General features: G+C 72.8%; 87 protein-coding genes, 2 pseudogenes and 1 riboswitch (1 of these 90 only partly in view). Of the genes and pseudogenes, 53 read left to right on the forward strand and 36 right to left on the reverse strand.

Annotated features, from left to right (window positions below):
- The 4 genes from ACFY0U_RS32090 to ACFY0U_RS32105 all read right to left on the reverse strand — a co-directional run.
- Nucleotides 1-1,607: the 5' portion of an urease subunit alpha gene (locus tag ACFY0U_RS32090; RefSeq protein WP_388641774.1), read on the reverse strand. Its footprint begins 115 nt before the window's first position; 1,607 of the gene's 1,722 nt are visible here — the first part of the coding sequence; its start codon is at nt 1,605-1,607; its stop codon lies off the left edge, out of view.
- Nucleotides 1,600-1,911, reverse strand: a complete 312-nt coding sequence (locus ACFY0U_RS32095) for an urease subunit beta (protein WP_059198332.1) — start codon at nt 1,909-1,911, stop codon at nt 1,600-1,602. The genes ACFY0U_RS32090 and ACFY0U_RS32095 overlap by 8 nt, the downstream gene beginning before the upstream one ends.
- An 11-nt stretch (nt 1,912-1,922) precedes the next feature.
- Nucleotides 1,923-2,225, reverse strand: a complete 303-nt coding sequence (locus ACFY0U_RS32100; protein ID WP_262059644.1) for an urease subunit gamma — start codon at nt 2,223-2,225, stop codon at nt 1,923-1,925.
- Nucleotides 2,226-2,336: 111 nt separating this feature from the next.
- Nucleotides 2,337-2,984, reverse strand: coding sequence for a TetR/AcrR family transcriptional regulator (locus ACFY0U_RS32105; protein WP_388641777.1), 648 nt, complete (start codon nt 2,982-2,984; stop codon nt 2,337-2,339).
- 117 nt (nt 2,985-3,101) lie between these two features.
- Between ACFY0U_RS32105 and ACFY0U_RS32110 the strand changes: the two genes are divergently transcribed.
- Nucleotides 3,102-4,106, forward strand: a complete 1,005-nt coding sequence (locus ACFY0U_RS32110) for an ABC transporter permease (protein WP_388641778.1) — start codon at nt 3,102-3,104, stop codon at nt 4,104-4,106.
- Nucleotides 4,107-4,163: 57 nt separating this feature from the next.
- Here ACFY0U_RS32110 and ACFY0U_RS32115 read toward each other — a convergent pair whose 3' ends face one another.
- Nucleotides 4,164-4,460, reverse strand: coding sequence for a type II toxin-antitoxin system Phd/YefM family antitoxin (locus tag ACFY0U_RS32115; protein ID WP_388641780.1), 297 nt, complete (start codon nt 4,458-4,460; stop codon nt 4,164-4,166).
- Between the two features lie 64 nt (nt 4,461-4,524).
- Between ACFY0U_RS32115 and ACFY0U_RS32120 the strand changes: the two genes are divergently transcribed.
- The 3 genes from ACFY0U_RS32120 to ACFY0U_RS32130 all read left to right on the forward strand — a co-directional run bounded on the left by ACFY0U_RS32120 (nt 4,525) and on the right by ACFY0U_RS32130 (nt 6,503).
- Nucleotides 4,525-5,160: an ATP-dependent Clp protease proteolytic subunit gene (locus ACFY0U_RS32120; RefSeq protein ID WP_388641782.1), complete on the forward strand. Its 636-nt coding sequence runs from the start codon at nt 4,525-4,527 to the stop codon at nt 5,158-5,160.
- A 7-nt stretch (nt 5,161-5,167) separates the two neighbouring features.
- Nucleotides 5,168-5,476, forward strand: coding sequence for a hypothetical protein (locus tag ACFY0U_RS32125; protein ID WP_388641784.1), 309 nt, complete (start codon nt 5,168-5,170; stop codon nt 5,474-5,476).
- 338 nt (nt 5,477-5,814) lie between these two features.
- Nucleotides 5,815-6,026, forward strand: a riboswitch (cyclic di-AMP (ydaO/yuaA leader).
- A 3-nt stretch (nt 6,027-6,029) separates the two neighbouring features.
- On the forward strand, nt 6,030-6,503 hold the full coding sequence (locus ACFY0U_RS32130) for a C40 family peptidase (protein ID WP_266832511.1): 474 nt from the start codon (nt 6,030-6,032) through the stop codon (nt 6,501-6,503).
- A gap of 95 nt (nt 6,504-6,598) precedes the next feature.
- Here the strand turns inward: ACFY0U_RS32130 and ACFY0U_RS32135 are convergent, their stop codons facing one another.
- Nucleotides 6,599-7,057, reverse strand: a complete 459-nt coding sequence (locus ACFY0U_RS32135; RefSeq protein ID WP_388641785.1) for an ATP-binding protein — start codon at nt 7,055-7,057, stop codon at nt 6,599-6,601.
- Nucleotides 7,058-7,269: 212 nt separating this feature from the next.
- Here ACFY0U_RS32135 and ACFY0U_RS32140 point away from each other — a divergent pair, with 212 nt between their 5' ends.
- Together ACFY0U_RS32140 and ACFY0U_RS32145 are read left to right on the forward strand one after the other, a co-directional pair.
- On the forward strand, nt 7,270-8,139 hold the full coding sequence (locus ACFY0U_RS32140) for a helix-turn-helix domain-containing protein (RefSeq protein ID WP_388641786.1): 870 nt from the start codon (nt 7,270-7,272) through the stop codon (nt 8,137-8,139).
- 9 nt (nt 8,140-8,148) lie between these two features.
- A complete protein-coding gene (locus tag ACFY0U_RS32145; RefSeq protein WP_388641787.1) occupies nt 8,149-8,370 on the forward strand; it encodes a DUF397 domain-containing protein in 222 nt (73 codons plus the stop codon).
- 36 nt (nt 8,371-8,406) lie between these two features.
- Here ACFY0U_RS32145 and ACFY0U_RS32150 read toward each other — a convergent pair whose 3' ends face one another.
- Nucleotides 8,407-9,534, reverse strand: a complete 1,128-nt coding sequence (locus ACFY0U_RS32150) for an 8-amino-7-oxononanoate synthase (protein WP_388641789.1) — start codon at nt 9,532-9,534, stop codon at nt 8,407-8,409.
- A gap of 147 nt (nt 9,535-9,681) precedes the next feature.
- Here ACFY0U_RS32150 and bioB point away from each other — a divergent pair, with 147 nt between their 5' ends.
- From bioB to bioD, 3 genes are read left to right on the forward strand one after another with little or no spacing between them, the layout of a single operon-like run.
- Complete coding sequence (gene bioB / locus ACFY0U_RS32155) at nt 9,682-10,908, forward strand: biotin synthase BioB (protein ID WP_388641790.1); 1,227 nt, start codon at nt 9,682-9,684, stop codon at nt 10,906-10,908.
- A complete protein-coding gene (locus ACFY0U_RS32160; protein ID WP_388641791.1) occupies nt 10,901-12,181 on the forward strand; it encodes an adenosylmethionine--8-amino-7-oxononanoate transaminase in 1,281 nt (426 codons plus the stop codon). Before bioB ends, ACFY0U_RS32160 begins: the two co-directional genes overlap by 8 nt.
- A gap of 1 nt (nt 12,182) precedes the next feature.
- On the forward strand, nt 12,183-12,899 hold the full coding sequence (gene bioD / locus ACFY0U_RS32165; RefSeq protein ID WP_388641792.1) for a dethiobiotin synthase: 717 nt from the start codon (nt 12,183-12,185) through the stop codon (nt 12,897-12,899).
- A gap of 28 nt (nt 12,900-12,927) precedes the next feature.
- On the opposite strand, the gene ACFY0U_RS32170 is transcribed toward bioD, so the two are convergent.
- Nucleotides 12,928-15,213, reverse strand: coding sequence for a LuxR C-terminal-related transcriptional regulator (locus ACFY0U_RS32170; protein WP_388641793.1), 2,286 nt, complete (start codon nt 15,211-15,213; stop codon nt 12,928-12,930).
- A gap of 115 nt (nt 15,214-15,328) precedes the next feature.
- Between ACFY0U_RS32170 and ACFY0U_RS32175 the strand changes: the two genes are divergently transcribed.
- Both ACFY0U_RS32175 and ACFY0U_RS32180 read left to right on the forward strand, forming a co-directional pair.
- Nucleotides 15,329-16,015, forward strand: a complete 687-nt coding sequence (locus ACFY0U_RS32175; RefSeq protein ID WP_388641794.1) for an esterase/lipase family protein — start codon at nt 15,329-15,331, stop codon at nt 16,013-16,015.
- A gap of 73 nt (nt 16,016-16,088) precedes the next feature.
- Nucleotides 16,089-16,772: a class I SAM-dependent methyltransferase gene (locus tag ACFY0U_RS32180; protein WP_388641796.1), complete on the forward strand. Its 684-nt coding sequence runs from the start codon at nt 16,089-16,091 to the stop codon at nt 16,770-16,772.
- Here the strand turns inward: ACFY0U_RS32180 and ACFY0U_RS32185 are convergent, their stop codons facing one another.
- A complete protein-coding gene (locus tag ACFY0U_RS32185; protein ID WP_388641797.1) occupies nt 16,773-17,147 on the reverse strand; it encodes a fic family toxin-antitoxin system, toxin component in 375 nt (124 codons plus the stop codon).
- 4 nt (nt 17,148-17,151) lie between these two features.
- Entirely contained in the window at nt 17,152-17,391 is a 240-nt protein-coding gene (locus tag ACFY0U_RS32190; RefSeq protein WP_388641798.1) for a toxin-antitoxin system HicB family antitoxin, read from the reverse strand.
- Between the two features lie 213 nt (nt 17,392-17,604).
- Between ACFY0U_RS32190 and ACFY0U_RS32195 the strand changes: the two genes are divergently transcribed.
- From ACFY0U_RS32195 to mug, 9 genes are all read left to right on the forward strand, one after another.
- Nucleotides 17,605-18,447 carry an ABC transporter ATP-binding protein gene (locus ACFY0U_RS32195; RefSeq protein WP_388641799.1) on the forward strand — a complete coding sequence of 281 codons (843 nt, stop codon included), beginning with the start codon at nt 17,605-17,607 and terminating at the stop codon, nt 18,445-18,447.
- A 4-nt stretch (nt 18,448-18,451) separates the two neighbouring features.
- Nucleotides 18,452-21,019, forward strand: a complete 2,568-nt coding sequence (locus ACFY0U_RS32200) for an ABC transporter permease (RefSeq protein ID WP_388641800.1) — start codon at nt 18,452-18,454, stop codon at nt 21,017-21,019.
- A 76-nt stretch (nt 21,020-21,095) separates the two neighbouring features.
- A complete protein-coding gene (locus tag ACFY0U_RS32205) occupies nt 21,096-21,953 on the forward strand; it encodes an LLM class F420-dependent oxidoreductase (RefSeq protein ID WP_388641801.1) in 858 nt (285 codons plus the stop codon).
- Nucleotides 21,954-22,009: 56 nt separating this feature from the next.
- Entirely contained in the window at nt 22,010-22,435 is a 426-nt protein-coding gene (locus ACFY0U_RS32210) for a GNAT family N-acetyltransferase (protein ID WP_388641802.1), read from the forward strand.
- A gap of 222 nt (nt 22,436-22,657) precedes the next feature.
- Nucleotides 22,658-24,001, forward strand: a complete 1,344-nt coding sequence (locus tag ACFY0U_RS32215; protein WP_388641803.1) for a hemolysin family protein — start codon at nt 22,658-22,660, stop codon at nt 23,999-24,001.
- Entirely contained in the window at nt 23,998-25,011 is a 1,014-nt protein-coding gene (locus ACFY0U_RS32220; RefSeq protein WP_388641804.1) for a hemolysin family protein, read from the forward strand. Before ACFY0U_RS32215 ends, ACFY0U_RS32220 begins: the two co-directional genes overlap by 4 nt.
- A gap of 105 nt (nt 25,012-25,116) precedes the next feature.
- A complete protein-coding gene (locus ACFY0U_RS32225; protein WP_388641805.1) occupies nt 25,117-25,899 on the forward strand; it encodes an SGNH/GDSL hydrolase family protein in 783 nt (260 codons plus the stop codon).
- 96 nt (nt 25,900-25,995) lie between these two features.
- Nucleotides 25,996-27,438: an adenylosuccinate lyase gene (gene purB, locus ACFY0U_RS32230; protein WP_388641806.1), complete on the forward strand. Its 1,443-nt coding sequence runs from the start codon at nt 25,996-25,998 to the stop codon at nt 27,436-27,438.
- Nucleotides 27,435-27,980 carry a G/U mismatch-specific DNA glycosylase gene (mug, locus tag ACFY0U_RS32235; protein ID WP_388641915.1) on the forward strand — a complete coding sequence of 182 codons (546 nt, stop codon included), beginning with the start codon at nt 27,435-27,437 and terminating at the stop codon, nt 27,978-27,980. Before purB ends, mug begins: the two co-directional genes overlap by 4 nt.
- A 4-nt stretch (nt 27,981-27,984) precedes the next feature.
- Here the strand turns inward: mug and ACFY0U_RS32240 are convergent, their stop codons facing one another.
- Genes ACFY0U_RS32240 through ACFY0U_RS32250 form a run of 3 tightly spaced genes read right to left on the reverse strand, consistent with a single transcriptional unit; the run spans nt 27,985 to nt 30,060 of the window.
- A complete protein-coding gene (locus ACFY0U_RS32240) occupies nt 27,985-28,371 on the reverse strand; it encodes a hypothetical protein (RefSeq protein WP_388641808.1) in 387 nt (128 codons plus the stop codon).
- Nucleotides 28,372-28,412: 41 nt separating this feature from the next.
- Entirely contained in the window at nt 28,413-29,138 is a 726-nt protein-coding gene (locus ACFY0U_RS32245; protein WP_388641810.1) for an ABC transporter permease, read from the reverse strand.
- Between the two features lies 1 nt (nt 29,139).
- Nucleotides 29,140-30,060, reverse strand: a complete 921-nt coding sequence (locus tag ACFY0U_RS32250) for an ABC transporter ATP-binding protein (protein ID WP_388641812.1) — start codon at nt 30,058-30,060, stop codon at nt 29,140-29,142.
- A gap of 108 nt (nt 30,061-30,168) precedes the next feature.
- Between ACFY0U_RS32250 and ACFY0U_RS32255 the strand changes: the two genes are divergently transcribed.
- The 3 genes from ACFY0U_RS32255 (at nt 30,169) to ACFY0U_RS32265 (ending at nt 33,275) form a co-directional block, all read left to right on the forward strand.
- On the forward strand, nt 30,169-31,341 hold the full coding sequence (locus tag ACFY0U_RS32255; protein ID WP_388641813.1) for a sensor histidine kinase: 1,173 nt from the start codon (nt 30,169-30,171) through the stop codon (nt 31,339-31,341).
- A 14-nt stretch (nt 31,342-31,355) separates the two neighbouring features.
- On the forward strand, nt 31,356-32,018 hold the full coding sequence (locus ACFY0U_RS32260; protein ID WP_388641815.1) for a response regulator: 663 nt from the start codon (nt 31,356-31,358) through the stop codon (nt 32,016-32,018).
- A 99-nt stretch (nt 32,019-32,117) separates the two neighbouring features.
- Nucleotides 32,118-33,275 (forward strand): ROK family protein, encoded by a 1,158-nt coding sequence (locus ACFY0U_RS32265; RefSeq protein ID WP_388641817.1) that lies wholly within the window; start codon nt 32,118-32,120, stop codon nt 33,273-33,275.
- Nucleotides 33,276-33,383: 108 nt separating this feature from the next.
- Here the strand turns inward: ACFY0U_RS32265 and ACFY0U_RS32270 are convergent, their stop codons facing one another.
- Nucleotides 33,384-34,145 (reverse strand): GntR family transcriptional regulator, encoded by a 762-nt coding sequence (locus tag ACFY0U_RS32270; protein WP_388641818.1) that lies wholly within the window; start codon nt 34,143-34,145, stop codon nt 33,384-33,386.
- A gap of 239 nt (nt 34,146-34,384) precedes the next feature.
- Complete coding sequence (locus ACFY0U_RS32275) at nt 34,385-35,266, reverse strand: RNA polymerase sigma-70 factor (protein WP_388641819.1); 882 nt, start codon at nt 35,264-35,266, stop codon at nt 34,385-34,387.
- Between the two features lie 143 nt (nt 35,267-35,409).
- On the opposite strand from ACFY0U_RS32275, the gene ACFY0U_RS32280 reads away from it, so the two are divergent.
- Nucleotides 35,410-36,240, forward strand: a complete 831-nt coding sequence (locus tag ACFY0U_RS32280; protein ID WP_388641821.1) for an alpha/beta fold hydrolase — start codon at nt 35,410-35,412, stop codon at nt 36,238-36,240.
- An 81-nt stretch (nt 36,241-36,321) separates the two neighbouring features.
- Here the strand turns inward: ACFY0U_RS32280 and ACFY0U_RS32285 are convergent.
- Nucleotides 36,322-37,221, reverse strand: a pseudogene (locus ACFY0U_RS32285) (DMT family transporter); the annotation flags it as partial.
- Between ACFY0U_RS32285 and ACFY0U_RS32290 the strand changes: the two are divergent.
- From ACFY0U_RS32290 to ACFY0U_RS32310, 5 genes are all read left to right on the forward strand, one after another.
- Nucleotides 37,158-38,675 (forward strand): PLP-dependent aminotransferase family protein, encoded by a 1,518-nt coding sequence (locus tag ACFY0U_RS32290; protein WP_388641823.1) that lies wholly within the window; start codon nt 37,158-37,160, stop codon nt 38,673-38,675. The pseudogene ACFY0U_RS32285 and the gene ACFY0U_RS32290 sit on opposite strands and share 64 nt — an antisense overlap.
- Before the next feature lie 150 nt (nt 38,676-38,825).
- Nucleotides 38,826-40,400, forward strand: a complete 1,575-nt coding sequence (locus ACFY0U_RS32295; protein ID WP_388641824.1) for an alkaline phosphatase D family protein — start codon at nt 38,826-38,828, stop codon at nt 40,398-40,400.
- 153 nt (nt 40,401-40,553) lie between these two features.
- Nucleotides 40,554-41,957 (forward strand): SWIM zinc finger family protein, encoded by a 1,404-nt coding sequence (locus ACFY0U_RS32300; protein WP_388641825.1) that lies wholly within the window; start codon nt 40,554-40,556, stop codon nt 41,955-41,957.
- Entirely contained in the window at nt 41,954-44,596 is a 2,643-nt protein-coding gene (locus tag ACFY0U_RS32305; RefSeq protein WP_388641827.1) for a DUF6493 family protein, read from the forward strand. The genes ACFY0U_RS32300 and ACFY0U_RS32305 overlap by 4 nt, the downstream gene beginning before the upstream one ends.
- 130 nt (nt 44,597-44,726) lie before the next feature.
- Entirely contained in the window at nt 44,727-46,133 is a 1,407-nt protein-coding gene (locus tag ACFY0U_RS32310) for a GNAT family N-acetyltransferase (RefSeq protein ID WP_388641917.1), read from the forward strand.
- Here the strand turns inward: ACFY0U_RS32310 and ACFY0U_RS32315 are convergent.
- Nucleotides 46,111-47,340, reverse strand: a complete 1,230-nt coding sequence (locus tag ACFY0U_RS32315) for a trans-sulfuration enzyme family protein (RefSeq protein ID WP_388641829.1) — start codon at nt 47,338-47,340, stop codon at nt 46,111-46,113. The two genes, ACFY0U_RS32310 and ACFY0U_RS32315, sit on opposite strands and share 23 nt — an antisense overlap.
- 60 nt (nt 47,341-47,400) lie before the next feature.
- Here ACFY0U_RS32315 and ACFY0U_RS32320 point away from each other — a divergent pair, with 60 nt between their 5' ends.
- Nucleotides 47,401-47,892, forward strand: coding sequence for an Lrp/AsnC family transcriptional regulator (locus ACFY0U_RS32320; protein ID WP_307033663.1), 492 nt, complete (start codon nt 47,401-47,403; stop codon nt 47,890-47,892).
- Between the two features lie 32 nt (nt 47,893-47,924).
- Entirely contained in the window at nt 47,925-49,613 is a 1,689-nt protein-coding gene (locus ACFY0U_RS32325; protein ID WP_388641830.1) for a DUF885 domain-containing protein, read from the forward strand.
- Nucleotides 49,614-49,623: 10 nt separating this feature from the next.
- On the opposite strand, the gene ACFY0U_RS32330 is transcribed toward ACFY0U_RS32325, so the two are convergent.
- From ACFY0U_RS32330 to ACFY0U_RS32340, 3 genes are all read right to left on the reverse strand, one after another.
- Nucleotides 49,624-50,457, reverse strand: a complete 834-nt coding sequence (locus ACFY0U_RS32330; protein WP_388641831.1) for an SDR family oxidoreductase — start codon at nt 50,455-50,457, stop codon at nt 49,624-49,626.
- 41 nt (nt 50,458-50,498) lie between these two features.
- Entirely contained in the window at nt 50,499-51,017 is a 519-nt protein-coding gene (locus ACFY0U_RS32335) for an immunity 21 family protein (RefSeq protein WP_388641833.1), read from the reverse strand.
- Nucleotides 51,018-51,148: 131 nt separating this feature from the next.
- Nucleotides 51,149-51,631, reverse strand: coding sequence for a rhodanese-like domain-containing protein (locus tag ACFY0U_RS32340; protein WP_388641835.1), 483 nt, complete (start codon nt 51,629-51,631; stop codon nt 51,149-51,151).
- A 135-nt stretch (nt 51,632-51,766) separates the two neighbouring features.
- Between ACFY0U_RS32340 and ACFY0U_RS32345 the strand changes: the two genes are divergently transcribed.
- On the forward strand, nt 51,767-52,213 hold the full coding sequence (locus ACFY0U_RS32345; RefSeq protein ID WP_266895434.1) for an Lrp/AsnC family transcriptional regulator: 447 nt from the start codon (nt 51,767-51,769) through the stop codon (nt 52,211-52,213).
- 1 nt (nt 52,214) lies between these two features.
- Here the strand turns inward: ACFY0U_RS32345 and ACFY0U_RS32350 are convergent, their stop codons facing one another.
- Genes ACFY0U_RS32350 through ACFY0U_RS32360 form a run of 3 tightly spaced genes read right to left on the reverse strand, consistent with a single transcriptional unit; the run spans nt 52,215 to nt 57,049 of the window.
- Nucleotides 52,215-55,211, reverse strand: coding sequence for an AAA family ATPase (locus tag ACFY0U_RS32350; RefSeq protein ID WP_388641836.1), 2,997 nt, complete (start codon nt 55,209-55,211; stop codon nt 52,215-52,217).
- Nucleotides 55,208-56,371, reverse strand: a complete 1,164-nt coding sequence (locus ACFY0U_RS32355) for an exonuclease SbcCD subunit D (RefSeq protein WP_388641838.1) — start codon at nt 56,369-56,371, stop codon at nt 55,208-55,210. The genes ACFY0U_RS32350 and ACFY0U_RS32355 overlap by 4 nt, the downstream gene beginning before the upstream one ends.
- A gap of 51 nt (nt 56,372-56,422) precedes the next feature.
- Nucleotides 56,423-57,049 (reverse strand): YigZ family protein, encoded by a 627-nt coding sequence (locus ACFY0U_RS32360; RefSeq protein WP_388641839.1) that lies wholly within the window; start codon nt 57,047-57,049, stop codon nt 56,423-56,425.
- An 89-nt stretch (nt 57,050-57,138) separates the two neighbouring features.
- Between ACFY0U_RS32360 and ACFY0U_RS32365 the strand changes: the two are divergent.
- Nucleotides 57,139-57,331, forward strand: a pseudogene (locus ACFY0U_RS32365) (hypothetical protein); the annotation flags it as partial.
- A gap of 31 nt (nt 57,332-57,362) precedes the next feature.
- Here the strand turns inward: ACFY0U_RS32365 and ACFY0U_RS32370 are convergent.
- The 3 genes from ACFY0U_RS32370 to ACFY0U_RS32380 form a co-directional block, all read right to left on the reverse strand.
- On the reverse strand, nt 57,363-57,905 hold the full coding sequence (locus tag ACFY0U_RS32370; RefSeq protein WP_388641841.1) for a SixA phosphatase family protein: 543 nt from the start codon (nt 57,903-57,905) through the stop codon (nt 57,363-57,365).
- A complete protein-coding gene (locus tag ACFY0U_RS32375) occupies nt 57,902-58,756 on the reverse strand; it encodes a hypothetical protein (RefSeq protein ID WP_388641842.1) in 855 nt (284 codons plus the stop codon). Before ACFY0U_RS32375 ends, ACFY0U_RS32370 begins: the two co-directional genes overlap by 4 nt.
- Before the next feature lie 348 nt (nt 58,757-59,104).
- A complete protein-coding gene (locus ACFY0U_RS32380; RefSeq protein ID WP_388641844.1) occupies nt 59,105-59,566 on the reverse strand; it encodes an Lrp/AsnC family transcriptional regulator in 462 nt (153 codons plus the stop codon).
- Between the two features lie 98 nt (nt 59,567-59,664).
- Here ACFY0U_RS32380 and ACFY0U_RS32385 point away from each other — a divergent pair, with 98 nt between their 5' ends.
- Nucleotides 59,665-60,282 carry a YitT family protein gene (locus ACFY0U_RS32385; RefSeq protein WP_388641845.1) on the forward strand — a complete coding sequence of 206 codons (618 nt, stop codon included), beginning with the start codon at nt 59,665-59,667 and terminating at the stop codon, nt 60,280-60,282.
- An 85-nt stretch (nt 60,283-60,367) separates the two neighbouring features.
- Complete coding sequence (locus ACFY0U_RS32390) at nt 60,368-60,775, forward strand: CoA-binding protein (protein ID WP_327715705.1); 408 nt, start codon at nt 60,368-60,370, stop codon at nt 60,773-60,775.
- A gap of 316 nt (nt 60,776-61,091) precedes the next feature.
- On the opposite strand, the gene ACFY0U_RS32395 is transcribed toward ACFY0U_RS32390, so the two are convergent.
- Genes ACFY0U_RS32395 through ACFY0U_RS32410 form a run of 4 tightly spaced genes read right to left on the reverse strand, consistent with a single transcriptional unit; the run spans nt 61,092 to nt 66,927 of the window.
- A complete protein-coding gene (locus ACFY0U_RS32395; RefSeq protein WP_388641846.1) occupies nt 61,092-61,670 on the reverse strand; it encodes a hypothetical protein in 579 nt (192 codons plus the stop codon).
- The gene (locus ACFY0U_RS32400) at nt 61,667-62,938 is read right to left on the reverse strand and encodes a hypothetical protein (protein ID WP_388641848.1); all 1,272 of its coding nucleotides are present in this window, start codon (nt 62,936-62,938) and stop codon (nt 61,667-61,669) included. Before ACFY0U_RS32400 ends, ACFY0U_RS32395 begins: the two co-directional genes overlap by 4 nt.
- 9 nt (nt 62,939-62,947) lie before the next feature.
- Complete coding sequence (locus ACFY0U_RS32405) at nt 62,948-64,801, reverse strand: hypothetical protein (RefSeq protein ID WP_388641850.1); 1,854 nt, start codon at nt 64,799-64,801, stop codon at nt 62,948-62,950.
- Nucleotides 64,798-66,927 (reverse strand): hypothetical protein, encoded by a 2,130-nt coding sequence (locus ACFY0U_RS32410; protein WP_388641852.1) that lies wholly within the window; start codon nt 66,925-66,927, stop codon nt 64,798-64,800. The genes ACFY0U_RS32405 and ACFY0U_RS32410 overlap by 4 nt, the downstream gene beginning before the upstream one ends.
- 203 nt (nt 66,928-67,130) lie before the next feature.
- Here ACFY0U_RS32410 and ACFY0U_RS32415 point away from each other — a divergent pair, with 203 nt between their 5' ends.
- The 13 genes from ACFY0U_RS32415 to ACFY0U_RS32475 all read left to right on the forward strand — a co-directional run bounded on the left by ACFY0U_RS32415 (nt 67,131) and on the right by ACFY0U_RS32475 (nt 83,153).
- Complete coding sequence (locus ACFY0U_RS32415) at nt 67,131-68,015, forward strand: effector-associated domain EAD1-containing protein (RefSeq protein WP_388641854.1); 885 nt, start codon at nt 67,131-67,133, stop codon at nt 68,013-68,015.
- Complete coding sequence (locus tag ACFY0U_RS32420) at nt 68,012-68,755, forward strand: hypothetical protein (protein ID WP_388641856.1); 744 nt, start codon at nt 68,012-68,014, stop codon at nt 68,753-68,755. Before ACFY0U_RS32415 ends, ACFY0U_RS32420 begins: the two co-directional genes overlap by 4 nt.
- Entirely contained in the window at nt 68,752-69,843 is a 1,092-nt protein-coding gene (locus ACFY0U_RS32425) for a HesA/MoeB/ThiF family protein (protein WP_388641858.1), read from the forward strand. The genes ACFY0U_RS32420 and ACFY0U_RS32425 overlap by 4 nt, the downstream gene beginning before the upstream one ends.
- Nucleotides 69,840-71,291 carry a ubiquitin-conjugating enzyme E2 gene (locus ACFY0U_RS32430; protein ID WP_388641860.1) on the forward strand — a complete coding sequence of 484 codons (1,452 nt, stop codon included), beginning with the start codon at nt 69,840-69,842 and terminating at the stop codon, nt 71,289-71,291. The genes ACFY0U_RS32425 and ACFY0U_RS32430 overlap by 4 nt, the downstream gene beginning before the upstream one ends.
- The gene (locus ACFY0U_RS32435; protein WP_388641862.1) at nt 71,281-72,309 is read left to right on the forward strand and encodes a JAB N-terminal domain-containing protein; all 1,029 of its coding nucleotides are present in this window, start codon (nt 71,281-71,283) and stop codon (nt 72,307-72,309) included. Before ACFY0U_RS32430 ends, ACFY0U_RS32435 begins: the two co-directional genes overlap by 11 nt.
- Nucleotides 72,281-73,159, forward strand: a complete 879-nt coding sequence (locus ACFY0U_RS32440) for a hypothetical protein (protein WP_388641864.1) — start codon at nt 72,281-72,283, stop codon at nt 73,157-73,159. The genes ACFY0U_RS32435 and ACFY0U_RS32440 overlap by 29 nt, the downstream gene beginning before the upstream one ends.
- Nucleotides 73,156-75,051, forward strand: coding sequence for an ATP-binding protein (locus tag ACFY0U_RS32445; protein WP_388641866.1), 1,896 nt, complete (start codon nt 73,156-73,158; stop codon nt 75,049-75,051). The genes ACFY0U_RS32440 and ACFY0U_RS32445 overlap by 4 nt, the downstream gene beginning before the upstream one ends.
- 25 nt (nt 75,052-75,076) lie before the next feature.
- Nucleotides 75,077-76,228: an AAA family ATPase gene (locus ACFY0U_RS32450; protein ID WP_388641868.1), complete on the forward strand. Its 1,152-nt coding sequence runs from the start codon at nt 75,077-75,079 to the stop codon at nt 76,226-76,228.
- A gap of 61 nt (nt 76,229-76,289) precedes the next feature.
- Entirely contained in the window at nt 76,290-77,096 is an 807-nt protein-coding gene (locus tag ACFY0U_RS32455; protein WP_388641870.1) for a hypothetical protein, read from the forward strand.
- 3 nt (nt 77,097-77,099) lie between these two features.
- A complete protein-coding gene (locus tag ACFY0U_RS32460; RefSeq protein WP_388641872.1) occupies nt 77,100-77,375 on the forward strand; it encodes a hypothetical protein in 276 nt (91 codons plus the stop codon).
- On the forward strand, nt 77,372-78,061 hold the full coding sequence (locus ACFY0U_RS32465; protein ID WP_388641874.1) for a hypothetical protein: 690 nt from the start codon (nt 77,372-77,374) through the stop codon (nt 78,059-78,061). Before ACFY0U_RS32460 ends, ACFY0U_RS32465 begins: the two co-directional genes overlap by 4 nt.
- Nucleotides 78,062-78,064: 3 nt before the next feature.
- On the forward strand, nt 78,065-79,771 hold the full coding sequence (locus ACFY0U_RS32470) for a hypothetical protein (protein WP_388641876.1): 1,707 nt from the start codon (nt 78,065-78,067) through the stop codon (nt 79,769-79,771).
- Between the two features lie 259 nt (nt 79,772-80,030).
- Complete coding sequence (locus ACFY0U_RS32475; protein WP_388641878.1) at nt 80,031-83,153, forward strand: WD40 repeat domain-containing protein; 3,123 nt, start codon at nt 80,031-80,033, stop codon at nt 83,151-83,153.
- Nucleotide 83,154: 1 nt separating this feature from the next.
- Here ACFY0U_RS32475 and ACFY0U_RS32480 read toward each other — a convergent pair whose 3' ends face one another.
- Nucleotides 83,155-83,367, reverse strand: coding sequence for a radical SAM-modified peptide, FtsH ternary system-associated (locus ACFY0U_RS32480; RefSeq protein WP_388641880.1), 213 nt, complete (start codon nt 83,365-83,367; stop codon nt 83,155-83,157).
- Complete coding sequence (gene amrS, locus ACFY0U_RS32485; RefSeq protein ID WP_388641882.1) at nt 83,364-84,395, reverse strand: AmmeMemoRadiSam system radical SAM enzyme; 1,032 nt, start codon at nt 84,393-84,395, stop codon at nt 83,364-83,366. Before amrS ends, ACFY0U_RS32480 begins: the two co-directional genes overlap by 4 nt.
- Nucleotides 84,396-84,507: 112 nt before the next feature.
- Here amrS and ACFY0U_RS32490 point away from each other — a divergent pair, with 112 nt between their 5' ends.
- On the forward strand, nt 84,508-85,731 hold the full coding sequence (locus ACFY0U_RS32490) for a 4-hydroxybenzoate 3-monooxygenase (RefSeq protein ID WP_388641883.1): 1,224 nt from the start codon (nt 84,508-84,510) through the stop codon (nt 85,729-85,731).
- 4 nt (nt 85,732-85,735) lie between these two features.
- On the opposite strand, the gene ACFY0U_RS32495 is transcribed toward ACFY0U_RS32490, so the two are convergent.
- Nucleotides 85,736-86,095 (reverse strand): ArsR/SmtB family transcription factor, encoded by a 360-nt coding sequence (locus ACFY0U_RS32495; protein ID WP_388641885.1) that lies wholly within the window; start codon nt 86,093-86,095, stop codon nt 85,736-85,738.
- A gap of 60 nt (nt 86,096-86,155) precedes the next feature.
- Between ACFY0U_RS32495 and ACFY0U_RS32500 the strand changes: the two genes are divergently transcribed.
- Entirely contained in the window at nt 86,156-87,190 is a 1,035-nt protein-coding gene (locus tag ACFY0U_RS32500) for a cation diffusion facilitator family transporter (RefSeq protein WP_388641887.1), read from the forward strand.
- A gap of 10 nt (nt 87,191-87,200) precedes the next feature.
- On the opposite strand, the gene ACFY0U_RS32505 is transcribed toward ACFY0U_RS32500, so the two are convergent.
- Entirely contained in the window at nt 87,201-87,758 is a 558-nt protein-coding gene (locus ACFY0U_RS32505; protein ID WP_388641889.1) for a YbaK/EbsC family protein, read from the reverse strand.
- A 20-nt stretch (nt 87,759-87,778) separates the two neighbouring features.
- Nucleotides 87,779-88,351, reverse strand: coding sequence for an XRE family transcriptional regulator (locus ACFY0U_RS32510; protein WP_388641891.1), 573 nt, complete (start codon nt 88,349-88,351; stop codon nt 87,779-87,781).
- Between the two features lie 93 nt (nt 88,352-88,444).
- On the opposite strand from ACFY0U_RS32510, the gene ACFY0U_RS32515 reads away from it, so the two are divergent.
- On the forward strand, nt 88,445-89,302 hold the full coding sequence (locus ACFY0U_RS32515) for a DMT family transporter (protein WP_388641893.1): 858 nt from the start codon (nt 88,445-88,447) through the stop codon (nt 89,300-89,302).
- An 11-nt stretch (nt 89,303-89,313) separates the two neighbouring features.
- Here ACFY0U_RS32515 and ACFY0U_RS32520 read toward each other — a convergent pair whose 3' ends face one another.
- The gene (locus tag ACFY0U_RS32520) at nt 89,314-90,066 is read right to left on the reverse strand and encodes an acyltransferase (RefSeq protein WP_388641895.1); all 753 of its coding nucleotides are present in this window, start codon (nt 90,064-90,066) and stop codon (nt 89,314-89,316) included.
- Nucleotides 90,067-90,175: 109 nt separating this feature from the next.
- Here ACFY0U_RS32520 and ACFY0U_RS32525 point away from each other — a divergent pair, with 109 nt between their 5' ends.
- The gene (locus ACFY0U_RS32525) at nt 90,176-90,706 is read left to right on the forward strand and encodes a gamma carbonic anhydrase family protein (protein WP_388641919.1); all 531 of its coding nucleotides are present in this window, start codon (nt 90,176-90,178) and stop codon (nt 90,704-90,706) included.
- A 52-nt stretch (nt 90,707-90,758) separates the two neighbouring features.
- A partial coding sequence (locus tag ACFY0U_RS32530) for a helix-turn-helix domain-containing protein (protein ID WP_388641897.1) occupies nt 90,759-91,027 on the forward strand: 269 nt, incomplete at its 3' end.

The raw sequence follows: 91,027 nt of genomic DNA on the forward strand, positions 1-91,027 counted from the left end.
GCGTCGTTCTCGCGCATGTCCGCCTTGGTGACACCGCGCGTCGACTCGATCGCCACGAACCGCTTCCCGAGCTGAAGCCGCTCCGGCAGCCCGTCCTCGATCGCCAGCGGGGCGACGAAGTTGAAAGAGTTGGCGGCCGGCGCCCGCCCGATCGCGCCGTACATCGGCCGCGGCAGGATCGGCTGCGGGGTGGGGATGGACGCGTTGGCGTCGCCCATCTGCGCGTAGGCGATCTGGCCGCCCTTGACGACGAGATGCGGCTTGACCCCGAAGAACGCGGGCTCCCACAGCACGAGGTCGGCGAGCTTGCCGGTCTCCACCGAGCCGACCTCCCGGGCCAGGCCCTGGGCGATGGCCGGGTTGATCGTGTACTTGGCGACGTACCGGCGTACCCGCTGGTTGTCCGCGCGACCGTCCCCGGGCAGCACGCCCCGCTTGCGCTTCATGACGTGGGCGGTCTGCCAGGTCCGCATGATGACCTCGCCGACGCGGCCCATGGCCTGGGCGTCGGACGAGATGATCGAGATCGCGCCGAGGTCGTGGAGGATGTCCTCCGCGCCGATCGTCGTCGGCCGGATCCGGGACTCGGCGAAGGCCAGGTCCTCCGGCACCGCCGGGTTGAGGTGGTGGCACACCATCAGCATGTCGAGGTGTTCCTCGGCGGTGTTGACGGTGAAGGGCCGTGTCGGGTTGGTCGAGCTGGGCAGGACGTGCGGCTCGGAGACCACGGTCATGATGTCCGGCGCGTGCCCGCCGCCCGCCCCCTCGGTGTGGTAGGCGTGGATGCCGCGGCCGGCGATCGCGGCGAGCGTGTCGCCCACGAACCCGGCCTCGTTGAGGGTGTCCGTGTGGATGGCGACCTGGATGCCGGTCTGCTCCGCCACCGTGAGCGAGGCGTCGATGACGGCCGGGGTCGAGCCCCAGTCCTCGTGGAGCTTCAGCCCCAGTGCCCCGCCGCGGATCTGGGACAGCATCGCCTCGTGCGAGACGGTGTTGCCCTTGCCGAGGAAGCCGATGTTGAGCGGGTACTGCTCCATCGCCTCCATCATGCGGGCGAGGTGCCAGGGGCCGGGGGTGACGGTGGTCGCCTTCGAGCCCTCGGCGGGTCCGGTGCCGCCGCCGACCAGGGTGGTGACCCCGGCGGACAGCGCCTCGTCGGCGATCTGCGGACAGATGAAGTGGACGTGTGCGTCGACCGCGCCGGCGGTGAGGATCCGTCCGTTGCCCGCGATGATCTCGGTCTCGGGGCCGAGGACCAGGTCCGGGTGGACGCCGTCCATCGTGTCCGGGTTGCCGGCCTTGCCGATCGCGGTGATCCGGCCGTCGCGGATGCCGACGTCGGCCTTGACGATCCCCCAGTGGTCGATGATCACCGCGCCCGTGATGACGGTGTCCGGGGTGCCGTCTGCGCGCGTAGCGCGCGACTGTCCCATGGACTCGCGGATGACCTTGCCGCCGCCGAACACCGCCTCGTCACCGGCGAGTCCGGGCCCGCCGGAACGATCCTCCTCGATCTCGACGATCAGGTCGGTGTCGGCGAGCCGGATGCGGTCGCCGGTCGTCGGGCCGAACAGGTCGGCGTACGCGGCACGCGAGATCTCAGGCATCGAGGGCACCTCCGGTCTCCCCGCGCAGTCCGGGCACGATCCGGGCACCGGCGAGCGGGACGAGTTCGACGTCGACGGGGATCCCGGGCTCGAAGCGCACGGCGGTGCCGGCGGCGACGTTCAGCCGCTTGCCGCGCGCGGCCGCGCGGTCGAACTCCAGGCCGGGGTTGGCCTCGGCGAAGTGGTAGTGGGAGCCGACCTGGACGGGCCGGTCGGCGGCGTTGAGGACGGTGAGGCGGGTGACCTCGCGGCCCTCGTTGTAGACGATCGGGTCCTCGGCGAAGAGGATCTCTCCGGGAATCACGGCAGCCCCCGTCAGACGATCGGGTCGTGGACGGTGACGAGCTTGGTGCCGTCCGGGAAGGTCGCCTCGACCTGGACGTCGTGGATCATCTCGGGGATGCCCTCCATGACGTCGTCCCGGGTGAGCAGCTTGCGTCCCGAGGCCATGAGTTCGGCGACGGTACGGCCGTCACGGGCGCCTTCGAGGATGTGTGACGTGATGAGGGCGACCGTCTCCGGGTGGTTGAGCTTGAGCCCCCGGGCCCGGCGCTTCTCGGCCACGTCGGCCGCCACGTGGATGAGCAGCCTCTCTTGCTCGTGCGGGGTCAGTTGCACGTCCCACCTCACAGTCCTCGCTCCGGACCGTGCGGGGTCCGGTTGCCTCCGCCCCGGGGCAAAGTCCCTGGTGGCGTGGCGGCAGGCTAGTTGGACCGCATTTCAAGCAAGTTAACCGAGCTGTGATCCATCGGTTGCGGTGCGTGGGTCCGGCATGCTCATCAACGCCCGTAGACCGTCGCGGAGGATCTCGACCGGGGCGGGCCCGAAGAGGGACTGCTGGGCGAGGAAGCCGACGGCGACCGCGATCATCGTGCGGGCCACGTGGTCGGGATGTACGTCGGCTCTCATCATCCCGGCGTCCTGGTAGCCCTCGACGATCCGCGTCCAGGCCTGGCGCACCCCGGCGTATCCGTCGTGCAGCACGGCCGCCAGTTCCTTGTTGCGCAACGTCTCCGCCCACACCTGGATGACGAGCCGGGGAAAGGCGGGCTCGCCGTCGACGGTCAGGTTCTCCCGGGCGGCGAGGGTGCGGCCGAGGACCAGGGTGACGAGGTCGTCCGGCGGCGGGGGCGGGCTCTGGCGCGAGGCCTCCTCGAAGGCTCCGCGGACCGAGCCGAGGACCTCCGCGACGACCGCGGCGATCAGCTCCTCCTTGCCGCTGAAGTAGCGGTACACCGCCCCGGCCGACAGGTCGACCTCCTTCAGCACGTCCTGCATGGACGTGGCGTGGAAGCCGTTGCGGGCGAAGCAGATCGCGGCGCCGTCGAGGATCTGCCGGCGACGGGCGTCGAGGTGTTCCTGGGATACGCGGGCCATGGTCACCAACCTAAAACGAACGTTCCTTCTTGACAAGGGACGCCGACGGCAGGACGGTGGAGCCACAACTAAAACGAACGATCCTTCTTTTTAGATTCCGCTCGGAAGGGAACCGCCATGTCCACCGCCCCCACCGATAACGCCCGCCGCGTGATCGCGGTCGCCGTCCTCGTCCCGGTCATCGCGGCGCTCGCTCTGTGGGCCTTCGCCTGGCCCGCCGCCCGCACCGCGCCCCGCGACCTGCCGCTCGGCGTGGCCGGGCCCGCCGCCGCGACCGCCCAGGTGGAGAAGCGACTGGCACAGCACGAGGGCGCGTTCGAGCTGCACCACTACAAGGACGAGGCCGCGGCCCGGGACGCCATCGAGGACCGGACCGTATACGGGGCGGTCGTCGTCACCGCCGAGGGTCCCGAGCTGCTGACCGCCTCGGCCGCGAGCCCGGTCGTCGCCCAGCTGCTCCAGCAGGCGGTGGCGGAGCAGGCGCGCGCCGAGGGCGCGCAGGTCAGGACGGTCGACGTGGTGGCCGCCCCGGCCGCGGACCCGCGCGGCGCCGCCCTCAACGCGAGCGTGCTGCCGCTGGCCCTGGCCGGTATGGCGGCGGGCGCGGTGGTCACCTTCAGCGGGCTGCGCGGGACGCGTGCGGTGATCACCCTGGCCGGCGCCTCCGCGCTGGTCGGTGCGGCCGCCGCCGGTGTCGCGGACAGCTGGCTCGGGGTCATCGCGGGCGACTGGTGGGCACAGGCCGGGGTGTTCGGGCTGACGGCACTGGCCGTGAGCGGTGCCGTCGCGGGTCTCGCCGCGCTGCTCGGCACCGCCGGTGTGGGCATCGTCTCCGGTGTGATCATGCTGTTCGGCAACCCGTGGTCCGGCGCGGCCTCGGCGCCGCAGATGCTGCCCGAGCCGGCCGGCATGATCGGCCAGTGGCTGCCGCCGGGGGCGAGCGCGACCCTGACGCGCTCGGTGGCGTACTTCGACGGCGCGGCGGCGACGGGCCCCGCCCTGACCCTGGCCTGGTGGGCCGCGCTCGGCCTCGGCGCGGTGCTGCTGGGCAGCGCGCTCAAGGACCGGAAGAAGAGCGTCGAGTCCCCGACGACGGAGCGGGAGCTCGCACCGGTCGGCTGACGGACCCTCCCACGACCATGACCGTGCACCCCTGTCGGTGCACGGTCTTTCCGTGTCTCAGGAGGCCCCGGCGCCCCTGTGGTGCGCCGTGATGCCGAAGCTCTGCTGTTCGCGGGGAGCGGACGCGACCTCGCGGACGGCGGAGACCGCGGTGACCACCTGCTCCTCGGCGCGCTCGGCCGGCCCGACGGGCTCCGCGAGCTTCTCCAGTCGTTCCAGGTCGGCGGCGGAGACAAGGGCGACGAGGGGCTTGCCGTGGCGGGTCACGACGACGCGCTCACCGCCGTACACCACGCGGTTGATCAGGTCGGCGAGCTCAGCCCTGGCTTGCGTCACCGGAATCTCGTAGGCCATGACCCCATTCTAGCGTCACGTACGTCCTGTACATTTTTTACAGACACAGAAGGAGGGGTGCCTCATGACCCGACCGTCCGCCCGCCATGTCCTGCCCGAGTTCACGGAACGCACAAGCGCCGGCCACAAGACGATGGACCCGTACTCCAAGCTCCTGGAGGAGCGGATCGTCTTCCTCGGGACACCGGTCGACGACACGTCGGCGAACGATGTGATGGCCCAGTTCATGCACCTCGAGTACCAGGATCCGGACCGGGACATCTCCCTCTACATCAACTCCCCCGGCGGCTCCTTCAGCGCGATGTCGGCGATCTACGACACGATGCGGTTCGTCAGCTGTGACGTGGAGACGATCTGCCTGGGACAGGCCGGCTCGTCCGCCGCGGTGCTGCTGGCGGCGGGGACCCCGGGCAAGCGGTTCGCGCTGCCCGGCGCGCGCGTGGTGATCCACCAGCCGTCCCTGCCCCAGCCGGTGGAGGGACAGGCCAGCGATCTGGCCATTCAGGCCGAGGAGTTGGCGCGCGTCCGGTTCCGCCTGGAGGAGATGCTCGTACGTCACACCGGGCGCACCCACGAGCAAGTCACCGCGGACATCGAGCGGGACAAGATCCTGGACGCCCAAGAAGCCGTGGAGTACGGCCTGGTGGACCGGATCGTCCCCAGCCGCAAGGCCTCGCGCACCGCGCCCGGCGCCCGGTGAGCGGGCGATGCTGCCACCGGAGCTGCCTCCGCTGCCCGCTCTGACGCGCGCCGAGGGCGAACTGATCGACCGTTATCTCGAGGTGGTCGACCTGCTCGGCCGTATCAACCCGGCGCACCACGGTGACACCTACCGCGGACTGCGGGCCGCCCAGGCGCTGGTGGCGAAGGCGGCCGAGCTGCGCGACGCGCTGGCGACCATGCATCAGCGCGACGAGACCGAGGTGCACGCCATGACCCTGGCGCGGGCGCTGCGGGTGCTCGACGGCGAGCGGCGCACGGCCCGGGTCACGGTGCCGCCGCACTCCGACAGTTGACGTGACGGCGACCGGCCCGGCGCGCCCGACCGCGTGGCGAGGCGTCCGGACCGGCGTTGAAACGCACCAAACGGTGTACCCCCGTTTGGAGTAGACGCCCCTCCTTTGACAGGGCCGTCGAGGTTGCGCAACGCGCGTAGCCCGACTCCGGAATGAGTACCTCCGTCGCTGGTCCGAGGGTCCTCGACCCTGTCGACGCTCCCTCGAACAGTCGAGTGTCCACCCGAACGGGTGAGTGGTGAGTAACACCACAAATCCCCGATTCCATTGGGTTTTTCGGCGTGGAGTACGTGAAGATCCCTGTCTGACGACAAGACCCCGCCACAACGGCGGGGCGATCCGGGCGGACGCCGAGTCCTGCCGCCGCACGGATGACCGGTCGACAGGAGTGGATCGGCAGGAGTGGAGGACCCAAGCACGACGGGTCGCCGGAACGGCTGTCAACAGCCGTCCCGAGCAGCCCTTGGGGTGAAGCCGCAGTATGCGGCCGGGCAACTTCGCCAGCCCGAATCCGACAGGTCATCCTTCACAGGCGGCTGACGAAGGGTTGCGCATGTCTGCGCTCAATCGTGTCCCGTCGCTCATGGCCCGGGCCGGTACGGCCTCGGCTCTCACCATCGCCGCAGTGGGCGGCTCTCTCGTGGTCCCGGGCGTCGCATCCGACGCCGAGGCCGCGACACCGGCGACGAAGGCACTTCAGGTCGCTGCCTCCAAAAAGGGCTCCCCTTACAAGTGGGGCGCCGCGGGGCCGCACCGGTTCGACTGCTCAGGGCTCACGCTCTACTCGTTCAAGAAGGCCGGCAAAAGCCTGCCTCGTACGGCGGCCCAGCAGTACAACAAGACCCGCCATATCTCCGCGGGGAACCGCAAGGCCGGAGACCTCGTGTTCTTCCACTCCGGCTCCAGCGTGTACCACGTCGGCATCTATGCCGGGAAGGGGAAGATCTGGCACTCCCCGAAGAGCGGGGAGGTCGTGAAGCTGCAGAAGATCTGGACCAAGAGCGTCTGGTACGGCCGGGTCAAGTGACCCACCCCGCGGGGATGTCGGCGACCTGACCCGCCGTCACCCTCGCAGCCGGCCGTGACGCCCTGAGAGGCGCCTCCGTTCTCGGAGGCGCCTCTCTACGGCTCCTGCTGCCCCGCCGCGGAGAGCGGCTCCGCCGGTACCGTCCACGGGAGTTCGATGGAGACGGTCTTGCCGCCCTCGCGGGTGGGCCGGACTCTCAGCTTGCCGCCGCACTCCGCGGTCAGCCAGCGGATGATGACCATGCCGCGGCCGTTGTCCTGCTGGACGGCGGCCGGCAGCCGTTTGGGGAATCGCGGATGACTGTCGGTGACCCCGATGCGCAGTTGTTCGTCACGGTCGAGCTGGATGTCCACCGTGAAGGTGGGTGACTGTCCGAAGGTGTGCTGTACGGCGTTGGTGGCGAGTTCGGAGACGATGAGCCGGATCGTCTCGGCCGCTTCCGTGTCCGCCGGCAGACCCCATTCCGCCAGGGTGCCGATGACGTACGTGCGGGCCGCGGAGACCGAGGCGGGATCGCTCGGCAGAGTGACGGATGCTTCCAGATGGTCTGCCATGGCGACGTCGTCCCTTTCCCACGGGACCGCAGTCCGACACGGAGCGGATGGTTCGAGTACGGTCCCGGACTGGTGCTTCATCGCCAGACTGCCATTACCCGGCCGGTCACGGTGCCGATCCACCAAGATATGCATATATCTGTCGCTCGAAGCGGTGAACTCTCCGACGGAAGACCGTATTTGGGCGGCTCGGAAGGAGTAAGGAGTAGCCCATGCAGCACGGTCCCGCGGTACGCCGCCGGAAACTGGGCGCCGAACTGCGTGCGTTGCGCACCGGTGCGGGGCTCACCAGTGGTGAGGCGGCCCGGCTGGTGGGCTGGCACCAGTCGAAGGTGAGCCGGATCGAGACCGGCGCCAGCGGGGTGAAACCGGCCGACGTGCGGTTACTGCTGGACGCCTACGCGGTGCACGATACCCAACTACGGGAGTTGCTCCTGGTGTTGGCGGGCTCCGACGAGGGCGGCGGACGGCACCACTGGTGGCACCAGTACCGCGGGGTACTGCCACCGACGTATCGCGACTTCATCAGTCTGGAGTCCCAGGCCAGTGCGATGCGCACGCTGGAGACCTCCGTGGTGCCCGGGCTGTTGCAGACGCCGGAGTACGCGCGCGCGGTGACCCGGGCCGCGGTGAACGGGCTCGGCACGGAGCCGGACGAGCGGCTCGACGCGCTGGTGGAGGTCCGGCTGGCCAGGCAGGACGTGCTGCGGGCCGAACCGCCGCTGAGGCTGAGCGCGGTGCTGGACGAGGCGGTGCTGCGCCGGGACATCGGCGGGCCCGACGTCATGGCGCGACAGCTGCGGCGGCTCATCGAGGCGGCCCGGCTGCCCCAGGTCAGGATTCAGGTGCTGCCGTTCGCCGCGGGGGCCCACATCGGCATCACGGGGCCTTTCGTAATCTTCTCATTTTCGAGCACATCTGATCTGGACGTGGTTGTTCTCGACCACTTGACGAGTAGCCTCTACCTCGAGCGGAAAGAAGACCTCCAGGCCTATAGCGAGGCCTTCAACGCCCTTCAGATCCACGCCCTTTCGCCCGAGGACTCGTTGGATTACATCGCCGGGATAGGTGACGGCGCGTAAGGAGGCACCATGTCCGCAATGCCTCGGAACGTACCTTCCAGTACCGATCTGCACCCTGTGCGGTGGCTGCGCAGCAGCTACAGCACAGGCGCCAACAACTGTGTCGAGACGGCTCGGCCGCGCACCGGTCCAGGGACCGGACTGCTCGCCGTGCGCGACTCCAAGAACCCGTCCGGACCCGCGCTGCTCTTCTCCCCCGGGAGCTGGGCGGAGTTCACGGCCGCGTTCTGACCCCTTCCGCCCCGAGCACGGCCGTGTCACGCCGACTCATGGTCGTGTCTCACCGATCACACGTACAGCGCGTTCGATCTGCGCCTCGGAGAGGTCCGCGCGGGCGGTCAGCCTGAGCCGTGAGATGCCGTCGGGCACGGAAGGGGGACGGAAGCAGCCCACGGCCAGACCCGCGGTACGGCAGTCCGCCGCCCACTGCACGGCCTCCTCCGGGGACGGCGCGCGCACGGAGACGACCGCGGCGTCCGGGCGTACCGCCTCGTGACCCGCGGCGGTCAGCCGTGCGTGCAGTTCGGCGGCCACCTCGCGGGCCCGCGACGCGCGCGCGGGCTCGCGGCGCAGCAGCCGCAGTGCCGCGAGGGCCGCTCCCGCCGCCGCGGGGGCGAGCCCGGTGTCGAAGATGAAGGTCCGGGCCGCGTTCACCAGGTGGTCGATCACCCGGGCGGGACCGAGGACGGCGCCGCCCTGGCTGCCGAGCGACTTGGACAGCGTGACCGTCACGACGACGTCGTCGGCGCCCGCGAGTCCCGCCGCGTGCGGGGCGCCGCGGCCGCCGTCGCCGAGCACGCCGAGGCCGTGGGCGTCGTCGACCAGCAGCCCCGCGCCACGCTCCCGGCATGCCTCGGCGAGCGCGGCCAGGGGGGCGGCGTCGCCGTCCACCGAGAAGACGGTGTCGGAGACGACGACCGCGGGGCCCCCGTGCGTCTGGAGCGCCTTGCGCACGGCCTCGGGATCGGCGTGGCCGACGACCTGTGTCGTGGCGCGCGCCAGCCGGCAGCCGTCGATCAGCGAGGCGTGGTTGCCGGCGTCGGAGACGATCAGTGAGCCGTGCGGGGCCAGCGCGGTGACCGCGGCGAGATTGGCCGCGTAGCCGGAGGAGAAGACGAGGGCCGCCTCGAAACCGCAGTATTCGGCCAGCTCGACTTCCAGCTGACTGTGGAGCTCGGTGGTGCCGGTGACGAGTCGAGATCCGGTGGAGCCTCCGCCCCAGGTCCGGGCGGCCCGCGCGGCGCCCTCGGTGACCTCGGGGTGGCGGGCCAGACCCAGGTAGTCGTTGCTCGCCAGGTCCAGGAGCGGGGAGTCGGCGGGGCGGGGCCGCAGGGTGCGTACGAGTCCGGCGCGCCGGCGCAGCAGCGCCTGCTCGTCGATCCAGCCGAACGCCATGGGTCCTCCGAGGGTTTTGTAGGCAGCGAACAGACACTAGTGGGACGAGCAGCCACCCACTGTGTGGCAATACCCACACAGTGAATGGCCGCTGTTGTACGAACTCTCCTTGGCCCAAGACGGCTCCTTAGGACAGGATCAGTTTTCATGGACCTGCTGAACACGCTGGTGGACAAGGGGCTTCGGCGCGAGCTGCCGACCCGCGAGGAAGCACTCGCCGTCCTCGCCACCTCCGACGACGACCTGCTCGATGTGGTGGCCGCGGCCGGGAAGGTGCGCCGGCACTGGTTCGGCCGACGGGTGAAACTGAACTACCTCGTCAACCTCAAGTCCGGCTTGTGTCCCGAGGACTGCTCCTACTGCTCGCAGCGCCTCGGCTCGACGGCCGGGATCCTGAAGTACACGTGGCTCAAACCGGACGAGGCCTCCAAGGCCGCCGCGGCCGGACTCGCGGGCGGTGCCAAGCGGGTCTGTCTGGTGGCGAGCGGCCGCGGGCCGACGGACCGGGACGTGGACCGGGTCGCGGGCACGATCAAGGCGATCAAGGACCAGAACGAAGGCGTCGAGGTGTGCGCCTGCCTCGGTCTGCTCTCCGACGGCCAGGCCGAGCGGCTGCGCGAGGCGGGCGCCGACGCCTACAACCACAACCTCAACACGTCCGAGGCGACGTACGGCGAGATCACGACCACGCACACCTACGCCGACCGCGTGGACACCGTGCAGAAGGCGCACGCGGCCGGTCTGTCGGCGTGCTCGGGTCTCATCGCCGGTATGGGTGAGTCGGACGAGGACCTCATCGACGTGGTCTTCTCGCTGCGCGAGCTGGACCCGGACTCGGTGCCGGTCAACTTCCTGATCCCCTTCGAGGGCACTCCGCTGGCCAAGGAGTGGAACCTCACCCCGCAGCGCTGTCTGCGCATCCTGGCCATGGTCCGGTTCGTGTGCCCGGACGTCGAGGTGCGCATCGCGGGCGGCCGCGAGGTCCATCTGCGCAGCATGCAGCCCCTCGCCCTGAACCTGGCCAACTCGATCTTCCTCGGCGACTACCTCACCAGCGAGGGCCAGGCCGGCAAGGCCGACCTGGAGATGATCGCGGACGCCGGGTTCGAGGTGGAGGGCGCGGGCGAGGTGACGCTGCCGCAGCACCGGGCGGACGTGGCCGCCGCCGGGGGCGGGTGCGGCTCGCACGAGAGCGCGGGCTGCGGCTCCCACGAAGGCGCGGGGTGCGGCTCCCATGAGAGTGCCGGGTGCGGCTCCGTGTGCGGCTCGGCGGCCGAGCCGGCCGTGAGCGAGCCGGCGGCGAGTGAGGCCCGTACGGACCTGGTCGCCGTACGCCGTCGTGGTGCCGGAACGGACCTCGCGCCCAATGCCTGAGCTGCCCGTGTCCGAGCTGCTGGAGCTCGACCGGCGGCATGTCTGGCATCCGTACGGCCCGATGCCGGGCCGCGCCGAGCCGCTCGTCGTGGAGTCGGCGAGCGGGGTGCGGCTTCGCCTCGCCGACGGCTCGGGCGAGCTCGTGGACGGGATGTCGTCCTGGTGGTCGGCCATCCACGGCTACAACCACCCGGTGCTCAACGAGGCCGCGCGCGAACAGCTGGGGCGGATGAGCCATGTGATGTTCGGCGGGCTCACCCATGAGCCCGCCGTACGGCTCGCGAAACTCCTTGTCGACATGTCGCCCGACGGTCTGGAGCATGTCTTCCTCGCCGACTCCGGGTCGGTGTCGGTCGAGGTCGCGGTGAAGATGTGCCTGCAGTACTGGCGGTCGCTGGGCCGCCCCGGCAAGCAGCGGCTGCTGACCTGGCGCGGCGGCTACCACGGCGACACCTGGCAGCCGATGTCGGTGTGCGACCCCGAGGGCGGGATGCACGAGCTGTGGACCGGCGTGCTCCAGCGCCAGGTGTTCGTGGGGCCTCCGCCGGCCGAGTACGAGGAGTCGTACGCCGAGGAGCTGCGCTCGGCGATCGCGCGGCACGCCGACGAGCTGGCCGCGGTGATCGTGGAGCCCGTGGTGCAGGGCGCGGGCGGGATGCGGTTCCACTCCCCCGCCTATCTGCGGGTGCTGCGGGAGGCGTGCGACGCGCACGACGTGCTGCTGGTGTTCGACGAGATCGCGACCGGCTTCGGGCGTACGGGCGCGCTGTTCGCGGCGGGGCACGCGGCGGTGACGCCGGATGTGATGTGCGTGGGCAAGGCGCTGACCGGCGGCTATCTGACGATGGCGGCGACGCTGTGCACATCGAGGGTGGCCGACGGCATCTCGCGGGGCGAGGTCCCGGTGCTCGCGCACGGCCCCACCTTCATGGGCAATCCGCTCGCCGCAGCCGTGGCCTGCGCCTCGATCGAGCTGCTGCTCGGCCAGGACTGGCTCGCGGAGGTCAAGCGGATCGAGGCGGGCCTGCGGGAGGGTCTGGCGCCGGCCCTTGAGCTGCCGGGTGTGCGGGACGTACGGGTCCTCGGGGCGATCGGCGTGGTTCAGCTCGACCACCCGGTGGACATGAGGGCCGCCACGGAGGCGGCGGTGCGCGAGGGCGTGTGGCTGCGGCCGTTCCGCGACCTGGTCTACACGATGCCCCCGTATGTCACGGGGGACGCTGATGTGGCACGGATCGCGCGCGCGGTGTGCGCGGCGGCCCGGGAAGGATGACATGTCGGTACTGGTGATCACGGGTACGGGCACGGAGGTCGGCAAGACCGTGGCCACCGCCGCGATCGCCGCCGCGGCGGTGGCGGCGGGCAGGTCCGTGGCCGTGCTCAAGGCGGCCCAGACCGGCGTCGGTCCGGACGAGCCCGGGGACGCGCAGGAGGTGGCGCGGCTGGCGGGGACGGTGACGGCCGCCGAAGTCGCCCGCTACCCGGAGCCGTTGGCCCCCGGGACGGCGGCTCGGCGGGCCGGACTCCCGCCGGTGCACCCGCACCAGGTCGCCGAGGCTGCCGCCAAACTGGCCACCGAGCACGACCTGGTGCTGGTCGAGGGCGCCGGCGGACTGCTCGTACGGTTCGACGAGGAGGGCGGCACCCTGGCGGACGCGGCGCGGCTGCTGCGGGCGCCGGTGCTGGTGGTGGCGTCGGCGGGCCTGGGCACCCTGAACACGACGGAACTGACGGCACGTGAACTCCGCGCCCGGCACCTGGACTTCCTCGGCGTCGTGATCGGCAGCTGGCCCGACTCCCCGGATCTTGCGTCGCGTTGCAATGTGACGGATCTGCCGGAGGTCGCGGAGGCGCCGCTGCTCGGGGCACTGCCCGCGGACGCCGGAGCGCTGGCGCCCGCCGACTTCCGTGCGGCCGCGCCGAGTTGGCTGGCACCGCGGCTGGACGGGGTGTGGGACGCGGAGGTCTTCCGGGAGCGGGCGGCAGACTGACCCGCTGGGGGGCCGCCTCTCTCCGTCATCACCTTCCCTCCCCTTCGCCCAGCAACCTCACCAGCTCGATCCGCGACCGGATCCCCAACCGGGTGAACACACCCCGCAGATGGTGGTCGATGGTGCGCGGGCTCAGGGCGAGGCGGGTGGCGATCTCACGGTTGGTGGCGCCGTCGGCGGCCATGCGGGCGACCATGAGCTGCTGGGCAGTGAGGCGGACGGTGGGATCGTCGGGGGCGCCCGGCGCGGGGGTCGCGGGAGCGCCGAGGGCGCGGAGTTCGGTGCGGGCCTGGGCGGCGCAGTGCGGGGCGCCGAAGTGCTCGAAGGCCTCCAGGGCGCTGTGCAGACGGTCGCGGGCCTCGGTGCGGTGGCGCAGCCGGCGCAGCGCGCTGCCGAACAGCAGCTCGGTGCGGGCACGTTCGAAGTCGCGGGTACCGGAGGCGTGCAGGTCGAGTGCGGTGCGGTAGTGCTCGATCGCCTCGGCGCCGGGGGCGAGCAGGGCGCGGCAGCGGGCGCTGAGCGCGAGGTCGTCGGGGCTGCGTACGGCGCTGGCCCAGCGGTGGTAGTCGGCGTGGGCGGCACGGGCGACCCGGGTGTCGTCGGTGCGGACGGCCGCCTCGACGTAGTGCGGGGTGGCCATGTGGCGGATCGCCCGGTGGCCGTGGCCCGGACCGAACCCGGCGAGGGCGCGCAGCCGAGCCGCCGCGGCGGCGAAGCGGCCACTGCTGAGGTCGAGGTAGGCGAGCGCCCACTGGGCGAGGGCGGCGGGCAGGCCGAGGCCGTGGGCGCGGGCGTACGACCGTGCGGTGGCGGCGCGTTCACGGCAGACCTCGGCGTCACCGGTGAGCGCCGCGAACATGGCGAGGGCGGCCTGGAGATGGCAGGCGCCGTTGTCCTGTCCGGTGGCGTACGCCTGCCAGAGGGCGTCCGTCGCCGCGGCCTCTCCGGCGCGCGGGCGTCCGGTCCAGAAGTCGGCGTAGGCGCGGAACTCCATGGCCTGCGCCACGGTGACCGTCGCGCCGCGCACCCGGGCCGAGGCGGCCGCGCGGACGGTCGCTGCGGCGGCGAGGGTGTGGTCGCCGAGCAGGAGCGCGGCGATGCCGGCGTGGAGGAGGAGGGTGGGGTCGCCACCGGGCCCGCACCGTCCGGCCGCCGCCGCGAGCAGGTCCCGCGCGTCCTCGTACCGTCCCTCGAACGCCGCCGCGAGCCCGCCCAGCGTGCCCGGCGGCACGATCCCCAGCCGCCGGGCGACCAGGGCCGCGTCCCGACATCGCCGCAGGTCACCGGTGTAGATGGCGGCCTCGGTGGCGCGGGCGAGGAGGTGGAGGGCGGGGTCGGGGACGTCGAGGATCGCGGTGCGGGGGCGTGGTGCGGGAGAGGGCGGCGAGGGATCGGCGGACGGCGAGTTCAGGACGTTCGCCTGACTCGGAGTCCCCTCTTCCCCTTCCGCCGTCACAGCCGTCAGCAGCGCGTCGAACGCCTCCGCCGCGTTGCCCGCACGCAGCGCCAGCACCCCGGTGAGCGCGTCGCCGTCGGAGAGTGCGGCCAGCCGCCGGGCCCGGTCCCCGTCCCCGGCCTGCCAGGCGTACGCGGCGGCGTCGGCCAGCAGAACGGTCTGTTCGGGTCGGTCGGGGCTCAGCGCGGCGGCTCGTTCGGCGAGGGCGCGGGCCAGCGGAAGTCGGCCCGCGGCGCGGGACCTCGTCGCGGCCGCTCCCAGTTCCGCCGCCAGCCGGGTGCTCGGGCCGAGGGCTCCCGCGCCGCGGTGCCAGGAGCGCAGGGACGTTTCGCCTCCGGTGCGCAGGACCCGGGCCAGCAGCCGGTGGACATCGCGGCGGTCCGCCGGGGACCCCGACTCGTACGCGGCGATCCTCGTCCAGGTGTCGCGGAAGACGACCCCGGTCGCCGAGGCGTGCGCGATCCCGGCCGCCTCGGCAGCCTCCAGGGGCCGGGTGTCGAGCCGGGCGGCGGCGACGGCCCGCAGAAAGGCGTGCGTGGCGACGGGGTACTGGTCGGCCGCGGCCAGGAGCAGCAGCAGCCGGGTGTCGTCCGGCAGCTCCCTGATCTCCGCGCGGTGGGCGCGCAGCCACGCCGGGGCCAGTTCCGCCGGTTCCGTCGGCAGCGGGTCCAGGCCCGCCGACTGACGGGCACCGAGCAGTCGTACGGCTTCGGCGGCCGCGCGCGGATCGCCGTGCACCGCGTGCAGCAGCCGCACCCGGACGCCCTCCGGGAGTCCGGCGGCCAGGTCCTGCCACGTCTCCGCGAGGTGCGGTGACGACGTGCCCTCGAGGGGCGGTGGGGTTACAGGAGTCAGCACGCCTTTGACGTTACTGGCGAGTTAATTGACACGTAAAGACCGGCGAGTTCGCCGATGCGGCGCGCGTAGACCCCGCCTGACACTCCTGACAACCCCACCCGTATCAGGAGGCATCATGCAGCGCTCCCGGCGTCGCATCTCAGCGGCCGTTTCGGCCGTCGTCTCATCGCTCCTTCTGGCTCTCCCCCTCTCCGCGGCCCCCGCTCAGGCCGCGACCCACAATCCGATCGTCTTCGTCCACGGCTTGAGCAGTTCCGCGAGCAGTTGGGACGACTGGATCGCCGACTTCCAGGCCGACGGCTACTCCTCGTCCGAGCTGTTCGCCTGGTCGTACGACTGGACGCAGTCGAACGTCACCACCGCCCAGCAGCTGGCCACCAAGATCCAGAGCGTGCTCTCCCAGACCGGCGCCTCGAAGGTCGACCTGGTCGTCCACTCCATGGGCGCGCTCAACTCCCGCTACTACCTCAAGAACCTCGGCGGGACGTCGTACGTGGACGACTTCGTGTCGACCGCGGGAGTCAACCACGGCACGACGACCGCTTCCTGGTGCTCGTGGCTGTACACGTCGTGTTCCCAGATGTACACGGGCAGTTCGTTCCTGACCTCGCTCAACTCCGGTGACGAGACTCCGGGCAGTGTCTCGTACGCCAGCTACTGGTCGAACTGCGACGACGCGCTCACCCCGGACACCACCGCGATCCTGAGCGGTGCGACCAACGTCGAGGTCGGATGTGTCTCGCACACCGACATGAACAACGACCACGGCGTGTACGAGCGGGTGCGCGACTTCGTCGCGTAACACGCGAGCGAGGGTGCGCGGGGCGCATCCGGGGGACAATCGAGGTAGACCCCGTCCCGTCCGGGAGGTCGTCATGCCGCTACGGTCCACCGGTTCCGGCAAACTGCCGCGCGATCCCGTGCACCATCCGCTCTTCGCCCGCTGCTACGCCCGTGTCAGCGTCGCCGCCGAGACCCGCGCCGGCATGTCCGGAGTGCGGGAACGACTGCTCGCCGGGCTGTCCGGGCGGGTCATCGAGATCGGCGCGGGCAACGGACTGAACTTCGCCCACTATCCGGGCACGGTCTCGGAGGTCGTGGCGATCGAACCGGAGCGCACACTGCGCAGGTTGGCGGTGGACGCCGCCCTGCGGTCCGGGGTGCCCGTCGACGTCGTCCCGGGTGCGGCGGAGGCGCTGCCGGTCAAGAGCGAGGCCTTCGACGCCGTCGTGGTCTCGCTGGTGCTGTGCAGCGTGCGGGACCTGCCGCGGGCCCTGGCGGAGATACGGCGGGTGCTGCGGCCCGGCGGTGTCGTGCGGTTCTTCGAGCACGGCCGGGGCGGCGGGCAGGCGATGCGGCTCACCCAGCGCACCCTGGACCGGACCGTGTGGCCGCCGCTGAGCGGGGGCTGCCATCTGTCCCGCGATCCGATCGCGGCCCTGCGGAACGCCGGTTTCGAACTCGGCCCCTACCGGCGGGTGTCGATGCCGGAGAAGGGACCGAGGCTCCCGTCCTCCTACTGCGTGCTGGGCACCGCGTGGCGCCCCGCCGACAGCTGATCACAGACTCCACTGGCGCAGTTCCCGCGCGATGTCGTGCACGGACGCCTCACCGCTCTTGACCAGCCGGGCCAGTTCCCGGACCTGTTCGGGCGAGGTGACGACCTTGAGGCCGCTCGCCACGAGATAGGCGTAGGCGACGGCGGACGCGAACAGCGCGTTGGAGCGCTCCAACGCCGGGACGTGGATCAGGAGTTGGAGCAGCGCGGCGGCCCGGGCGTGCGGGCTGTCGTAGACCGGGACGTCGAATATCTCGGCCTCGTGGCGTGCGACGGCGGCGACGAGGGCGCCCCAGTCGGTGACCTGAGGGTCTCCCGGCGTCTTCTGGTCGGCGAGCATGAGAAGCCAGGCGAGGTCGATCCTGAGGTCGCTCAACGGTTCAGTGACGACCTTCGCGCGAGCCTTCGCGTTCGCCGCCGAACTCCTCGGCGAAGACGTTCTCGTACTGCTTCATGAAGTCGGCGGCGGCCTCCACGAAGGTGTGGCCGACCTCCCCGGTGTCCTGTTTGACCAGCTCTTCGATGTAGCGGTTGACGCTCATCCCGCGGGCCAGGGCGCGTTCGCGAGCGGCTCGGGCGGTGCCCTCGTCCACCCGAACGTTCAGCTGGGTCTTCGCCATACCTCGACGCTAGCGCCGGAGCGCTAGCAGCGGCAAGGGCATCCGACGGGAGTACGAGCGGAGTCCGACCCTTAAGTGTGCCCCTTACATGGAAATCAGGGACCCGACCTGCGATGGAGAGCGACCGGCACCCAAGGGGGATTTCGGATGTGGGGTGGATCACACTACCCTCGGCCGGGACCGAGGAGTCCGTACGTCCTTGAGGAAGCGGCCTTGTCCACACCAGCTGCGGAGCACGCCCCCGGCCACGCGTCGGCCGACGGGATCGCGGCCCGCGCCCGTGGTCTGACCAAGGCGTACGGCTCGGGCGAGACATCGGTGATCGCCCTGGACGCGGTGGACGTGGCGATCGCGCGCGGCCGGTTCACCGCGGTCATGGGTCCGTCGGGGTCGGGGAAGTCCACGCTGATGCACTGCCTGGCGGGGCTGGACACCGTGTCGGCCGGGCAGGTCTGGCTCGGCGACACCGAGATCACGGGGCTGAAGGAACGTGACCTGACGCGGCTGCGCCGGGACCGGATCGGGTTCATGTTCCAGTCGTTCAATCTGATCCCCACCCTGAACGCGGCCGAGAACATCACCCTGCCCATGGACATCGCGGGCAAGAAGCCCGACGAGAAGTGGCTGGACCAGGTCATCGACACCCTGGGGCTGCGGGACCGGCTCAAGCACCGGCCCGCCCAGCTCTCCGGCGGCCAGCAGCAGCGCGTGGCGTGCGCCCGGGCGCTGGCCTCCCGGCCCGAGCTGATCTTCGCGGACGAGCCGACCGGCAACCTGGACTCACGGGCCGGTCTGGAGGTCCTCGGCTTTCTGCGCGAGGCCGTCGACGAGCTGGGCCAGACGGTCGTCATGGTCACCCACGACCCGGGCGCCGCCGCCCACTCCGACCTGGTCCTCTTCCTCGGAGACGGACGGATCGTCGACGAGATGGAGCGGCCCACGGCGGAGGCGGTCCTGGAACGCATGAAGCGGTTCGACGTGATCCGCGGGCACCAGGAAGAGAGCCCGCCACCCGGGGCCGCACCCGCGGACGCCCCTTCCCTCGACAAGGACTGAGGCCGTGCTGAAGGCGACGCTCCGCAGCTTCCTCGCCCACAAGGGACGGCTGCTGCTGTCCGCGCTGGCCGTCGTGCTGTCCGTGGCGTTCGTCGCGGGCAGCCTGATCTTCTCGGACACGCTCAGCCGCACCTTCGACCGGCTCTTCGCCTCGACCGCGCCCGATGTCACGGTCAGCCCGCGCGAGGAGCTGAACGAGGCGATCCCCTCCGGCATGACGGCCACCCTGCCCGCCTCGCTCCTGGACCGCGTGTCCCGGATCGACGGGGTCGCCGACGCGCGCCTGGAGGCCGAGGTCCAGAACATCACCGTCGCCGACAGCAAGAACGAGGCCGTCGGCTCGACCACCGGCGCCCCCGCCATCGGCACCGACTGGAGCCCCGGTCCGCGCAGCCCGGTCGAGCTCACCTCGGGTCACGCCCCGCACGGCGCGGGCGAGGCGCTGCTCGACTCGGAGTCCGCCGACCGCAAGGACCTCAAGATCGGTGACACGCTCAGTGTCATCGGCCCGCAGGGCACCTTCAAGGTCCGGCTCGTCGGCATCGCCACCTTCACCACCACCAACCCCGGTGCGACCCTGCTCTTCCTGGACACCCCGACCGCGCAGACCAAGCTCCTGGGCGACGCGCACGCGGCCACCGGCATCTCCGTGGACGCCGAAGAGGGCGTGAGCGACGCACAGTTGAAGCAGCGCGTGGCCGCCGCGATCGGCACCGGCGACTACGAGATCCGGACCGCCGACGAGCAGGCCAAGTCCGATGTCGAGTCCCTGGGCGGATTCCTCGACGTCATCAAGTACGTCATGCTCGGCTTCGCGGGCATCGCCGTCCTCGTCGGTGTCTTCCTGATCGTCAACACCTTCTCGATGCTCATCGCCCAACGGACCCGTGAACTGGGCCTGTTGCGGGCGCTGGGCGCGGACCGGCGCCAGGTGCGCCGCTCGGTGCTCACCGAGGCGATGCTGCTCGGCGTGGTCGGCTCGACGCTGGGACTCGCGACCGGCATCGGACTCGCCGCCGGGCTCATCGCGCTGATGAACACCCTCGGCATGAACATCAAGTCGAGCGAGATGGTGATCGGTTGGGGTACCCCGGTCGCCGCGTACGTCGTCGGCGTGGGCGTCACCTTCGTGGCGGCGTATCTGCCGGCCCGGCGCGCGGCCGGCGTCTCGCCGATGGCGGCGCTGGCGGACGCCGAGATCGCGGGCGTGGGACGGCCGTTGAAGGTGCGCGCCCTGGTGGGCGGTGTCGTCTTCGGGGCCGGCGCCGCGGCCCTCCTGGGCTGTGTCCTCTCGTCGGACACGTCGTCGTCGGCGTCCTTGCTGGGCCTCGGGGTCGTCCTGACACTGATCGGCACCGTGATCGCGGGGCCGCTGCTCGTACGCCCGATGATCCGTGTCCTCGGCGGGGCGTTCCCCGCGCTGTTCGGCTCGATCGGCCGGATGAGCCAGCGCAACGCCCTGCGCAACCCCCGCCGCACCGGCGCCACCGCGGCCGCGCTGATGGTCGGACTCGCCCTGGTCGGCGGGATGTCCGTCGCCAGCGCCTCCATGACCAAGTCCTTCGACCAGCAGATCGACGACACGCTGGGCGCCGACTTCGTCATCCAGAACAGCAACTTCGTGCCCTTCCCGGCGGAGGTCACCGACAAGGTCCGCGACACCGACGGCGTGGGGCTCGTGGTCCGCTCGCAGTTCGCCCCGATCGCCGTACGCCTGCCGGACGGCGACCGCGTCAAGACGACCGCGGCGGCCTACGACCCGCAGCTCGACGAGGTCGCCAACATCACGTACGCGCAGGGCGACACGGCGGCCGCGCTCGCCCCCGGCGGCATCGCCATGGACGCGGACTTCGCACGCGACCACGACGTACGGATCGGCTCCACGATCCCCGTCGAGTTCCAGAGCCGGAAGACGGCCGAACTGACCGTGGGCGCCCTGACCGACCAGGAGTCCGCCGAGGGCTTCGGGACGCAGGGCGGCATCTACTTCGGCCTGGACACGCTCCAGCGGTACGCGCCCGGCGGGCAGGACTCGGGGCTCTACGTGAACGCCGCGTCCGGCACCGGCCCGGACGAGCTGCGCGCGAACCTGGAGAAGACACTCGACCCGTATCCGCAGGTCCAGGTGCGGGACATCGCCGACTACAAGGACCTGGTCCACGACCAGATCGCCGTCCTGCTCTACCTCGTCTACGCGCTGCTCGGGCTCGCGATCGTCATCGCGGTGCTCGGCGTGGTCAACACCCTCGCCCTGTCGGTGGTGGAGCGCACCCGGGAGATCGGGCTGCTGCGCGCGATCGGGCTCGCCCGGCGTCAGCTGCGCCGGATGATCCGTCTGGAGTCGGTGGTGATCGCGGTGTTCGGCGCGGTCCTCGGGCTGGCCCTGGGTCTGGTCTGGGGTGTGTGCGTCCAGCAGGTGCTGGCGTTGCAGGGCATGTCGGCGCTGGCGATCCCCTGGGGCACGATCGTCGCGGTCGTCGTCGGCTCGGCGGTGGTGGGTGTCGTGGCGGCGCTGCTGCCGGCGTTGCGGGCGTCGCGCATGAACGTGCTGGCGGCCATCGCGCACGAGTGAGGAACGCCCTGGCGGCCGTCGCTGACGGGTGATGGAATCGGTGTGATCTCACGTCGCCCGCGAACGAGGAGAGTTCATGCCGCGTCCGTTCCGCTTCGGTGTCAACCTCATCGAGCCCGCGCCCGCCGACGTGTGGCGGGCCAAGTGCCGCAGGGCCGAGGAGCTCGGGTACGACGTGATCCTGGTCCCCGACCATCTCGGCATGCCCGCGCCGTTCCCGGCCCTGGTCGCGGCGGCCGGGGCGACGGAACGGCCGCGGCTGGGCACGTTCGTGCTCAACGCGGGTTTCTGGAATCCGGCGTTGCTCGCGCGCGAGGTGGCCACGACCGACGCGCTGACGGGCGGGCGCCTCGAACTCGGGCTCGGCACCGGGTACGTACAGGCGGAACACGACACCGCCGGGCTGCCGTTCGGCTCCGCGCGCGAACGGGTCGACCATCTCCAGCGCACGGTCCAGGAGTTGGAGCGGCTGCTCGACACCCGGGTGCCGCTGCTGCTCGGTGGCAACGGCGAGCGGATGCTGGGGCTCGCCGCCGAGCACGCGGAGATCGCGGCGTTCACGGGGGCGTCCCTGGTGCCGGGAAACACCGAGGGCAAGCTGGTGCCGATGGCCAATGAGGAGTTCGCGGCACGTCTCGCCCGGTACAAGGAGCTGGCGGCCGGCCGCGAGGAGTCGGCCGAACTGAACCTCCTCATCCAGATGGTGGTCGTCACCGAGGACCGCGCGGCCGCCGTGGCGCCGCTCGTGGAACGGGTGCCGGACGCGACGGTGGAGCAGGCGCTGGAGCTGCCCATCCTCCTGGTCGGCACCCTGGAGCAGATCACCGCGCAGGTGCTGGCCCAGCGTGAGAGGTACGGCTTCAGCTATCTGACCGTTCTGGAGCCGTACATGGAGGCGTTCGCTCCGGTCGTGGCGGAGCTGGGCGGCAAGTGACCGTCCGGATGCTGGAATTCGGGGTACCCGTCCGGCGTGCGTGATGGGATCGCCGTATGACTGAACTGCACATTCGCGCCGCCGCGCCCGCGGACCTCGACGCCGTACTGGCCTTCTGGAAGATCTCCGCCGAGGGCACGAGCATCAGTGACGACCGGGACGGCGTGGAGCGGCTCGTGGCGCGCGACCCCGAGGCGCTGATCCTGGCCGAGCGGGACGGGGAGCTGGTCGGCACGGTGATCGTGGGCTTCGACGGCTGGCGCTGCCATCTGTACCGGCTGGCGGTGCATCCGGAGCGGCGCCGCCAGGGCATCGGCTCGGCGCTGCTCGCGGCCGCGGAGGAGCGGTTCGTACGGCTCGGCGGGCGCCGGGCGGACGCGATGGTACTGGTGCGCAACGAGACGGGGCAGCATGCGTGGCGGGCCGCCGGGTACGCGCCCGAGGAGCAGTGGCGGCGCTGGGTGAAGCACCTCACCGACTGATCGGGTGAAGCACCACTCGGTCTGGTCGGGGGAAGCACCTCTCCGCCTGGTCGGGGGAACCAGCTCGCCGTCTGCACGTCTTTGCCGGTCCTTTAATATTGAGGGACCCACTCGGTCCTCCAAGGAAAGGTGTGAGCGTCCGCCCATGGGCGAGCCTCCCAGTAGTACGCGAGATCGCGCGACACCCCGCACCCTGTCCGATCATGGGACGGAGGTGACCCGATGACCGAAGTGCTCCTCCTGCTCGTGGCGATTTTGCTCTCGCTGGCCTGCGGCGCCTTCGTCGCCGCCGAGTTCTCGCTGACCACGGTCGAGCGCGGCGCCCTGGAGCGGGCCGCCGAGCGCGGCGAGCGGGGCGCGCCCGGCGCCCTGAAGGCCGTACGCAATCTGACCTTCCAGCTCTCCGGGGCGCAGCTCGGCATCACCGTCACCAACCTGGTGGTCGGCATGCTCGCCGAGCCGTCGATCGCCAAGCTGATCGCCGGTCCGCTGGAGTCGATGGGCATCTCCCGTTCGGCGGCCTCGTCGATCGCGCTGGTGCTCGGTACGGCTCTGTCGACCGTCGTCCTGATGGTCGTCGGTGAGCTGGTGCCGAAGAACTGGGCGATCTCCTCGCCGCTGGCCGTGGCCAAGCGGGTGGGCAACGCGCAGCGCTGGTTCAGCGCGGCGTTCCGGCCCTTCATCACCCACCTCAACAACACGGCGAACCGCATCGTGCGCCTCTTCGGCGTGGAGCCGACGGAGGAGCTGGCCGCCGCGCGCGGGCCGCAGGAGCTCGCCGCCCTGGCCCGGCACTCCGCCAAGGAGGGCGCGCTGGAGGCGGACACCGCCGAGCTCTTCGTACGGACCCTGAACCTCGCCGACCTGACCGCGGAGAACGTGATGACGCCGCGCGTGCAGGTCATCGCCCTGGACGCGCAGGCGACCTGCGAGGACGTGGCGAACGCCACGCGCGCGACGGGCCTGTCCCGGTTCCCGGTCTACCGCGGCAACCTCGACTCGGTCGTGGGCACCGCGCACATCAAGGACGTCCTGGCGATCCCGGCCGAGCGCCGGCCCCGTGTCCCGGTCTCCGAGCTGATGCGCGAGCCGCTGCTCGTCCCCGAGTCGCTGACCGTGGACCGGCTCCTGGACCGGCTGTCCGGCAAGCGCACGATGGCCGTGGTGATCGACGAGTACGGCGGTACGGCCGGGGTGGCCACGCTGGAGGACATCGTCGAGGAGGTCGTCGGCGAGGTCCGTGACGAGCACGACCCGCACGAGACACCCGACCTGGCCGCCGCCGGGACCGACGACGAGGGCCGTGTCCTGTACTCCGCCGACGGCTCGGCCCGCATCGACCACCTCGCGCGCGTGGGTCTGAGGGCGCCCGAGGGGCCGTACGAGACCCTGGCCGGCCTCGTGGCGACCGAGCTCGGCCGTATCCCGGTCGTCGGCGACACCGCGGAGGTCGCCGGTTGGCGGCTGGACGTGGTGGACGCCTCCGGGCGCCGGGCCGCGCGCGTGCTGCTGCACGCCCCCCTCGACGACCCGTCCGAATCCGTCGAAGGGGAGGCCGGCAAGTGACCGCGATCCAGTTGCTGATCGGGCTGGCGACCCTCGTCGTCAACGCCTTCTTCGTGGGCGCCGAGTTCGCGCTGATCTCCGTACGGCGTTCGCAGATCGAGCCGTACGCCGAGGAGGGCGACCGGCGCGCGAAGAGCGTGCTGTGGGGTCTGGAGCACGTGTCCGCGCTGATGGCGGCCGCACAGCTCGGCATCACCCTGTGCACGCTGGTCCTCGGTGTGGTCGCCGAACCGGCGATCGCGCATCTGCTGGAGCCGGTGTTCCACGCGCTCGGTGTGCCGACGGGCGCCGGACACGCGGTGTCCTTCGTGATCGCGCTCACCGCGGCGACGTATCTGCACATGCTGCTCGGCGAGATGGTGCCGAAGAACATCGCGCTCGCGGAGCCGGTGCGCAGCGCGCTGGTGCTCGGCCCGCCGCTGGTCACCCTGTCCCGGGGCCTGCGCCCGGTGATCTTCGCGATCAACGCCTTCGCCAACGCCCTGCTGAAGCTGTTGCGGGTGGAGACCAAGGACGAGGTCACGGCGACCTTCTCGGACGCCGAGCTGGCCCGGCTGGTCAAGGACTCCGACGAGGCGGGCCTGATCGACGACCGGACCCGGGAGCGGCTGCACGACGCCCTGGAACTGGGCCGCCGGCCGGTGCGCGATGTCGTCCTCCCGCTGGAAGGGGTCGTCTACGCGCGCGTGGGCGTGACTCCTGAGCAGCTGGAGCGGCTGTCGGCCGAGTCCGGGTTCTCCCGCTTCCCGGTCGTGGACGACGCACGGCGCATCCTCGGCTATCTGCATGTGAAGGACGCGTTGGACGCCTCCCCGCGGGATCTGGCGTTCCAGATCCGGGACATGCGGCCCATCGCGCGCGTGCGGGAGAGCACGCCGCTGGACGACGTCCTGACGGCGATGCGGGGCAGTCGTACGCATGTCGCGGCGGTGCTGGGGGGCGACGGGCGGCTGGCGGGGCTGGTGACGATGGAGGACGTGCTGCGGGAGCTGTTCGGGCAGCGGACGTGAGGTTCCGGTCGGGGGCCTGTCCGGGCATCGGGACTGCGGCCTGATCGGGGGCCGGGGAGGCTGACCGACCGCCGGGTATGTGAACGGGTTAGCATTTTCTCCGCCATGCAGAAGAACCCCACACACACCAGCCTCGTCGCCCTCGGTGACTCCTTCACCGAGGGCATGTCGGACCTGCTCCCGAACGGCTCCTACCGGGGCTGGGCCGATGTCCTGGCCGGCCGGATGGCCGCGGTCACGCCCGGCTTCCGGTACGCCAACCTCGCGGTGCGCGGCAAGCTCATCCAGCAGATCGTCGAGGAGCAGGTCGACGTGGCCGTGGCCATGCGGCCCGACGTGATCACGCTGGTGGGCGGGCTCAACGACACGCTGCGGCCCAAGTGCGACATGGGGCGGGTGCGCGCTCTGCTGACCGAGGCCGTGGAGCGGCTCGCCCCGGCCTGCGAACAGCTCGTCCTGATGCGCAGCCCGGGCCGCCAGGGACCGGTCCTGGAGCGCTTCCGGCCGCGTATGGAGGAGCTCTTCGAGTGCGTCGACGAGCTGGCCGAGAAGCACGGCGCGATCGTCGTCGACCTGTACGGGGCGCCGTCCCTCGGTGATCCGCGCCTGTGGGACGTGGACCGGCTGCACCTCACGGCCGAGGGCCACCGCCGGGTCGCCGAGGCGGTCTGGCAGACGCTGGGCTACGACCCCGAGGACACCGAGTGGCGTACGCCGCTTCCGGCCACGCTGCCGCCCGGCTGGGCCGCGCGACGGGTCGCGGACGCCCGGTTCGCCCGGCAGCACCTGCTCCCCTGGATAGGCCGCCGGCTCACCGGCCGCTCCTCGGGCGACGGCCTGCCGGCGAAGCGGCCCGACCTGCTGCCGTACGAGGATCCGACGGCGTAGGCGGGCCGCTCACGTCGGCCCGGGGCCCCGCTTGTAGCTTCCGACGAACGGGCCCCGTGCGCTGGCCTGCACGAATCGCCAGTAGAATCCGTCCACGTGACTTCCGCTCCCGCCAAGCCCCGCATCCCGAACGTCCTCGCCGGACGCTACGCCTCCGCCGAGCTCGCCACGCTCTGGTCGCCCGAGCAGAAGGTGAAGCTGGAGCGGCAGCTCTGGCTCGCCGTGCTGCGGGCCCAGAAGGACCTCGGCATCGAGGTGCCGGACGAGGCGATCGCCGACTACGAGCGTGTCCTGGACACCGTCGACCTGGCCTCCATCGCCGAGCGCGAGAAGGTCACGCGGCACGACGTGAAGGCGCGGATCGAGGAGTTCAACGACCTCGCCGGGCACGAGCACGTCCACAAGGGCATGACCTCGCGCGACCTCACCGAGAACGTCGAGCAGCTGCAGATCCGGCTCTCGCTGGAGCTGATGCGCGACCGTACGGTGGCCGTGCTGGCCCGGCTGGCCAAGCTGGCCGGCGAGTACGGCGAGCTGGTCATGGCCGGCCGCTCGCACAATGTCGCCGCGCAGGCCACGACCCTCGGCAAGCGTTTCGCGACGGCCGCCGACGAGCTGCTCGTCGCGCACGGCCGCGTCGAGGAGCTCCTGGGCCGCTACCCGCTGCGCGGGATCAAGGGCCCGGTCGGCACCGCGCAGGACATGCTCGACCTGCTCGGCGGCGACGCGGCGAAGCTGGCGGACCTGGAGCAGCGGATCGCGCGGCACCTGGGGTTCTCGCAGGCGTTCACCTCGGTCGGCCAGGTCTACCCGCGCTCCCTGGACTACGAGGTCGTGACCGCGCTGGTGCAGCTGGCGGCGGCGCCGTCCTCGATCGCGAAGACGATCCGGCTGATGGCCGGGCACGAGCTGGTGACCGAGGGCTTCAAGCCGGGCCAGGTCGGCTCCTCCGCGATGCCGCACAAGATGAACACCCGGTCCTGCGAGCGCGTCAACGGCCTCATGGTCATCCTGCGCGGCTACGCGTCCATGACCGGCGAGCTGGCGGGCGACCAGTGGAACGAGGGCGACGTGTCCTGCTCGGTGGTGCGCCGGGTCGCGCTGCCGGACGCGTTCTTCGCGCTCGACGGTCTGCTGGAGACGTTCCTGACCGTGCTCGACGAGTTCGGTGCCTTCCCCGCCGTCGTCGCGCGTGAGCTGGACCGCTACCTGCCGTTCCTCGCCACCACCAAGGTGCTCATGGGCGCGGTGCGGGCGGGCGTCGGCCGTGAGGTCGCGCACGAGGCGATCAAGGAGAACGCCGTCGCCTCCGCCCTCGCGATGCGTGAGCAGGGCGCGGAGCGCAACGAGCTCCTCGACAAGCTGGCCGCGGACGAGCGCATCCCGCTCGACCGGACGCAGCTGGACGCGCTGATGGCGGACAAGCTGTCCTTCACGGGCGCCGCGGCCGACCAGGTCGGTGTGGTCGTCGGCCGGATCGAGGAGCTCGTGAAGCAGCACCCGGAGGCCGCGGGCTACGCCCCGGGAGCGATCCTCTGACGCGCTTCACCCAGGCCGAGCTGGAGGCCGCTCGCGACCGTCTGGTACCGGACGTCGTCGCGGACGGTCTCCATGTGCTGCTCTGCGGCATCAACCCGGGTCTGATGACCGCCGCGACGGGCCATCACTTCGCCCGTCCCGGCAACCGCTTCTGGCCGGTGCTCCATCTGTCGGGGTTCACGCCTCGCCTCATGAAGCCGTCGGAGCAGGACGAGTTGCTGTCGCACGGGCTCGGCATCACGAACGTCGTGGCGCGGGCGACCGCGCGGGCGGACGAGCTGAGCGCGGAGGAGTATCGCGAGGGCGGGCGGCGACTGGCGCTCAAGGTGGCGCGGTTGCGGCCCCGCTGGCTGGCGGTGGTCGGGGTCACCGCGTACCGGGCGGCGTTCGACGACAAGAAGGCCCAAGTGGGTCCGCAGGAGCGGACGTTCGGGGACACGCGCGTGTGGGTGCTGCCGAATCCGAGCGGGCTGAACGCGCATTGGACAGCGGCGACGATGGCGGAGGAGTTCGGGCGGTTGCGGGTGGCGGCTCAGGACTGACGGGTCACGGTGGGTCGATGTCCGTGACGAGCACCTGGAGTCGAGGCTGGTCCTCGCCGTTCCGGTCGGCCACCGCCAGGGTGACCCGGCGGTCGCCGCCGGGCACGTCCCACGTACGCAGCTCGACCGCCTGGGCGGCGAGCTCCGCCCAGGGCTCGGGTATGAGCTCGCCCCGCGCGATCCGCTCCTGGAGTGTGACCGTCCCCCAGCGCGACGGCTCTCCCCACCTGTGCGTCAACCGCTCGACGACAGCAGCCTCGTAGGCGTAGCAGTCACTGGCGTCCGGCCAGTCCCCCGGCCCTAACCACGCGGTGTGGTAACCACCGTGCCCCGCGGGAAAGTCCCGGGAGCACAGCGCCTCTATCAGGGCGAGGTCCTTCGCGATGTCCATGTGATCCAGTAAACCGGGTCCCACTGACAACTGGCGTGCCGTCAGGCATCCCTGCGCCGCACGCTCCACGCACCTGCCACCAGTACCGCCGCCGTCCACAGCGCGGTCACCCCGAGGCCCGCCCACGGACCCAGCCGACCGTCGTAGGACTCGTGCAGGACCACCTGTCCCGCCCGGTCCGGCAGGAAGTCCGTCGCTCCGCCCACCGCGTCCCCGATCACGAACGAGACGACGAGGACGAACGGGATCAGCAGGGAGAGCGCGCCCACCCCGCTGCGCAGCACGGCCGTGAGACCGGCCGCGAGCAACGCCATCAGCGTGAGGTAGAGGCCGCAGCCCACCACGCCGCGTGCCTGTTCGCCCGCGGTCAGCCCGCTCGCCGCGTCGCCGAGACCCGCCTTCGCGACCAGGAGCGCGGCCAGTGCGGTCAGCAGTCCGACGAGCAGGGTCGGTACGGCGATCGCGGTGAGCTTGGCCGCGTACCACCGTCCGCGTCGCGGCACCGCGGCGAGCGAGAGCCGCAGTCCGCCGCCGTGGAACTCCGAGGACACGGCCATGGCGCCGAAGGAGATCGCGGCGATCTGTCCGGGCGCGATCCCGGACAACGCCGTGAACAGCGGGTCGAAGTCGGGGTCGGAGGTGTCGGAGGCACCGGCGAGTGCGGAGAACGCCGTGGTCGCCGCGAACAGCGCCAGCAGTGCCCCGAGGAGTGAGCGGAGCGTACGGATCTTGAGCCACTCGGCGTGCAGAACGGGTGCGTGGGACATGTCAGGCCTCCTGCGGCTGTGCGGTGAACTCGGCTTCGGTGGACGTGAGGTCCAGATAGGCCTGCTCCAACGTGCCCTCCTCAGCGGTCAGTTCGAGGATCGGGACCCCCGCGGCGGACGCGAGGCGGCCGATCTCGTCCACGCGCGCGTGGTGCACGGTCCAGTGCCCGTCCTCGTGCTCGACGGCGTGATGGCCGTGCTCCGCCAGGACGTTCTCGAGGGCGGTGGGGTCCGTGGTGCGGATCCGTACGCGCGGCTGCACGCGTGCGTGGATGAACCCGCGCATCGGGGTGTCGGCGAGGAGCCTGCCCCTGCCGAGGACCACGAGGTGGTCGGCGAAGGACGCGGTCTCGTTCATGAGGTGGCTGGAGACCAGGACGGTGCGCCCCTCCCCCGCGAGCCGGCGCAGCAGCCCGCGGATCCAGATGATGCCTTCGGGGTCCAGGCCGTTGGAGGGCTCGTCGAGCATGACCACCTCGGGGTCGCCGAGCAGCGCGGCCGCGATGCCGAGCCGCTGGCGCATGCCCAGGGAGTACGTCTTCACCCGGCGCCGGGCCACCGGGGCGAGGCCGGTCTCCTCCAGCAGCGCGTCGACGCGGCGGTCCGGGATGCGGTTGCTCGCGGCCAGCGTGCGCAGGTGGTCGCGGCCGGATCGGGAGCCGTGCGCGGCCTGTGCGTCGAGCAGGGCACCGACGTGGCGCAGGGGTTCGGCGAGGCCGGCGTAGGCGCGGCCGCCGATCGTGGCGGTGCCGGACGTCGGCCGGTCGAGGCCGAGCACGAGCCGCATGGTGGTGGACTTTCCGGCTCCGTTGGGGCCGAGGAAGCCGGTGACGCGGCCGGGGAGGACGGTGAAGGTGAGGTCGTCCACGGCTCGTCGGGTGCCGAACTCCTTGGTCAGGTTCTGGACTTCGATGCTGGTCATGGCCGAAGCCTGGCCGGTGGGCCGGGGGCGGGGCCTCCCCCGCGGGTGGAGATCGTCTCCCCCGTGCGGGGGAGGCTCGCTGTCAGTGGCGGCTGGCACGATGACGCCATGGTCCGTTTGCTGCGCCCGTTCGGCCGGGCGGTGACGTACACACGGTTGCTGCATCTGTTCATCGCGATCGTGTGGCCGAGCATGTGGCTGTTCGTCCAGGAGGCGTGGTGGACCTGGGTACTGGCGGGCGTGCTGCTCGCCCCCGTCGGGCTGGTGCCCGCGATGCGCACCGTGGAGGGTCTCCAGGCCCGGCTGCTGCTGACCGGTCACCGGGACGACAGTGCGGGCACCGACATCGTCGTCACGCCGTCCGCTTCCTGGGGCGACCGGGGGCGGGTCGTGGTGTGGCTGGAGGCGCGGCTGCTGATCGGCTGTGTGACCTCGGTGTTCACCGTGCAACTGCTCATCGCGTGCTTCGACCTGACGGCGTCGGCGTTCGGCCGTGACGTCGGTGAGGGGCTGCTGGCCCTCCTGGACGGCCACGCCTGGTGGCATGTCCTGCTCGTGCCGCCGGCGCTGGTCACGCTGGCGGTGACGGTGGTCGGCTCGGGCCGGCTCATCACCGCGATCGCCCGCCGCCTTCTGGGACCCTCTCCCGCCGATCGTCTGGCCGCCCTGGAGGAGCGCACCGAGCAGTTGCTGGAGCGCACCCGTATCGCCCGTGAACTCCACGACTCCATCGGTCACGCCCTGACCGTGGCCGTCGTCCAGGCGGGCGCCGCCCGCGCGGCCGGCGATCCCGAATTCACCGACCGCGCGCTGGGCGCCATCGAGGAGACCGGGCGGGCGGCGCTGGAGGATCTGGAACGGGTCCTGGGGATCCTGCGCGAGTCCGAGCGGCCGGTCAGCAGCCGGCCGACGCTGACGGACTGCGACCGTCTGCTGGAATCCGCCCGCGTCTCCGGTGCGAAGGTCGACGCCGAGCTGACCGGCCCCGTCGACACGCTGCCCGGGCCGGTCTCCCGGGAGGGGTACCGCATTCTCCAGGAGTCGCTGACCAATGTGCTGCGGCACGCGGGAGCCGTCCCCGTGCGCGTGCGGATCGCGGTCGTGGCGGACGACAGCCTCGCCCTGGAGGTCCGCAATCCGCTGACGGCCGACATACCCGGCCCGGGCCGGGGCAGCGGTCTGCGCGGCATACGCGAGCGCGCGGCCCTGCTGGGCGGCAGCGCGCGCACCGGTCCCGATCAGGGGGACTGGCAGGTGCGGGTGGAGCTGCCGCTGCGCTGATCTAGTCTGGCCGGATGCCGGTCACCGTTCTCCTCGTCGACGACGAACCCCTCGTACGCGCGGGTCTGCGGGCCGTGTTGGAGGCACAGCCCGACATCGAGGTCGTCGGGGAGGCGGCGGACGGGGCCGCGGTGATCCCGCTGGTGCGGCGACTGCGGCCCGACGTGGTCGCCATGGACGTACGGATGCCGCTGCTGGACGGGATCGAGGCCACGCGCGCGGTGCTGCGCACGGTCGACGAGCCGCCGAAGATCCTCGTGGTGACGACGTTCGAGAACGACGAGTACGTGTACGAGGCACTGCGGGCCGGGGCCGACGGGTTCCTGCTGAAGCGGGCCCGGCCGGCCGAGATCGTGCACGCGGTACGGCTGGTCGCCGAGGGCGAGTCACTGCTGTTCCCGGCGTCGGTGCGGCAGCTCGCGGCCGAGTACGGCGAGGGTGGCGGGAATCGTGCGGCCCGGACGGCGATGGAGCGGGCCCAGTTGACCGAGCGGGAGGCCGAGGTGCTGCGGCTGATGGCCCGCGGGCTGTCCAACGCGGAGATCGCCGAGCGGCTGATCGTCGGGACGGAGACGGTGAAGTCCCACGTCAGCGCTGTACTGGCGAAGCTCGGGGCGCGGGATCGGACGCAGGCCGTGATCGCGGCGTACGAGTCGGGGTTCGTGGCGCCCGGCTGACGGGGACCCGCTCACGATCTCACCGGTCCCCGCACTCGCCCGGCTCCGTCCTGACGAGTACGATCCGGCCAACACGCGCACGAGCTGGGAGGACGGACGTTGGGGCGGCTGACCGGCGGGGATCCCTCGCTGCTGCGAAGGATCAATTCCGCGGTGGTGCTGCACGCGCTGCGCGCCACGGACTGCGCGACGCTGACCGAGATCACGCGGGTCACCGGCCTGTCCCGGCCGACCGTCGAGGGTGTCGTCGAGGGGCTCATCGAGGCGGGGTACGTCGTCGAGAAGGCGGCCGACGAGAGTGTCGTACGGCGGCAGGGGCGGCCCGCGCGGCGGTTCCGGTTCCGGGCCGAGGCCGGGCATCTGCTGGGCCTGGACATCGGACCCCACCGGGTCGCGGCGCTCCTGTCCGACCTGGACGGCCGGGTGCTCGGTGCCGTCTCCAAGGACGTCTCCGAGACGGCGTCGGCCGACGAGCGCCTGGAGCGGCTGCGCACCGCGGTGGCCGAGCTGCTGCGCCGGGCCGGTGTCGCACGGGAGTCGCTGCGGGCGGTGGGGGTCGCCTCGCCGGGGATCGTCGAAGCGGACGGCACCGTGCGGCTGTGCGCCGCGCTGCCCCAGTGGACGGGACTGCGTCTCGGTGAGCGGCTGAGTCGTTCCTTCAAGTGCCCGGTCCTGGTGGAGAACGACGCCAACGCCGCGGCGGTCGCCGAGCACTGGAAGGGTGCCGCCACCGAGTCCGACGACGTCGTGTTCGTGCTGGCGGGGCTGAGTCCGGGCGCGGGGGCGCTGATCGGCGGGCGGCTGCACCGGGGGTACGGCGGGGCGGCGGGCGAGATCGGCGCGCTGCATCTGCTCGGGCGCGAGGTGACGCCGGAGAAGCTGCTGTCCACCACGGACGAGCCGCTGCACCCGCTCGACGAGCAGGCCGTCGCCGAGGTCTTCGCGCAGGCCCGCGAGGGCGACCAGCGGGCCCGGGCGGCCGTCGACCGTTTCCTGCAGCGGCTCGTCCACGACGTGGCGGCCCTCTCCCTCGCCCTCGACCCCGAACTGGTCGTCATCGGCGGCTGGGCGACCGGCCTGGACGACGTACTGGAGCCGCTGCGGCTGGAGTTGGCGCGCTACTGTCTGCGGCCGCCGAAGGTGACCCTGTCGCTCCTCGGTGAGGCTGCCGTGGCGACGGGTGCGCTGCGGCTGGCGCTCGACCATGTGGAGGAGCAGCTCTTCGCGGTGGAGGGCACGGTGACGGCGCGGCGTTGAGGGGCCGCTGTTGCTGTCGAGGTCTGTGTTGCCGCTGTTTCCGCCGTTGCTGAAACGTCTCGCGCCCCGGAGTCGCTCCGGGGCGCGAGACGTCGGGCGCTACGGCGGTCAGGACGCCCGGCGCTCCGGGTCCTCGTGGATCTCCACGCCGCCGGAGTCGCCGAAGGTCAGCCGGCAGGTGTCGGCGCGGTAGGTGGCGACGGACAGCGCGGCGGTGCGGCCCGCCGAGAAGAAGCGGGTCGTCAGCACGAGGACGGGCGCCCCGGGCAGCCGGTCCAGCTGCTTGGCGTCGTCGGCCCGGGCCGAGCCCAGTTCCACGGCGCTGTCCTGCCCCTCAAGACCCAGACGCTGCAACTCGCGCAGCACGGCACGCGCGCGTGCCGCACCGGACGGGGCGTCTATGGCCGAGAGGTCCGGCACCGAGGACTGCGGGATGTAGAGCAGCTCCGCGGCGACGGGCTGACCGTGCGTCATACGGGAGCGGCGGACGATGTGCACGGGCTCGTCATGACCGGTTTCCAGTGCCCCGGCGACGGCCGCCGACGGGACCTCCAGGGTGCTGTCGACGGACTGCCAGGCGTCCGTGGCCGTGCCCGGCCAGACGTGCTGCTCCGTGCCGACGGCGACCCCCACGCGGGGCGGGGCGACGGTCGTACCCACACCGCGGCGGCGCTGGAGCCGGCCTTCCAGCTCCAGCTGCTCCAGGGCCTGGCGGAGCGTGGCGCGGGCGACACCGAACCGGGCGGCGAGATCGCGCTCGTTGGGCAGGATCTCACCCACCGAGAACTCGGAGTCCAGCGCCTCAGTGAGCACGGTCTTGAGGTGCCAGTATTTCGGTTCCGGCACCGTTTCCAGCTGCGTGGTCCCCACCCTGTCCTCCGCAATCGCCGTGGTCCGGCGGCGTTTTAGCGCCCTTGTTTATTAAAGGTTGTTTCACTTCTCTGCGACCATAAGGCGGCCCCCACCCTTGGTCAAGACCAATCCTCGATCCCTTGCGCAACGCACAGGCACGGTGCCGCGCAGCGTTCACGGGGCGTTCGTACGGGGCGGCCCGTGTGACATGACGGCAAAGCCCCCGTCGTGGAACGGGGGCTTCGCGTGGTGGCTCGCTATGCGGCGAGCGACTGGAGTTTGTCGGGGTTGCGTACGACGTAGACCGACTGGATCCGGCCGTCCACGACGTCCAGCTGGAAGACCGAGTCGGGCTTGTCGCCCGACAGGAGCAGCAGCGCGGGGCCGCCGTTGAGCTCCAGGAAGCGGAAGGACAGGTCGGGGACGCCCTTCTGTGCGGCGCCGACGAGGAAGCGGCCCACCTTGTCCGCGGTCTCGATGACGCGCAGCGGCGCCCTGGACTTGCCGCCGCTGTCGCCGACGAGGCGGACGTCCGGGGCCAGCATCGACATGAGCCCCTGGAGGTCGCCCTCCGCGGCGGCGGCGAGGAAGCGCTCGGTGAGATCCCGGCGCTGGACGGGGTCGACGTCGTAGCGGGGGCGTCTTTCCTCGACGTGCTTGCGGGCCCGCCCGGAGAGCTGGCGCACCGCCGCTTCGCCCCGGTCGAGCATGGCGGCGATCTCCGCGTACGGGTAGCCGAAGGCCTCCCTCAGCACGAACACCGCCCGCTCCAGCGGCGACAGGGACTCCATGACGACCAGGACGGCGAGGGAGACCGAGTCGGCGAGGACGGCGCGCTCCGCGGTGTCCGGGACCGTGTCCCCGAAGTCCGTGACGTACGGTTCCGGCAGCCAGGGGCCGACGTACGCCTCGTTGCGTGCCTTGACCTGGCGCAGCCGGTCGATGGCGAGGCGGGTGGTGACACGCACCAGATAGCCGCGCGGTTCGCGCACCTCGCTGCGGTCGGCGCCGGACCAGCGCAGCCAGGCCTCCTGGACCACGTCCTCCGCGTCGGCCACCCTCCCCAGCATGCGGTAGGCGACGCCCACAAGGACGGGGCGGTGCTCTTCGAATACGTCGGTCACGGTGTCGGTACTCACGGCACCATCCCAGCCGACGTCCCGCGTGCTGTCCAGGCGAGTCCGGCACCTGCCACACGAAGGGGGCTACCCGCCGGTAGCAATTGCTGACAAGCTGTCTACACGCCGTCCGGCTGCGAGTCCCAGACGAGGAGCACACGTACATGGCCGCCACCGTCTCGTTCAAGGTCCCTTCCCCGCACGGCCCGCGGACCGTGACCGTCGACTACGCGCGCGTGGGCAGCGGCGAACCGCTGCTCCTGCTGCACGGCATCGGTCACCACCGGCAGGCCTGGGACCCGGTCGTGGACATCCTGGCGACCGAGCGCGAGGTCATCGCCGTGGATCTGCCCGGCTTCGGCGCGTCCCCGGGGCTGCCGGACGGACTGACGTACGACCTCGCCACCACGACCGCCGTGTTCGGCGCCTTCTGCGAGGCGTTGGAGCTCGACCGACCGCACGTCGCGGGCAACTCCCTCGGTGGTCTGCTCGCCCTGGAACTCGGCCGGGAGAAGCTCGTACGGTCCGTCACCGCCCTCTCCCCCGCGGGGTTCTGGTCGGAGGCGGAGCGGCGTTACGCCTTCGCCGTGCTGCTCACGATGCGCGGCATAGCCCTGCGGATGCCCCGGCCGATGGTCGAGCGGCTGTCCCGCTCGGCGGCCGGCCGCACCGCGCTCACCAGCACCATCTACGCCCGCCCGGCCCGCCGTTCACCCGAGGCCGTCGTCGCCGAGACGCTCGCGCTGGTGAACGCGACGGGCTTCGACGACACCCTCCGCGCGGGCGGCTCCGTGCGGTTCGTCGACGACATCCCCGGAGTTCCGGTCACCGTGGCGTGGGGCAGCAAGGACCGGCTGCTCCTGCGCCGGCAGGGGGTCCGGGCCAAGCAGATCATCCCCAAGGCCCGCCTCGTGCGGCTGCCCGGCTGCGGCCACTGCCCGATGAACGACGACCCGGCGCTCGTCGCGCGCGTGATCCTCGACGGCAGCCGCTGACCCGCGCGACGCACGGGATCCGAGGGCGACTCCGGCGCCGACGACGGCGCTCCCGACCGCCTGGGCCGTGCCGTAGGAGCCCGTCCCGACGAGCGGGGCGGTGCAGGCGGCGGCGACCGGGATGAGCCCGGAGAACAGCGTGGCGCGCTCCGCGCCGATCCGCTGCATGCCCATGTACCAGCACACGAACCCGACGACCGTGACGACCGCCGCCTGCCACAGCAGCGCGGCGGCCTCGGTCCGGCCGGGCATCGGCAGCCACGCCGTGCCGTCCACGACCAGCCCGGCCGCCAGGGACTCGAGCGCGGCGATCGCGCACACCGTCGCCGACAGCAGCCGTGGCCCCAAGGGCCGCAGCACGGGCACGGCCAGCACCGCGAAACCGACCTCGCCGGCCAGCGCGCACACGGAGAACACCAGTCCCGTACCGTCCGTCCGCCCCCAGCCCTGGACCGTGAAGGCGCCCAGGGCCACGAGCAACGCCCCGTACAGCACGGCGCGTTGGGGGCGGCGCCCGTCGAGGAGAGGTACGAGAACGGCCACCACGACCGGCGCGCAGCCGACGAAGACGCCGGGCACCGCGGGCTCGGCCGTGCGCTCCGCCGCGATGACGGCCATGTTGAAGCCGACCATGCCGACGGCCGCGAGCAGTGCGAGGCGGGCCCACTGCCGGGGCGCGAGCGTCCGCAGCCGGGCCGCCGCGCCGCGTCCCACCAGCGGCACGAGCAGCAGGCAGGCGAGGCCGTAGCGCAGGAACTGGCCGCCCGCGTAGGGGTAGTCGCCAAGCACGCTGTTGGCGGTGAAGGAGGCGCCGACGAGGACGCAGGCGAGTGCGGCGAGGAGCGTTCCGCGGGTGGTGGTGGCGTTCATGGGAACGACGCTAGGGAGCGGGATGGACCGCATTAAGGTCCATTTCCATGACGTCATCGGAGACCAATCGGGAGCGGGCCACGGCGCGGGGCGAGGGGGCCGGACCCGCATCGGACGAAGGGGCCGGCTCCGTGTCGGGCGACCGGAGAGCCTCGGATGACCGGGCGGGTTCCGCCGCCTGGGAGTTGCTCCTGCCCCTCGGTTCCGCGCCCGCACGCACGCGTGGACGTGCGTTGCAGGCGGCGCTGCGGGAGGCGGTCCGGTCGGGGAGGCTTCCGCCCGGCACCCGGTTGCCGTCGAGCCGGGATCTGGCCGGGGACCTCGGTGTGTCGCGGGGGCTCGTGACGGAGGCGTACGAGCAGCTGACGGCCGAGGGATATCTGCGCAGCGGGCGGGGCGCGGGGACCTGGGTGGGCGGTGCCGTGCGGTCCGCCCCGCCACGCGCGCGTGATCTCGCGCCGCGCCCCCCAGGCGCACGCGCGGACTTCGTCCCCGGGACACCCGACCTGTCGCTGTTCCCGCGCGCCGCCTGGGCCGCGGCACAGCGCGGGGTGCTGGCGGAGCTGCCGCACCACGAGCTCGGTTATCCCGATCCGCGCGGGCTGCCCCGGCTGCGCACCGTGCTGGCCGAACTCCTCGCCCGCCGCCGGGGCGTGGTCGCCGACCCGGAACGGATCGTGGTGGTGTCCGGGGTGGCCCAGGCGTCGACCCTGCTCGGCTTCGCCCTGCACGCGCGCGGGCTGCGCGAGGTGGGCGTCGAGGACCCCGGCAGTCCGCAGCACGACGACCTCTACGCCGCGGCGGGCGTCACCACGGTGCCCGTGCCGCTGGACGAGGACGGGCTCGCCGTCGGACCCCTGCGGGCGTCCGGCGTGCGGGCCGTCGTGACCACGCCCGCCCACCAGTACCCCACCGGGATCGCGTACTCCGCGCGCCGCCGTGCCGAACTGCTCGACTGGGCACGGTCCGTGGACGGGTTCGTCCTGGAGGACGACTACGACGGCGACTTCCGCTACGACCGTGCCCCGGTCGGCGCGCTCCAGGGTCTCGATCCCGACCGCGTGGCCTACGCGGGCTCCGTCAGCAAGTCCCTCGCCCCCGGGCTGCGGCTGGGCTGGCTGCTCGTGCCGGAGTCGCTCGCCGACACGGTGATCGAGCGCAAACGGACCATGGACCTCGGCCATCCCACGCTCGACCAGGCGGTGTTCGCCCGGTTCGTGGAGCGCGGCGACTACGACCGTCAGCTGCGCCGCTGCCAGCGCGCCTACCGCGAGCGGCGCGACGCGCTCGTAGCCGCTCTGGAGGAGTACTTCCCCGGCGCGAAGGTGTCCGGGATCGCCGCGGGGCTGCACGCCATCGCCACCCTGCCTCATCGGTACGGGCCCGAGGACCGCTTCCTCGCGCGCGTGGCCGCGGCCGGGGTGGCGGTCCGTCCGCTGTCGGACTGCGCGCACGCGCGTGCCGAGGCCTCGGCGGAGACCCGGCTCGTGGTCGGATACGCGCACCTCTCCCCCGCACGGATCCGTGCGGGCGTTCGACTGATGGCCGAGGCGGGCGCCGGGTGAGGGTCGTCGTACCTCACTGTGCCGGTGAATCGCACACCGGTTCCCGTACGCCTGCGGTCAGTTGTTCACTTGTGGTTTGCGTGTGCGCTGCGGCGCACGAGTAGTTGTGGCATCGCACACTGGCCGGATCCCGTCCTTGGAGGCGCATCCATGTCACATCGTCCGCTCCCCGACCGCCGCACCGTCCTGCGCGGCTCCCTGGTCGCGTCGGCGGCCCTGGCCCTGCCCGCCACGGCCGGTTCGGCACCGGCGTTCGCCCTGTCCGGGCGCCCCGAGGCGGGGTGGGGTGTGCAGACGGGCGACGTGACCTCGAACTCGGGGCTGGTGTGGGTGCGGTCCGACCGGCCGGCGCGCATGATCGTCGAGACGTCTGCGACCGAGTCGTTCCGCAAGGCGCGCCGATGGCACGGCCCGCTCCTCGGCGCGGACACCGACTTCACCGGCACGACCCGGCTTCACGGCCTTCCGCCCGGCGAGCAGATCCACTACCGCGTGCTGCTGGCCGACCCCGACGACCCGCGCCGTACCGGCGAGCCGGTCGCCGGGACGTTCCGCACCGCCTCGGCCAGGAGGCGTGACGGTGTGCGGTTCGTGTGGTCGGGCGATCTGGCCGGTCAGGGCTGGGGCATCAACCCGGACCTCGGCGGATACCGGATCTACGACGCGATGGGCGCGCTGGACCCCGACTTCTTCATCTGCAGCGGCGACAACATCTACGCCGACGGTCCGCTCACCGCGTCCGTCACCCTGCCCGACGGCAGCACCTGGCGGAACGTCACCACCGAGGAGAAGGCCAAGGTCGCCGAGACCCTGGCCGAGTTCCGCGGCAACTTCCGCTACAACCTGCTCGACGACAACCTCCGGCGGTTCAACGCCCAGGTTCCCTCGATCATCCAGTGGGACGACCACGAGGTGACGAACAACTGGTTCCCGGGCGAGATCTTCGCCGACTCCCGCTACACCGAGAAGAACCTCGACGTGCTGGCCGCGCGTGCCCGGCAGGCGTTCTCCGAGTACTTCCCGATCTCGACCCTGCGCCGCCCCGACGGCCGGGTGTACCGGGTGGTCAACCACGGTCCGCTGCTCGATGTGTTCGTGCTGGACATGCGCACGTACCGCAACGCCAACTCGCCGGACGGCCAGACCACCGACCCGCAGGGCATCCTCGGCGCGGAGCAGCTGGCGTGGCTCAAGCGTGAGCTGGCGCGCTCCCGTGCGGTGTGGAAGGTGATCGCCTCGGACATGCCGCTCGGTCTGGTCGTGCCCGACGGCACGGACGGCAAGCCCAACATCGAGGCCGTCGCGCAGGGCGACCCGGGCGCGCCGCTCGGGCGTGAGCTCCAGATCGCGGAGCTGCTGCGGTTCATCAAGCACCGGCGGATCACCGGCACGGTGTGGCTGACCGCCGACGTCCACTACACCTCGGCCCAGCACTACCAGCCGTCCCGGGCCGCCTTCACCGACTTCGAGCCGTTCTGGGAGTTCGTGTCGGGGCCGCTCAACGCCGGCGCCTTCCCGGCCAACACGCTGGACGGCACCTTCGGCCCGGAGCGGGTGTTCATCAAGGCTCCGACGACCGCGAACGTCTCCCCCGCCGGTGGCTACCAGTTCTTCGGCGAGGTCGACATCGACGGCGGCAGCGGCGAGCTGACGGTCCGGCTGCGGGAGTCGGACGGCACCGTGCTGTTCACCCAGGTGCTCCAGCCGGGCCGCGTGGGACAGTAACTCCCGTACCCTCGTAGGCGGGCCGCGCCCCGGCGCCATCCCCCGGTGCGCGGCCCGCGTCGCCCCTGCGCCCGACGGCCTGCGAACTCCCCTTCATTCAGAGCGTCTTCGCAGGTCAGGGCGATTGTCAGTGGTCGCCTCTACGGTTTTTCCATGACGCGATCTCTGCAGGCCGTGGCCTATCGCCGATCCTCCGTACTGGAGTCCGCGGCGGACGGACAGCACCTGGGACTCGAGACCTCACGGGGTGCGACGCCCTCGGGCGCCGAGGACCATCCGCGGTTCTTCACGGGCTTCCTGACGTCCCCTCAGGTGGCCTCCGCCGGGCTGCTCGCGGTGGCCGACGTGGCGGCCGCACGCTACTTCCAGCCGCAGCTGCGCGCCTCGCTGGACCCGGTGGTGACGGGCAACGGCGACCGGCTGCGCTTCGAGTCCTTCTCCGGATGCGGCGGGGTCTACGCCCGCCTCGACGTGCTCGCGCCCGGCCTGGACGGCGGCGAGGTGGGGCACGGCACGACGAACGTCGACGTCAACAACCCGCTGCGCGAGGCGCTCTCGCGGATCGGCGCGGACGACCCGCTCCATCTTCGGGTCGGCCCCGAGGAGCTTGCGGTGACCACGCTCGACGGCCCGGTCGTGGAGAAGAAGGTGCCGCTCCCGGACCGCTGGCTGCGCGGCTTCGCGGAGGCCCAGGTGATCGCGGCGGGCTTCGATCTGCGGGCCGAGCTGCCCGCCGCCGAGGCCGTGCGATTCCTGCGGGCGCTGCCTCGCGGCGGGGCGCGCGGTGGCCCGCGCTGGGTGGTGCCGGCGGGCGGCACACTGCGGCCGACCACCCGGGCGGTGCCGGGTGCGGTGTGTCTGCCGGGGCCGGAGCGTCTGGTCGCGCTCCAGCGGGTGCTGCGGCATGCGACGGCCCTGCGGGTGTACGGCCCGGCGCTCGCCCAGGGCGCCGGCACTGCGGCCACAGCAGGCGCCTGGGAGGCCGTCCTGCCGGGCATGCGGCTGACGTTGACGCTGTCGCCCGACGCCTCGCGCGGGTTCTCCGGCGAGGGCGGTGTCCTCGACGCGCTCGCGACCGACGAGGCCGCACAGGACGCGGAGCTGGTCTCGGTGCTCCTGGCGTGGGAGCCCCGCGTCGATGTCGCCGACCTCGCCGCCGCGGCGGGCCTCACCACCGACCGGGTCCGGGCGGCCCTGGTCCGCCTGGGCACCTCGGGCCGCGTCGGGTACGACACGGCGGAGGCGGCCTACTTCCACCGCGAGCTGCCGTACGACGCCGAGCGCGTGGAGCGCCACAACCCTCGGCTGCGGTCGGCCCGGGCGCTGGTGGCGGCGGGCGCGGTCGCCCTGGACGGCACGGGCGGCACGGTGACGGCCGAGGACGGCCATGTGCACCGGGTGCGGGACGTAGCGGGCGTGCTCAGTTGCAGTTGTCTGTGGTGGGCGAGATACCGGGGCGGGCGCGGGCCGTGCAAGCACGCGCTGGCGGTGCGGATGGTGCGGCGGGGCGCCGCGGTGGAGCGGGAGACGGTTCAGGCCGACGGGGGTGTGCGATGAGTGTGCTGGTGGAAGCGGTGCGGGGCGGGCGGACGGCCGAGGTGGTGAGTCTGCTGGACGGCATGACGGACGGGGAACGGCGGGCGGTCTTTCCCGAGTTGAAGGAGCTGCGCAAGGAGCTCCGGGCGGATCGCTGGGGCGCGGCTACACGGCGCGCGCACCCCGCCCTGCACGTGGCGGGAGCGGCCTGCCAGACCGGCGCGGCGGCCGTGGCGAGCTGGCTCGGCGCCTCCGACATGCGCTGGTGGCAGGCGCAGCCGGCGGTGCTGATCGATGTGCTGGGCGACCGTGATCCCGCGTGGCTGGCGGACGTGGCGCATCGGCTGGCGCGGCGTCCGGTCGGTGCGGACGTGGCGTACGAGCTGATGTCCGGTCTGGTGCGTCTCTCGGGCTGCCCGGTGCCGACGACGGAGGCGTACGTCCGGGGTTGGCTGCTCCACGTCGGTTCCACCTGGTACCGCGAGGGAACCGTGCACGAGCGGCTGCGCCGGGAACCACATCTCACGGAACTGGTGGCCGCCGTCTTCGAGACGGACGACATCGGCTCCCTGCTGGGGTGGTTGTCCGGTGACGGGCCGAACAGCTGGACCGGGGCTCTGGCCCAGCTCACGGCCGAGGGGACTCTCGACCGGCGGACGATGGTCGACGCATGCGTCGCCCGGCTCCTGCGAGGTGGCCGGCCCGCCGATCACCGGGTGTTTCTGCGCCTCCTCAAGACGCTGGACCTCACCCGCGACGAAGAGCTCGAACGGACGGCGGACTGGCTGGCGCTGGCCGCGGACGCCGCCTCGACGGTGGCCTCGCACGCGCAATCGGTGCTGGGTGCCCTGGCCCTGGACGGCGCACTGCCCGTGCGCCGGCTCGCCGAGATGTCGGAGGCGGTGCTGTTCCGTACGGAGAAGAAGCTCGTACGGGCCCAGCTCGTCCTTCTGGGAAAGGTGCTCGCCCGGGACGCCGGCACGGCCGACGAACTGCTGCCGGCCGCCGCGCAGGCCTTCGGGCACGCGGACTCGGAGGTGCAGGAGCGGGCGCTGAAGCTGATCGAGCGGCACGTCGAGAGGGCCGGCGCCGGGGTGCGGGGCGAACTCGGCGTCGCGGCGGAGCAGTTGATCCCGGCGTTGCGCGCCCGGGCGGTCGGCGTGCTGGGGGTGGCACCGGTGGCGTCGCAGACCGTGGTCCACGAGGAGGTGCTGCCACCGGCGCCGGAGCCGGTGCGACTGGCGTCCGCGCCCGAGTCGGCCGCCGAACTGGCCGAGGAGGTGGGGGCGTTGCTGGCGTCCGGCGGGGATGTGGCGACGTTCGAGCGCACCCTGGACGGACTCGTGCGCCATGCCCACCAGGACCGGGAGTCCCTGATCGAGGCGCTCGGCCCGGTGGTGGCACGGCTGTGGTGGGTCGTCGGCGAATCCGAGCATGTGCGGCAGTACGCCTTCGGCGGCCGGCTGTCCCATCTCGAGGTCATGCTGGCGACGCTCCTGGGCAAGGTCCGCCCGGACGCTCTCCACAGCGCGGTCCAGAACGGGACGTCGGCGCGCGGCTGCGTCCACAGCCCGCTGACCCAGGCCTTCCACGCCCGGGTCGCGCAGGTGGCGTACCGGACCGTCACCGAGCCACTGCCCTTCCTGCTGTCGACGCCCACCTGGAGCACGGGGCTGCTGGAGCCCGACGAGTTGGTGGCCCGCCTCGACGGGTACCGGCGCCTCGGTGCGCGGGTGTCGGTGGCGGACTTCGACCAGGCGCTGCTCCGAGTGCGTCGCACGGACGGGCCGGCGTCCGCGGCGGCGGCCGAGAAGGCGGCGGCGCTCGGCACGAGGGAAGGCAAGCGCCTCGCCCGCTGGCTCGCCTCGGGGCCTTCGGCGCCGCCCACGTCCCGGCGGCGCACCGCTGGAGCGCGCCTCCTGGTCGAGCTGGGTGAACTCCCGGAGCTTCAGGAGGAGTTCAGCCGGGAGTTCCGGCACCTGGGCCGACCGGTGAGTGTGTACGAGGATCGCCGGCACTGCTACCACTGGGACGACACCCTTCGCCAGCACTGGCTCGCCCTCCTGCCCGAGCGCCGGGAAATCGTCGCGGCCCGCCTCCTGCGCGACGTCTCGGCCGTCGCCGTCGACGACACCCGAGGAGCCGCCGCGATACTCCCGCTGCTCGCGGAGTCCGGCGGCGAGGCCGGTGACGCGCTGCATCTGTGCCTGGCGTACGGGCTCGGGGCCCGGCACGAGGAGGATCGGCTCGCTGCCGTGGACGCCCTGCTGGTGCTCGCGGCGCGGGGGCAGCTCGATATGGCGCTGCTGGGCGCGGATCTGGGGCAGCTGGTGCGGCGCGGAGCCGTGAAGCCGTCGCGGCTCGCGGAGTCGGTGCGTGCGGCGGCGGCGACCGGGGCGAACGCCACCATCTGGGGGCTGCTGCGGGACACCCTGCCCGTGCTGCTCGCCGACCTCGCCACCGGCGGGCCGGACGGACAGGCCGCGAAGGTCCGGGGTCTCGGTGAGCTGCTCGCCGTGGCCGCGGAGTGTGCCGAGCGGTCCGGGGCGCGGGGCGAGCTGCCGCATCTGGCACGGACGGCGGACCGGCGTGGCTCGTCCCGACTGGTGACGCAGGCCCGGCGGTTGCACAGCGCGCTGGCGCTGGAGGTGGCCGCGTGACGCTCGCCCCTCCGCTCCGTCGGCCGTAACGCAAACGTGGGAATAACCACAAATGGTGCAGATCCAGTCTTTACCGCCCGGTCACAAAGCGTTCGTGATCACGCAACACCGTTCCTTCACAGTGGCTGTCATGAAACGAGAAATGTCTGATGTGACGCGTGCTAGGCATGGTCGTCCGGTGCACCACTGGCGGCGGGACGTCATCGAACTCGCCGCGCTCTTCACGGCGGTCGCGGTGGCGGACGCCGTCGCGAACCTGGTCGGGCACGGACCCGACGGTCCGATGCTGCTGCTGATCTCGGCGGTCGCGCTGGTCGCCACCGCCGGGTTCCACACATGGTGGGCACGACACCACGGTCACGCACCGCCGGTCGGCGATACCGATACCGACGCCCGGTCGCTCCCCTCGGAGCAGGCCGGGCCGTCCGGGCAGTCGCCGGCCGAGGCCGGGGCGAGCACGCTGTGGCGGATGCGGACGACGGTGAAGGACGAGCCGGGCTCGCTCGCCGCGCTGTGCACGGCGCTCGCGGGACACCGGGTGGACATCCTCAGCCTCCAGACGCATCCGCTGGCCGAGGGCACGGTGGACGAGTTCCTGCTGCGGGCGCCCGGTGCGCTCGAGGCGTCCGGGATCACCCGGGCGGTCTCGCTGGCCGGCGGTACCGGTACGTGGATCGAGCGGGCCGACGCCCATGACCTGGTCGACGCGCCGACCCGGGTGCTCGGCCTCGCGACCCGTACCGCGCTGGACGCGGCGGAACTGCCGCTGGCGCTGCGGCAGTTGCTGGGCCGGTGCACGATCCGGCAGTCACCCGCGGGTCCGGGGCCCGAGGCCGTGCCCGTCGATGGCTCGCTCGAGGACACCGTGATGAGGCTGCGGGCACCGGAAGGTGGAGTGATCAGCGTGGAGCGGCCCTATCTGCCGTTCACCCCGACCGAGTTCGCGCGGGCACGGGCCCTGGTGGAGCTGGACTCGGTGCTCGGGCCCCGGGTGCCGCGCAGCCAGGACGTGCTGACGCTGCCCGAGGGCAACGACATCACCGTGCGCCGGGCCGACGTCGGTGACCTGGACGCGGCGAAGGCGATGCACGACCGGTGCTCGCAGCGGACGTTGGCGCTGCGCTACCACGGGCCGGTGAGCGACGCGGACCGGTACCTGAACCACCTGCTCAGCCCGCGGTTCGGGCGAACCCTCGCCGTGCAGACGACGTCGGGTCGGTTGGTCGGCCTGGGGCATCTGCTGTGGGACGGGGACGAGACGGAGGTCGCGCTGCTCATCGAGGACGAGTGGCAGCGGCGGGGTATCGGTGCGGAGTTGCTGCGCAGGCTGGTGGGGATGGCGCTTGAGGCCGGGTGCGCGAGTGTGTATGCGGTGACGCAGGCGTCCAACACGGGGATGGTCGCGGCGATGCGGGGACTGGGGCTCCCCCTCGACTATCAGATCGAGGAGGGGACCCTGGTGATCACTGCGCGGCTGGACGGGGTCACTGCTGTAGGAGACAGCATGGTCAGCGCTATGAACGCAGAAGCGCCGTAGCGACCGCAGGACCGTCGGCGGGTGCGGGCAGACTGTGGCTGGTCGCGCAGTTCCCCGCGCCCCTGAGCGGCGTGCTGCCCAGGGCGTTGTCCAGATCCGTCCAGAGGTCCTCCACGTCCTCCAGGCCTACTGAGATGCGCAGCAAGCCGTCACTCACCCCGGCGTTCCGTCGGTCGCCCTCGTCCACGATGCGGTGGCTGATGGACGCCGGGTGCTGGATGAGGGTGTCCACGCTGCCGAGGCTCACCGCCGGGGTGATCAGGCGGACGGCCGCGATCACCTCGTGCGGGTCGCCGTGGACCTCGAAGGCGATCATGGCGCCGCCGATGCGCGGGTAGTGGACGCGGGCGATCCGGGGGTCGGCGGCGAGGCGGCGGGCCAGTTCGGCGGCGTTGGCGGAGGCGGCGCGGACGCGGACCGGCAGGGTGGACAGGCCGCGGAGCAGGAGGTAGCCGGCGAGGGGGTGGAGGATGCCGCCGGTGGCGAAACGGACCTGGCGCAGCCGTCCGGCGAATTCCTCGTCGCAGGCCACCACCCCCGCCATCACGTCACCGTGGCCGCCGAGGTACTTGGTGGCGCTGTGCAGCACCAGCCGCGCGCCCTGCTCGACGGGGCGCTGGAGTACCGGCGTGGCGAAGGTGTTGTCCGCGAGCAGCGGGACCGAGCCGCAGGCATGGGCCACCGCCCGCAGGTCCACCTCGGCGAGCGTCGGATTGGCCGGTGACTCGACCATGACCAGCCCGGTGTCGGGGCGCAGCGCGTCGGCGATACCCGCCGGGTCGGTCCAGGTCACCTCGGAGCCGAGGAGTCCGGCGGTGAGCAGGTGGTCGCTGCAGCCGTACAGGGGGCGGACGGCGACGACATGGCGCAGGCCCAGGGAGGCCCGTACGAGAAGGACCGCGCTCAGCGCGGCCATGCCGCTGGCGAAGGCCACCGCGGACTCGGTGCCCTCCAGCCGGGCCAGGGCGGTCTCGAAGCGGGCGACCGTCGGGTTGCCCAGACGGCCGTAGACGGGCGGACCGTCCGGGTCGGCGCCGGTGGTGGCGAAGGCGTCGATGCGGGCGGCCTCGGCTCGGCTGTCGTACGAGGGGTAGGTGGTCGACAGGTCGATGGGCGGGGCGTGCAGTCCCTGCCGGGCGAGGTCGTCGCGGCCGGCGTGAACGGCTTCGGTGGCCAGGGCTCTGATGGGCGCGGGCGTCGTCTCCATGCGGGAAAGAGTGAACACCGGCCGGGTTGAGGGATTCGAACACCGTGCTACGTTCGGCCGATGGCCGAATCTGTCGTACTGGATCCGGTGGACCTTCATCTTCTGCGGCTGCTGCAGAACGACGCCCGGACCACCTATCGCGACCTCGCCGCCCAGGTGGGGGTCGCGGCGTCGACCTGCCTGGACCGGGTGACCCGGCTGCGGCGCGCCGGCGTGATCCTCGGCCATCAGCTGCGGCTGGATCCCACGAAGCTGGGGCGCGGCCTGGAAGCACTGCTGTCCGTGCAGGTCAGGCCGCATCGGCGGGAGTTGGTGGGGCCGTTCGTGGAGCGCATCCGGGCGCTGCCGGAGTCGCGGACCGTCTTCCATCTCACCGGCCCCGACGACTACCTCGTCCATGTCGCCGTCGCGGACATGACGGATCTCCAGCGCCTGGTCCTGGACGAGTTCACGGCCCATCGGGAAGTGGCCCGGGTGGAGACCCGGTTGATCTTCCAGCAGTGGGACTGCGGGCCGCTGCTGCCGCCTACGCCCTCGGCTCAATCCGCGTGACGTGCGCGGCCCCTCGTATGAGGATGGACCGCATGTCAGAGACCAAGAGCCCGCTGCCCCGTGAGGTCGCCGACGCCTACGTCGACGACCTCATCGCCCTCGATCCGATCACCGGTACGTATCTCGGCGTGAAGGAGAGTTCGAGCAGGCTGCCCGACACCTCGCCGGCGGGCCAGGAGGCGCTCGCGGAGCTTCAGCGGGCCACGCTCGCCAGGCTCGACGAGGCCGAGCGGCGGCCCGGTGCGGACAGTGACATCGAGCGCCGCTGCGCCCGGCTGCTGCGCGAGCGGCTCACGGCCGAGCTCGCCGTGCACCAGGCGGACGAGGGGCTGCGCTCGGTCGGCAACATGGCGACGGCGGCGCACTCGGTGCGCGAGGTGTTCACCGTGACGCCGCAGGACACGGACGAGGACTGGGCCGCGATCGCCGAGCGGCTGCGGGCCGTGCCGGCCGCGTACGCCGGGTACCGCGAGTCCCTCGCGCTCGGTCTGGAACGCAAGCTGTACGCGTCCCCGCGCCCCACGGCCACCTTCGTCGAGCAGCTCACCGAGTGGGCGGACACGGGTGAGGGCCGCGGCTGGTTCGAGGACTTCGCGGCGGACGGTCCCGAGGCGCTGCGCGCCGAACTGGACGAGGCCGCCCGCGCCGCGACCGCCTCGGTCGCTGAGCTGCGGGACTGGATGCGGGACGTGTACGCGCCGGCGATCGAGGGCGCGCCGAACACGGTGGGCCGTGAGCGCTACGCCCACTGGTCGCGCTACTTCAACGGCACGGACCTCGACCTGGACGAGGCGTACGCGTACGGCTGGTCCGAGTACCACCGCCTCCTCGCCGAGATGAAGAAGGAGGCCGAGAAGATCCTCCCCGGCGCCGAGACTCCGTGGGTGGCGCTCGCGCACCTCGACGAGCACGGCAAGCACATCGAGGGCGTCGACGAGGTCCGGGACTGGCTCCAGGGTCTGATGAGCCAGGCGATCGAGTCGCTGGACGGCACGCACTTCGAACTCGCCGAGCGGGTACGGAAGGTGGAGTCCTGCATCGCTCCGCCCGGCGGCGCGGCGGCCCCGTACTACACGCCCCCGTCGGAGGACTTCTCCCGCCCGGGCCGCACCTGGCTGCCGACGATGGGCCAGACCCGCTTCCCGGCGTACGACCTGGTGTCGACCTGGTACCACGAGGGCGTCCCGGGCCATCACCTCCAGCTCGCGCAGTGGGTGCACGTCGCCGACAGCCTCTCCCGCTACCAGGCCACCGTCGGCATCGTCAGTGCCAACGCCGAGGGCTGGGCGCTGTACGCGGAGCGGCTGATGGACGAGCTCGGGTTCCTCACGGACGCGGAGCAGCGGCTCGGTTACCTCGACGCGCAGATGATGCGGGCCGCGCGGGTCATCGTGGACATCGGTATGCACCTGGAGCTGGAGATCCCGGCCGACTCGCCGTTCCACCCGGGCGAACGGTGGACCCCGGATCTGGCGCAGGAGTTCTTCGGCGCGCACAGCAGCCGTCCGGCGGACTTCGTGGAGAGCGAGCTGACCCGGTATCTGACGATCCCGGGGCAGGCGATCGGCTACAAGCTGGGGGAGCGGGCCTGGCTGCTGGGCCGGGAGAACGCGCGGAGCCGCCACGGCGCCGCCTTCGACCTCAAGGCGTGGCACATGGCGGCGCTCTCGCAGGGTTCCCTCGGTCTCGACGACCTGGTGGACGAGCTCTCCGTGCTCTGAACCGGCCGGCTCAGCGGCGGAATCCGCCCTCGGAGTCGATCACCTGCCCGGTGACCCAGCCCGCCTCGTCCGTCGCCAGCCAGGCGATGAGGCGGGCGGGGTCGTCCGGCATGCCCCAGCGGCCGGCGGGGAAGCGGGCCGCGACGGCCTCGTACACCTCGCCGGTCAGGTAATCGGTGTCCACGGGGCCGGGGTTGACGGCGTTCACGGTGATCGCCTGGTCGGCGAGCGTCGTCGACAGCGAGCGGGTGATGGAGGCGAGGGCGCCCTTCTGAAGGGCGTAGGCGATCTCGCCCGGCATGCCGCCGGCGATGTCCTGGCCGGAGGTCATCATCACGATCCGGCCGCCCGGGGTGTCCGAGCGGTGCCGGGCGTAGGCCTGGACGAGCAGCAGTACCGAGCGGGTGTCGACCGCCCAGTGCGCGTCGAGCATGGCCGCGTCGATCTCGTCGAGGGCGCCGTCGCTGCCGCTGAGGGCGTGGTTGGCGACCAGGATGTCGAGGCGGCCGCCGAGCGCGGAGGCGGCGGTGTCGATCAGTTCGGCGGGTGCGGCCGGGTCGGACAGGTCACCGGGGCCCGCTTCGACCCGGGCCCGCGGGTCGCCGAGGGCCGCGCGTACGGAGGCGAGCACGTCCTCGGGGCGGTCGGCGCCCCACGGCTGGGCGGCGTCGTGCGGCACATGGTGGTGCAGATAGACGCTCGCCCCGTACGCGGCCAGCCGGCGGGCCACCGCGTGCCCGATGCCGCCGCGTCTGCTGGCGCCGGTGACCAGGGCGGTGCGCCCGCGCAGGGGCAGGGGGTCGCGGCGGAGGTCTTCGGGGGCGGGGTGCGGGAGTCGGGGCATGGACGACCATGATGGTCAGGTCGTCCGGGTGGCGCATGTGATTATCCGTGCGCCAGCGGTCTCAGTTGTACGAGTCCCAGCCAGGTCTCCGGACCGGGCCGCACCTGCGCCGCGCGCACCGCGTAGCGGCCGGGGTCCAGTGCGATCCACACGTGATCGGTGCGCAGGGAGTCGTTCCCGGGCCACGCGGCGTCGAACAGCAGCACCGGTCCCGGCACGTTCCAGGCCACCTCGGGCCCCCACACCGCGGTGTCGAGCGCGGCCGGCACCTCGGCCAGCAGCTGCTCCTCGGACTCCCCCGCGGACCACCGTACGAAGATGCCGTGGTCCGGCAGATACGTGGTGGAGGCGGGCTCGTCGCCGAGCACGAGCGCCGCGCTGTCCCCGACGGGCAGCAGCCCGACGTATCCGTCCACCTCGCAGGCCCGGTCGTAGTCCGAGGCCAGCTCGTCGCCGTCGGCACCCGCCCAGAACGGAAGCACCGTCTCCGGCACCGCTATCAGCGGCCCGCCGCCCGACTCGACCCACTCCGCCGCGCCCGGCTCCGCGTATCGCACCATGGCGCGGAATCTACCGCGTGCATGACAGCGCGCGTCGGCGGATACCAAAAAGCGGAACACCGGATTCAGCCACCGTGCCGCTCCTCGGAACACCGGATTCAGCTACGGAGCCGCTCCTCGGAACGCCGGGCTCAGCACCCGCAGTTCTCCGCACCCACCGGTGCCGTCAGCGGGTCGGCGGCGCGGCGCTCCGTGCCCTCCCAGGTCTCGAACGCGAAGCCCTCGCGCGCCCAGTACTCGAAGCCGCCGAGCATCTCCTTGACCTGGTAACCGAGTTCGGCGAGGGCGAGGGCCGAGCGGGTGGCGCCGTTGCAGCCGGGGCCCCAGCAGTACGTCACGACCGGCACGCTCTTGTCGAGGAGCTGCTCGGCCTGCTCGGGGATGAGTGCGGTCGGCAGGTGGACGGCGCCGGGGATGTGGCCCTGGTCCCAGGCCTCGGTGGAGCGGGAGTCGAGGACGACGAAGCCGGGGTCGCCGTCGGCGGCGAGGGCGGCGGCGACGTCCGACACGTCGGCGTGGAAGACGAGGCTCGCCCGGAAGTAGGCGGCGGCCTCGGCCGGAGCCGCGGGGGCGACACGCAGGACGGGGTTGACGACGGTGGTGCTGGTGCTCATGCTCTGGCCTTTCCCTGGCGGTTCTCGTGGCGTGGCTCCACGACCAGAAATCTACGGCCGATGATCATGATTCAGAAGTGCCGATCCCCGGCCTTCGGCTTGATCGGCCGGTGAATCCCCTGCTATCTCTCGGGCATGACCGCGTTTTCCCCGGACGCCACCGACTGGCGCATCCTCGAAGTCCTCCAGCGGGAGGGCCGGGCCAGCTTCGCCGAGCTCGCCCGTGCCGTCTCCATGTCCCCGAGCGCGGTGACCGAGCGGGTGCGCCGGCTGGAGGAGGCGGGGGTGATCCAGGGGTACTCCGCGGTGGTCGACCCGGACCGGCTGGGGCTGCCGATCCTGGCGTTCGTGCGGCTGCGGTACCCGAACGGCAACTACAAGCCGTTCCACGACCTCGTCGAGGTGACGCCGGAGATCCTGGAGGCGCACCACGTCACGGGCGACGACTGCTTCGTCATCAAGGTCGCCGCCCGCTCGATGCGGCACCTGGAGGAGGTGTCGGGCAAGATCGGCTCGCTGGGCTCGGTGACCACGAGCGTCGTCTACTCCTCGCCGCTCCCCCGCCGCCCGCTGGGCCGCTGACTCACCCCGCGCCGCGCTGCCGCAGCGCCGACCCGGCCCGCCCCTTCACGACCTCCAGCTGCGCGTGGATGCGGCGCCGCAGGTCGGCGACATGGCTCACGATGCCGACGCTGCGGTCCCGTTCGCGCAGCGAGTCCAGGACGTCGAGGACCTCGTCCAGGGTCTGGTCGTCGAGGCTGCCGAAGCCCTCGTCGATGAAGAGGGTGTCCAGGCGGACCCCGCCGGCCTCGTCGGTGACGACGTCCGCGAGTCCGAGGGCGAGGGCGAGCGAGGCGAAGAACGTCTCGCCGCCGGACAGCGTGGCCGTGTCCCGCTCACGACCGGTCCAGGCGTCGACGACATGCAGCCCGAGCCCGCTGCGGCCGCGCCCTGCCCGGTCGTCGGAGTGGACGAGGGTGTAGCGGCCGGAGGACATCCGCAGCAGCCGGACGGTCGCGGCGGCGGCGACCTGCTCCAGACGGGCCGCCAGGACGTACGACTCCAGGCGCATCTTGCGTTCGTTGTCCGCCGACGTGCCCGCGGCCAGCGAGGCGAGGCGGGCCACGCGGTCGTACTCCTCGCGCAGCGGGGCGAGTCGGCGTACGGAGCCGGCCGCGCGCGTGGAGAGCCGGTCGAGGTCGGCGCAGCGCCGGGCGGCGGCGTCGCGCGCGGAGGCCGCGTCACGGACCCGCCGGTCCGCGAGGGCGGCGCTCCGCTCGGCCGACGCGAGGTCGGCGGGCGGCTGCTGAGCGGCGGCGGCGGTCTCGGCCTCGGCGAGCACGGCCCGCACGGCGGCCTCCTCCGACTGCCAGGCGTCGAGCCGCCGTTGGAGGTCACGATGGGCCGCGTCGTCGAGGAGGGCCTCGGCCGCGGCCTGCGGTGTCTCGAAACCGGCCCGGAAGGCCGCGTCGGCGAGCCGGGCGTCGGCGTCCTTGAGCCGCTGGGCGGTGTCCTCGGCGGCGCGGGCGGCGTCGGCGGCGTCGGTGAGCAGGGCGGCCTGCCGCTCCAACTGGGCGGCCCGCGCGGCCACACTGTCGGCGGGGCCGCGCGCCTGGGTCAACTCCTCCTCCAGCAGGGCCCGTTCCTGGTCCAGCCGCTCCCGGTGCCCCACCCGGGAGGCGGCCCGGACCTCGGCCTGCTGGCGTGCGGCGGTCCGCTGCTCGTGCTCGGCCTCCTGCCGGCGCAGCTCCTCGCGCGCGGGGTGCAGGTCCGAGGCGTCCCGGTGGGCCTGGGCGTACAGCCGCTCCAACTCCTCGGAGGCCGCGGCGAGTTGCTCGGTGGGGGTGTCCCCCGCCTCCGCCGTGGCGGCGGCCAGCGCCTCGCGTACGGTGCCCAGGCGCCGTTCCTGCTCGATGTGCCGTTCGTCCGCCTGCTGGTAGGCGGCCAGCGCGCGCTCCTCGGCCTCCCGGTCGACGTGCCCGGCGTCCTTGCGGGCCGGGGCGGGGTGGTCGGTCGCACCGCAGACGGCACAGGGGTGGCCGTCCTCCAGCTGAGCGGCGAGCTCGGCGGCGATGCCGCTCAGGCGCTGCTCCTTGACGTCGAGCCAGTGCGCCTTGGCCGCGAGCGCGTCCTGCTGGGCGAGGCGGACGCGGTCGGCGATCGTGTCGGTGTCTCCGGCCAGCTGGTCCCGCATCCGCGCGGCGTTCAGCCGCTTCCGGGCGGGCTCGCGCTGCGCGCCGAGCTGCTCGGCCCGCGTCGCGGCCTCCTGTGCGGAGTCGATCCGGGACTGAAGCCCGGCGCGGATCGTCTCCCACCCGGCGAGCCACGCCTCCGCCTCCTGGAGGACGTCCTCGTCCGCACGCTCCTGACGGTCCAGCCCCGCGCGCTCGGCGACGAGTTCGGCCAGCCGCTGCTCGCCGCGCCGCGCCGACTCCAGCCCGCCCAGCTCCTCGGCGGCCCGGCGGGCGGCGGCCGCGAGCCCGGCGGCTCCGGCGTCCGCGAAGGTGTCCGGCAGCAGGGCACGCGCGCGTGACTGTGCGATGCCCGCTCTGCCGTGCTCGGCGTCGGCGGCCTCCCGCAGCTCCAGCGCGGGCGCCACGGCCTCCGCCTTACGGGCCCGCTCCATGCGGACCTGCGCCTGCCGGTAGCCGTCGGAGCGCTCCTCCATCAGGGCGGCCCGGTCCCGCGCCTGGGTGAACCGCTGTTGCAGTCGCGCCAGTTCGCGTGCGTCGGCCAGTGCGCGTTCGGCGGCGGCCTGGGCGGACTCGGCGGCCGCGAGCCGGCTGTGGGCGATGGTGAGCTGTTCCCGGGCGGTGCTGCGGGCGACGGCGGCCGCGCCCATGACGGCGTCGGCGAGACCCGGCTCGCCCGGTGCGGCGTCGGGGAGCCGCATGGCGTCGCCGGCCGCCTGCTGCATGCGGTGGGCGTCGGCGAGGAGTTCGGTGTCGCCGTCGCGGACCTGTGTCTCGGTGGCGCGGCGGCGTTCGGCGAGGCGCTTCTCTACCTCGGCGAAGCGGTGGGTGTCGAAGAGCCGGCCCAGCAGCCGGCCGCGCGCCTCGGCGTCGGCGCGCAGGAAGCGGGCGAAGTCGCCCTGGGGCAACAGCACGACCTGGCAGAACTGTTCGCGGCTCATGCCGAGCAGCTGGGTGATCTCCTCGCCGATCTCCTGGTGGGAGCGGCTGAGGTCCTTCCAAGTGCCGGCCCGGGCGTCGTACTCGCGCAGCCAGCTCTGGGCCTTGTCGACCGTGGTCCCAGGACGGCCCTTCTTCTTGGGGCGCTCCCAGGGCGGCTGCCGGGTGATCTCCAGCCGCCTTTCGGCGATGGTCAGTTCGAGACGGACCTCGGTACGGGTCTCGGCGGCGGCATGGTCGCTGCGCAGGGTCATCCCCTGTCCGCTCTGCCGGGCACCGGGAACGGCTCCGTAGAGGGCGTAGCAGACAGCGTCGAGCACCGAGGTCTTTCCGGCTCCGGTCGGCCCATGGAGCAGGAACAGCCCCGCGCCGGACAGCTCGTCGAAGTCGACGGTCTGGGAGCCGCCGAAGGGCCCGAAGGCGGTGACCCCCAACCGGTGCAGCCTCATCGCGCCACCTCCCGTACCGCCTCGTCCGCGCGCACCGCGTCGAACGCGTCGCGCAGCACACCCTGTTCGTGTTCGTCGGGCCCCGCGCCGCGCACATGGGCCACGAAGTCCTCGGCGATCTCCTGGTCGCTGCGGTCCGCGAGCCGCTGGGCGTAGGACACGTCGGGGTCGTCCGGGGTCCGCTCGGGGTCGAAGGCGAGGCTGAGGGTGTGCGGGAAGCGCTCGGTGAGCCGGGCCATGGGGTCGGCGGGACGGACCGCGTCGGTGAGCGTCGCCTCGACCCAGGCCTCCTCGTGGCGCGTGAGCTCCGGGTCGGCGAGCAGGTCCTCCAGCGTGCCGCGGATGCGGGCCAGCGCGCGGGGCACCGGGCAGTCGATCCGCTCGGAGGTCACCGCGCCCTCGGCGTCCAGGTCGATCAGCCACATGCTCTTGCGGTGGTCGGCCTCCGAGAAGGAGTACGGCAGCGGGGAGCCGGAGTAGCGCACGCGCTCGGTGATGGTCTGGCAGCCGTGCAGATGTCCCAGCGCCGCGTAGTCGACACCGTCGAAGACGCCGGCGGGCACGGCGGCCACGCCGCCGACCGTGATGTCCCGCTCGCTGTCGCTGGCCTCGCCGCCGGTGACGAAGGCGTGGGCGAGGACGACGGATCGGGTCCCGCGCGCGCGTGCGGCGAGGTCGGCGCGGACCCGGTCCATGGCGGCGGCGAGCACGGCCTCGTGGCCGGCCTTCTCCACGCCGAACTCGTCCTTCACCAGGGCGGGTTCCAGATACGGCAGCCCGTAGAAGGCCACGTCACCCAAAGCGTCCGCCAGGACCACCGGTGTCCCGCACGCCGCGGGCTCGGTCCGCAGGTGGATGCCCGCGCGGTCGATGAGGCCGGCTCCCACGCCCAGCCGCCTCGCGGAGTCGTGGTTCCCGGAGATCATCACCGTGGGCACACCGAGGTCGGCCAGCCGGTGCAGGGCATCGTCGAACAGCTCGACCGCGGCGAGCGGCGGAACCGCCCGGTCGTACACGTCTCCCGACACGACCACGGCGTCCACGCCGCGCTCACGCACGGTGGTGACGAGATGGCCGATGAACTCGGCTTGCGCCCCGAGCATGTTGACGCGGTGGAACGCCCGGCCGAGATGCCAGTCGGAAGTGTGCAGCAGTCGCATGATCCCCGAGACTAACGGCCGGGTCTGACATCACGGGCGGTTACCGGCCTTTCAGGCATCGCCATAGGCCTCTCCACCCAGTTCGAACCCGGCCGTCCCGGCGGTGACGTCGGCGAGCCAGGTCTCGAAGGCCGGGACGTCCGAGTCCGGCAGGCCGATCTCGATGGTGACCGCCTCGGCGTAGCGCACGTCGCGTACCTCGCGGCCGGTCGAGCGGAGGTCGTTCTGGAGTTTGCCGGCGCGCTGGTGGTCGACGGTGACGGTGGCGAGGCGGAAGCGGCGGCGGGTGATCGTGCCGAGGGCGTCCAGGGCCTCGCCGACCGCTCCGCCGTACGCGCGGATGAGGCCGCCCGCGCCGAGCTTGACGCCGCCGTAGTAGCGGGTGACGACGGCGACGGCGTACCGCATGTCGCGGCGCAGCAGCATCTGGAGCATGGGGACGCCCGCGGTGCCGCCGGGTTCGCCGTCGTCGCTCGCCTTCTGGATCGCGGCGTCGGCGCCGATGACGTAGGCGAAGCAGTTGTGGGTGGCGTCGGCGTGCTCCTTGCGGACGGCCGCGACGAAGTCCTGGGCCTCCTGCTCGGTGGCCGCGGGGGCGAGGGCGCACAGGAAGCGCGAGCGGTTGACCTCGGTCTCGTGCACGCCCGCGTGGGCGACTGTGCGGTACTCGTCCTGCATCCGGCCACCCTATGCGGACCGTCCCGGCTTGCCCGCCCCGGAGGTGCGGGCGGCGATGTGGGGAAGATCGCGCGCAGGGAGAGCACCGGACCAAGTGGTGGCGTGTCATGTGTCTCACCGGCGTCGACTGCTTCTCCGCCCTCGGCTACCAGCCCGGCATCGCCGCACTCGCGGCCGGACTCCCCTCCCCCGCTCGCGACCCTCGTACTGATCGCGCTGACCCTGCTCGGCGCGCTGCCCGTCTACCGGCGGGTGGCGCACGAGAGTCCGCACGGCGAGGGGTGGTCGAGGAAGACGTACCGCTTTTCCGCGCTCACTGCTTCTTCCCCCTCGCCACCGTCACCGCGGTCAGCAGCGCCGTGCCGGGAAGCAGGGCCTCCCACCCGGTGCCGCGCCAGGTCAGCACGGCGACGGCCGCGGTCGGGAACTTCATCCGGACCCGCTCCAGGGTGTCGTCGAGGCCGTCGCCCGCCAGGGCGAGGACGAGTTCCTCCAGACCGGGGTTGTGGCCGACCAGCAGCAGCGTCTCGACCTCGGCGGGCACCTCGTGCACGACGTCGAGGAGTTCGGCCACGTCGGCTCCGTAGAGGCGCGCGTCGTGCCGGACCGGTGGCGGGGTGCCCCACTGGGCGGAGGCGAGGTCCCAGGTCTGACGGGCGCGGACGGCGGTGGAGCACAGCGCGAGGTCGGGCAGGACGTCGTCCTCGACGAGCGCGCGGCCGGCGGCGGGCGCGTCCCGGCGGCCGCGCGGGGCCAGTGGGCGCTGGTGGTCGGGGACGCCCTCGGGCCAGGCCGACTTGGCGTGCCGCAGCACGACCAGACGGCGCAGCGGGCCCGCTCCGGCGCGCGCGATCACGCGAGGCTTCCCAGCTCGCGGGTCAGCTCCAGGCCGAGGAGCCGGTCGGCATAGGCGTATGTCTCGAAGCGGGCGCCCTCCGGGAATTCGGAGGCCTCGACCCACCGCAGCGTGCGCAGGACCCCGGGCACGTCCAGGTCGTCCTCCCAGGCGGCCCGCAGCTCCCCGCGCGCCTCCTCGGGGACCGGCCGCGACGGCTGCCGCGCCCATTCGGCGACGGCACGGCGCCAGCGTACGAGGGTGTCGTGGGCGTCGCTCAGCGCGTCCGCGTCGAGCCGCACGGGGAGGCCTCGGCGGCGGGAGAGCAGGGCCAGGCGGAGCGTGCCGGGGTCGGCGGCCGTCCAGGAGGCGGGCGCGGACGCGGCGATGCGGGCCCGGTCGCCGTCAGCCTCGTGTGCGGGCTGCGCCGAGTCGAGGCCGGCCGAGGCACCGGCACCCGCCCGGCCACCCAGCCCCTCCACGTCGGCGGTCTGCGCGCCGTGCGCCACCTCCGGTTCGACCGGCGCGACCGCCACCCGCACCCCGTCCGGCGTCGCCCCGCCCTCGCCCACCACGTGGATGATCTGCGCCGCCCCCGGACCCGGACCGGTGGCCCGGCCGTCCTCGAAGGGGCGGACGCCGAGGGTCGCGGCGCCCGTGCGCAGCTCCGCGTGGTCGCGTTCGGCGCTGAGGAAGGACCAGACGGGCGTGCCGCCGAGTTCGAGGGCGCGGACGAGGACGTCGGCGACGAGGAGGACGCGCAGGGCGGTGGCGTCGTACCTCTCCACATGCGCCTCGACGCGGGTCAGGCCACGGCGGGCGGGGACGGCTTCGACGGGGGCGCCTGTTCGGGCGTCGATGATGCGCAGCACGAGGTGAGCGTAGGCGGGGTCGGAGCCGTCCGCAGGCAGGTGGCGCGGATTCCGGTCACCGCGGCGGTCGCGCAGGGCATGCGGCGAGGGACCGCCCGACACCCCTGGCCCCCACCCAGTTCCCCACGCCCACTCGCGGGGAACTCCCCCAAGGGTGCGGGAGCACTACGGCCCGTCAAGGGCGCTCGTCGAGCGTCGCCGCGCGATGACCCACGACCAACCCCCTGACAGTCCGCGACGCTCCCGCATCCGGTCGGCGCCCTGTTCTCCGGCGCAGGGCGCCGCATGGCCGCCCAGCACCCGTGCCGGGCCGCGGCCGTCGCCGCACGGGGTGTTCCGTCCGCGTGATCAGCCCTTCGCGGCCTCCTCGATGAGCGCCCGGATCCGCAGCGGCATCTCCTCGCACAGCGAGATGGCGGTGCTGGTGCGCACCACGCCCGGTGCGTCGAGGATCCGGCCCGTGATCCGGTGGAGGTCGGCGGTGTCCCGGGCGACCACCTTCACCAGCAGGTCGGCCTCTCCTGTCGTGGAGTGCATCTCGACCACCTCCGGGATGCCGCGCAGCGTCCGCATGGCGTGGGCCGAGTCGGTCTGGCTCAGCGCGATGGACACGAAGGCGGTCAGTCCGTGGCCGAGGACGGCCGGATCGACGCGGCGGGTGAACTCCCGGAGGACGCCCGACCGCTGCATGCGCTGCAAGCGGGCGCTGAGGGTGTTGCGGGCGATTCCCAGCCGTGCGGCGAGCGCCAGGGCTGTGGCGTCCGGCTCGTCGTCGAGGGCGAGGAGGATCTGGGCGTCGAGGCTGTCCATCTGAGCATTATGCGATCTGAGCCGTCCAGGAGATTCCATTCTGCTCAGTCCCCAGATCGCATGTTGCGCATACCGAGCCTCTTCTCCAGGCTGACGACATGCACGAGTCCGCTTCCCTCCCCGTCCCGCACAGCCTCGCCGAGAACGTCGTCGCCATCGCCGTCGGCACCTTCGTCACGTCTTTCGGGCTGTTCCTGATCGGCACCGCCGGCGCGGTGACCGGTGGCACGGCCGGCCTCGTACTGCTGCTCAGCCGGCTGCTGCACTGTCCGTTCGGTGTCGCCTTCGCCCTCGTGAACCTGCCCTTCGCGGTGCTGGCCTGGACACGCCGGGGGTGGCGGTTCGTCGTGAGTTCGGTGCTGGCGGTGGCCGCGCTGTCGGCGTTCTCGCTGCTGCACCCGCTGTACATCGAGGGGGCCCGGATCAACCCGGTGTACGCCGTGGTCATGGGCAACCTCGCCGGAGGCCTCGGTCTGCTCATCGTGTTGCGCCACCACTCCAGCCTCGGCGGCTTCAACGTCGTCGCCCTCCTCTGCCAGGACCGTCTGGGGTGGCGGGCCGGATACGTGCTCCTCGCGCTCGACGCCACGGTCGTCGCCCTGTCGGCCGTGACGGCGCCGCTCCACACCGTCGCCCTGTCTGCCATGGGGGTCGCCGTGCTGAACCTGGTCCTCGTCATGAACCACCGACCGGGCCGCTACCCCGCGGCGCTCTGAGGCACAGGCCGCCGTGGGAATCCCGGCGCCCGGTCCGCTGTTGTCGCGCACACCACCCCTGGCAGGACTTCCGAGGAGGCCGAGCGTGTACGGCGACCCAGCAACGATCCGCAAGATCCTCACCGAGAGCGGCGACACGTGGGCGATCGTGGGCCTGTCGTCGAACCAGCGGCGCGCGGCCTACGGTGTCGCGGACGTGCTCCAGCGGTACGGCAAACGCATCGTGCCCGTGCACCCCAAGGCGGAGACGGTCCACGGCGAGCAGGGCTACCCCTCGCTGGAGGCGATCCCCTTCGACGTCGACGTCGTGGACGTGTTCGTCAACAGCGACCTCGCCGGTGCCGTCGCCGACGAGGCCGTCGCGAAGGGCGCCAAGGCCGTCTGGTACCAGCTCGGAGTGATCGACGAGGCCGCGTACGAGCGCACCCGTGCCGCCGGTCTGGAGATGGTCATGGACCGCTGCCCGGCCATCGAGATCCCCCGACTCGGCTGACCGGCCGCACCGGAACGTCGCCCAGCCTCGCGGCATGCACGAGTCGCCGTCACCCGCCCGCCGCTGCATGCCGTCGACAGGCGGCCCGGGCGAGGAGCCACGGCCCGTACCCGCCGGCACGGGCTCCCCGGGGTCCGGACGGCGGCATGATGGCGCGGCCCGGCGGCGAGTTCCTGATGGGCGCGCAGGCCGCGGAGGGCTTCCCCGCCGACGGGGGGGCCGGTGCGGGTCGCCGCGCGCAGCGCCGACACCCCGGACGGCTCCAGTGGTCATACGGGTTTCCGCCGCGCGCGGAGTGGATGCGGAGCCGCGCTCTCTACCCCTGCCCCTCGCACGCGTTGATGTAGTACAGCTCGATCTCCACCCGGTCCGCCGAACCCCCGGACCAGAACGGTCTCGTGCCGACGTTCCCGCCGCAAAACGCCTGTGGGCGCTCGGACTTGAGGATGCGGTTCACGTCCTCCGCGAGGTCCGTCGCCGCCCCCAGCTGGGCCTGCGGGGCCACTCCGAAGGTGATGACCATGCCGATGCGGCGCTCGTCGCCGCTCCTGCGGATCTCCCTGTCCAGGGCCGCGACGACCTTCTTGCGGTCGACCGCGTTCAGGCTGCCCCTGCCGGAGGCGCGCCCGGTCGCTCCGGAGGACAGGGACACGGTGAAGGTGTGCCGTTTCGGGTCGAGTCCCAGCGGGCCCTTGGCGGTTCGGGACGGGGAGGGCGAGGCGGCGGAGGGCGAGGCGGACGGCTTCGGGGTTCTGTCGGTGCCCGACGCCTTGTCCGTGCCGTCGGACGCGACCATGCCGAGCACGACGAGGAACAGGACCAGGAACAGGTCCGCGAAGAGCCAGCCCGCGAGGTGGCGCGGGGCGACGCCGGTGCCCGTCGGGCGCCTCCTCATCCCTGGTCCTGCCCGTACCAGTCGTCACCGGGGCGGCGGGGCGGCGGTGTCCCGGCCCCGTTGTCCGGCCGGGGAGTCTCGGGCGGGGGCTGCGGGCCACCGTGGCCGTTCCCGCGTCCGCCGTTGTAGGCGCCGTTCGACATACCGTCGGAGTTCGACATCGGCAGCGGGCCGTAGCCGCCCGGCCGGTCGTTCTGGAGCAGGGCGAGCACCCGTTCCAGGGCGTCCATGTAGGAGTACATCCGCTCGCTGTTGTCGCTCAGCAGCTGCATGGCCACGCCGACCTTGCGGGTGGTCTCCGAGACCTCGTCGGCGACCGTGGCGTGCACCCGGTTGGCCTCCTGGGAGCTGCCGGCCGCCTTGCGCAGCTCGGCGAGCAGCCGGGTGAGCGACTCCCGCGTCGCCGTCTCGTCGGCGCGCAGCTCCTCGCGCATCCGGGCGAAGTCGCGCACCAGCTGGTGCGGCACGGTCAGGGAGCGGCCCATCGCCCCCAACTCGCCCGCCGACTCGGTCCACTTGTCGATCGCGGTGACGAACCTGCCCTCCGGGCCGGGCTCGAAGATCCGCTCCATCCGGTCGGCGCTGTCCGACATCGTGCGGGAGAGTTCCGCGGTGCTGCGGGTGATGTCCCGTGCGATGCCGACGAGTTGGCCCGCGGGCACCGCCTGCGCCTCCAGCACCGCGTACTTGGCCAGCTCCATGGTGAGGACGGCCAGCTGTCCGGCGACCTGTCCGCGCAGCCGCTCGCGGGAGGAGTCGCGCTCGGCGGCCCATTCCAGGCGTTGCAGCCACAGGGTCGCGAGGACCACCCCGCCGATGAGGACGACGACGAGCAGCACCGCGGTACCGCCGAGGCCCGAGGACCACAGCGTCAGGAAGTTGGTGCCCTCCGGCGCGTCCTCGAAGTCCCGGAACGCGAACCACAGGGACAGCCATGTGAGCACGATCGGCAGGAAGACCGCCACGTCCCGGAGCGTGGACACGACGGCTATGAGCCCGCTCCTGCCCGCCGGCTCGTCCGGCACCAGCGTGTCGGGCGGATAGGCGTGCAGCAGGTTGACCCCGGACAGGGCGCGCCCGCCGGCCCGGGCGTCGTCGGCGATCCAGGTCAGCACGGTCCGCCCGGTGCTGTCCTCGGGGCACTCGCCGGCCAGCTCGGCCAGCCGGTCGGCGGCCGTGCGCAACGTGTCCGAGGGCTCGGGGGCGGGCGGCGCGGGCTCCGGGACGGGTGGCGTGGGCTGGTGCCGGGTGGGTTTCCTGCTGGCCAAAACCTCTCCTCAGTACCAGGGGTCGCGGCGGGACACGTCGCGGCCGTGCCCGTCGTCCGGGCGGGCGGGCAGATGCTCCCGGAAGTACTGCTGGACGACGGCGGCGAAGACGGTGTCCTGTGCCTTGCCGCGGCGGCAGCTGTCCGCCAGCGCCCGGAGCAGATACGGCGACGGCGTACGGCCCGCCGCGTCCAGGACGTCCAGCACCTCGCGCTGGCCCACCGACTCCCCCACCGTGCACAGCAGGAGGAGCCGGTACAGATGCACCGCCCGCCAGGGACTCTGGGGCGCCATCCGGTCCACGGCCTCGGCGAGGAACCCCGTGCGGCGCAGTACGTCGAAGGGGTCGCGGCGTTCGCGGCCCGAGTCCCGGCGGCGGGTGCAGTTCTCCAGCAGGGTGCGGGCCTGGTCCGGTGCGACCCGGCTGATCCGGTCGACCTCGCTGAGCAGGTCGGCCATCGCGAAGCGCTCCACCATCACCCTCATCAGGTCGTCCAGCGCGGTCCGGGGGACACCGATCTCCTGGGCGGTCCGCAGCAGGGGCAGCACGTCGAAGGTGACCCGCCGGTGCGCGGCGCGTTCCATCCGTTCGTGCAGCACGCGCAGGACGACCTGGTCCTCGGGCGGCCGCACGGCGAGTTCGCGCACCAGGTCGGGGGCGCCGCCGTGGGCGGCCGCGTCGAGGCAGCGGTGCAGTGCCCAGGTGTGGATCTCCGGCCGCAGGTGCCGGTAGGGCCCGCCTTCGAGGGTGTCCTTCCGCCACAGGGCCACCAGATGGGCCAGCTGGCCGTCGGTCAACCGGTCCAGTTCCAGCTGCACGCGCGGCAGCGAGGTCGGACTGCGCAGATACGCGTCCTCCTTCTGCGACAGGTCGCCGCGCGGGGCGGCCTCCAGCAGGCTCGTGACGTCGCTCATCAGCCCGGGGGCCACCTGGTGGCCCGCCGCCCAGTCGCGGATCTGCGCGGAGGTGCCCAGCGGCTGCGCGGGCGCCAGCCGGGTCAGCGCGTCCGCGCCGCGGCGCCGGTGGAAGGCGACCAGTCGTGCGGCCTGGTCGCGCAGCGGGCCGCCGGGTCCCGGGGCGGCTTCGGCGTCGATGCGGCGCCGCGCCGACTGGAGGGAGCCGGCACTGTCACGTCGTACGAAGACGAACTGGGGCAGGTCCTTGGCCCCGTCGTTCTCCTCGCGGGTGGCGAAGCTCCAGTTGCCCGCGACGACGCGGCCCAGCAGCCCGGCCAGGACGTGGACGACGACCTCGCCGTCGACGGGCGAGCCGAGCACGGTCAGGGGCGCTCCGGGCTCCTCCATCAGCGCCTCGGCGAGCCGGAGGAGGACGTCGTCGGGGAGGTCGGCGGCGGCCGTGTCGAGGGCGTCGAGGAGTCGCTTCTCCTCCAGGAGCAGCCGGCGGACCAGGTCGAGGGGGACCCGCTGCGGTTGCTCCGAGGTGGTCTCGCGTGGTGCGGTCCCGTCGAGGAGAGCGTCCTGGCGGACCTGCGGGGGCAGCCAGTCGTCCCAGTCGCTGCGGCACGCGGCGAGCGCGAGGGGGAGGTCGATGCCGGTGGCCGGGCCGGTCAGGACGTGGGTGAGGGTGGAGCCGGCGCGGCCGTGCGGGTCGCGCACCGGGAGCTTGCGCAGGACGGCCGCCTCGGGGCCGTAGCGCAGGTAGACGAAGCCGGGGGCGGTGTCCCCGGGGTGCTCCTGGGTGGCCCACACCATGTTCTCGATACGGCTGTTCCAGCGCAGCAGCGCCTCGCGGTCGAGGGAGGTGGTGACCGGGCCGACGTCGCCGCGGCCGGTCAGGGAGCGCTCGGACCAGCGGTAGACGGTGATGTCGGCGCGCGGACCGCCGTGCGCGGGCCGGCTCATGCGGTGTGGCCCCCTCCGCCTCCGCGCAGCAGGGCGTCCGCGGCCGGTCCGGTCATGACGCCCTTCATCGCGAACAGCGCCAACAGCGGCCGCAGCACCCGGTGTTGACGGAACAGCGCCTCGTCGAAGCGGCGCGCGGCGGCCCGGTCGCCCTGCTCGCGGGGTCCGGTGCCGGTGGCGGAGGCGAGGTGCAGGGTGGAGCCCAGGCATTCGCCGGCGAGTTGCAGCCAGTCGCCTCCGCCACGGGCGGCGAGGAAGGCGTACACGTCCTCGCTCTCCTGCTGGACGGTGCTCAGGTCGCCTTCGGCGTCCGGCTTCTCGTGCAGCCAGTCGTCGATCTCCTTGTATCCGCGAAAGCGCAGCAGATCGCTCTTGGTCACGGCCAGCGCGCACGGGACCGGCAGGAAGGGGACGGCCGGGTCGGCCTGCTGGCGCAGCCGCTGGCGGACGTGCTCGAACGCCGGGTCGCGGCCGGTGGCGCCGCCGTGCGAGGTCAGTCCGGGGATCCGGGTGGGGTCGACGACGCACAGCAGGGCGCTGAGCCGGTTGAGGAAGTCGGCCTCCCGGCCGGGGCGTTCCAGCCGGCCGCCGGCCACGTCGAAGAAGATCACGCTGTGCGATCGGCCGGAGTTCTCGTCGGTGACGACGAGGCCGGTGGCGTAGCGCAGTTCGGGCCGGTCGGCGGTGGCCCGGAGTTCCTCTCGGCGGTCGATGAAGGGCGCGACGACCTCGTTGAGGTAGTGGTGATAGCGCTGGGGGTCCAGCGCCTCGACCCGCAGTCCGTAGCGCCGCATCACGGTGGTCTTGCGCGCTTGGTCGATGATGGCGGCGAGCAGGTGGGACTTGCCGGTGGAGGAGGCGCCGACCAGTCCGATGCGTACCGGCTCGGTGCCGAACATCGGATAGCGGTCCGGGAGTTCGTGCTGCGGTACGTCGTCGTTGCCCGGGCAGACGACATAGGTGCGGGCGAGCTGGGCGTTGCGCTCGGCGTCCGAGTGGACGGGCAGATCCCGCTCGGGCACCATCTCGCCGGACGCGTCGAGGACCACCCGCTCGGCCGTGTCCCAGTCCAGCGCCCGCAGGCACATCGGGCATTCGACGGCGCCGAGGGTGAGGTGCGGGCGGTCCGGGAGGATCCGCAGGCGCTGCCCGACCCGGCGCCACCACACCGGTGGCGCTGCGGTGGCAGCGGCGTGCCGCCGGGCCCGCAGGCTGCCGGCGCCGCTCGCCTGGCGGGAGCGCAGGGCGCGGAACTCCTCGCGGGCCCGGGCCTCGCGCGCCCGCTCCCGCTCCGCGAGCGGTCTCTCCAGCAGCCCTTGCGGGGCGGCGCCGTCGGCCAGGCGGCGGGCCAGCTCACGGGCGGGCGGGGTCACGGTGGAGCCCAGCGGGAACGCCGAGCGGAGCAGGTCCTGGAGCCAGTCCTCGTGGCCCTGCGCGACCAGGTTGTGGACGCGCGGGTTGGAGATGCCGCGCGGCAGGGCCTCGCCGGTGGCCATCCAGAACGCCACCAGCGCGGCGCTGAGCACGTCCTGGTCGGCGGCGGCGAGCACACCGGGCCGGAAGCCGGGCGCGTCCCAGTCGGTCACGGGCCGGTCGGGCAGGGGCTCGGTGGCGTACACCGCGCCTTCCAGACCGGCGAGCTGGAGCCCTTCGGCCTCGTCCCACCACAGGTGCTCGGGGCTGATCCGGCCGTGCACGATCCGGGCCTTGTGCAGCGCGGCGACGGCCTCGAACAGGTCCTGGACGACGATGCGCAGCCCCGGTCCGTGCAGCCGGTCCGGGGAGGGGAAGTCGGCCAGGCGTTCACCGCGGCAGTCGAGGATCAGTTTGTGCGGGCGCTCGGAGGGGTCGTGGGCGAGGACATGGGCGAGCTGGCGGGGCACGTGGGGGCCGTGGAAGTCGACCACGCTGCCGAAGAGTTCGACGTGGCGGCGCATCTGCCGCTCGGCCTCGGGCCCCACCGCTTCCTGGACCATGACCGGATGCCGGCCGGGCAGCCGGCGGTAGCGCCGCACCCGGAAGGGAGGCAGCTCGAACCGGGCGCGTTCCCCCGTCTCCGCCTCAAGGTCGAAGACCGCCTCTTCTCCGTCTCCGGAGCCGGGCCGTCGGCCCCGGAACTCCACCACCCCCGCGTCTCCTCCCCGTTGAACCGCGTGGAAGACCAACTATCACAGAACGCTGCCCGGTCGGGCCCTGCTTCAGACAGAGCATCTGAACGAGTGCACCGGCCCCCCGCTGCTCCTGACGGCTGATCAACTTCCGTTGGTGGAACCCCAGTCGGAGATCGCTCCCGGCCGGTACAGTCGAGGCACGAGGGGAGGGGGCGCCCATGGCGGCACTGACGGCTGTGCAGTTGCACCGCGACGGCGTGCTGCGCGTCGTCGCCACCCTCTACGCGGATGCCGCCGAGGCCCAGCAGCTCCTGTACCGGCTCGGCGCGGACCCGGCGCGGCTGCCGCAGTTCGGGGGCGGTCAGGCGCCGCTCAACACCTGGTTCGCGGTCTGCCGGTTGATCGAGAACGGGGCGTTCCGATTCACCCTGGAAGACCTGCTGGCGGAAGCGGCCCGAGACTTTCCGGGCAACCCGGTGCTGCACTCGGTGACGCCCGCCGCGCCGGACGAACCCGTCCTGCTCACCCCGCCGGACGACCTCACGGTGCTCTGCCTGCTCGCGGGCCCGGAGCATGCGTCACGGCTGCGGTTGCGCAGGGAGTACCGCGCCATCGAGCAGGCCGCCCGTCAGGGCAGCCGACGCACCCTCGACGTCCGGCTGTCGGCGGCGATCGGGCCGCGGGACGTGACCGCGGCGCTCACCGAACACCGGCCGGACATCCTGCACTTCGGCGGGTACGGCGCGCCGAGCGGTCATCTGCCGCTCGGGGAGGACGCCGTGTGGGTCGCCGCCATCGGTGCCGAGACGCTCGCCGCGGTGCTCGAAGCCGTGGGCGGCGTGACCGTGGTCGTGTTCACCGGTTGCAGTCCAGGCCCCTACGCAGAGGCGATCGCCCCGCACACACAGGAGGTCATCGGCTCCCCCGGGCCGCTCACGGACGAGGACGCGCTGGCGTTCTGCCGGGACTACTACGCGGGGCTGGCCTCGGGCGAGTCCTGGGAGGGCGCCTTCGGCCGGGGCCGGGCGGGCGCCGGTTCGGGCTCGCGCGCGTCGGCGGACCTGCTGCGCGTGACCCGCGCCCGGGAGGGCGACACGGTATGACGGACCCGCGGCCCCGCACCGTGAGCGTGCACGTCCCCCAGGGCGTGAACGTGGCCGAGCGGCGCCGCCGCAGCCAGGAGCGAGAGCGCGCCCAGACCCGGGCGGAGACCACCGGCGGACCGAGCCCGGCGGCGTACGACTTCCTGCTCGGCCAGGCCGGCGGGAGCCGCGAGTCGGACGTGCCCGACTGGGACGCCGAGGAGCCCGGCGAGGAGATCACCGTCGTCACCTCACAACTGCTGCGCAAACTCGGCTCGGCGGGCACCACCTGCCCGGTCTGCCACCACTCCTTCCGGCTGGGCGAGCAGATCTCCATCGAGCGGGCCGAGACCGGCCCCGGGGTCGTGCTCAAACACCGCAGCCGACTGCTCGACTGCCTCAACCCCGAGGCCGGCGCGCAGACTTCCGCGACGGCCGCACTGTTCCACTCGGGACTCGACGAGGCCAACCCGCCGCCCCCGGAGCTGTGCACGGTACGGCTGCACAGCGGCCACCCCCTGCTGCGGCTCCACCCCGGTCCGGGCGACGGGGCGCCCACCCGCCACCGCTGCTGGGTGTGCGGCCACACCTTCCGGCCGGACGAGGTGGTCATCCACTGCACCTGCTCGCCGCACGCGCCGACCTGCGCCAGCGCCGTCCACCGGGACCCCGACCACGGCCTGGTCTGCTACGACGACTGGAAGGCACAGCATCCGGGGGTGCCCTGTCTGATGCTCAACTCCCTGCGGGACACCCGGTGAGCGGGGACCGGTTCGCGCGGCACGCCCTGATCCCCGGCTGGGACCAGCGGCGGCTCGCCGGGGCGACGGTCGTGCTGGCGGGCGCCGGGGCGCTGGGCAACACGGTGGCCCAGACGCTCGCCCTGTCCGGTGTGGGCCGCCTGGTGGTGTGCGACCCGGACACGGTCGCCGTCAGCAACCTCAGCCGCTGTCCGCTGTTCCGCGCGGCGGACGTGGGCCGGCCCAAAGCGGGCGTCGTCGCGGAGGCGCTGGCGGATCTGGCTCCCGACACCGTGGTGGACGCGCGCGAGGCGCCGCATGTCTCGGGTGCCGGGCTGGCCGAACTGCGCGCGGCCGACCTGGTGGTGGGCGCGCTGGACAGCCGGGCGGCCCGGATCGCGCTGGCCGGGCGGTGCACGCTGGCCGGGACGGGCATGCTGGACGGCGGCACGCACGCGTGGGGCGGCGAGGTCTCCTGGTTCCCGCCCGGCGGCCGCTGCTGGGCGTGCGGCCTCCGACCCGCCGAGCGGGCGGTGCAGGACGACCCCTGGTCGTGCGCGGCACCCGATCCGGCCGGTGCGGTGGGCGCCTCGGCTCCGGTGTCCGCGCTGGTCGGCACCTGGCTGGCCGATTTCGCCGTACGACTGCTGCTCGGGCTGTCCGTGCCGGACGCGCCGCTGCGGATCGACGCCGCCGGTCTCGCCGTACCGCTGTCCGGGACCGCGCCGCGCGACCGGCCCGACCCCGACTGCCCGCTGCACGAGCGGCTTCCCGACGAGGTCCCGGTGCTGCCGCTGGACCACGGGGCCACGGTGGCCGAGCTGTTGGACCACGTGGACGTGCACGAAGAGCCCCTCACGTGGGCAGGATTCAGCAGGCCGGTGCGGCGGCGGGCGGCGGTGCCCGCCGTCACCTCCCGGCTGCGGTCCGCGCCCGCCTCGGCGCGGCTGAGCGCACTGGGGGTGGCGCCGCGCGAAGTGCTGCCCGTGGCCCGGCGGGACGGATCGGGGCTGCGGTACGTCGAGTTGGCTGCGAGAACGGGTGAACGGGTGGGTGCACCGGGCGAGTCGGCCCCGGAACGCCGCGCGACAACGGAGGGTGCCCGGTGAGGGACGAGCTGTACAACGAGCTGGAGCGGGTGATCAACCCCCGGGAGGGCGAGATCATCCTGCGGACCATCGGCTTCCCGGAGAGCCGGCTGCCCTCGGTGGACGCGACCTCCCGGGTCTACTGGTCCGAGGCGCGCCGTCTGATCGACGCGGGCGTGCTCGTGGACGGCGAGGCCCAGCTGGCCCGCGCGGTGCACAACGAGTATCCGGGCAACGCCCTGTTCCGGGCCTCGGTCCAGGCGCTGGAGCCGGTCACCGAACCGCCGACACCGCCCCGCGCCCAGCCGCATGCCGCGCCCTCCGGCCAGGTGGGCTCGGCCGGTTCGGAGACGTATCCCACGCTGGTCTTCGTGTGCAGCACCCACCACGCCGCGTTCATCCATGAGGTGCGCGACCTCGACCCCCAGGCCGAGATGTTCTTCGTCAGCCAGGGCGAGGAGGCTCAGGTCGGACAGATCGCGATGTCGCTGACCTACGAGCTGGCGCCGGGTCAGATCGAGGAGCTGCGCGGGCGGTTACTGGACGCGGGCGCCCCGGCGGACCTCGAACTCCTCCAGGAGGTGTACGACCACCGCCCCTATCTGCTGGAGGCGCTCCGGGTCAACGGCCCCGACCAGCAGCCGTACGACCTGGCGGGCGTGCCGTCGATCACTCCGGTGCGGGACATCGCCGCCGCCGTACTCGCCCATTACGAGGGCCGGATGGGGCGCCGCCCGCGTACCGTCGTCGACCACCAGCAGCCGGACGGCAGTTTCCGCCGCCTCGACCCGGCGCAGTCCCTGCACGCGGCGGGGGTGCGCGAGGGCGAGACCCTCAACGTCTATCCCGAAGCGACCGCCGGCAACGCCCAGTTACGGATGCAGGCGATCATCCGGGTCCGCGAGGAGATGCAGCGCTACGCGGACCAGCACGCGGACTTCGAGATCGTCGACACGGACGACCCGGAGTTCCCCACCGACTACGAGATCCGCTTCAAGGGATCCGGTCTGCGCCTGCCCGACCAGCAGAGCGCGAACTCCTTCCCGCGCCCGGAGCGGCAGGACCGGCACAACGCGCTGATCCTGCTGGGCCCGGACTTCCCGCTGGTCGCCCCGGCCGTCTTCTGGCTGAGCCCGATCTTCCACCCCAACATCAAGGGGCCCGATCCCCAGTACCCCCAGGCCGAAGGGGCCGTGTGCCTGGGCGTGCTGGCCCACTCCTGGCGTCCGGCCCTGGACTTCGGCCAACTGTGCCAGATGCTCGTGGACATGGCTGGGTATCGTAACTACGAGATCACGGACAGTTTCAACCCGATCGCGGCATATTGGGCCCAGACCGAGGAAGGTACGGCCATGATCGAGGCCATCGGGGGCAAGCCGCCGGTGGCGGCCCCGCCTCCCGAGGACGGCGCCCTGCGCATCGGCGCCCTGCGGATAAGGCCCACGGACGGGGTGGCCGATGGCACTTGACGTCGAGCTGTTCCAGGGCGAGGCACGGCAACTGGTGCGCACCGAGCCCCTGATCGCGCTGCTGAAGCCGGCCTTCGCGGCGGAGACGGCGCCCTTCAAGGGCAGCGCCCGCTTCCGCCTGATGCTGCGCAACGACCCCGGCCCCGACATCTACGAGGGAGACCCGCACCTCACCAATCTCCGTGCCGACTTCGGGTACATCCATGTCGCGATCCACATGGAGGGACGCGTGGTCCATCAGAAGCCCTACTCCGTGAACAGTCTCGTCGGCCCGGTCCTGGCTCGGCTGGCCCGCGAACTCGCCCCCGAGGAGCGCCGGTGGGCGTTCCGTATCGCGGGGCTGCCCTCGCCGGAGGACGACGAGTCGGCCCAGCGACTGCCCCCGGTGGTGGACGGCACGGACGACATCGACACCTCCCGCTCGACCCGGCTGGCGTTCGGCATCCGACCGGCGGCCGAGCCCCAGATCCCGTTGCTCGACCTGACGGAGTACGGGGTGGAACTCACCGACACCGAGGCGCCGGTGACCGTGCTGCTGGGCGCCGGGGTGCAGCGGCGGCTGATGGAGATGGAGCTGTCGACCGAGGTCGAGGAGGGCGGGTTCCTGGTCGGGCGGGCCTTCCGGCGGGCGGACGTCCCGGAGTTGCACGCGGTGATCGTCGACGAGGTGCTCCCGGCCGAGCACTCGGGGGCCTCGCTGATGCACTTCACGTTCACCGGGGACTCGTTCGGCGCGATGAACCGGATCCTCGGTGACCGGCAGCTGGTCGGCTGGTACCACACGCACCTGTTCCAGACCGAACGCACCATCGGCCTGTCCCGCACCGACATCGACCTGCACCGGGACACCTTCCGGCGCCCCTGGCAGGTGGCCGCCCTCATCAATCTCACCTCGCGTCGGCGGGTGCTGACCTGCTACGCCTCCTCCGACGACTGGATGGCCCCCTGTCCGATCCGGAACCTCGATGACGACGCTGACAAGCACCGTAGTGCGCATCCTTCACTGGGCCATCACTGAACCGGCGCCCGGCGGCGCACCCGCGCCGCCCCCGACCACCTCTTCGAGGCCGCACGACACGGCGGACGATCCCGTCGTCCTGCTGGAGCGGCTCGCCCGGGTCACCGCGGCCCGGCTGCGCCTGTCCGACCCGCCCCTCGGCGACCGCGGGCCGGCCGGTCTGGAGCCGCTGATGCTCGCCGCCGCGCTGGCCCTGCGGGACGATCCGGCGACCGCCCGCCAGGCGGTGTTCGGAGTGAACGGCTCCGGCACCGGACGCGATCTGATGTGCCGTCACGGCCTGGTCGGGCGTGCGCTGTCGGCGACGCCGGTCGACGCCGAGCTGCGGGCGGAGCTGCTGCGGGCCTCCCCCGTCACCGCGCTCTTCGACCTTCCCCCGCCGGACATGCGGGAGCAGTGCGGGCAGCTCCTCGACCGGTTCCTCGACCATCCCGAGGGCCGGCGCACGGCGGTCGCCGCCCTCGCGGCGCCACCGTCCTCGCCCGAGACCGCCCGCCACCGCGCGGCGCTGCTGCGCCGGTTCCGCTTCACGCCGGGGGAGAGAACAGTCGTGTACGAGGTGTACGAGACGGCACTGCTGCACCACGGTGAGCACTATCACCGACTCACCGACGGCATACGGCAGTTGGTGCGCGACAGCCCGGCCCGGCTGCTGGAGGACGACGAGCGCGGACAGTGGGCGCGGGCGACGCTCGACTGGTGGGAACCTTTGGCCGTGCTGGCCCGACGCCACCCCGAGGAGCTGCGGCGCCGCAGGATGCTCGAGGGGTATCGCGCGGGTGTGGGACTGCACCGTGTCTACGGCCGGGTGCGGGAGTTCGAGGGACTGCGCGAGGTGCTGGACCGATGACCCGACCCCTGCGGCTGGCCACCGCGGAGCACGGCGGCCGGATGGATCTGCTCGGCGCCTCGGGCGACCGCACGTTGCGGGAGGTGTTGGCCTCGTGCGAGGTGTGGCTGCTCGATCCGCTGGACGCGGAGCTGCTGGAGCGGCCCTGGTCGGAGTTCGGTCCGGACGTCTGGCTGCGGAGCGAAATCGCCCCGGGGACACCGCTGTTCGCACCGCCGGGGGTGAAGTCACTCGTCAAGGACGAGGCACCGGCGCCGGCCACCGGTGTCGAGTCCCCCGCCGATTCCGGACCGGCCACGGGTGTCGAGTCCCCCACCGGCCCCGAACCACCCGCCCACCCCGAGAAGATCACCGACGCCGAGGCCGTCCGGCTCGCCTACTACCCGCACATCGAGGCCGTCGCCTCCCTGCTGCGCAGCGGGCTGCCCGTCCTCGTGATCAGCGAGAAGCTCGTCGTGACCCATCTGTGGCAGGAGATGGTCACCCTCGCCGGGTGCCGTGGCATCCGCCTCGACGACGACTCCTCCGAGGACGGTGGCGGCCGTCCGTCCGACGATCCGGTCGCGGACATGTCCGGCGCGTCGATGAACACCCGCCAGCGGCGGCTGGCCCGACTCCGCGCCCAGCTGGAGGAGTTGAAGGAGGGCGACGTCATCGTCCTCACCCATCTCGACCTGCTGGCCGGCAGCGCCGACCTGGGTCGGCACGCCGAGGCCCGTGAGCTGGTCGAGCTGCTGTACGCCTTCCCGGACCAGTTGGTCCTGGCCTTCGCCGACCCGACCCTGCCGCTGCCGGACGTGCTGGCCGAGCGGTTCAGCGCCCGGGTCACCCTCAGCGGACTGCCGCCGAAGGTGCGGACACCGGAGCACGAGGAGAGCCTGCTGGGGGTCGCCCTGGTGACCCGGGAGGAGGCCGGGACCTTCGAGGGGTTCCAGCCGCGCGAGTTCTACAAGCACGTGGCCGGCATGAACCCCGTACGGCTGCGGCAGGCCATGCGGTACGCCCACGAGCAGCACCGCGAGCAGTCGAGCCGGGCCACGCTCCAGGATCTGCGGGAGACCCTGCTGACCTTCAAGGCGCAGCAGTCCTCGCACTTCGAGGTGCCCAATGTGACGCTGGACGACATCGGCGGCTACGAGGAGGTCAAGGACGAGATCCGGCGGACCCTCGCCATCATCAGCGGGGCTCAGAGTCTGCCGGACGACATGGAGGAGGTGCGCTCCGAACTCGTCCCGCGCGGCATCATCTTCTACGGCCCGCCCGGCACCGGTAAGACCCTGTTCGCCAAGGCCATCGCCAACGGCATGAACGCCACCATCCAGGTGGTGTCGGGGCCCGAGGTCACCGACATGTACGTCGGCGAGAGCGAGCGCAAGGTGCGGGAGATCTTCGCGTCGGCGCGGCGCAGCGCGCCCTCGGTCATCGTCTTCGACGAGATCGACGCGATCACGATGGAGCGCAGCAGCCGCCCCGACGGCGGCACCCGGGCCGGCAACAGCGTGGTCGCGCAGATCCTCACCGAGATGGACGGCTTCCGGCCCGAGGTGCCGATGCTGGTGATCGGCACCACCAACCGCATCGACATCATCGACAAGGCGCTGCTGCGGCCGAGCCGGTTCCGCTCGATCGCCATCTCGCTGCCCGACGTCACCGCGCGCCGGGCGATCCTGCGCCACCACGCAGGCCGCTATCACATCTCCCTGGACGACGAGGTCCTGGAACTGATCGCCGAGGCCACCGCGGGCCGCAACGGCGACGAACTGCGCTCGCTCATGCGGGACGCGTTCGTCGGCCGCCACATGCACGGCATCGAACCGGACGCGCGCCGACTGGGCTGGCTGGTGGGCCGCCTCCAGCAGGGGCGCCTGGAAATGATCTCGGAGCGCCGATGACCGTCGCGACTTCCCCGGAGCGCCGATGACCACCGCGACGACCACGTGGAGCGAAGAGGACCTCGCGGCCGTGCGGCGGCTCAAGGCGCTCGGCCGCAGTGTCGAGCAGCACTTCGTGGGGCGGCGGCTCGCTCTGGACCTGCTGGAGGTCGCGGTGCTCGCGCATGAGCACGTGCTGTTGCTCGGCCCGCCCGGCACCGGCAAGACGGACCTGGTCAGCCGGTTCGCCGCGGGTCTGGGCGGCCGTCCCTTCGTGCGGCTGCTGACCCGGTTCACCGAGCCGGCCGAGCTGTTCGGACCGGTGGACGTGCCGGCCTTCCAGAGCGGCGCCCAGTACCGGTTCCGCACCGAGGGCATGCTGCCGACGGCACGGGTCGCCTTCCTCGACGAGATCTTCCAGAGCGGCAGCCCGATCCTCAACACCCTGCTGACGGTGATGAACGAGCGGGTCTTCCACAACGGCCAGGACATCGAGTCCGTGCCGCTCATCACCCTCGTGGGCGCCGCCAACAGCCTGCCGCAGGACCCGTCGCTGCTGGCCTTCGCCGACCGGTTCCTGCTGCGGCTGACGATCCCGCCGGTGGCCGGCGACCGGCTGGACGAGCTGCTGGCGAAGGGGTCCGCACGGGGCACCCCGGCCGAGGGCGACGGGCACAGCTGGATCGACCCCGCCGCGCTGGGCCGCCTCGGCCGTCAGCTGGCGCACGCCGATCTGAGCGCGGTCACCCCCGAGTACGCCGAGCTGGTCCGTGAACTCCTGGGCCAGGGCGTGACGTTGTCGGACCGCCGGATCATCCGCGGCCTGCGTCTGGTGGCGGCCGCCGCCCTGCGTGCCGAGCGGGTGCGGGCCGAGCCCGCCGACCTGTGGCCGCTGGAGCACTTCTGGTCCGACCCGGCCCACGCGACGATGGTGCGGGACGCGGTGCGGCGCCGCACCGGCCGGCCGGACGAGGACCCCGACGAGCCGGCCCGCATCATGCGGCGCCTGGTCTCCGAGGCCCGCGTCCTCCGGCGTCAGGTGGACGCCGGTTCGCCGCCCGCCGCGGTCGAGCGGGTGCTGCGGCAACTCAACTCCCTGAGGCTGGAGTTGAGGCGTGCGGTTCCGGGCAACCGAGAGGGTGAAGGGGAGGTCGCGCGTATCATTGACGAGACTCTGAAATTGCTGGACCAGGGCTGACGCACACCGAAGGGCGCGCTCCGAGCGCGCCCCGCTGCGGAATGAGGGGGACACCAGCTCCATGTGCAATCCGCGCAGGGTCCGTGTCGAGGCCACCCGGGACGTCGTCGAGGCGTGGGAGCTCGCTCTGGAGCGCCGCGCCAGCGCGAGCGGCTCCGTGATCAGCGAGCTGGAGGTGCGCCATCCCTTCGGCGGCACCCTGGGACAGGCCACCCGCCTGGTCTTCGAGCACACGCTCACCACGGCGGACGGCTGGCATCTGGAAGAGGGCGGCCATGTACTGACCCTGCCGGACGGCCGGGTCCGCTACGACCCCGGCACCGGCGAACTCGTCGTCACCGCCCGCCTGGAGGACTCCGTGACCGTGGAGGGCCGCGCCTCCGAGACCCTGCGGGGTGCGGTGCGGGAGCAGGCGACCGGCAGCGCCGAAGGGCGGTACTACGCCGACGGGTTCGGCGGGCGGACCCGTGAGGTGGCCGAGCAGGAGGCGCAGGTGGCGGCCGAGGCCGACGCGGTGCGGCGGGCGCGTGAGCTGGCGGGCCGGCTGCGGATGCAGGCGGACCGGGAGTCGGCGACGGCCGCCGCGGCCGCGCAGTCGCGCCTCCAGCAGGCCGCCGACGCCGCCGCGCAGACCCGGCTGGCCGAGGAGCGGGAACGGGTGCGCGCCGACCTGGACACCCGCAACCGGGAACGCATCACCGCACTCGGCCGGGACGGACTGCGCGCGGTCAACGGCGTGCTGGCCATCGCCTATCAGCGGGCCCTGCTCGACTTCGCCCGGCAGCACGGCGCGACCGGCGTCCGGCAGCAGGAGTCCGAGGACGGCATCGAGATCGAGTTCGAACTCGATCTCGGGATGGAGAACTGACCGATGCGGGTGCGTGTGCGGTTCCGGTTCAACACGGAGACCGGAGAGGTCGAGCTGTTCCAGGTGGACGACATCGGCTCCGGCTCCGGCCCCGAGCACGACGCCGAACACGACCGGATCAGCGCCGAGTTGGGGCGGGTCCTGGCCCGCAGGCCCGATGTCGAGGAGGTCTCGCCGCTGGAGGAACCGCCGCGGTGGCGGCACGATCCGCAACCGGCGGCCGGCCTGCGGTCCGAGGACGAGGAGACCGAGGCCTCGGGTGAGCAGGAGAGATCATGAGCAGGCGCACCCGGCTGCTGCTCAAGGCCGCGCGCTGCTACTCCGAGGCCCAGGCCCACACCGAGGCCGCCCGCTGCTACGACCTCCTGGGCTGGCAGTGGTCGGCGGCCGACGCCTACCAGCGGGCAGGTGACCTGGAGCACGCGGCCCGCACCTACCGCCAGGCCGGGCACCCGGAGCAGGCGGCCCGCTGCTACCGCCTCCTCGGCAGGCCCGAACTCGCCGCCCGCTGCTGGCAGGAGCGGGGCCGCCGTCTGGAGGCCGCCTGGGAGCTGCTCCTCGCCGGTGAGATCACCCCCGCCCGGCAGCTCCTGGCCACCGCCGGCGCCGTCGGCAAGGGCCCGCAGCAGCTGCGCCTCGAACTCGCCCGCGCCCTCACCGACCGCCTCGACGGCGGCCCCGCGGGCCCCCTGCTCGACCTCTTCCCCCGCATCGAGTCCCGCCTGCCGACCCTGGCCGCCCGCACGGAACGCCGACTGATGCTCGACTGGGCCGTGGAGGCCGCGGACCGTGTCGAACGGTTCGACTGGGGCGCGCGACTGTTCCGCGCGGCCTACGACGGCCAGGGCGGCGACGACGTACTGAACCGCTGGCGCGACTGGGCCACGACCCGCCTAGGCTCCGCGGCCTGGCTGCCCTCGGAACCGGCCACCGGGACGGACACCGGCCGGGCGGAGGGCCCCTGACCGATGGACCGCCCCGAGAGCCCGCTGCGTCGGCTGCTCAATCGCATCAGCTCGGAGAACGGCACCGCCGCCACGCCGCCGACCCCGTTCGTGGCCCGCCCGGCGGTCCGTGGTGCTCCCCCGCCGGCGCCGCCCGCGCATCCGCCGCGTCCGGCGGGCGGGGCCTACGACCACGGCATCCGGTTCACCGTGCGCCCGGCACGTCGCCCGGACGAGGACGTCCCGGCACCGGTGCCGCCCGTGCCGTACTCGCCGCCCCCGGCCGTGGACTGGCGGGTCGCCGGCCGTTTCCGCGCCGCGCACCGGGTCCTCGGCGCGATCGAGGCGCTGCGGAGCGCGGGGGCCGCGGAGTGGAGCTGTCACGCGGAGCCCGGCGGCGGGGCGGTCTGGCTGCTCAGCGTCATCGGCCCGGCCGTCGGTGCCGAACTGCTGTCCCTGCACGGTGCACAGGCCCTGCCGGTCCTCCCGCACGGCGCGCTCGCGGGCGGCCCGGGACAGCTGGCCGACATCCTGGCCTGGCCCCCGCTCGACGTGGTGGACCTGGTCTCCCGGCTACCGCTCGCCCCACCCGCCACGGCCACCCACCGCACGCTCCATGTGCTCACCGCCCCGCAGTTGCTCCCCTCGGTCGTCCGCCAGGCGCTCGCCTTCGGCGTGGAGGTGTCGACGCTCGCCGTACGCGTGCGTGCCCTGGCGGGGACGGACCCGACGCGGCGGGAGACGACGCTGGTGTCCCTGGAGGGTCCCGACGCGGTCCCGTACGCCCTGGCCGTGGCCCTGGCGGCGTTGCCCAGGACCGCGGTCTGCCGTCCGGTCGCGTCCTGCGAGCGGCTGCTGTTGGACGTACGACTGCACCCTCCCGTGTCCGACGCGCTGCTGTACTCCCCAGTGCCCGAAGGGGAGTTGTGGCTCGTCGGCGACGTCGAGGAGTGGCCTGCGCTGCGGCTGGAGCCGCTCGGCCCGCCCGCGCCTGTACCGGCGGAACTGGTGGGGGTTCCGCCCGAACCGCCGGAGTCCGTTGGGGAGTTGCCGGACGGTGCGCGGGAACCCTCGGTGGAGGTCCGGGTCGTGGCGGACGCGGGCGCGGAGACCGCGGTCGACGCGGTGCTGCTGCTGGACGACGAACTCCCCCTGCTGCGCCGCTACTTGCCGGGCCGCCCGCTGGGCGAGGCCGGATTCCTGCTGCCGGGCCCCGGCTGCCACCTGCTCCTCGAACCGGCGGGCCTGGCCCGGGATCTGCCCTTCGGCACACCGCTGCGCCGGCTCGGCCCCGGCAGCCTGTTCCTGGAGTCCGGCCACACCCTGACACCCCCGCTGCCGCCGTCGGCCCGCGCCCGTCTCTTCGCCCTGGACGGCACGTCGGCGGTGGTCTGCTGGCACGGCGGCCGACACCGTTTCCCCCTGACCCCGATGGTCCCCGTCTGGACCCTGTGGACCCCACCGGACCCGGTCGAGGTGTCCAGCGGCCTCTCCAAAGCCGGCCGCGAACTCCTGGACGCCCTGGAGACATTGGCCGGCACGAGCCCCCCACCCCACCCCACCGACCCGTCCACCCCCCACACCCCCGACGAAGCCCTGCAACGCGCCACCCACCTGCGCGCCCTCGGCGACCACGAGGGCGCGGCCGAGGCCTACCGCTCCGCGGGGGACCTGCTGGAGGCGGCGCGACTGTACGAGGCAGCGGCGCAGGACGCGACGGAGGAACCGTGAGACCGGCCACGCCGCCGAGCCACGTCCCCACCGCCGGGAGGGTCGGTTGCCGCCACCGAAACACGCCACAGCCCGTGGACCGTGCACGCGACGGCACCAGTACGTTCGCGCCGAACCCGAGGCACGCCGCGTCGACGCACCCCCACCAGACGTCCCAGAACGCCACCACACCAGGCACCCTCACCGTCACACCCGACACACCGCACCGAGCCCGGACCGCACGACGTCAACCACCCCTTCCCCGCCCCCCGAGGGGGCCATGACCGCGGCCCCCGACGCCCCCGCGCCGCCCACCCCCCGTCGGCTCCTCGCCCTCACCGGTGACGGGCCGTGTGCCGGGCTCTCGCGTGATGGGACCGCGTTCCTCCAGCTCGCTGACAGCGCCCTGACCTGTCGTGACGACACCGGGCGGGTGTTGTGGTCGGTGCCCGGTGAGGGGGTGCCGGAGGCGGTGGCGTGGGGGGCGGACGGGGGTGAGGTGTTCGTGCTGCGGGGCGGGCGGGTGGACGTGTACGAGGGGGACGGCGGGGCCCTCGCCGGCGACGGGTTCGCGGTGCCGGCGGGTGCGCACACGCTCGCGGTGTCGCCCGACGGGCTGTGGGTGGCGTGCGCGGGCAGCGGTGTGCTGCTCCACCACCGCGGCACCCTCGCCTCGTCCGCGCTGCCGACCGTGGACCCCGTGGTCGCGCTGGCCTGGGATCCACAGGGCCGTCAGCTGTGTCTGGCCACGGCCACCGCACTACAGCTGTGGAGCGTCTCCCCGGTCCGGATGGACTTCGCCCCCTGCACCGGCCGCACGGCCGTCACCGCCCTCGCCTGGTCCCCCGACCGGGACGCCCTCGTCTTCGCGGACGCGGCGGGCGTCCATCTGATCGACCGCGCCACGGGCCGTGCGCTCGCGGACGCCACGGTGTCCGGTGCCGTGGTCGGGCTGGGATTCAGCCGCACCGGGCGGTTCCTGGTGACCGCCACGGACCAGGGAGCGCTGCTCGTCCTGGACCGTGCGCTGGAGCCCGTCGCCCACCTCCCCGCGCGGACCGGCTCACCCCGCGACCTGAGCGTGTCGCCCACCGGCCGGGTCCTGGCGGGACCGGAGCTGTGGGAGCTGCCGGACGCGGCCCCCTACCCCGCCGAGCGCCGGGTCGGGGTACTGCTGCGCAGCTGGACCGCGGCGATGTGCCGCTCCGTCGGCCGCGCACTGCCGTCGCTGCGCGACCGCGCACCCCGGATCGCCGGGCCGACGCCGCTCCACGACGGCGGGGACCGGCTGTGGGCCCCCGCCCTCGCCTGGTCGGCGCGCGACGGCCACTGCGTCCTGGAGACGGAACCGGGCACCCTCGCCGCCCGGACCCCCGGTCGGCCCGGCACGGACTGGACGGCCACGGCGGCCACCGGACCGGGCGGCGCCCACGACCTCGAACTCTCCCCCGGGTCCCCCGAGTTGCTCGCCTGCGCCTCCCGCGACGGGCAGACGGGACTGACGGTCCTCGACCCGGACAGCGGTGAGACCCGTGCCGTACTCCAGGGCGGCCAGGCACCCGCGTGGTGCCCGGCGCCCCACGACGGTACGGCGACGCTCGCGGTCCCCGAGCCCGGGCCCGTGCCGACCCACCTCTACGTCCACACACTCGACGCCCGGGGCACCCCCGCACGGCAGCCCCGGAGTCTGCACCTGCCCCAGGGCACGGGCCGCCCCGCCTGGTCCCCCGACGGAACGCTGCTCGCGGCCGGCACCGCGGGCGCGGTGGTGCTGTGGCACATGCCGCGGCTGGAGCGCGCCCGGCGACTGACCCTGCCCTCCGGCACGTTCGCCACCCGCGTCGCGTGGTCGCCGGACGGCAGCCGGCTGGCCGCGACACCGCCCGCCGGGCAGGGGCCGTCGGTGGTGTGGTCGACGCTCACCTGGCGGGTGCAGCGGGAGTTCGGCACGCCCGGCGGACGCGGCTGGGCGCCGGCCCTGGCCTGGTCGCCGGACGGGTCACTGCTCGCCGCGCCGGGCCCGGGTGAGGCGACCTCGGTGGTCGAGGTGTGGGACGTGGGCCGGGGCACGGTCGCGATGGCCCTGGAACCCGACGGCACCCCGCCAGGACCCGTGTGGTCCGTACGCTGGTCCCCGGACGGGCGCCGGCTGGCGACGACGTACAGCGGCGGCCGTACGGTCCTGTGGGACGTGCTGACCTCCGAGGAGACCACCGAACCGGGCCCGCCGCTGCCCGAACCGGCCGGGTATCTCGCCGAGTTGGGCACCATGGCCGCCGCGGTCGACGCCGCCGTACCGTTGGACGCGCTCGCCGACATCTCGGCGCTGCTGCGACCGGCGGCGCCCGCGGGGCGGCGGCTCCTGCACCAGGGCCGGGCCGCCCGCGCCCTGCGCGAGCTCGACTGGCCGCGTGCCGCGCATCCGGCGCTGAGCGCGGTGGTGGCGTCCCGGCTGCCGCCGGACCCGCGGTACGTCCCGCCGCCGGGCATCGCGCTCCAGGAGCTGCGGACGACGCTGGAATGGGGGCTGCGCGGCAGCGGCGAGCAGCCGGAGCGGCCCTCGGTGACGGCGGACGCGCTGGCCGCCGCCCTCGACCGGGTGCACCGCGAACTCCTGCCGCTGCTGGCCCTGTTGGGCCCCGACGCGGTGTGCCAGGACCCGGCGCTGCCGTTGCGGCTCGCGGCAGGGCCGTGGGCCTCGGCCGCGGAGGCCGTCTCCCGGCTGCCCGGCCTGCCGTCGCGGCTGCCCGTGCCGCTGGGCGACGACGTGCCGGGCCCGACCGCCGCCGGGGCCCCGGCCCAGTGGGCCCGCCACGGTCCGCCGGATCGTCTGGTGCCGGCCCAGATGGCGCTCCCGGCACCCCTGTTGAACGCCCTGTGGGCCCAGGACGCCCTCCTGTACCGGACGCGGCGCGGCCGGCTGCCGTGGACCGAGCGGGACGCGGTGCTGGTCCTCGACACGGGGGCCGCGGCGCAGGGGCAGGTCGGCAGCTGTCTGCGGCTGTGCGCCCATCTGCTGGCGGCGGCCCTGCTGGAGGCCGAGCGGGCGGTGGCACTGGTACGTCTCGACGGGCTCGCCCCGCCCGACCGGCTGACGGCGGCGGCGGATCTGCGCCTGCTGTGGACACCGGTCATGCCCGAACCCGCCGCCCCACTGCGCGCGGCGGACCTGGCCCGCGAGGCCGCACGCGACCTGGCCACGCTCGACGCGGGCGAACCTCGCACCCTGCTGCTGACCCACGCCCACGAGCCCCCGCTCCCCGTGCCCGGCGCGCTGACCCTGCGGGTCCACTATCCGCACCACCCCGTGCCGTCCGAGGGCCCGGACACGTGGGTGCTGGCGCCGGAACCGGACGGAGAGGAGCTGCGGCGGGTGCTCACGCGGATCCTGGGCCGGCTCTAGATCACCCGCAGAGCATCTGCTCCACGGCGTCCGGCCCCATCTTCTCCAGCAGGGCCTCCAGCATGTCCGGCCGGAAGGCGTCGCCCAGCACCTGTACGCCCTGCTCGTCCCAGGTGATCCGCAGCCGTACGAGCCGTCCGTCGGGATGGTCGTCGTACTCGGACGCGTCGATCAGGTCCGGCAGGTCCTCCACGAAGCGGTACTCGGTGCTCATCCTCGGCTCCTCTCGTTCGTGTCGACGTCACTCCACACACCCGCGATCCGTTCCCCGCACCCGGGACAGCCCCCGTCGCGCAGGCGGCTCTCGGCCTGGCCCCACACCCCGCGCGACACCACCTCGGCATCGCACCCGGGGCAACGGGTGGCCCGCCCCTCGGCACCCAGTGCCCGCTCGACGTACACGTACCGCAGCCCCGCGTCCCGTCCGATCCGCACCGCACGCCCCAACCGCTCGGGCGGGGTGGGCCGTTGGCGGTGCATCCGGTAGGTCGGGGTGAAGCGCAGCAGGTGCCAGGGCGTGTCGGGGCCGAGCCCGGCGACGAACTCGGCGATCCTCGCGAGCTGTTCGTCCTCGGCGCTGGTCCCGGGGATCAGCGGTGTGCTGACCTCCACCCACACCCCCGCGGCCTTCAGCAGCCGCAGCGTCTCCAGGACCGGGGCGAGCGGTGCGCCGGTGAGCCGGCGATGCTCCTCCTCGCCGGCCGCCTTGAGGTCGATGTTGACGGCGGCGAGGACCGGCGCGACACGCGCCACGGCTTCGGGGGTGAGGAAGCCGTTGCTCTTCCAGACCACGGGTACGCCCAACTCCAGCGCGTGCACGCCGAGTTCAAGGGTCAGCTCGGCCGCGAGGGAGGGCTCGGAGTACGACAGGGCGATGCCGCCGCCCCGCTCGGCCGCTGTTCGCACCAGCGCCTCGGGGTCGGTGTCGCGCGGGGCGACGCGGCTTTCCGGGTCCCTGCCGTACTGGGAGACGCGGTGGTTGACGCAGTAGTCGCAACGGAACGAGCAGCCCGGCGGGGCCAGCGTGAGCAGCGGCAGGCCGGGCCGGAAGTGGTAGAAGGGTTTGCGCTCGACGGACGACCAGTGCTCGACGGTGGTGCCCCGGGTGGCGGTCAGGACGCGGTCGCCCTCCCGTCGACGCACCTTGCAGGCGCCGGTGTCACCGTCGCGCAGCCGGCAGCGGAAGGGGCACAGGGTGCACTGAAGGCCGCCGTCGACGGGACGGTAGAAGTCGGCCGGCACCCAAGCGACCACCCCGTCCAACCCATCACCCCGCTCGCGAGCACCGCACGGTCACCCGGATTTCCACGGTACTCGGTTCCCGGCCGCGACAGGGCGCGGACATAATGCTCGGATGACTTCCCCCACCCCCCACCCCAACTCCGGTGCCGCACAACGCAGTCCGGTCGTCGTCATCGGCGCCGGACCCGCGGGGCTCACCGTCGGGAACATCCTGCGGGCCGCCTCCGTCGACTGTGTGGTCCTGGAGACCGAGACCCGTGAGTTCATCGAACAGCGGCCCCGCGCCGGGGTCCTGGAGGAGTGGGCGGTACGCGGTCTCGAACAGCGGGGCCTCGCGGTGAACCTGCTGGAGCGGGCGCAGCGGCACGCCGAGTGCGAGTTCCGGTTCGGCAGGGAGCGGTATCGGTTCGAGTACACCGGGCTGACGGGCCATCACCACTGGATCTATCCGCAGCAGTTGCTGGTGACGGACCTGGTGCGGGAGTACGCCGACGTGCGCGGCGGCGACATACGCTTCGGTGTGCGGGACGTGGAGCTGCACGACCTGGAGACGGACCGCCCGGCCGTGTCGTACACGGACCCGGAGTCGGGCGAACGGGTGCTGATCCACTGCGACTTCGTCGCGGGCTGCGACGGCGCACGCGGCGCGACCCGCGCCGTCCTGACCCCGGACCGCGCGCACATCTCCCGCTACGACTACGGCATCGGCTGGCTGGCGCTGCTCGCCGAGGCCCCGCCGTCCAACGACTGCGTGGTGTTCGGCATGCACCCCAACGGCTTCGCCGGCCACATGGCCCGCAGCCCCGAGGTGACCCGCTACTACCTCGAGTGCCCGCCGGGCGACGACCCGGAGAACTGGTCGCACGACCGCGTCTGGTCGGAACTGCGAGAACGCCTGGGCGCGGCCGGCGCATCGCCCCTCACGGAGGGCCGGCTGATCGAGAAGCGCGTCCTCGACATGCACAGCTATGTCGTCGAGCCGATGGTCTTCGGCCGTCTCTTCCTCGCCGGTGACGCCGCGCATCTGACGGCGCCCATCGCGGCGAAGGGCATGAACCTCGCCCTGCACGACGCGTTCCTGCTCGGTGACGCGCTGATCGCCCAGCTCACCAAGGGCGAGGGCACGGGACTGTCCGGCTACTCGGCCGCGTGTCTGGGCCGGGTCTGGGACTACCAGGAGTTCTCCCAGTGGCTCTCGGACATCTACCACGGCACGTCCTCCGGCGACCCCTACCGCGCGGGCACCACCCTGGCCCGCCTGCGCCGCCTCTTCGGCTCCCCGTCCGCGGCGTCGGCCTTCGCGGAGCAGTACCTGGGCAAGGGATCCGGTTACTGAGCGCTCAATCGTGAACGGGCCGGTCGTCGAGCCGGTGGTCCGCCACGTTCAGCGCCTCGTCCACCAGCCGCCGCAGATGCCCGTCCCGCAGTGAGTAGATCACCCGGCGCCCTTCCTTCCGGGTGTTCACCAGCCCCGCCAGTCGCAGCCGCGCCAGGTGCTGGCTGACCGCGGGCCGGGCCGCTCCGCAGGCCTCCGTGAGGGTCGTGACGTCGGCCTCTCCGGCCGTCAGCGCGTGCAGCAGGGTGAGGCGGGTGCGGTCGCCGAGGAGGGCGAGGAGTTCGGCGGCCAGGGCGAACTGTTCGTCGCCGGGAGTACGCGGATGCGCATGATGCGCAGGTGACAGGTGCATGCGTGCGCTCATACGCACATAATGGCGTCATGGACGGGGAACGTCCACCACACGCACCGGAAGGGGAATCACGTGAGCGACCGACACCACCACGAACACGCCCACCACCATCACGCCCCCTCCGGCCTGCGCCACCGTCTCGCCCACCTCTTCACCCCCCACTCCCACGAGACCGCCGACAAGCTCGACTCCGCCCTGGAGTCCTCGGCGCGCGGCATGCGCGCCCTGTGGGTCTCGCTCGCGGTGCTCGGCGTGACGGCGGTGGCGCAGGCGGTCGTGGTGGTGATGTCCGGGTCGGTCGCGCTGCTCGGGGACACCGTGCACAACACCGCGGACGCGCTGACCGCCGTACCGCTGGGGATCGCCTTCGTGCTCGGCCGGCGTGCGGCGACCCGGCGTTTCACCTACGGGTACGGGCGGGCGGAGGATCTCGCGGGCATCGTGATCGTGCTGACGATCGCCGCGTCGGCGGCGTTCGCCGGGTGGACGGCGATCGAGCGGCTCCTCGACCCGCGGCCCGTCCAGCACGTCCCGGCGGTCGCGGTCGCCGCGCTCGTCGGCTTCGCGGGCAACGAGTGGGTGGCCCGGTACCGGATCCGGGTCGGCCGGGACATCGGCTCGGCCGCGCTCGTCGCGGACGGACTGCACGCCCGTACGGACGGATTCACCTCACTGGCCGTGCTGCTGGGTGCGGGCGGCTCGGCCCTGGGCTGGCAACTCGCCGACCCCGTCGTGGGGTTGGCGATCACCGCCGCCATCGCGCTCGTGCTGCGGGACGCGGCGCGCGAGGTGTTCCGGCGGGTGATGGACGCCGTCGACCCGGCGCTCGTCGACCGGGCCGAGCACGCCCTGCGGGAGGTCCAAGGCGTGCGCGGGGTCGGTGAGTTGCGGCTGCGCTGGATCGGGCACCGGCTGCGCGCCGAGGTCGCGGTGGTCGTCGACGGGGACATGACGGTACGGCAGTCCCATGCGGTCGCCGTCGAGGCGGAGCACGCCCTGCTGCACGCGGTCCCCCGGCTCACCGCGGCCCTGGTGCACGCCGACCCCGCGCCGCGGCCGGGCGAGGACGACCCGCATCTCACCCTCGCCCACCACACGGCGGCCTGAACTCAAGGGCTCAGGCGATCCCGAGCCCCTCCAGCACCACCGCGCCCGGCAGCTCCGCGAACGCCTTCCCCGGCACCAGCAGCTTGCCGCGCCGCCGCCCGCTGCCGACCAGGACGTAGGGCAGGTCGACGACGGCCGAGTCCACCAGCACGGGCCAGTCGGCGGGGAGTCCCACGGGGGTGATGCCGCCGTACTCCATGCCGCTCTCCCCCGTCGCCGTGTCCATCGAGGCGAACGAGGCCTTGCGCGCGCCGAGTTGGCGGCGCACCACGCCGTTGACATCGACGCGGGTGGTGGACAGGACGACGCACGCGGCCAGTTGGGACTCGCCGCCGCGCTTGCCGGCGACCACGACGCAGTTCGCGGACTGTTCGAGCAGTTCCTGCCCGTAGTGCTGTACGAATTCGGCCGTGTCGGCCCACTGCGGGTCGGTCTCGACGTAGACGATCTGCTCGGCGGGGACGCTGCCGCTCCAGCGGCGTACGGCGTCCGCGACAGGGGTGGTCAGTTCGTCGAGGCAGTCGGGGGCGGGGCGGGCGTTGTCGAAGTGTCCGATGGGTGCGTCCATGGCCGCACGCTAACAGCCGCTCAGGGCGCGGCCGGCACCGAGATGGCCAGCAGCAGTTCCATCGGGACGTCACCCTGATTGCCGTAGGTGTGCGAGGCGTTGGCCTCGAAGGTGACGCTGGAACCGGCCGGGACGCGGTGTTCGACGCCGTCGACGGTGAGGGCCAGTTCACCGGCCGTGACATGGGCGATCTCGACCGTGCCGACCGGGTGCGGGTCGGAGGAACTGCTCTCGCCCGGCATCAGCTTCCACCCCCACATCTCCAGTGGGCCGGGGGCCTCCGTGCCCGCGAGGAGCTTGCTGTAGCTGCCCGCGTCCGTGTGCCACAGCCGGACGACCTGCTCGGGCGGGACGATCCGCACCTTCGGCCCCTGCTCGTAGTCGAGCAGGGTGGTGACGCTGACACCGAGGGCGTCGCCGATCTTGACGACCGTGCCGATGCTCGGATTGGTCCGGGCCTGTTCGATCTGGATGAGCATGCCGCGACTGACTCCGGCGCGTGCGGCGAGCGCGTCCAGGGTGAAGCCGCGTTCGGTCCGCCAGCGCTTGACATTGCGCGCCAGGGACTGGGTCAGCAGATCGAGATCCGACACATCACGTCCAATATTCTGTATGACACGGTGCACCCGATTGAACTACGGTGAGGTGCACCCGATCGTTCACCGAACTGTACTGCGAGGCACCCCGTGACAGCATTCTTCGCCCTGGCCACCAGCCTCCTGTGGGGGCTGGCCGACTTCGGCGGCGGACTGCTGACCCGGCGCACCCCCGCGCTCACGGTGGTGGTCGTCTCGCAGGCGATCGCGACGGTCGTGCTCGGCGTGATCGTGGTCGCCACCGGCGGCTGGAGCGAGGCCGGGCCGCGGCTGTGGTTCGCGGTCGCCGCCGGACTCGTCGGCCCCGTCGCCCTGATCTGCTTCTACAAGGCGCTCGCCCTGGGCCCGATGGGCGTGGTCTCCCCGCTCGGCACCCTCGGTGTGGCCGTCCCGGTCGGCGTGGGTCTCTTCCTCGGAGAGCGCCCCGGCCTCGTCGAGTTCGGGGGGATCGGGGTCGCCGTCCTCGGTGTCGTCCTCGCGGGCGGCCCGCAGCTGCGGGGCGCCCCGGTGCAGCGGCAGACCATCCTGCTCACCCTGGTCGCGGCGTTCGGCTTCGGCACGGTGTTCGCCCTGATCGCGGAGGCGTCCACCACGGTCACCGGTCTGTTCCTCGCGCTCTTCGTGCAGCGCGTGGTGAACGTCGCCGTGGGCGGCGCCGCCCTGTACGCCTCGGTCCGCAAGGGCGTCCCCGCCCTCCCGGCGGGCGGTTTCCCCTGGGCCTCGCTCCCGGCGCTGGCCTTCGTCGGCCTCGCGGACGTCGCGGCGAACGGCACCTACGCGATCGCCGCCCGGCTGGGCCCGGTCACCGTGGCGGCGGTGCTCGCCTCGCTCTACCCCGTGGTGACCGCCCTCGCCGCCCGGGGCTTCCTCAGCGAACGGCTGCGGACGATCCAGGCGGCCGGCGCGGGCCTCGCCCTGGTGGGCACGCTGCTGCTGGCGACCGGCTGAGCCGTCCCGGATCAGTCCAGCTCGGCGAGTTTCGCCGCGGTCTCCTCGTCCAGCCCGGCCAGCGCGTTGAGCTGCTCCGGCGTGACCCCCTCGGGGATCGGCCGGGGCGCCGGGGTCCGCAGCGGCGGCTGCCAGCCGTCCTCGGGAGTCCATCGCCGTACGACCCTGGCGGGCGCCCCCGCCACCACGGCGTGGTCGGGCACCACACCGCGCACCACCGCGCCGGCCGCCACGACCACGTTCCGCCCGATCCGCGCCCCCGGCAGGATCACCGCACCGGTGCCGATCCAGCAGCCGGGGCCGATCTCCACCGGCTCCATGCGCGGCCACTGCTTGCCGATGGGCTCGTGCGGATCGTCGTAGGAGTGGTTCGTGGACGTCACGTAGACATAGGGCCCGAAGTAGCAGTCGCTGCCGATGGTGACCGTCGTGTCGGCGATGACATGGCTGCCCCGACCCAGGACGACACCGTCCCCGATCCGCAGGATCGGCTCCGGGCCGAGGTCCAGGTCGGGCATCAGACCGGCGGTCAGGGTGACCTGTTCACCGACGATGCAGTGCGACCCCAGGTGGATCCACGGCTCCCCGAAGACCGTGCCGAGCGGAAAGGCGAGCCGCGAGTGCTCGCCCAGCGCGCCGAAGCGGAACCGTCCCGGGTGTTCGGCGGTCACGGAACCCGTGCGCTGCACCCAGGCCCAGCCCGCGTGGACGGCACGCTGCGTGAGGCCGCGGCACCAGGATGAGAACGTGTTCTTCTTCGGCACGAGGTCACCGTACTCAGGGTGAGGTGGGGCGATGAGCGACCGGGCCTGTGATCTTCGCCCCACGCGTGTGGCGTACGGTGCGGGGGTCAGCGACGACGAGGAGAAGGCGATGACGCACAAGGCGTTGGTCACGGGCATCGGCGGCCGGGAACCGAAGATCGACGGCGAGGCCTTCGTGGCCCCCACCGCCTCGGTCATCGGCGACGTGACCCTGGAGGCGGGGGCGAGCCTCTGGTACGGGGCCGTGGCCCGCGGCGACGTCGAGCGGATCTCCGTCGGCGCCCGGAGCAACATCCAGGACAACTGCACCCTGCACGCCGACCCGGGGTTCCCCGTGACGATCGGTGAACGGGTGTCCGTGGGGCACAACGCGGTGGTGCACGGGGCGACGGTCGAGGACGACTGCCTGATCGGCATGGGCGCGACCGTCTTGAACGGCGCGGTGATCGGCGCGGGCTCGCTGGTGGCGGCACAGGCACTGGTCCCGCAGGGGATGCAGGTGCCGCCGGGATCACTGGTGGCGGGCGTACCGGCGAAGGTGAGGCGTGAGCTGACGGAGGAGGAGAAGCAGGGGGTGACGCTCAACGGCACCCTGTACGCGGACTTGGCGAAGGCTCACGGAGAAATCCACAGCTACTGAGGTTTTCGGCCTAGGGTGACGGTGATCTCGTGGGTGGGTGTATCTCTGTGTGATGCGGTATCCCGATGGGGGTGGCCTGACCGCGAGACAGCGGGCTCAGCGGGAGCAAGTGCGGTTCGAGGCCGCCGAGTTGTTCGCTCAAGGAGTGCTGCCGCCGCAGGTCGCAAGGCGGTTACGGGTCTCCCGGAAGTCCGCCTATGCCTGGCATGCCCGCTGGCGCGAGGGTGGTGCGGAGGCCCTTCGGTCCAAAGGCCCGTCGGGGCAGCCATCCCGGATGAAGCCGGGCTGGCGCGAGTGGCTGGCCCTGGAGTTGGAGAAGGG

It is taken from the genome of Streptomyces sp. NPDC001536 (assembly GCF_042894505.1).
GTDB lineage: Bacteria > Actinomycetota > Actinomycetes > Streptomycetales > Streptomycetaceae > Streptomyces.

Coding starts and splice junctions, on each gene's coding strand:
- ACFY0U_RS32345 (WP_266895434.1), top strand. CDS start 51,767: ATGACCGCGTTTTCCCCGGACGCCACCGACTGGCGCATCCTCGAAGTC.
- ACFY0U_RS32145 (WP_388641787.1), top strand. CDS start 8,149: ATGTCCGCAATGCCTCGGAACGTACCTTCCAGTACCGATCTGCACCCT.
- ACFY0U_RS32225 (WP_388641805.1), top strand. CDS start 25,117: ATGCAGAAGAACCCCACACACACCAGCCTCGTCGCCCTCGGTGACTCC.
- ACFY0U_RS32355 (WP_388641838.1), bottom strand. CDS start 56,371: ATGCGACTGCTGCACACTTCCGACTGGCATCTCGGCCGGGCGTTCCAC.
- ACFY0U_RS32160 (WP_388641791.1), top strand. CDS start 10,901: ATGCCTGAGCTGCCCGTGTCCGAGCTGCTGGAGCTCGACCGGCGGCAT.
- ACFY0U_RS32465 (WP_388641874.1), top strand. CDS start 77,372: ATGAGCAGGCGCACCCGGCTGCTGCTCAAGGCCGCGCGCTGCTACTCC.
- ACFY0U_RS32120 (WP_388641782.1), top strand. CDS start 4,525: ATGACCCGACCGTCCGCCCGCCATGTCCTGCCCGAGTTCACGGAACGC.
- ACFY0U_RS32290 (WP_388641823.1), top strand. CDS start 37,158: ATGACGTCATCGGAGACCAATCGGGAGCGGGCCACGGCGCGGGGCGAG.
- ACFY0U_RS32250 (WP_388641812.1), bottom strand. CDS start 30,060: ATGACCAGCATCGAAGTCCAGAACCTGACCAAGGAGTTCGGCACCCGA.
- ACFY0U_RS32295 (WP_388641824.1), top strand. CDS start 38,826: ATGTCACATCGTCCGCTCCCCGACCGCCGCACCGTCCTGCGCGGCTCC.
- ACFY0U_RS32190 (WP_388641798.1), bottom strand. CDS start 17,391: ATGGCGAAGACCCAGCTGAACGTTCGGGTGGACGAGGGCACCGCCCGA.
- ACFY0U_RS32115 (WP_388641780.1), bottom strand. CDS start 4,460: ATGGCCTACGAGATTCCGGTGACGCAAGCCAGGGCTGAGCTCGCCGAC.
- ACFY0U_RS32420 (WP_388641856.1), top strand. CDS start 68,012: ATGACGGACCCGCGGCCCCGCACCGTGAGCGTGCACGTCCCCCAGGGC.
- ACFY0U_RS32380 (WP_388641844.1), bottom strand. CDS start 59,566: ATGGACAGCCTCGACGCCCAGATCCTCCTCGCCCTCGACGACGAGCCG.
- ACFY0U_RS32405 (WP_388641850.1), bottom strand. CDS start 64,801: ATGAGCCGGCCCGCGCACGGCGGTCCGCGCGCCGACATCACCGTCTAC.
- ACFY0U_RS32445 (WP_388641866.1), top strand. CDS start 73,156: ATGACCCGACCCCTGCGGCTGGCCACCGCGGAGCACGGCGGCCGGATG.
- ACFY0U_RS32415 (WP_388641854.1), top strand. CDS start 67,131: ATGGCGGCACTGACGGCTGTGCAGTTGCACCGCGACGGCGTGCTGCGC.
- ACFY0U_RS32385 (WP_388641845.1), top strand. CDS start 59,665: ATGCACGAGTCCGCTTCCCTCCCCGTCCCGCACAGCCTCGCCGAGAAC.
- ACFY0U_RS32210 (WP_388641802.1), top strand. CDS start 22,010: ATGACTGAACTGCACATTCGCGCCGCCGCGCCCGCGGACCTCGACGCC.
- ACFY0U_RS32490 (WP_388641883.1), top strand. CDS start 84,508: ATGACTTCCCCCACCCCCCACCCCAACTCCGGTGCCGCACAACGCAGT.
- ACFY0U_RS32495 (WP_388641885.1), bottom strand. CDS start 86,095: ATGAGCGCACGCATGCACCTGTCACCTGCGCATCATGCGCATCCGCGT.
- ACFY0U_RS32350 (WP_388641836.1), bottom strand. CDS start 55,211: ATGAGGCTGCACCGGTTGGGGGTCACCGCCTTCGGGCCCTTCGGCGGC.
- ACFY0U_RS32435 (WP_388641862.1), top strand. CDS start 71,281: ATGGCACTTGACGTCGAGCTGTTCCAGGGCGAGGCACGGCAACTGGTG.
- ACFY0U_RS32135 (WP_388641785.1), bottom strand. CDS start 7,057: ATGGCAGACCATCTGGAAGCATCCGTCACTCTGCCGAGCGATCCCGCC.
- ACFY0U_RS32325 (WP_388641830.1), top strand. CDS start 47,925: ATGTCAGAGACCAAGAGCCCGCTGCCCCGTGAGGTCGCCGACGCCTAC.
- ACFY0U_RS32215 (WP_388641803.1), top strand. CDS start 22,658: ATGACCGAAGTGCTCCTCCTGCTCGTGGCGATTTTGCTCTCGCTGGCC.
- ACFY0U_RS32395 (WP_388641846.1), bottom strand. CDS start 61,670: ATGAGGAGGCGCCCGACGGGCACCGGCGTCGCCCCGCGCCACCTCGCG.
- ACFY0U_RS32300 (WP_388641825.1), top strand. CDS start 40,554: ATGACGCGATCTCTGCAGGCCGTGGCCTATCGCCGATCCTCCGTACTG.
- ACFY0U_RS32450 (WP_388641868.1), top strand. CDS start 75,077: ATGACCACCGCGACGACCACGTGGAGCGAAGAGGACCTCGCGGCCGTG.
- ACFY0U_RS32180 (WP_388641796.1), top strand. CDS start 16,089: ATGCCGCTACGGTCCACCGGTTCCGGCAAACTGCCGCGCGATCCCGTG.
- ACFY0U_RS32505 (WP_388641889.1), bottom strand. CDS start 87,758: ATGGACGCACCCATCGGACACTTCGACAACGCCCGCCCCGCCCCCGAC.
- ACFY0U_RS32330 (WP_388641831.1), bottom strand. CDS start 50,457: ATGCCCCGACTCCCGCACCCCGCCCCCGAAGACCTCCGCCGCGACCCC.
- ACFY0U_RS32455 (WP_388641870.1), top strand. CDS start 76,290: ATGTGCAATCCGCGCAGGGTCCGTGTCGAGGCCACCCGGGACGTCGTC.
- ACFY0U_RS32460 (WP_388641872.1), top strand. CDS start 77,100: ATGCGGGTGCGTGTGCGGTTCCGGTTCAACACGGAGACCGGAGAGGTC.
- ACFY0U_RS32260 (WP_388641815.1), top strand. CDS start 31,356: ATGCCGGTCACCGTTCTCCTCGTCGACGACGAACCCCTCGTACGCGCG.
- ACFY0U_RS32240 (WP_388641808.1), bottom strand. CDS start 28,371: ATGGACATCGCGAAGGACCTCGCCCTGATAGAGGCGCTGTGCTCCCGG.
- ACFY0U_RS32205 (WP_388641801.1), top strand. CDS start 21,096: ATGCCGCGTCCGTTCCGCTTCGGTGTCAACCTCATCGAGCCCGCGCCC.
- ACFY0U_RS32480 (WP_388641880.1), bottom strand. CDS start 83,367: ATGAGCACCGAGTACCGCTTCGTGGAGGACCTGCCGGACCTGATCGAC.
- bioB (WP_388641790.1), top strand. CDS start 9,682: ATGGACCTGCTGAACACGCTGGTGGACAAGGGGCTTCGGCGCGAGCTG.
- bioD (WP_388641792.1), top strand. CDS start 12,183: ATGTCGGTACTGGTGATCACGGGTACGGGCACGGAGGTCGGCAAGACC.
- ACFY0U_RS32320 (WP_307033663.1), top strand. CDS start 47,401: ATGGCCGAATCTGTCGTACTGGATCCGGTGGACCTTCATCTTCTGCGG.
- ACFY0U_RS32305 (WP_388641827.1), top strand. CDS start 41,954: ATGAGTGTGCTGGTGGAAGCGGTGCGGGGCGGGCGGACGGCCGAGGTG.
- ACFY0U_RS32310 (WP_388641917.1), top strand. CDS start 44,727: ATGAAACGAGAAATGTCTGATGTGACGCGTGCTAGGCATGGTCGTCCG.
- ACFY0U_RS32335 (WP_388641833.1), bottom strand. CDS start 51,017: ATGGTGCGATACGCGGAGCCGGGCGCGGCGGAGTGGGTCGAGTCGGGC.
- ACFY0U_RS32125 (WP_388641784.1), top strand. CDS start 5,168: ATGCTGCCACCGGAGCTGCCTCCGCTGCCCGCTCTGACGCGCGCCGAG.
- ACFY0U_RS32140 (WP_388641786.1), top strand. CDS start 7,270: ATGCAGCACGGTCCCGCGGTACGCCGCCGGAAACTGGGCGCCGAACTG.
- ACFY0U_RS32340 (WP_388641835.1), bottom strand. CDS start 51,631: ATGAGCACCAGCACCACCGTCGTCAACCCCGTCCTGCGTGTCGCCCCC.
- ACFY0U_RS32175 (WP_388641794.1), top strand. CDS start 15,329: ATGCAGCGCTCCCGGCGTCGCATCTCAGCGGCCGTTTCGGCCGTCGTC.
- ACFY0U_RS32130 (WP_266832511.1), top strand. CDS start 6,030: ATGTCTGCGCTCAATCGTGTCCCGTCGCTCATGGCCCGGGCCGGTACG.
- ACFY0U_RS32255 (WP_388641813.1), top strand. CDS start 30,169: ATGGTCCGTTTGCTGCGCCCGTTCGGCCGGGCGGTGACGTACACACGG.
- ACFY0U_RS32470 (WP_388641876.1), top strand. CDS start 78,065: ATGGACCGCCCCGAGAGCCCGCTGCGTCGGCTGCTCAATCGCATCAGC.
- ACFY0U_RS32105 (WP_388641777.1), bottom strand. CDS start 2,984: ATGGCCCGCGTATCCCAGGAACACCTCGACGCCCGTCGCCGGCAGATC.
- ACFY0U_RS32360 (WP_388641839.1), bottom strand. CDS start 57,049: ATGCAGGACGAGTACCGCACAGTCGCCCACGCGGGCGTGCACGAGACC.
- ACFY0U_RS32525 (WP_388641919.1), top strand. CDS start 90,176: ATGACGCACAAGGCGTTGGTCACGGGCATCGGCGGCCGGGAACCGAAG.
- ACFY0U_RS32150 (WP_388641789.1), bottom strand. CDS start 9,534: ATGGCGTTCGGCTGGATCGACGAGCAGGCGCTGCTGCGCCGGCGCGCC.
- ACFY0U_RS32110 (WP_388641778.1), top strand. CDS start 3,102: ATGTCCACCGCCCCCACCGATAACGCCCGCCGCGTGATCGCGGTCGCC.
- ACFY0U_RS32315 (WP_388641829.1), bottom strand. CDS start 47,340: ATGGAGACGACGCCCGCGCCCATCAGAGCCCTGGCCACCGAAGCCGTT.
- ACFY0U_RS32245 (WP_388641810.1), bottom strand. CDS start 29,138: ATGTCCCACGCACCCGTTCTGCACGCCGAGTGGCTCAAGATCCGTACG.
- ACFY0U_RS32475 (WP_388641878.1), top strand. CDS start 80,031: ATGACCGCGGCCCCCGACGCCCCCGCGCCGCCCACCCCCCGTCGGCTC.
- ACFY0U_RS32280 (WP_388641821.1), top strand. CDS start 35,410: ATGGCCGCCACCGTCTCGTTCAAGGTCCCTTCCCCGCACGGCCCGCGG.